Source organism: Cognatishimia sp. F0-27 (assembly GCF_020667845.1).
GTDB lineage: Bacteria > Pseudomonadota > Alphaproteobacteria > Rhodobacterales > Rhodobacteraceae > JAFMPQ01.
Window position 1 is genome coordinate 1 of the sequence record NZ_JAFMPQ010000008.1, and the last position, 113,435, is coordinate 113,435.

A 113,435-nucleotide genomic window follows, 5' to 3' on the forward strand; every position below is an offset into this window, starting at 1 on the left:
GCCGGGCGCAAAACGGTAGGTGTCGGCCCCTGCCCCGCCTTGCAGAAGGTCGTCGCCGCCAAGGCCGATCAGCGTGTCGTCCTGCTGCGTGCCGGGGATCGTTTCAGGATCAGAAGAACCGGTAATTTCCATAAGAGACCTATAAACTGCAAGAATGTCATCAAGATTTTAGGGTTAAGTATTGGGACCGTTTTAGCAATAGCCATTGCAATGGATGCGGGCCGCTTTCGGGATTTTGCGCGATTGGGATCGAGACGGCAACCGGCGCGCGAAGGGCAGACATTAGCAGGGCGTCACGACCCGCCGCCCGCGAAAAACTCCGCGAAACGCGTCGCGGCGGCGGCGATCGGCAATGGGTGGCTACGCCCCCTCTTGGACCAACGCCCCCCGTCGGAGCGCAGAGGCGGGAGATATCGGCGCGTCAAAACCGGCCTGATGCAGGGTGATTGCACAAAGACGGGCGCCCGGTCTCATTTGCCGGGCAACATTCGGCCACAAACACTTTCGGGCACGTTACCGGACCCGGCTCTGTGCTGTGAGGTGGCATTCCTGGGTGCGTGCGGATTGCCGCCCTCTGTGTGGCGCGGCAATCCTGCGCCGATCGACGCAATCACCATTGGAGTGTCTTGGGGCGGCAAAGCGGCTCAAACGGTCGGCCTCGGCCACGCCTTGCGGCCACATGCCCGCCCTGTGCGCCCGCGCATGACAGGGGGGGGGGCGCTGTGTTCAGTGGCCAGCGCTTGGGCCTGTGCACGCTTGGGCAACCCGCGTTCGGTTCGCATCGGCCGGCGCTGCCTGTCCGCCACGGCAAGCAAGGAACGCGCAGGGCGGCGATGCCTCAGCCCTGCCCGCCCTGATCACTCTCTGCCTATTGGCCAATCTGATCATTGGCCGCCCGGATCATAGGCGCAGCGGAAGCCCACATAGACTGCGTAGAAATCGGCGGGTTTCCACTGCATGCCGCTGATGCGGGTTTGAGCCGGGCCATACCACCAACTGCCCCCGGCGGTGAGCGCGTCCCCGTCCCGACGGTCCGCAAGCCACTCCCAGACATTGCCGCCCATGTCGAAGAGCCCGTTCACGCCCGGTTTGGTGGTGCCGACGGACACATGGCCACGGCGGTTGTTGTTCATACCCTCCGGAGTGTCGCCCACCGGGTAGGCATAGGTCTGCCCTGTCCGAAAACCGCCCTGCGGGGTCGCGCGCCTTTCGGTATAGGCCGCTGCTGCCCATTCCTCGCGCGTGGGCAGGCGACCGTCTTGCGCGGCGCAGAAAGCCTGCGCCTCGTGCCAGGTGACATGTACGGCGGGTTCATCGGGCGCAGCGGGCGTGCCTTGGGGCGCGGCATAGGTCCAGCCGGCGCGGCGCTCCCACCCTGCGCCCCATTCAAAGCCACCGCCCTCACGCTCGGCCGTGGTCTCGGTCCCAGCCTCTGCCAGGTAGGCGGCAAAGGCGCCGACCGTCACTTCGGTTCGGTCGAGGGCGAACCCGTCGAGCGCCACGGGCTCGGCCGACGCCGGCATGCCCATCAGCAACGCGAGCGCCGCGCCAGCCCGGATCAAAGCGCGCGGCCCATGACCCGGGCAAGGCGTTGGGCAAAAGCCGCGGGGTCTTTCGGGGTTTCCCCTTCGACAATCCGGGCCTGGTCGAACAGCAGGTGCGCGGCATCCTTGAGGAGCGCGTCGTCCGCATTGTCCGCGCGACCGGCCAGCCCGGTGATGAGCGCATGAGACGGATTGAGTTCAAGCACGCGCGGCATGCCCTCTTGCAACTGACCATGGCGTTTGAGCAGGCGTTCGAGGTTTACATCCATATCGCCTTCATCGGCGATCAGGCAGACCGGGCTGTCGGTGAGGCGCTTGGAAGGGCGCACGTCTTTGACTGCCTCACCCAGTTCGGCCTTGATCGCGGCGATGAGGCCCGAGAGGTCGGCGTCCTCTGATGCCTCCTCCGCCGGTTTGTCCTCGGCTTTGATCGCATCGAGATCGGCCGCGCCGCGGGTGATGGATCTGAGCGGCTTGCCTTCGAATTCCTGGATGTGCTGCAGCCAGAACTCGTCCACGTGATCGGACAGCAGCAGCACCTCGACCCCCTTGGCCTTGAAGCCTTCCAGATGGGGCGATTGCGCGAGCTTCGCGGCATCCTCTCCCGCGATGTAGAAGATCGCCTCCTGGCCCTCCTTCATCCGTTCGACATAGGCGGCCAGACTGGTCAATCCCTCGTCGCCCGTGGAGTCAAAGCGGCAAACCTCAAGGATACGGTCGCGCAAGGCCGGGTCCTCCACCAGACCCTCCTTCAGCACCGCGCCGAAATTGCCCCAGAACCTCGCATAGTCCTTGGGTGCCTTGTCGGCCTTTTTCTTGAGCTCGCCCAGCACTTTCTTGGTGACTTGCGTCTTGATCTTGGCGAGCTTCGGATCGGTCTGGAGCATCTCGCGGGAGACGTTGAGCGACAGGTCCTGGCTGTCGATCACACCGCGCAGGAAGCGCAGATAAGCCGGGATGAGATCCTTGGTCGTCTCGGAGATGAAGACGCGGTTCACGTAGAGTTTCACATGGCTCTTCCGTTCCGCGTCGAAAAGGTCAAAGGGCTGAACCGAAGGCACGAAGAGCAGGCTTGTATGATTGAGCGTGCCCTCCACCTTGTTGTGCATCACGTGCCAAGGCGTATCGAATGCGTGCGACGCATGCTTGTAGAATTCGGTATATTGATCGTCCGAGATGTCTTTTGCGGGCCGCGTCCACAGCGCTTCAGCCGCGTTCAGGGTCTCTTCGCCAAGTTTGACCGGGAAACTGATATGCTCGGAATAGGTCTTGATGATGCGGCGGATCCGGGCGTCTTCTGCAAATTCGCTGGCGTCCTTCTTGAGGTGCAGCGTGACGGTGGTCCCCGCAGTCTCGCGCGTCGCAGGCGCGATCGTGAAGGATCCCTTGCCGTCGGAAGACCAGAGCCATGCTGCCTCTTCGCCCGCCTTGCGGGTCAGCACCTCCACGTTTTCCGCGACCATAAAGGCCGAATAGAAGCCGACACCGAATTGCCCGATCAGTCCCGGGGCGTCTTTCTCCTCGGCTTTGAGCGCCTCGATGAACGCGCCGGTGCCGGATTTCGCGATGGTGCCCAGGGTTTCAAGAAGATCGGCGTGGCTCATGCCGATGCCATTATCGGAGATCGAGAGGGTTTTCTTGTCGGCCGTGAGCGTGATCGCGAACGCGCCCTCCGGAGCGAGGCTCGAATCCGTCAGCGCCGCATAGCGCCGCTTGTCGCAGGCATCCGACGCGTTGGACACGAGCTCGCGCAGGAACACCTCTCGGTTGGAATAGAGCGAGCCCGCCACGATCTCCAACAGCTGGCCCACTTCGGTCTGAAAGGAAAAAGTCTCTTTCTCAAGCACTTCAGTCATAGCGCACCTCCGATGTCTGTTTGCGGCGAAGATTTAAGCGATGGGCCGCAGGTTTCAACTAGCCCCAGGGACCGGTGTCTTGCGACTGTCTCAGGCGCCCCCGTGGCGCTGCATTCCGCGGAGCACGAAGCTTGCGAAGCTCTGCAATCCGCTTTTCGATGGGCGGGTGTGTGGCAAACAGGCTGTCGACCGCTTGCATGTGCAGCGGGTTGACGATGAACATATGCGCCGTGGCCGGATTGCGCTCCGCCGCAATATTGTCGATCCGGCCTGAAAGTGCCCCGAGGCGCGCGAGCGCGGAGGCCAGCCATTCGGGGTTGCCGCAGATTGCAGCGCCTTCCGCGTCGGCCTCGTATTCGCGGACACGGCTGATCGCCATCTGAACCATGGCCGCCGCCAAGGGCGCGAGAATCATCATCGCAATGGTGCCGATGAGCCCAAGCGGGCGATCCCGCCCGCCACCGAAAAACATGGCAAAATTAGCCAGCATCGACACGGCCCCCGCAAGCGTTGCGGTGATTGTCATGGTCAGCGTGTCGCGGTTCTTGATATGGGCAAGCTCATGGGCGACGACCCCGGCCACTTCCTCGCGCGACATGTTCTGCATCAACCCGCGCGTGACCGCGACGGCCGCGTTTTCCGGGTTGCGGCCCGTGGCGAAGGCGTTGGGCTGATCCGTCTCGATGATGTAAAGCGCCGGCATCGGCAAGCCGGCCCGCCGCGCCATGCTTTCGGTCATCGCCCAAAGCTCCGGCGCGGTGCGTTGATCCACCGCCCGCGCCCCGTGCATGCGCAAGACCGCCTTGTCAGAATTCCAGTAGGCGTAGGTGTTCATGCCCGCGGCGATCACAAGCGCGATGATGAGCCCGGCTTCACCGCCCAGCATCAACCCGACGACTCCCACGAAAGCCGTCATTGCTGCCATCAACAGATATGTGCGTGCCATCGCCTCAAGCCCTTTCGACCACGTCAAAAGGGGATATAGGAATGCAGCCGCCTCTGGACAATGGCCCTGGAATGCAAACGCGTTGCGATCAAAGTGCTGATTTTGCTATAGATAATTCCGCCTTACGTCACGAGGCCGGCTCACGCGCCGTCCTGTGTCAGGGATTTCTTCGGCTTCTCGAAAAGGCGCGGTGCAAGACTGCGGTGCACCTCCTGGAAGTTCGCCGCCTAGCGATTTTTCCTGTGACGGAGAAGCATGGCCCGTCGGCCCAAGGCTGCACGGCTTGGAGCCAGCGAGTCGCGGTCGAGGCGAACCTTGTCTTGCAGCGCGGTGCACGCTTGGACATGCAGATCGAGACGACAAACGCTTCGGGTGATGACCGTGCCACGACGACTTGCATCTTGCGACCTCTTCCAGGGACCGGCCCCGGCGCCAACCCAATGCGGATCGCCAAGATTCCGGAACTCGGCAAGACCACCGGAGAGCACGCGGCCGCGCGCATAGGGCTTACGCCAATCGCTCATGACAGGGGTCCGATGCGCAGCAAACGAGCCATCGGTGGTGGACGCCGGGCGTTGCGGCACGGCGTATTCATGGCACCTCTCGTCGCCCGCGATCACAATCCGGTCCTCAGGACCTTCACCAATCGCCATTGCGAGCGCGGTAGAGCGCACACGCCCGGCATCACCGCCCTTGCTCGAAAGCCCGTCACAATCGCGCACGCGCTCCGTAGAGCCCACCACCCTCGGACCAGACAACGCGCCTGAGAACGATAGCTGCTAGGCGATTGCCTTGGGCAACGCGCGTTGATGATCTTCAGACGCCAAAAGCACCTCGGCCAAACCGACGTGAGCCTGTGATTTTGGCCACGTCACCAGCAATATGGCGCATCCCGCGACCCGATTGCGCTGCAACGTCTCGGAAAGCGTTGCGATTGTTGCACTGTAATGGCGCTCGCTGGGTTTGGAGACGTCGGTCGCAATGTCCACGGGGGCATCGGGCGGCAAACCTTGACCCATGAGGCTGCGGGCCAATCTGGAGGATTGCCGGACCGACATATAGAAAGCTGTCGTCGTTCCCGGTCCTGCCAGTCTCGTGCAATCCGGTGTCGGATCGTCGCCGCACCCGGTTCCGGTCGCAATCACGAGCGTATCGGTCACGCCCCGCTCCGTCAGGCTCCGCCCCAGCGCCGACCCAGCTGCCGTCGCTGCGGTAACGCCCGGCACCAGTTCGACCGCGATACCGGCCTCGCGGGCCGCTTGGATCTCTTCGTTTGCCCGGCCGAAAATGCCCGGATCTCCCGACTTCAAGCGGACCACCCGGCGCCCCTTGCGCGCCTCGGCAACGATCAGCCGATTGATCTTGTCTTGCGGCCACGCGTTTTCGCCCACGTTTTTGCCGACAAAGACCCGTTCGGCATCGCGACGCGCCAGTTCCAGAACGTCCTCGTCAACAAGGCGGTCGTAGAAAACGACATCCGCCTCCTGCAGGCGTTCCACGGCGCGCAATGTCAACAGGTCCCGCGCGCCGGGGCCGGCCCCAACCAACGCGATATGGCCCGGCGCAGGCATGTCAGGTGGGCCTCCATTTGCAATTGCATCCTTTATCGCCAGTGCCGCGTCGCGTTCCTCCCCACGGGTCCAGGCTGCACGGGGTGCGGACTTGAAGACCCAGGCCCACAAAGCCCGGCGCCGGGCGCGTGGCACATGCCGTTCGACACTGGGTCGCAGACGCCCCGCCAAAGCGGCCAACCCGCCAAGATTCTGGGGGAGGACCTGTTCAAGCTTCGTCTTGATCTCGCGCGTCAATACAGGGGCCGTGCCTTCGCTCCCGATGGCAAGAACCACGGGATCGCGATCGACGATGGACGGAGTTGTCAGGTCACACAGATCGGGCTGATCCACAACATTGACCGGACACCGCACCGATTTGGCCAATGCGTGTGCGGCGATGTCGATGGCAGGGCAGCCGGTGCCAACGAATGCCATAGCGGCATCCTCGAAAACCTGCGCCGACAGCTGCCGGACATGCTGCGCGCGCCCTGAATCCGACAGGGCCAGCAGTTCGTCTTCGAGAGCGTCGGCCACGACGACCAGATCGGCATCCGTTTTCAGCATCAAACGGGCCTTCTGCGCGGCTTGCTCTCCGCCGCCGACAATGACGACCCGGCGACCGGTCGTACGAATGAACATCGGGAAGGCTTTCATGCTCTTTCTCCTGTCAGGCGTGGTGAAAAACCGGGATGCGCAAACCAGATATCGCGCGCGGTGGTCTCGGCCTGTGTCTCGCCCAGCGTGTCGAGCGCCAGCGCAGCGGTACCGGTCACGATGTCGACTTCGAAAGCCGTTGGAGGCGCCGCCGCAAGGCTTTGCGCCGATGCGTCCGAGAGGCGACGCACCTCATCGCGTGTGGCGGGATAGGTCGCACACCATGGAGCGGCGTTGCGCAAGCCGAAGGCGGCGGCATCCTTGGCGGGGTTGCGCTCGAACTCGCCCCCACCGCCCTTGATCACGCTCAGGCCATGCCACCCCAAGAGCGCTGCCGCGTCGGCCTGCAGCAAGCGGTAGGACGGGTGAAAGACGCCTTGCACACTGGACGGCGCGCGACCCGGATTGAGCATTCGGCACACCGTGTTGATGCAGGATCGCAAGCCCAGCACACGGCGCAAATCGAGCAATTGGAACAACCGGGGGTGCAACACCTCGAGCGGCATATAGGCGATCCGGTCACGATCGAGCAGGCGCGCGGCGTCCGAGGCATCGCGCGCGACGCCAATGCCAGCATCTGCGAGGCCTGCGCGGACGGCGTTGTCCTGTCCGTTCCAGCCATGCAACAGGACACGGTGCCCTGCCTCAGCGATCAATCGCGCCGAGAGCAGGAACCACGGAACGCCACGCGTGCGGCCCGCTGCGTAACTTGGCCAGTCGAGATCGACAGCAGGCAGCGCTGGTGTGGACGCTTGCGCCGCTGCGGCGAACCCGGCGATCTCTTCCGCCGTTTCCCCCTTCATCCGCATCAGCATGAGAAGGGCCCCGATAGCCTCTGGGGCGCAGCCTTCCTCCAGAATCAGCGTCATCGCGTTCTGCGCTTCATCTCTGGTCAGCGACCGCGCGCGACCCGGGCCGCGTCCAAGTGTGCGCACATGATCCGACAAACTCATTCGGCGGCCTCTCGGCTGTGCACCATCTTGAGAAGCTCTGCGATCTCGGGACGGCATGACCCGCAATTCGTGCCTGCGGCCAGCACTTCGCCGATGCTCTCGACCGTCATCAGGCCCTTGGTTCCAATGGCGTCGACTATCGTGTTGACCCCGACCCCGAAACAGGAGCACAGGACAGGACCCGGGTCGGGCATGTCCGCTGGCGGGCGTCCGGAGAGTGCATTTGCCGCCTCCGTACCCGGCATGTCAGCGAGATAGTCGCGCATCACCGCCACAGGGCGCGGCGCGACAAACAATGCGTGCGCAAGAATGCCATCCCGGTAAAGCGCAACGCGGGCGCTGCCGCGTTTGGCATCGATGATTGAGCAAGCCTCGGCCTCGGGGGCAGAAAAGAGACGTCGTGCCTCGGCTTCCCAATCGTCGACAGGACGATCGCCTGCCAGTTCGGCCCGGTAACCACGCGACGTGCGGGCCAGGGCCCAGTAGGCACAATCAAGGGTCATGGGATCCGATGAAACGGCAAAACCATACCATGCCGCGTCAAACCGCGTAGCATCCACAACGCTGGCCTTGCTTTCGGGCTGGCCTGACACCGGGTCCGTTTCGGCGGCCACAAGCGTGTCGATGCGCGCTGATGGCGCGGTTTCAGCAGTCCAGTGCATCGGCGCAAAGAGCTGCCCGATTTGCACCGCCGGTGTGATCCGGGCGCGCAGAATGCACTTCCCCGTTGGGCTGACAAGTTGCACCAAGTCGGATGCGGCGATGTTCCGGCGCGCGGCATCTTCCGGGTGCATGTCCACGAACGGTTCTGCCAGATGTCCCGACAATCGCGGACTCAACGCGGTGCGTGTCATCGTGTGCCATTGGTCGCGCACCCGCCCGGTGTTGAGGCGGAACGGGAATCGCGGCGATTTTTTCGAAGCGGGCGGTTTCCAGGACACCGCAACCATGCGCGCCCGGCCATCCGGATGGAAAAACCTCCCATCGGCGAAAAAACGACCACCCTTTCGCGTCGTCGTGACGGGCCAGCGCTGTGGCTGGAAACGGGCGTATCCCTGATCGGAGATATCCGCGAAGCCAGAAATATCGAAATCGCGCCCGAATTGCCCTGCCAGGCCAGACAGCGCGGCATATTCGCGAAATATCTCTGCCGGGCTTGCATAATCAAACGCCTTGTCGAACCCCATGCGCCGACCAACATCCGCGAGGATATCCCAGTCCGGTCGTGCCTGCCCGGGGGCCGCCAACACAGCGCGTTGCCGGCTGATCGTGCGGTCGGAATTCGTAACCGTGCCGTCTTTTTCACCCCAGGCAGTGGCAGGCAAAAGCACGTCGGCAAGCCGGGCGGTATCCGTGCGCGCGGTGATGTCGCTGACAACGGTGAAGGGGCATGCCGCGATCGCGTCGCACACAGCATCGGCCTCGGGCATGGACACGGCGGGGTTGGTGTGGATCACCCACAGCGCCTTGATCCTGCCGTCGCCGACCGCGCGGAACATGTCCACGGCCTTCAATCCAGGCGTCTCGGGCAAGGGTGAAGATTCCCAGAACCCGCGCACCGCAGCGCGATGGTCGGCATTTTCGAGATCGAGATGGCAGGCCAGCATGTTGGCAAGCCCGCCCACCTCACGCCCGCCCATGGCGTTGGGCTGCCCGGTGACCGACAGCGGCCCCATGCCCGGCCTGCCGATGCGCCCGGTGGCAAGGTGGCAATTCAGGATCGCATTCACCTTGTCGCTGCCCGAGCTCGACTGGTTCACGCCCTGAGAATAAATCGTCACGACCTTTTCGGTTCGCATCCAGAGATCGCAGAAAGCGCGGATCTCCGTTTCGGTCAGCCCGGTTGGCGCAGCAGTATCGTTTTGCGCGGCATGCAGGGCTTCATCGAAGCCGTTGGTGTGCGCGATGAATGCCTTGTCGAGCGCACCGCCCTCGTAGAGGGTCACCAACAGACGGTTGAACAGGGCAACGTCGCTGCCCGGTTGCAACGCCAGATGCATGTCCGCCCCGTCGCAGCTCGCCGTGCGGCGCGGGTCGATCACGACGATCCTCGTGCCGCGGGTTTTGCGCGCTGCCATGAGCCGCCGATACAGAACCGGGTGGCACCATGCGAGGTTCGACCCGACCAGCACCACAAGGTCGGCCTCGTCGAGGTCTTCATAGGTGCCGGGAACAGTGTCGGACCCAAAGGCGCGCTTGTGGCCCGCCACCGAGGACGCCATGCAAAGCCGGGAATTGGTGTCGATATTGGCCGAGCCAATAAAGCCCTTCATCAACTTGTTCGCGACATAGTAATCCTCGGTCAGCAATTGGCCCGAGACGTAAAAGGCCACGCTGTCCGGCCCGTGCTCTTCAATCGCACGGGAAAACCGCTCAGCGACCCGTTGCAGGGCGCTGTCCCAGCCGACCTCGGCCCCATCCATCTTTGGGGCCAGAAGGCGGTGCTCGAGACCCACTGTCTCGCCCAAGGCTGCGCCCTTCGAACACAGTTTCCCGAAATTTGCGGGATGCTCCGGGTCACCGCGGACAGCCAGACCGTCGCCGTCCGGGCGCAGCAGGACACCACACCCGACCCCACAATAGGGGCAGGTGGAGCGGGTTTCGGGGAGGCTGTTGCCGTCCATCATCAGGCGGCACTCCGTCCGGCCAGGCGGGAGGCATCAATCAGGACGCGCCCCGCTTCGACGCGCACGGCAAAAGTTTCGACGGTTGCATCTTCACCCTTGGCCACGCCGGTGTTGAGGTCGAAAACCCAGTTGTGCAACGGGCAGGTGACGCTTTGGCCGTGCACGATCCCCTCGGAGAGCGGACCGCCTTTGTGCGGGCAGCGGTCGGTCAGGGCAAAGACTTCGTCCTCGGCGGTGCGAAACACGGCCACGCAGCCCAACGCGGTTTTGAGCGTCCGTGCGCCGCGTACGGGGATATCTGTAACAGGTCCAAGGTCGATCCAGCTCATTCCGCGGCCTCCAGGGTCAGGTCTGCAAGGGTTTGGTAGCGGTCCGCTTCTTTGGCGTGTTCCGCCCATGGGTCTTTCCGGTAGATGGATTGGGACAGTTCAAATGCGGCGATCAGGCGGGCGCGTTCTTCCAGATCGTCCACGACGCGGGCCTTGACCCAGTCAAGGCCGACCTTGGCCACCCATTTGTAGGGTCTGTCCAGATACTTGGCGTTTTCGCGATACAGCTGGATGAAGGCGACAGTCAGGTCGATGGCCTCTTCTTCGGTGGGTACATCGGCCAGACGTTCGGTTTGCTTCACATCCATGCCCGCCGCACCCGCAACGCCCACCTGATACCCGCTGTCCACGCAGATTATGCCCACATCCTTGCAGGTTGCCTCGGCGCAATTGCGGGGGCAGCCCGATACCGCCAGCTTGACCTTGTGCGGTGTCCACGACCCCCAGAGCACCTGTTCCAGCTTGATCCCGAGGCCGGTGGAATCCTGCGTCCCAAAGCGGCAGTGATCCGTTCCGACGCAGGTCTTTACCGTGCGCAGCCCTTTGGAATAGGCGTGGCCCGAAACAAGACCAGCCTTGTTCAGATCGGCCCAGATATACGGCAGATCTTCGCCTTTGACGCCAAGCAGGTCGATGCGCTGGCCGCCGGTAACCTTGACGGTCGGCACGTTGTATTTGTCAGCGGCGTCCGCGATGGCGCGCAATTCGGTCGGGTTGGTGATCCCGCCCCACATGCGCGGAACGACGCTGAACGTGCCGTCTTTTTGGATATTGGCGTGTTTGCGTTCATTGACGAACCGGCTTTGCGGGTCGTCCTGATACTCCAGCGGCCAATCGGCCAGCAGGTAGAAGTTCACCGCCGGTCGGCAAACGTGGCAGCCGTTGCGGGTTTTCCAGCCAAGCTCCTGCCAGACGGCCTCCTGGCTTTTCAGCGCCTGACTCTTGATCAGGCGGCGAACGTCCTCGTGTGTCAGGTCACAGCAGCCGCAGATGGGTTGAGCGGCGGGAACCCGGAACGCGTCGCCCAGCGTGACCTGCAGCAGTTGTTCGACCAACCCGGTGCAGGTTCCGCAGGACGCCGAAGCCTTGGTGGTGGCCCGCACAGCGGCCAGATCACCTGCGCCGCCCTCGATGGCCTCGGTGATGGTGCTTTTACAAATGCCGTTGCAGCCGCAAATTTCCGCCTCAGGCGGCAATGCTGCAACGGCTGAGAGAGGGTCCACAGAGGATCCTCCCTGAAAGGCCGGACCAAAGATCAGCGTGTCGCGCATCTCGTCGATGCTTTCGCCGGATTGGATCAGGCCAAAGAACCAGTTCGAGTCCGCCGTATCGCCATACATCACGGCGCCGATCAGCCTGTCGTCTTCAATGACCAGCCGCTTGTAGACCCCGCGTGCGGGATCTCGGAACACGATATCTTCGCGGGTTTCGCCGTCGGCAAAATCGCCCGCGCTGAACAGATCGCAGCCGGTGACCTTGAGCTTGGTCGACAGCGTTTTTTGCCGGAACGCCGTCTCTTGTCCCAGCAGCGTTTGCGCCGCGACCTTGGCCTGATCGTAAAGCGGGGCGACGAGACCAAAGAGCGCGCCCTGATGTTCGACGCATTCCCCGACGGCCATGACATCCGCGTCCGACGTGATCATCTGGTCGTCCACATGGATGCCTTTGCCGACGGCAAGGCCTGCCTCCTGCGCCAGAGCCACGTTCGGGCGGATGCCGACGGCCATGACCAGCAGGTCACAGGGCAGTTCGGTGCCGTCGTCCAGCAGCAATGCGCGGACATGGCCGTCTTGCCCGAGAATTTCCTTCGAGTTCGCCTGCAGCTTGACGGTGATGCCTTTGGCTTCGAGCGACTTCTTGAGAAGATACCCCGCGGCCTCGTCCAACTGACGTTCCATCAGGTGGCCCATGATGTGAACCACGGTGACGTCCACGCCGCGCGCGGCCATGCCGGCTGCGGCCTCCAACCCAAGAAGCCCGCCGCCGATGACAACCACTCGATTGCCCGCGCCCATGGACATCATGCGCTGGGTGTCTTCGAGATCGCGGTATGCAATCACACCTTCAAGGTCACGGCCCGGCAAGGGGATCATGAAGGGAATGGACCCGGTCGCCACAACCAGTTTGTCATAGGGCACATGGCCATGCGCGCCCTCGACCACCTTCATGTCGCGGTCGATCGCCACAACCGGTTCGCCGAAGCGGCAGGTTACGCCATGCTGTGCATACCAGTCTTCGTCATGGGTGACGATTTCCCGATATGTCTTGTCGCCCGCCAGAACCGGGCTCAGCATGATGCGGTTATAGTTTCCCCGTGGCTCGGCATTGAAGAGCGTGATGTCGAATGCGTCCGGGGCGGCTTCCACCAGATGTTCGATCATCCGACCCGATGCCATGCCGGCACCGATGATTACAAGTTTTTCGGTCATGGCTGTTACTCCGCCGCAATTGGCTTGGGTGCAGTTGCCTTGGGCTTGGGTTTTGCGCCGTGCTCGTACTCTTCGAGGAAATCGAGCACCTCCTGCCGATACGTGTAATAGTCAGGGTGCTGGAGCAGCGCTTTTCGGGTCCGCGGGCGTGGCAGGTCGACCTCGGTGATCTTGCCGATCGTGGCCTGCGGCCCGTTGGTCATCATTACCACGCGATCCGCCAGAAGGATCGCCTCGTCCACGTCGTGGGTCACACAGATCGCGGTAACCTTGGTGCGCGACCAGACCTCCATCAGCACTTCTTGCAATTCCCAGCGTGTGAGGCTGTCAAGCATGCCGAAGGGCTCGTCCAGCAAGAGCAGCTTGGGCGACAGCGCGAAGGCGCGCGCGATGCCAACGCGCTGTTTCATGCCGTTTGAGAGTTCCGCCGCTGGCTTGTCCATTGCGTCGGCCAGACCCACGCGTTCGAGGTAGTATTCCACCACGTCCTGACGCTCTTGCCGGGACGCCTTGGGATAGACCCGGTCGGCCCCGACGCTGACGTTCTCCTTGGCAGTCAACCACGGAAACAAGGACGGTGCCTGGAAGACGACGGCGCGCTCGGGGTCTGCGCCTTCGACGTGCCGGCCATCCAGCTTGATCGCCCCCTTGGAGATGTCATTGAGCCCCGCCGCCATGGTCAGCACCGTGGATTTACCGCAGCCCGAATGCCCGATCAGCGATATGAACTCGCCTTTATTGATCTTGAGATCGAAGTTCTCGACCACTGTCAGCGGGCCCTTGGGGGTGGGATAGACCTTGTGCAGCTGAGAGAAGTCGAGGAACCGGCCCTCGATCATGCCTTCCTGTGCCTTCGCCACCGCTGTTGGCACACCATGTATCGGGGTCACGTTTGGCAGCGATCGGCTGCCTTCGACCTTGGCCTCGATGCCAACATCCATCAGGTATTGGGTCACCTCCGCGCGCAGCGCCTTGAAGGTTTCATCGTGGTTCATTTCGGTCCGGTCGCGCGGACGCGGGATCGTCACCTTGAACTCGTCACCAAGCGTGCCGTCAGGGTTGAGCGCGATGATGCGGTCGGCCAGGACAATCGCCTCGTCCACATCGTTGGTGATTAACACGCAGGTTTTCTTGTCCGCTTCCCAGATGCGCTCGATCTCGTCGGCCAGATTGGCGCGCGTCAATGCATCCAGCGCGCTGAGCGGTTCGTCCAACAGCAGAACCTCGGGGTTCATGGCCAGAGCGCGCGCCACGTTCACCCGCTGGCGCATGCCGCCTGAAAGCTCTGCCGGACGTCGCCCGGCAGCGTGACCGAGCCCCACCATTTTTACGTAGTGCTCGACTTTCGCCGCTTTTTCCGACCGGCTCAGACCGGGAAAAATCGCATCGACCGCCAGCCCAACGTTTCCAGTCACAGTCAGCCATGGCATCAGCGAATAGCTTTGAAAGATCACGCCGCGCTCCGGGCCCGGACCGGTGACGGGCTGGCCCTTGAACAGAACCTTGCCCTTCGTCGGCGTGTCCAGCCCCGCAAACATGTTGATCAGCGTCGTCTTGCCGGTTCCGGAAAAGCCCAAGAGAACGAGGAACTCGCCCTCTTTCACTTCAAGCGATATGTCGTTCAGCACATCCGTTTGTGATGGTCCTTCGCCATAGCTTTTCGAGACGCCATCGAGTGTCAGAATACCCATGTTGATTTCCTTTCCTGCGCTACCGCTTTGCTACTGGAGCGTGGGCCTCAACGGTGGTTAGTGAAGGTGAAGAGCGACTGGATCGCGTACATCAGTCGGTCCAGCAGGAAACCAATGATACCAATCGTCAGAACGGCAACCATGATCTTGGCAAGGCTGGACGATGATCCGTTCTGGAATTCGTCCCAGACGAATTTGCCCAGGCCCGGGTTTTGCGCCAGCATCTCCGCTGCGATCAGGACCATCCAGCCAACCCCAAGGCTCAGACGCAGCCCGGTAAAGATCAGCGGCAAGGCCGAAGGCAGCACCAGTTTGGTGATCTTGGTCCAGGTGTTCATTTTCAGCACCTTCGAGACGTTCACCAAATCCTTGTCGATGCTCGACACGCCCAGCGCCGTGTTGATCATTGTGGGCCAGAGCGAACACAGCGTCACCGTGATCGCCGAGTTCAGGAAGGACTTGGCAAAGAAGCCGTCATTTGTCGTGTAAAGCGCCGAGACAACCATCGTGACGATCGGCAGCCAAGCCAGCGGCGAAACCGGTTTGAAAATTTGAATGATCGGATTCAACGCAGCATTTGCGGTTGGTGACAGACCGGCAGCAATCCCCAGCGGGATGGCCACAGCCGACGCGATGAGAAAACCGAAGAACACCGTCTGGATCGACGTCCAGATCTGTGCGTAGTAGCTCGGCGCGCCGGTATAGGCGCGTTCGACGGGCTCTTTGCCCTGTTGGATGCGGCGCTCGTTCAGTTGCGCGACCTGTGCTTCGAACTTCTCACGGCTTTCGACCTTGGCCACCGCGTCTTGGTGCAGGTTCACGGCTTCGGTCCAGACCTGAGCAGGCCCCGGAACGGCCCCCAGAGATGTCTGCACGGTTGGCGCCAGCGTGGCCCAGAGCGTCAGGAAGCCAGCAATGGCAAGCAGCGGAACCCCGAGAAGGCGCCAGATCTCGCTCATTTGCGCCCGTGGATTGTCACCGGCAGCGGCTTTCAGGATGGGGGTGAGCCAACTGAGGCCAAGCACCTGAAACCAGCGATCAGCCTTGTTGATGCGGGTGAAAAGACGCGCCTTGCGCGCGTCGCGCTCGGCATCTGTGATCTGAGAGGGGTCAATGGCGGTCATGATCTTGTCCAGCGGTTTTGCTGCATGGCAGCGTGAATCGGGTGCGTGCGTTCGAGGGAGCGACTTGGGCGTGCTGCACATCCGCGCCGCATGATCGGTGCACGGAGGATCCCTTGTTGCTGCCGGCGCAAAGCGCGTGCGCCAGCAGCACTTTCAGGACGTTCAGCCCTGGATTTCGTTGCCGATGACCTTTTGGTCACCTTTCAGGCCAATCGGCAGGCTTTCGAGATAGGCGTTGGGTTGGCGGCCGTCATAGGGGATGCCGTCAATGATATCGAACGCGGGCGTCGGTTCTTTGAAACCATCGCTCTCCCAGGGGAAATCGGCTTCATTCGCCAATCCCTCGTCCACCAGCAAACGCGCCGCCTCGAGATAGATGTCCGGGCGATAGACGCTTTTGGCGACCTCGAAATACCATTCGTCCGGCTTGCCATCGGCGATCTGGCCCCAGCGGCGCATCTGCGTCAGATACCAGATGGCGTCGGAATAGAACGGATAAGTCGCGTTGTAGCGGAAGAACACGTTGAAATCGGGGATATCGCGTTTGTCACCCTTTTCGAATTCGAAAAAGCCGGTCATCGAATTGGCGATCACGTCGTAATCAGCGCCCACATATTCCGGACGGCTCAGAATTTCGACCGCCGCGGGACGGTTGGCGTTATCGTTTTCGTCCAGCCAGATGGCGGCACGGATCAGTGCCTTCACGAGGGCTTTTGTCGTGTTCGGGTTCGCATCCGCGAATTCCTTGGTGATGCCGAACACCTTCTCGGGATTGTTTTTCCACATCTGGTAGTCGGTAATGACCGGCACGCCGATGCCTTTGAAAACCGCTTGCTGGTTCCATGGCTCGCCGACGCAATACCCGTGAATGGTGCCCGCTTCGAGCGTGGCTGGCATTTGCGGCGGCGGCGTCACTGACAGAAAAACATCGGCACCGATTTGTCCTGTGATGTTTTCAGGGCTGTAGAAGCCGGGCTCAAGCCCTCCGGCGGCCAACCAGTAGCGCAGCTCGTAATTGTGCGTGGAGACCGGGAACACCATGCCCATGTTGAAGGGTTCGCCTTTTGCGCTGAATTCTTCGACCACGGGCTTCAGTGCGGCCGCGCTGATCGGGTGCTGAGGGCGGCCATCGTCCATGGTGGGAATGTTTGGCTTCATCATTTCCCAGACTTCGTTCGACACCGTGATGCCGTTGCCGTTCAGATCCATCGAGAAGGGCGTTATGATATGCGCTTCGGTGCCGAAACCGATGGTGGCGGCCAATGGCTGGCCTGCCAGCATGTGCGCGCCGTCAAGTTGTCCGTCGATCACACCGTCAAGAAGCACCTTCCAGTTGGCTTGCGCTTCAAGCGTCACAAACAGGCCTTCGTCGAGGAAATAGCCCTGCTCATATGCCACCGCGAGCGGAGCCATATCGGTCAGCTTGATAAATCCGAAGGTCAGTTCGTCCTTTTCCAGATCCAGCAGTTCTGCCGCTGCCGGACCGGCCAATGCCGTCGCAGTTGCGAGACTGATCAGCACGTTTTCCATCCTCGTTCCTTTCTTTGGACCGGGCGCGGGAGGATAACGCACCGGCAAACGCAAAAAAGCCGCAGCATGCACGTCGGGAGGCGACGCGATGCGAGCGGCTTTGCTCAGAGATCCCAGTCATAGGGAGAATTCGGTACGGGCTACGCCATTGCAGACCGGTATTACAGTGATGCACGACGGAGCGGCTGGTCTCAAAGAAAAAATGCGCAGAAAGCCTTGTGACGGGCGGCAACATGCTGCGTTGCAGCAATTCTGCTCAAAAAACGTTCACTTCTGCGGGCTCGGGTCGAATAGTTGGCCATCAAAAAACGCATCCGGCAACAGGGTCATCTGTCCGCGGGTCGAGGCAACGGCGGTTGGATGCCGAATCGCGCCTTCCAGTTTTTCCGACGCGCCGGGCATGTCCGCGCCGATCTGGGCGAGGTGCTGACGATAGAGATCAGAGCGGAACACACGCGCAGCTTCGTCAAGTGACACCGAAGACCCGCCGCCAAGTCTTTCCTGCAACCGAGTGGCGATCCACTTGGCCTGACTACGCCATGGAAAGGTTGCCGCACCGCGGTGAAAGCAGAGGAAATCCTCGACATTCCGCAGATCACCATCGCGGGTAACCGTCAGGTGACCCCTCAATGCACGGTCGATCAGTTCCGGCGAGATATCCAGATACGCCTTGCGCGACAGTATCTCGCCTGCGGTCGTCCGGCTATGTTGCTTGGACAGCCAACGGCCTGCTTGCCAAACCGCGCGCATCAATCGTCCCAGGAGGTCTGGCTCATTGTCGGCCCAGTCGGTGCGCGCGGCCAAGACCTTTTCAGGGGCGAAGCCCCAGATCGCCTTGCCGGGCAGTAAGAGTGCTCCCGCTCCCTGATCAACCGCAACCGATCCCCATGGCTCGCCCACGCAGAACGCATCCACATCGCCAGCCGCCAGCGCATCAGCCATCAAAGGGGGCGGCACGGTCCTGATTTCGATACCACCGATGCCAAGGGCGGATCGGCCGCACCAGTAACGCAAAAGCTCCACATGTATTGAAAAGGGGAACGGGACACCGAACACGATTGGCCCGTCCCGGACGGACGCCAAAGCTTCGGCAGCCCGGTAGGGATCGTGAAAATCAAAACCGAAACCTGCGTCACGCAGTCTTGCCTCCAGCGTTCGGCCGACCCCAATGACATTGCCGTTGACCGACAGAACAGAAACTGCCGAAATCGGTGTGCTTACGCCGCCCAGCCCCATTGCCATTGCGACCGCGACCGGAGAGAGAAGATGCGCTGCATCGACTCGCCCGAAGGCCAGCATGTCCCGCACCGAAGACCACGAAGGCGCGGCGATCAGGTCGAGATTGATGCCTTCGGTCTCGGCAAACCCCATTTCCTGCGCGATGATGACCGGGGCTGCGTCGACCAGCGGCATATAGGCCAGGGGCACGTTGACCGTCTTCATCCCAATAGTCCCGCAGCGGTCACGAGCGCTTCAGCCACGTCCGCGACCCGCCGTCCCTGATCCATCGCTGTCTTGCGCAGCAATGCATAGGCTGCGTCCTCGTCGAGACCTTTGGCTTTCATCAAAAGACCCTTGGCGCGATCGATAACCTTGCGCTCCTCGAGCGCACGGCGTGTCTCGGCCAACTCAGTGCGAATCTGGCGCACCATCTGAAAGCGCGCGATGGCTGTATCTATGACGGCTTTGATCCGCTCGGGCTGCAGGCCATCCACCACATATGCCGAGACCCCTGCCTCAACCGCCGTTTTCGCCAGCCCCCCTGCGGCTCCGGACACGAACATGGCCACGGGACGTTCCAAAGGACCGGAGGCCAGCGTCAGTTCCTCCAGAATGTCCCGGGTCGGATTATCGATATCGATCAGCACGATATCCGGCTCGTGCACGGCGATCTTTCGGGCAAGCCCGGAGGAATTGCCGATCACGAAAACCCGACAATCGGCTCCTGCCCTCAGCGCATCCACAATGGCTATTGCACGGTCGCGGTCGTCTTCAACGACAACCACAGTCAGTTCTCTCGTCATACAGGCCATTGGCTCAGAACCGTTTTCAGGAGCAAGTCTGATGAGAAAACTTGGCGCAGCTTTTTCGTATCAAGCCAGACAAGCAGCGCATTTGCTCAAAAAGAAGGCGCTCGCGACAGATTGCGACGTATCCTGAGGGTCGCGACGATGCGTCAAGGCAACCAAGCCATACCCTGAGCCACGCGAATGATGGCCATGTGGTTCCTCGGTTTTCTTGGAGTCAGGATTCATAACCTGTAGATGACGGTAGCCACAAGAACGATGGCAGAGAGAAACACCTCTGGGCAGCGGTCATAAAGGAACGCCCCCAGCAGTGAAGGGAGCGTTTCCGTCAGATAAGAGGGTATCAATTATTGTAGGTATAGAAATTCCACCGTCAGACATCGTATACCCCCCTTTACGCGAGGGTCAGGACCCATTGATTTCCGGGAAGTTGCATGATTCACGGCTGGAAAAACGAGTGGTGACATGTCTGATCTTTTCTGGTTGAGCGATGCGCAGATGGCGCGTTTGAGGCCCTATTTTCCAAAGTCCCACGGCAAACCCCTCGTTCGGCGCCTGGTCCCGCGCGGCATCGAGTTGGGCATGCAGAGCCCGCCCCGTCATACGAAACTCGATCAACGCAACCCCGGGCGTCAGTGCTGGTTCAGGCGTGGCGGTAGCTGGCGGGGCAGCCAGGATCAAAGCGGACTTGCCGACGGCACAAGTGGACAGGTCGTGCCGCGGCACTTCTATGACGGCATCTTGCGGCGCTGTGAACGGCGACGTAGAGCCTATCGCCTACTGCGTGATCCCACGCAAGAGCGCCACCGCGGCGTCACGTACGGACTCGGCATTATGGAGCGGAACCGCTTCGGCGGCTTCATGGGCGGCCATACGGGCTTCGACCGCCGCCCAACGGAGCTGCAGGACATCCATCTGGGTCAAGCTGCTGCCAGCCTTCGCGCGCTTTTGAATTTCCGAGTTGAACGCCGGTGAGATGAACTCACGGAACATCTTCGACTGAGTGTCTTGTGCAGTCTCGCGCTCTATCGCGTCCAGCCTCTCAAGGCGCTCGGGTGCCATCTGCTCCCGCAGACCATCCTCGACCATGCCACGCAAGACGAATGTCTCTAGGCGATTGCGGCGCGCCTTTTCCACGGTAAGGCTTCCATCCATACGCTCGACCATCCGCCCGCGGCGGACCGTATCCACACAGCGCGGCAATTCGGCCTTGAAAAAGGCTGCCACTTCCACTGCGGGCAGATCGACATGAAGGTCCTGGTCGAGCATTTGGTCCATGAGTGCAGTCACTTGCACGCACAACTTAGTCGCTAAAGCTCGATCCGTCGTCCCCAGCGATACCATCACGGGCACGGTATATGTGGATAACCCCGGCAAACGCCTGCGGAAATAGAATCGTCCCCGCCTCGTGCAGAGAAATGGAACTGTCGCCATGACAACCGCCCTTCACGTCGGTCATCACCACGGAACGTCCAGGGCCGACGGCAGGAAGGTCGTGTAACCTTCTGTGTGAACGCACGTGTAACCTGCGCCCCGACCCTACTGAGCCGGAAAAGACAAGCGTCTGAGATATGAGGGACTTTCGGAGTTACTGGCTGGGGTGGTAGGATTCGAACCTACGGTGCGCGGTACCAAAAACCGGTGCCTTACCACTTGGCTACACCCCAACCGTGAGCGGGCTTTTACGACTTGTCCCAGCGAGGATCAAGACCCATCTGGTGCAAATTTTTGCCCATCCGCAGCACGACATGTAACCGCGTTATTGCGTCCCCAGCGGCTGCTCCATATCGGCCAATGCATATTGTGCGCGTCCGGCACGCTTGGCTGCGTAAAGTGCTTGATCGGCTTGTTCAAGCGCTTCGTTGGCGGGTTTTCGGCCCTCGGCATCAACAGCGATCCCTATGCTTGCGGAGACTTCGAGGCTCACGCCCTGAAACGGGATCGGGCGCTCCATCATTGCGATCATGGTCGCCGCCTTGCTGGCGAGCCGATCGCGCTGAACGGCGTTGGGAAACACGATCACGAATTCATCGCCACCAATACGTGCAACGAGATCGTCCTTGCGCGTAAGCTCAAGCATGATTCGAGACACGACCTGAAGCACATGGTCACCGGCCGCATGGCCGTAGGTATCGTTCACATGTTTGAAGAAATCGAGGTCGATATGCATGATGGCGAAAGGGTTGCCCGCCCGATCGATCCTCTTCAGCATTGCGTCCAGCGCACGCCGGTTCTGCAGGCCGGTGAGCGTGTCACTATGCGCCCGCGCCTCTGCTTCGTCCTTGGCCCCCTGTAACCGTCTGTTAAGCCGCCGCGAGGACGACATCGCCGCACTGTTTGCTTCCACCAGGTAGAGCAATTCGATGGCGAGATCCGTTGGTGCAAAATCAGCGTTGTTGAGGGAGAAGGCCCGCACGCCCTGACTGACAGCGAAGCCGAACGAAATGTTGATCAGGCTGCCAGTGTCATCCAGCGGAACCACATGGCCCTTGAGCGGGATTGGTGGCCCGCCCCTCAATGTCAGATGCAATTTGCGCCCAACGGCGCAGGCCATTTCCGCAACGGAGTCGACGGAGCGCGGACGCGAAAGGAGAAAGGTGTCAAAGAATTGCTCACCGCACGGATCGCGGCCCAGCATCTTGCAGAGCGTCGGTCCTGCCTGCTTGATTGTACCGTCATTCAACACGATGACATGCATTGGGCACAGGCTATGCAGCGCCGTTGCAGGGATCGTCATGCCCGCGCCTCCTGTCGCCGTGTTTCCGTGCCGCCCTCTTCGCTGCCGGCAAGATCGAACGAGCGGCCTTCTGCGAAGGATGTTTCGACAAGGGTGATTTCAATCCGCTCCGCCCCCTGGAAACCATCAGAGTAGTCGAGCAACGCCAGCGTCCCGTAATCGTCGGCCATGGCGCGCAGCAAACCCACCAGCACATGACCGAAACCCGGCAGGCCTTCTCCAATCCTGAGCGAGAAATGCGCCGGGCCATGTTCACGCAACTCCAGATCCGGCAGATCGAGGTCCGAAACAGCCAGTCTCGTCCGGTCGGGCAGTTCATCGAGAGAATGCAGGAAATCAATGAAATCGACGCCCCCAAATCGAAGCAGGCGCCGCAGTCCTTCACAATTCGGGTGGGAGACGAGATACAAGCCAAGATCTTCAAGAAACGCCTCGGGCGGCTTGCCAAGCTCTTGCGGGACATGGCTGAGCAATTGATCAAACACCTGCGGTTCATAGTGCAGCATGGCTTCGAACGTCGTCGTCCCAAGCTCGGCGTTGTCCGCCAGCCTTTCCCAATCTGCCTGCCCATGAGTATCGCGGACAAACATCTCGAATGTACGCAGGATCAAGCCATGCATCGTGTATGCGCCTCTTGTAATGCTCAAACGATGAGGCACGGATCTTAATTTTCGGGTAAAGTCTTCAATTGATCGGAAAAAATTCGATCCCGCCCAAGAAAAGTGATTTGCGGGTGCTGGGTGCGATCACCGCCTCACCCTCGCGCAGGCGGCCCAAAACACTTGCGGGAACGCTCGAAATCGCGGCATCGTCATTGATGGTGGCGACCCGGCCAATATGTTCGAACTGCCCGTCCGGATTACGGGCAACCAACCACAGTCTCACATCCCCATCCTCGTCGACAGCAAACAGAATGGCCTGTTCCGTCTCGGCCGCACCAAACTCACCAAAGTAAAGCGCACAGCCCGGCACCCCCTGCACATCGATCCGGCAACCGGACGCGAGTTCTTGGCGCAAGAAGATGGAAAGCCCTTCAAGATTATCTGGCATGACGGAACGCCCGACGGGATAAACCGCCAACTGCGCGGCAATATCCTCGACATCCGCAATCGGTTGACGGCGCCCGGTCATTGTCCTTTCGATCTCTGCAACAAGGTCAGGACGCTCGGTCCTCAGAGCGGCAACTGAGCGCGCACCTGCGACGCCCCAGTCCTGCGCCATTGCCCGCAATGGAATGCCAGAAGCGTCGGTCTGTTGCAGGGCGCGTTGCAACTGGTCTCGGGCGGCGATCTGTTCGGGATGGATCAAGGGGGTGAACCATGACAGTGCAAAAAGCACAGTGGCCAGACTCAACCAGATATTTGCTTGTCGGAGGCGCTCAGGCCATCGCGACCGCCACAGCACGATCACCGCGTAGGCAAGCCCGTGCGCGGCGCTCACGCCAGCAAGCGCCGTTGCAATGAGGCGCGCAGGCGTCCAGCCGTATTGCCCGACCCGCAATGCAATGGCCCAAAGCGCAAGTCCCGCCAGCACCGGTGTCGCCACAGCAAGGGCTGCCGTCACCATGCGCATCCCCTGCCCCGACACCTCCCGCTCGGGACCGCGATCCAGCGCGATGGTCACCAAAGTGATCGCGGCAAAGGCAAACGCGATAAGGCTGGCAGCGGGTGAAAGCCCCGCAAGCAACCCGTCCCATCCGCGCACGGGCAGCATAACAAGGAAAACCGCCACGACCGTAAGCACAACCGGCGCCAGCAGCCGCAGCAAACGCAAGAGCAGGTCCGGCGCCATCATGGCAGAGAGCGCGTTGGTCACCGCAAGCGCCAGCCCGAAGACAGCTCCCGTCAGCATGGCCACAAACCAGTCGGTGGCCGTCAGGACGTCGAAAAGTGCCAGGCCCACGATTTGCAACAAAGCATCCGACAGCAGCACCAGCGCCCAGAACAGCGCAACGAACAGCGCCGCGCCGGCATAGCGGATCAGGATACGCCAACTGTGATCGAACAAGCGCGCATAGTCGCGCCAACCACCGCGCCGTTCGATCGCGGCGGCGGCAAACGGTGTCGAGACAAGCAGGACGCTGGCATAGGCCGCCAGAGGGTAGCCGAGCGCAAGATAGCCTTCGACATGGGCATGACGGAATGACCCAAGCCAGAACATCATGCCCAGACCACCCCCGATCGCGAGCGAGGGTACCACCGCCCGCCTGAGCGGCGCGGGTCCGACCAAAGCCAAAAGCACGGCAAAGCCGGCAAACGCCACGCCGGACAGCCCGAGAATATCGCGATCCGGGCGCAGCCCACGCGATCCCGCCTCGATCAGCGCCCAGCCGCACAAGCCCGCGAGCGCCCCCAACGCGGTCAACATGACGTAGAGCGTCCGGTCATTGTCTTGTGTCAAAAGGCTCTCCTTTGTTGACAGCCGAACGCGCGGAAGAAGGCAGCACCCGCTCAGTCGGACATCTATGGAAAGTGTCACCTCAAGCACCTTACCTGCAAGGTCGGGTTTCCCGCCGCTGGAATACACCGTTCGGGTGATCCGCCCGCGCATAACGACGGGCCTTTCCCGCCCTGTCGGTGACATCTACGGGACGCGCTCTTTGATCTGACGCGGTCCCTTCGGAGCCCCGGCGGTTTGTCCGCTGTGAATGGCGCGCACCCGGACCTGCCGCCCCTCGGGGGCGCTCTTATGCGGCTCGCATGGCTTTCCTAGAAATCGGTCGGTGCCCCGCCCTCTTGCTTGCGGTTTGCAACAAAGCGCTCGAGCGCCTCTCGGATCGTGCCATCCAATTCCGGCGGTTCAAAATCGGCGAGGATCGACTTGTAGATCAGATGCGCGCGCTCAGGCGTCCAGACGCCGCCCGCCGCCTCCCAGGCCTCGTAATTCTTCCAGTCCGACAGAAAGGGCTGGTAAAACGCCGTCGTGTAGCGGTCCTGCGTGTGTTGACAGCCAAAGAAATGGCCGTCCGGCCCCACGTCCCGGATCGCCTCGACTGCCAAGGCGTCTTCGGACACGTCCCACAGGTCGGGATTCATATAGCGTTGGATTTGCTGCAAAACCTCGCAATCCATGATGAATTTCTCAGGGCTGGCGATCAGACCGCCTTCGAGCCATCCCGCCGCGTGATAGACCATGTTGGAGCCGGACTGCACTGCGGCCCAAAGGCTGTGTTCGGTCTCCCACATGGATTGCGCGTCCGGCACATTGGCCGCGCACACACCGGACGAGCGCATCGGCAACCCATAAAAGCGGGCCATTTGTCCGGTGATCTGGGTGGCGCGCATGTATTCCGGCGTGCCAAACGCAGGCGCGCCCGATTTCATGTCCACATTGGAGGTGAACGTGCCGATCACACAAGGCACCCCCGGCCTGATGATTTGCGCCAGCACCACCGCCGCCAGCCCCTCTGCAAGGCTCTGCGCAACAGCGCCGGCCATGGTGACCGGGGCCATCGCACCGGCAAGCGTGAAAGGCGTGACGACAAGACCCTGCCCGCGCCGCGCCAACCGCATCCAGCCATCAAGCATCGGATGGTCATGCTTGAGCGGAGAGGTCGAATTGATGTTCGTATACATGTGCGGCTGCGCCTCGAATTCATCATTCGAAACACCGGCGGCGATGCGCACCATCTCCATCACATCCTCGACCCGCTCGGCCCCCAGAGAGTAGGCGTGCGGCACCTTGTCCGTCAGCACCAGCTTGTCGAATGTCGCGTCGAGATGACGAATGCTGGCATGCACGTCGACCGGCTCGACCGGGTAACCGCCGGCGAAATGGATACAGTTGAAATACTGCGTGAGCTTCAACAGGTTCTGAAACATCGCCCGCGTGCCGGTCACCTTCTTGCCGATTTCCATGTCCCAGTAATTCGGGGGCGACGACACGTTGCCGAACAACAGATGCCCGTCTCCGACGGTGATCCTGCGCTCCGGATTGCGTGGCGTGATCGTGAAGGAAGACGGGGCCATCCCGACATACTCCATGACCATGTCACGCCCCATGCGGACGTTGTCTCCGGTCACGGTACAGCCGGCCTTGCGCAGGACAGACAAGGCGTCGGGGTTGAGAAACTCGATCCCGATTTCTTCAAGAATGCGCATGGCCGCGTCATGCAGGCGCGCGACACCGTCCGCGCTGAGCGGTTCGGTGGGCTGGTCCCGATTGATCGGTGGGTCCCACGGCATCTGTTCGATGACGGCACCGCCACGGCGCTCTGCCAATCCGGCGCGACCACCGCCGCGCTTGCGGCGGCTCGGGCTGCGGGTGGGGCTCAAGCTTTCGGTCATCACGCGCTCCTGATCTCGGCTCTGCGGATCAGCAGACACGCCACGCCTTGGAACTGCCTGCCCGATTGCGACGTGATGCGTCGTTTTTCAGGTCCGGACCGACACGCCCGTTGGCGCGACGCGCAACAACCAGCGCGGCAAATGTCCGATATCGGGCAGCACCACGTCGGCCATGGGGGACAGCGTCTCATGCCCGGCCAGCCCGGTGAGCACCCCGACCGTGCGCATCCCCGCCGCGCGCCCGGCCCTGAGATCGTGCAAGCTGTCGCCCACCATCACGATGCGCGCAGGCGCGATGGCCATGGCCTCGGCGAAGGCCAGCAACGGGCCGGGCTCCGGCTTCGCGCCATGGCCGCTGTCAAAGCCGGCGATGAAATCAAAGCACTGCTCCACACCGGCCGCACGCAAATGAGCCCGGGCCGGCTGTTCGGCATCGTTGGTCGCGACGCCCAGCCGCAAACCGCGTGCCTTCAGATCACTCAGAAACGGCAACAGTGGCACGGCTTCGCGCTGGGGCGCTCGGGCCGCTTCCTCGTTGAGCAGGGCGATCAATTGCCCGGCGTCGAAACCGGGCAAGGACGGGGACAAGGCGGCGGCGATCTCCGCCGGTGTTCCCGCGATCACGATACTGTCGCGGGCAAAGCGCCTTTCCCGATAGGAAAACCCGACGCTTGCACCAAGCCGCTCCGCGCGATCCGGATCGCCCCGCGACAGCCGTTCCAGAAAGGCCGCGGCCCAGGCTTCCCAGGTGGCGGCAAAGTCGAAAAGCGTTCCGTCCTTGTCAAAGATCACCGCGTCAACGGTCATGTCCAATGCACCTGCCCTCCACCAGGCAACAGTGCACGCGCCGCCATGGGCTGGTCCGGTGCAAGCCCCGTCTCATCGCAGAAGGCGACGATCCATTTGTCATCCATCAAGAGAAAATCGAGCACAGACCCTTGAAAGACCGGGTCCTGCAAATTCGCGCGGAAGTCGTCTTCCGACGCGCCCGTGGCCCCCATGAACACGGGCAGCAGTTCGTCATTCGAAGCCAGCCATGCGACGGCCTGCAAGCCGATCGTCTCGGCGGATTCCTGCGAAAGCATCTATTTTTTACCAATCTCGAAAGGGTTTGTTAACCTGGATGGATCAAAGCTGAAACACCACGAAGAGACAAGTCATTGGCAAGCCCAATGACTGACCCAAACAGGGACAGATCACGCATGACAGCCCGAATTCTGATTGTTGATGCGGTGCCGACAAACCGGATCGTGCTGCGTGTGAAACTGGCCTCGGCTTTTTACGAGGTAACCCTCGCAAGCTCCGGAGAAAGCGCCATAAAGGCGCTGACGCGCCAGCGCCCCGATCTTGTCATTACCGCATCCGAGCTTCCGGACATGACCGGTCAGGCGCTTTGCGGCCGCATTCGCGCGCACAGCTTCGGCGCGTATCTTCCGGTCATCCTGCTGCAGGCCAATGCAAGCCCGTCCGAAAGGCTGGCCGCGCTGGCCGCGGGGGCGGATGATGTTATGCAAAGCCCGGTCGACGACCTCGTGATGCTTGCGCGTCTGCGGTCGCTCTTGCGCGCGCGGGATGCAGAAACGGAGTTGCGCCTGCGCGAGGATACCCGTCGCGCGCTGGGGCTCGCAGAGGCATCGGCCGGGTTCGAGCGCCCCGCCAATGTCGCGCTGATCCCCTGTGGCGCCGGGCGGGCTGCGGCCGAGGATCTGCAGGACGCGCTGGGCCATTGCCTGTCCGACCGGCTTCGCGTGGTGTCTCCGGAGGGGGTGTTGAGCGGCAATCAGCGTCCACCCGACGTGGCGGTCTTGCTGGAAGCCCGGCAGAGCGAAGGCACCGGTCTGGCGCTATTGCCGCAATTGCGGGCTGGTGGGGCGACGCGGCACATGTCGATCATCTACGTGGCCCATCCCTACCAACGGCACGAGGCCGCCACGGCGCTGGACCTTGGTGCGAATGATCTCTTGTCGAATGGCCCCGACCCACAGGAACTGGCCTTGCGCATCCGCAAGCAGGTGGCCCGCAAGCGCACTGCCGACCGTTTGCGCGAAGACATGCGCGACGGCTTGCGTGCCGCGGTCATCGATCCGCTCACCGGGCTCTACAACCGTCGCTACGCGGTGCCTCACATGACCCGCATCGCCGAGCAGAGCGAGATGCGCAAACGCCCCTTCGCGTTGCTGCTTGCCGATCTCGACCACTTCAAGAGCATCAACGACAAATTCGGACATGCGACGGGGGACGCCGTGCTGCGCGGAGTCGCAGAAATGCTGTGCAACAACCTGCGTGCCGCAGATCTGGTGGCGCGGTATGGCGGCGAGGAATTCCTCGTGGTCATGCCGGACACCGGTCGCGAAGCCGCGCAGGCCACGGCGGAGCGGCTCTGCCGGACCCTGAACGCGGAACCCTTGAAGCTGGAGGACGGGCGGAGCATTCCGATCTCCATCAGTCTGGGCGTGGCAGTCGCCCATCCCGGGCGCGAATTCGGCCCCGAGGCCCTCGTGGAATCGGCCGATCAGGCACTTTATGCCGCCAAGGATCTGGGCCGCAACACCGTGGTGATGGCCGATCGGCTCATTCCAGATGCCACGGCAAAAGCAAAAGCCGTCACCTATGAGCCCCGCGAGAAGATGTTCAGTGCACCGCGCTCTATGCGCGGGGCGTCATAACGGGACGCAGCCTCGCGTCCGTCGGCTTGCCTGACGACAGGCGCGGGGCGCGTCCCTGTGCCGCTTATCACCCCCGCGTAGCACGCGCCCACGGCCCCACCAAACAGATTTCCGCAAGGCGCGGCGCGCTCCCGCGTTTCCAGCCCGCGGCAGCGCAACAAGCAGCGTATCGCGCCGTCCGTCGCGCGGCACATGACGCGGTCCGCCGCGAAGCGCGCTATTCAGATCGTCGCGAAGCGTTTCATGCAGACCGAGGCACGGCTGCGCCGCTCACCGCTCGTCCGCGGCACGGTCCCGGTGCTTGCCGAACCGGGAAATCTCCTGTTCGAGCCTGTCGGCGAAGGCCTTGCGCTCTTCGGAACTCAGCCCCGCCAGATATTGCGCAAGCGCCTCCTGTCCCTTGCGACGACGGTCCTCACCACGGGCAGACTGGCGGTCCAGCACGACGCGCAGCGGATCCGGGTCGAATGGGTCCGCCCGCAACGTTGTCAAAGCGTCGCGGTAATCCTCAAGGATCCCCGCACGCCGCTCCGTCCGGGTCTCGCGGTCCTCGACCAGAAAGTTGCGCCGCAACGAGCGCCGCAAGTCGTCGCGCTGCGTTTCGGTCAGGGCGCGGGTATAGGGCGCCACCGGGTCACGGGCATCCCGCGGGCCGATACCCGGCCCCCCTCGCACAAGAAAGCCCGCGACCGCGCCCAGAATGAGCAGGTTCAGAGCAAGCGAGCCGATCAGGAGGTAGCGCGTCCAACGCCGGACTGCGCGGGGCGGCGTGTCATTCCCAGACATGTGCATCACTCCCAAACCGCCAGATCATATCCGGAAAGCGGGTCGAACCCCAGTCCCGCGCTGCTCAGCTCGTCGCCAGAGAGCCAGCTTGCCGCGGCTTCCGGCGGCGCGATACCGATCCAGAGCCCCGCCACCGAGGCGGCAGCCAACCCTGCCAGCGACGGCGCGCCGCCCAGCGCCTCCAGCATACCGCGCCACCATGGTGGCTGGCTGCGCACCGCGTCCCTGTTGCGCCGCTCAGCCTGCACCGCCGCACCATCCGCTTCGATCCGCGCCAACAGATCCCGCGCGGGCTCCGGGGGCGTTGCCCGCGCTTCGGCAAGAAGCGCATCAAGCCCGCCAGTCCCGGAACCGGGTCGCTGTGTATCATGCTTGGGATCAGTCATCGTCCTCATACCCCAGTTCGGCGCGCCGACCGGCAAGAAGTGCCTCCAGCGCGCGCTTGCCTCGTGCCGTCAGACTTTCGACAGCACGTGGGCCAATGTCCATGATCTGCGCAATCTCGGGATTGGAGAGCCCCTCGATATGGCGCAGGATGACGGCTTGTCTCTGCCGGTCAGGCAGGCGCATCAACGCGTCCTGCAGCGCGTCCGTGCGCGCCCGGCTCTGCAGTGCCGCGACGGCGGACGGCGCGTCCGACACAGGCTCGGGCACGTCGTCGAGCGCCGGACCGCCGCGACGCTTGCGCAAACGGTCGATACACAGGTTGGACGTCACACGAAAAAGCCAGGTTGAGGCTTTCGCCGCACCCGGCTCCCAGCTTTCCGCGGCGTGCCACAGACGAAGCATCGCGTCTTGGGTGACGTCCTCAGCCTCGGCGGAATCCCCTCCGAGCATCCGCATGGCATGCGCATAGATTCGCGGAGCAAGACGCGCCGTCAGCGCCCGTGCCGCAACCGGATCGCCGGCCGCATAGGCTGCGATGAGCCTGTCTTCTTCCGTTTGAGCCATGGCGTCGAATGCCATCCCGTATCAGTCCTTCCGCGCTACAGAACCGCGCGCTTCAGCGCAACGCCCGGGGTCGCGTCTGTCGCATGGCCCGATGAGCACCCGCCCCCCGCGCCATACGTTTTTTGATCGTCGCCCCGCGTCAGTCGGCGGGCATCCACCACGGCGCGCCATGGCCGCGCCCCTTGTGGTCGCCGCGGCGTCCTTCACCGCGCCGTTCGCGCATGTGGTCCCCCGCTGCTTCAAGCTCGGCTTTCGTCACAGCGCCATCGTCATCAGCATCGAGCCGCTCGAACATCCGCATCGGGAGCGCGCCGGCCTCTTCGACGCTGAGCGTGCCATTGTCGTCCGAGTCCAGCCGCTCGATCATGCGCTCGGCCCCACGGGCCGCACGGCGGCTGGCCCGCTCTTCGCGCTGGGCTTCCATGAATGCCACGATCTCTTCCACGGTCAGCGCGCCATCGCCATCCGCATCGGCCTCGGCAAACCGGGCATCGCGTGCGGCATTCATTTCGTCCAAAGTCACACTGCCGTCTGAATTTGCGTCAAAGCGTTCAAACATCGCCGCGCCGCGCTCTCCTTGACCACCCCGTTCCCGACCATGGGCATCCGCGGGAAGCGTCGTTGCAGCCATGAGCGTTGCGGTGATCAGAGCGAACCCGCCAATATATCCTGCCTTAGTCATCGCGTGTCTCCTTCTGAGGTCTGTCGCGTTTCGATCCACCCATCCCGGGCGTCTCTGTGATCTTTCACGCAGCAGCGCGGGCGTCCCGTCGCAGAAATCGAAAAAAATCGTCTTGAGCCTCACGCGCCCGTGATTTGCGACATCCAGACGCAAGGACAGTTTGCGTCCTTCATAAACGCCACCAGCGGCATCATTTTGCGCCACGAAGCGAGGTTCCATGACACAGAATTCATACATCGAGCCGCCCGATACCGACCGGGTCGAGGCGGCACAGACAGCCGACAATGCCGATCCTGCGGAAACAGGCACCGACACCGGCCGCTCCCTGAAAACCGCCCTGTGGCGCGGGTGGCGCCGCCGTTGCCCGCAATGCGGCTCTGGCGCGATGCTGTCGAGCTATCTCAAGGTGCGGGATCACTGCCCGGTATGCCGCGAGGATCTGAGCCACCAAAGGGCGGATGACGGCCCCGCCTATCTGACAATTCTGATCGTCGGCCACCTCATGGCACCGGCGTTGCATGTGGCATTCACCACATTCCGACCGGACCCTCTGGTGCTTTTCACCATCTTCGCGGTTGGATGTGTCGCCCTGTCGCTCTACCTTTTGCCACGATTGAAGGGCATGGTTGTCGCGTTCCAGTGGGCACGCGGGATGCATGGCTTCTCTCCTTCGCAGTGACACGCCCGCCCCGTGCCGGCAAGCGTCACAAAATCGCGCGGACAAGGAAGGACTCACAGACGTGCAATCAGGCGCCCCCGCTCCGGTGATCGACAAGACCGCCATCCGGCATGCATCCACAGTCATCGCGTTGCGCGACAGGACCACCCGGCCAAGGGTTCTGATGGGGCAACGCGGTGCCCGAGCCGCCTTCATGCCCAACAAGTTCGTGTTTCCGGGCGGCGCCGTCGATGCAGAGGACGCCCGTGTTCCGCTCGCCCGCCCGGTCAGCCCGCTGTGTGAGGCGCGCCTCGCAGAGGATGCGCCCTCCGGGATTGCCCACGCGCTGAGTGTCGCCGCAATCCGCGAACTCTTTGAGGAAACCGGCCAGATCCTTGGGCTTCCCGGGCCATGGCCCGATGCCGTCCCCACCGGCTGGATGGATTTTGCCGGTTCCGGCCACCGGCCCTCTGCGGAGCCGCTGCAATTCGTATTTCGGGCGATCACGCCGCCGGGACGTCCACGCCGCTTTGATGCGCGGTTCTTTCTCGTTGACGCGGACGCGTTTGCCTCCGATCCTGATGATTTTTCAGGCGCGGAAGATGAACTGAGCCATTTGCAGTGGATCCCGCTCGACGAGGTGCGTAGTTTCGACATGCCATTCATCACACAAGTTGTGCTGGCCGAGGTCGAAGCGCGCACCACCGACAACAGTCCGCCAGCCTCCGTGCCGTTTTTCCGCAATGACGACGAGGAAAGCCTGTTCCTGCGCCTGCATGGGCGTCCGATGCCCGAGTGACGCGACCATGTTCCGCGCGCCTGCTTCGCCACAGCCCATCGGTTTTCCATTGCTTGCTCCGGACGCGCTGAACGCATAGCTATCGGCCCATGTTGAACACGATCCTGCACGGCACGCCGACCGACCGCCCTCCGCTTCTTATCGTCCACGGGCTCTACGGGTCCGGGCGCAACTGGGGGGTGATCGCGCGCCGCCTGTCTGATGAACGTCAGGTGATTGCGCCGGATATGCGCAATCACGGGGAAAGCCCTTGGCGGGACAGTCATGGGTATGACGACATGGCAGCGGATCTCGCGGCGGTCATCGCCGCGCATGGCGGGCGGTGCGACGTGGTCGGGCATTCGATGGGGGGCAAGGCCGCCATGGTGCTCGCGCTCAAGCACCCTGACATGATCAATCGCCTGATCGTCGCCGATATCGCGCCCGTGGCCTACACCCACAGCCAGATCCAGTTCATCGAGGCGATGCGCGCGGTCGACCTGTCGGCCGTGACCAAACGGTCCGAGGCGGCGGCACAGCTTGCAGCAATGGTGCCGGACCCCAGCCTGCAAAGCTTCTTTACGCAGTCTCTCGATATCGCTGAAAAGCGATGGCGCCTCAACCTTGATGCCCTGGCCGCTGAGATGTCGAAAATCCTAGGGTTTCCCGATATCGAGGGCCAGTTCGACGGGGAGACCCTGTTCCTGTCAGGGGCCGCGTCGGATTATGTCCGCCCAGAGCATCGCGGGCGGATCCGGGCGCTGTTTCCAAAGGCGCGCTTCGCCAAGATCCCCGGCGCCGGGCATTGGCTTCACGCGGAAAAGCCGCGTGAATTCGAGGCGTCCGTGCGCGCGTTCCTGGACCTGGGCACCTGATGCGACCGTGCCGGGCAGCATCCCCTTCGTGGTGATCAACTGTCTTCGAGCAGGCGCAATTCGCCATCCAGCCAGGGCAAGGTGCGGGCCGCCGGTCCGATCACCATGTCCCCGATAAGCGCACGGGTGGTGCGCGCCACATCCCGTGGGACGCGGTCGGACCAGTCGGTTGCCGCAAGCAGCGCGATGCCGCGGGAGAAGGACTGAAAGGGCAGCGGATGCGCTTCAAGCGTGTCGTGGTATCGCCCGGCACGCATATAGCCAAGCGGCGTCGTCAAGGCCCAGCCGACGCCGCGCGCCGCCAGCACCATCAAGGACAGATGCGCCCCGATCTCGAACCGCTCGGCAAAGCTCAGTTTCAGCCGCGCGAGATGGGTGTCGATCTGGCGGCCGATCATCTGGTCACGGTCATACCGCAGGAAAGGCAGGCTGTGCATGACCGCATCGACGCCGCCATGCTCCGCCGCCAGACCACGCTTGCAGACAAAGATGAACGGATCCCGCACCAGCGGATATTCCACAATACCTTCAAGAGCTTGACCCGTGGTTGCCGCAATTGCCAGATGCAGCTTCCGAGACTCGATGGCCTCGGAGATCTCGTGGCTCGGCGCGGTGATGAGCTTGAAGCGGCATTGGGTCATGTTCTCTGCCAACATGGTCACCAGACGCGGTGTCAGGTCGTTGTCGAAATCATCAATCACACCGAGGTTGAGCACCGACAGATGCGCCAGATCCATGACGGTCAGCTCGTTCTGACCGAGCCGCAACTCCGAGAGAACCGCCTTGGCACGCACCAGAAAGGCGCGTCCCGCTGGCGTCAGTGCCATGGGGCGGCGGCCATGATCCACAAGGTCGGTGCCCAGCGCGGTTTCGAGGTTGCGCATCTGCTGGCTGACCGCGGGTTGACTGAGCCCGGTGATCTGCGCGGCGCGCGCGACGGAGCCGGACCCGGCGAGCGCCTCGAACACCTCAATGCCGCGCAGCGTTACGCCCTTGGCAATCATGTTCCTGCGCTCCCGTCACCGTCTGATTTTGCGATTTTGGAAACCACAGGCCGGAAGTCAAGCGCAGGGCGGCACTGAATTCACGATTATCAAATGCGCGGTTCTTGCGCGAAGCGGACGTGCTCAGTATCCGCGACAGACGCGCTCGGCGCGGCCGGCAAAGGCCTTGTAGCGCTGCCAGAACGCTTCATGGCTCGCCCGATCGGATTGCCGGATCACCTGCGCCTGGTGCGGATCCCTGAAGAACTGCACCGCAAGTCGTTGATCTGACGAGGAAAGATCACGGTTTGCCACAGCCTGGATACAACCACAAAGCTGCCTGTTGGCCGCGCGGCGATCCGAACGCAGACACGCGCTCTGAATCGGACCGGAGGCAAAATTCACCGATGACAGCGATGCGCGACGGTCGGTGCGATCCCCCCCTCCCCCGCAGGCTGCGAGGGTCATTGTGACGACGAGAAGCAAAGCGATCTTGTTCATGTTACCTGTCCAATAGGCCGGGGGCGGGTTGGCCCGTCTCTGCCCGGCAATCTGCCCTGTGGACAACGTGCCTCAATTTCGGCTCGGGATCAATCCGGCGCGAGAAATGGCGATGCTCAAAGCATGCACATCCTATGCACAATCCATGCGCATGATTGTGTGGGTTGGAATTAGACCTCCCAAGTCGGCGGAAGGTCCGTCTTTGGCAGCGAAACAGGCCTATCTACTTCCAGACATTGCCAAGGCGTCCCGCCAAAATATTCCCAGTAGGCACTGATGTTCTCACACTTATGCGCGGGGCCTTTGTCGTCTTGGGCTATCCAGATCACCGCTCCCATTGCTGCCGCCAAACCACCGGTGACATATTTAACGCTGCCAAACCACGGCTTGCTTTTCACGTCCGCGTCTTCGGTGGCTTTGGAGAGTTTGATTTCAAGATCGGCGATGCGTGCATTGAGTCTTCCGATCTCCTCACGCAGGGCTTGTTCGGTCTCCGCTGATCGCGATTGCGTGGCGAGGATTTCCGCGATCCGGTCGAGACTGGCCGGGACCGCTTCGAGCGGCTTGAGAAATTCCGGCGTTTCATTGAGCCATTGCGTGGTCTGTGATTGGAAAACCTCGAAATTCTGAATGATGGTGTTGGAGGCGAGGGCCAGCGAGGCGGATCTGCTGCGCGGGTAGTCGAAGAGATGGGCGACGGTGTTCGGCTCAAACTCCGGGGCGCGGTTTGTGTTGTCAGCCTTCTGCGCGTTCCAATCCGCTTCGATCTGGGCGATCTCAGTTGCGACGGTTTCCGCACCGCTTTCCCATGTCTCGCGGTCGATCTCGGTGACGATGCGGGTGAGCAGGTCAGTTGGGAGGGGTTTGCCCGCGACCATGCCGTCATACCAGCGTTTGAAAAAGGAGAAATGCGGGTTGGTGTCGAGGATGGTCTCGCCAATGTCTTCGGGGCGGAGGCCTTCGGGTGGGCCAGTGTCGTGCCAGAGCGGTTGGCGGAGCATGTCTTCTGGGGGGAAATCGGCGTCGTGTTGGGCTTGGGCAAGCGTTACTAAACCTGCCATTTCTATACTTGCGAAATTTGCTGCGTTTGTTGACGAGAAAACTGGTATGCCCGCTGTAAAAACCGTGCCACCAACAGTCACGCAATTGTGTCGAACAGATCGAGTTGCCTGCAACCGCGCCATATGAAGTAAGCTTGCATCGCCGCGTCCAGTCAAATGCTGCTCAGCGGAGGTGTTCGAGATTGCCGCCTCATAAGCAGATTCTCGTAGCTCGGGGTAGTCTTTACCAACAACAGCCGCCGCAGTCGTAACAAGACCCCAACCGGTTCTAAGGACCAAACTTTTTTGCTTCTCGAATGAATCGTCACCGTACCGCCAATTGGAGTTAGCGAGTATGATCGGCCAAACCCGCAATGCCGCGCGGCATCCTATTGCAACGCAAACCTCCTGGCTTTGGGTCTCAAGCCAGCTTTCGAATTCTTCGTGGGAGTCGAACTGCACTGTCGGCCTCAGAGTTGTTTGGCAAACGGTAGCCCGCGCCGGGCGTGGGGCGCAATGGGCGGCGACGGTGGCGGAGGCGCGCATCGTCGGGCCGGGGAGCGGCGATCTTCGGGATGTTCTGGTGTGCTTGATGGCTGTCACTGGCGCGCTTTGTTCGAGCGGGGCGGCGACGGTCCCCTAATCGCCGTGCCGCCGCACCGGAGGTGCGCCGGGATACACTTCACACCTTTGGTGTGACGGACGGCCCGGCGATGCGCGGCGGCTTTGCCTTGATTCCGCGCGGGTTTGGGGTTTGGAGGGTGCTCACATAATCACCAGGGCATTGTTCGGGCGCGATGCACTGAAGGCTCCGCGCAGAGGATTTTGGATCCGAGCCGCGATTGCGTTCCCTGACCTTGCAAATCCCCATCAACCACCGCGCTCAAACGCCGGCCCCCGCACCACATGCCACCTTGACCAGACCCGTGTTCCGCCGCATATCGCAAACCATGAGCACACCCCTGTCCAGAATCCGCAATTTCTCCATCGTGGCGCATATCGACCACGGGAAATCCACGCTCGCTGACCGCCTGATCCAGATGACCGGGACGGTGCAGGATCGCGACATGAAAGAGCAATTGCTCGACGCGATGGATATCGAGCGCGAGCGTGGCATCACGATCAAGGCGAACACCGTCCGGATCGACTACGTGGCAAAGGATGGCGAGGCCTATGTGCTGAACCTGATCGACACGCCCGGCCATGTCGACTTTGCCTATGAGGTCAGCAGGTCCATGCGCGCGGTCGAAGGATCGCTTCTCGTGGTGGACGCGACACAGGGCGTTGAGGCGCAGACACTGGCCAATGTCTACACGGCCATCGACGCCGATCACGAGATCGTCCCGGTGCTCAACAAGATCGACCTGCCGGCGGCGGAGCCGGACCGGGTGCGCGAGCAGATCGAGGACGTGATCGGGATCGAGGCGCATGACGCGGTGGAAATCTCCGCCAAGACGGGCCTTGGGATTCCCGACGTTCTGGAGGCGATTGTCACCCGCCTGCCCGCGCCAAAGAGCGGCGACCCGGATGCGGCGCTGGTCGCGATGCTGGTGGACAGCTGGTACGATCCTTATCTCGGCGTCGTGGTGCTTGTGCGGATCATGGATGGCACGCTCAAGAAGGGCGACCAGATCAAGATGATGCAGACCGGCGCGAAATACGGCGTCGATCGGCTGGGCGTGTTCCGCCCCGCGATGCAGGACGTCAAAACGCTCGGGCCCGGAGAGATCGGGTTTTTCACCGCCTCGATCAAGCAGGTGCGCGACACCAAGGTGGGCGACACGATCACCCACGAGAAGAAGGGCACCGACACGCCCCTGCCCGGCTTCAAGCCGTCGGTTCCGGTGGTGTTCTGTGGCCTGTTCCCGGTGGACACGTCGGATTTCGAGGACCTGCGCGACGCGATCGAGAAACTGGCGCTCAACGACGCGAGCTTCTCCTACGAGATGGAGACCTCCGCGGCGCTTGGCTTTGGCTTCCGCTGTGGCTTTCTCGGGCTGTTGCACCTTGAGGTGATCCGCGACCGGATCGAACGGGAATACAATATCGAGCTGATCACCACGGCGCCGTCGGTGATCTACCACGTCTACATGAAAGACGGGGAGATGATCGAGCTGCACAACCCCGCCGACATGCCCGACATGTCGAAGGTTGATCACCTTGAAGAGCCGCGGATCAAGGCGACGATCCTTGTGCCGGATGAATACCTTGGCGATGTGCTCAAGCTTTGTCAGGACCGGCGGGGCATCCAGCTTGACCTGACCTATGCGGGTCCGCGGGCGATGGTGGTCTATGACCTGCCGCTCAACGAGGTGGTGTTCGACTTTTACGACCGGTTGAAATCGGTGACCAAGGGTTATGCCTCTTTCGACTACCAGATGACGGAATATCGCGAGGACGCCTTGGTCAAGATGCAGATCCTCGTGAATGATGAGCCGGTCGACGCGCTGTCGATCATGGTGCATCGGGACCGGGCCGAAACGCGTGGACGGGCGATGTGTGAAAAGCTCAAGGACCTGATCCCGCGCCACATGTTCAAGATCCCGATCCAGGCGGCGATTGGCGGCAAGGTGATCGCCCGCGAAACGCTTTCGGCGCTGCGCAAGGACGTGACAGCGAAATGCTATGGCGGCGACGCAAGCCGGAAGAAGAAGCTGTTGGAAAAGCAGAAGGCCGGCAAGAAGAAGATGCGCCAGTTCGGCAAGGTGGACATTCCGCAGGAAGCGTTCATCTCGGCGCTGAAGATGGACAGCTGAGCCCTTTGTCCGGAGCGCCGCGCCACGCGAGGGATCTGTGATGAGCGGGATCAGCGGCGCGCTGCGGCACTGGTATTTCTGCGTCAACGAGGCGGGGTTCGAGCCGAGTTGGCCGCTTGTCGAGGTGGCCGTGCGCTCGGCGCTTGCCAACACGCGGCTGGAGCCGATCTGCCTTTACAATGGCATGGACGACGCGCAGGTGGCCCGGATCGAGGCACTGGGGGCACGCGTGATCCGGCATCGGTCGCGGCTGGAGGATGTGCTCCGGCGCGGTTATGGCGATCTTTACGACCAGTTTTCGGGCCATTGGCTGCGGGTCGATATTCCGGTGATCGAGACCACCGAGACCCACGTGCTCTATACCGATATCGACGTGATGTTCCGCAGCCATCCCGAGCCGCGGAGGATGCCCCGCGTGCTGGCGGCAGCGCCGGAGCGCTATCGCTGGCGCTGGCCGCATTTCAACTCGGGCGTGTTGGTGATGAACGTGCCCGCGCTGCGCGCGTTGCAACCGGCCTTTGATGCGGCGATCACGGCGCGCATGGCGCAGGGCTGGAAACCACCGGGGCACGATCAGGTCAGCTACAACGGCTTTTTCCGCTGGCGGCACAGCCGTCTGACGCATGGGTTGAACTGGAAGCCCTATTGGGGCGACAATCCGGAGGCGCAGATCATCCATTTCCATGGGCCAAAGCCCGCGCATATCCACAAGATCAAGATTGGCCAGACCGACGGGATGTTGCCGGTCTATCAGAGGCTGTGGCGGCTGAGCCCGGATGGCTACACACGGTATTGTGCGGAATTCGAACGCTATCGCGGGTCGTGAGGCGCGCGCAGCCACGGCGTGCCCGGACGCCATGCGCGTGACAGGCGGCCGTGCAAGGGGCGGAAGACTGACACAGACTGGGCTGGGCGGCGCAGCGATGGCGGGTGATCCCGACACGCCGCACGCGAGCCAGTCTGCCCGGGACGGTGACCCGGCACGGCGGTGACGGGCGGCACGACAGGCGGCATGGTGGCCCGGATCCCGGCCACGGGGTCAGTGGCTGCGGGGCCACATGAAGCCCGCGGCGGGAGACGAAGCGCTGTCAGGACACCCCGGCGGGATGCGCGGACGATGGGCCTGCGCACCGCCTGCCTGAGACGTCAGAAATCGCCGCTGCCGAAGCCGCCGGAGCCGAAGCTGCCGAACCCGCCAAAATAGCCCTCGCCGAAATACTCGCCTTCGTCAAAAGACCCTTCGGAGCTGGAGGACATGGCGTCGTCGTCCCGCGCAAGGCCGGGTGCCGGGTATTCGGAGAGGATCTGGCGCTCCTGTGCGCCGAGATAGCGCAGCAGCGCGCCAAAGGGCGGGTTGCTGGACTCGACGAAGCTTTTGGTCTGGCGCATGGCTTTTTGCATGCGCGGCGCGGGCACATGGTTCAACCCGCGTGTCGTTTGCCAGCGGGGGCCGCCCAGCCAGACCGCCGCGAACATCAGCTTGGCGGTCACTTCCTCGGTGCCGCCGGTGATCAGCCCGTCAAAGAACATCTTGTGCACGTCCTGCCACGTGCCGTCATGGTAGCGTGCACCCGTTTCGTTGCCGATGCCGCAATAGGCGTCATGCACGGCGGCGGCGTTGATGAAGCTTGGGTCGGTCGGATCACCCACGATGCTCACGAAGATCGGGGGAATCGAGGCGCCATCGGTCAGCGTGCGCCGGGGCGCGATCCATTGCCGCCCGTTCGGGTCGATGAAGGTGAGGGGCTCGGCTGTCGGGAAAAACTGGTAGGGGCGTTTGGGGATCGTGACCGGTTCCGGCAGAACACGCAGCGGCGATTGGTCAAAGGTGCAGCCCCCGTCGGGATGTGTGGCGCAGGTGACGATTTCGGTGTCAACGGCTTCAAGCTGGCTCAGGGCGGCCGGAACGCATCCCGCAACAAGCAGCGCACCCAGGCCAAGCATGGCGAATCGGATCATCGGTTTATCCATTGGTTAAATAGCAGCAAGCACGATGGTATCCGATGGCGCTGTCAGGGCAAGGAGCACCGGACGGGATTTGGCTTTGAACGTGTCCCTCGACGCGGATGGTGGGCAGACCCGGCCCATCCTGCGTTGCGGCGCGCCAGCGTCTGGCAACGGTGGAACGGCCCGGATGATGCGCGCCTGCAAGCTTGGCGGCGGTGGGATTTGGCGCCGATGAGGTTTGGCGGCGGGACCGTGATTGACCGTCTATTCGGATCTCCCCCGATGGCTGGGGGTTGGCTCGATTGTCAGACTCTGCCCGGAAGGACGGGTTTGGGACCGGAGGGCGTTGGCTCCCGTGGATCGCGCTGGCCCCGGTTGGCTGGCCGGGGCGCAGCGCAGAGGCGGAGGCTGCGGGTCGGATTGCCGCGTGGTGGCGGGGGTGCCGGTGCATGACGATTGCCGCCACGGCCCCGGCAGCCGCGCTCCCGGTGCCGCGGTGTATCGGCGCGCGGAGCGCGGAGCGCCCGCTTGGGCCCCCGTGATCAGGGTCGGTCAGTGCATGACGCGCCGTGCCGGGCCGATACGGCACGGCCGAAAGCAACTCACCGGGCCGAGCCGATACGACACGGCGGAAAGCAGCGCTCCGGGCCGGGGCTTGCCGGGTTTGCCCCTCAAAGCGTGGCGAGCAACCCCTCCGCGCAGGCTTCGATCAGGCGCAGCGCACCCTCGAAATCGCGCGTATAATAGGGATCGGGCACGTGATCCATCGCGGCGCCGGGTGCAAAATCCGTAAACAGATGCAACGTGGCGCCCTCGCCGGTCGACGTCCCGGCGCGCGCACCGTTCCGCGCCGGAGCAAGCGCCACAAGGTCCGCATGGTTCTGTGCATCCATGGCGATGATCTTGTCGAACCGGGCGAAATCCCGCGCGGTGACCTGCCGGGCCCGAAGCTCGGCCATCTCGTAGCCATAGGCGCGGGCGGCCTGCTGCATCGACCCATAGGGCGGCTTGCCCACATGCCACGCACCGGTGCCGGCGCTGTCGATCTCCAACGCCACACCGCGCGCAGCCGCCTTGGCACGGGTCACCGCCTCGGCAGTGGGAGACCGGCAGATATTGCCCAGACAGACAAAAAGGATACGCTGTGCCATGCGTCACCCTTGCGCGGGCCGCGCCGAATGGCAAGGCAGATGACGCGGCGCACGGACTTGGAGGCCGACGGTGTGAAAGGCAAACTTGTAATACTGACCGGAGCGGGCATCTCCGCCGAAAGCGGGCTTGGCACGTTTCGGGATCCGGGCGGCATCTGGACCCGCTATCCGTTGGAAGACGTGGCGACCCCGGAAGGCTTCGCGCGCAACCCGGCGCTGGTGCATGGGTTCTACAATGCCCGGCGCGCACAGGCCGCCACCGCGGAGCCGAACGCGGCGCATGACGCGCTGGCGCGGTTGCAACGGCTCTGGCGCGATCCGGTGATCATCGTCACGCAGAACGTGGACGGGTTGCACGAGAAGGCCGGCGCAGAGGTCATCCACATGCACGGCACGCTGGCCGGGGCGCTTTGCGCGGCTTGCGGCGCGCGATGGCCGGCGCCGATGGAAATGGCGCCGGAAGACACCTGCCCCTATTGCGGCCTTGCCGCGACGCGGCCCGACGTGGTGTGGTTCGGGGAGATGCCATACGCCATGGACGAGATCCTCGGGCATCTCGAAGAGTGCACGCTGTTTGCCGCCATCGGCACATCGGGTCAGGTTTATCCAGCGGCAGGCTTCGTGCAGGAGGCCTTGCGCAACGGGGCGGAGACCACTGAGATCAACCTGGCACAGACCGATACCAGCGGCGCGTTTGAGCACCATATGACCGGCCCGGCGAGCACCGTGGTGCCGCGCTGGGTGGCGGCGCTTGTCGGGTAAGGCATGCGCTTGGGGTCAGCCGATTGCGCCACCGAGCCGGTGCGCGCCGTGGCAGCGGGCCATCCGTGACCGGCGGGCCGGTGGCCGGACCGGAGCGTGACCGGCATCGCGCGTTGGCGTGCGCGGCGCGGGAGAGGCAAGCCGAACCGCGGCACGGCGTGGGAGGAGAACATTAACGCATGGCACGGCGCGAGGGCAGACGCCTGATCGCGGTGCAGAAGGGGCTACCCCGGACCAGGGCACGGCGCGGCCGCACGCCCGCAAGCTTGCACGCACTCGGATTTCGGGCAGCGGCGGGCTTGGCGTGAACGCGGCATCGCGGTCAAGACAGGATCGCGCACCCCGCGCCGGTCACGCGGGCGGGGGCTGGATGCCGTGAGGCCGGAGCGGAACAGGGATGCACAGGGAATGCCGCCCGCACGGGCACGCGCGGAGCGCGTGAGAGCCCCAGGCGCAGGAGGGATCAGGCCAGGCTCTCGAACAGGAAATCCGTCGGAATCGTGTTTTCTCCGTCAAGGATCAGCCTTGCCATCGCTTCGGCGATGCCCGGGGCCATCCCGAACCCGATCTTGAATCCGCCATTGGCCACAAAATGGCCCGGATGGCCGGGCAAAGCGCCCAGAAGCGGCGCGCGGGAGCGGGCGCGTGGGCGCACACCGGCCCAGCGGCGCAGAACCGGCGCGGTGTCCAGCGCAGGCAGCGCGGCCAGCGCCCGGGCGATCAGCGTTTCACATTGGGCGTCGGTGGCATCGGGGCTGTCGAACACGCGTTCCGACGTAGAACCCACCGCGAGCGTGCCATCCGCATGGGGCACGAGGTGCAGCCCGTCGACAAAGAGCTGTGGACTGTCCGGTGCGGCATGGGCGAAGAGCACCGCCTGCCCCTTGACGCCATCTCCGATCTTGCGGCCGTAGTCCTCCGAGAGCCGAAGCAGCCCGCGCCAGCCGGTGGCATGCACCACCGCGCCCCGATCCGGCGCTTCGGTTACCACCCTACCGCCGCGCGCGGTGATCGCGGCCACAAGCGCGCCGCAGGCCTGCGCAGGATGCAGACGGGCGCTCAGCGTATCATGGATCAGCAGACCGGTGGGGCTTGGCGGCGCGAAGGGACCGGCATCGGAGACAGGGATCACCCGCCAGTCCGCGCGCCCCTGCCAGAGGCTGCGCGCGCCCTCCGCGCGGGATCTGGCCAATTCCACGGCATGGGCGTCGGCCAGCGGTTGCAGACGCCCGGTGCGGCCATAACCGGGGGTCTTGCCGCCCGTTTGGGCGACATCGTCCCAGAACCGCTCCGCCATCAGGAGGCTTTCGAGCTGGAAGGCTTTCTTGGGGTTCCAGTTTTCCGGCACATGCGGCGCAAGCGCGCCGACGATCCCGCCGGACGCACCGGCGCCCGGCCCGTGCGGGTCGACCACCTGCACCCGCGCGCCGCGCGCCTGGCAGGCAAACGCGATGGAGAGCCCAAAAATCCCCGCGCCGCGGATTGTCACGTCGATGCTTGTCATTGGCCTGCCCTGATCGCATGTAGGGGCCTTCTATTGTGTAACGGCGCGAGGGGCCAGCATGTCTCATGATCTGGAATGGCGCGATGGCGTGCCGGTTTCCATTCGGTTTGACGACCCGTTCTATTCGCTTCAGGACGGGCTGGCGGAAACGCGGCATGTGTTCCTCGCCGGCTGCGGGTTGCCGGACAGGTTCCGGGACGGGTTCCAGATTGCCGAACTGGGTTTCGGCACCGGGCTGAACCTGCTGGCGGCGTGGTCCGCCTGGCGCGCGGCAGGCGCCCCGGGTGTGCTGCGCTTCACCAGCTTCGAGGCTTTCCCGATGGCGGCGGATGCGATGATCCGGGCGCAATCGGCCTTCCCGGAAGTGGCGGAGGAGGCTGCCACGCTGGCGCCGTTCTGGCGCGCGGGTGACACGCGGATCGCCCTTGAGACGCTGGAGATCACGATCGTGATCGGGGATGCGCGCGAAACGGTGCCGCAATGGGACGGGCGCGCGGATGCATGGTTCCTCGACGGGTTTGCCCCCGCACGAAACCCCGAAATGTGGGATCCGGCGCTGTTGCGGGCCGTGGCGACGCATTGCGCGCCGGGCGCGCGGCTGGCGACCTACTCGGCGGCCGGCCATATCCGGCGCGCGCTCGCCGAAGCCGGTCTGGAGGTTGCCCGCGTGCCCGGGTTCGGACGCAAGCGTCACATGACCGTGGCGCGCCACCCCTGACCGGCGCCCGCCCCGCGGCACGCGCGACCAGGGCGCGATACAAAGAGGCTGGTCATGCAGGCAAGATGCGTGCATGGCTTGGCGCAGGACCCCGACGGAGCAGCGAGCACCCGCGCGATGACCGAACAGAACACCCGTCTTGGCATTGCGCTCATGGTGGCGACCACCTTTGTCTTTGCCATGCAGGACGGCATTTCGCGCCATCTGGCCACAGAATACAACGTGATGATGGTCGTGATGATCCGCTATTGGTTCTTTGCCGCCTTCGTGATCGCGGTGGCGGCGCGCGCGCCGGGAGGGGTCGCCGCCGCGGCGCGGACTTCGCAGCCCTGGTTGCAGATCTTTCGCGGTGCCCTTCTCGTGGTCGAAATCAACGTGATGGTCGTGGCGTTTGTCTATCTGGGTCTTGTCGAGAGCCACGCGGTCTTTGCCTGTTATCCGCTGCTGATCGCGGCGCTGTCCGGGCCGGTGCTGGGGGAGCATGTCGGCTGGCGTCGCTGGGCGGCGATCGGGGTCGGGTTTGTGGGTGTGCTGATCATCCTTCAGCCGGATGACGGGGTGTTTTCGCCCTATGCGGTGATCCCGCTGGTGGCGGCGTTGATGTTTGCGCTCTATGGCTTGCTCACGCGCTATGCGGCGCGGCTCGACAGCGCCGCGACCTCGTTTTTCTGGACCGGGACGGCGGGTGCCGTGACGGCCACCGTGATCGGGGTCTGGTTCTGGGAGGCGATGACCGGAACGGACTGGCTCTGGATGGGGGCGCTTTGCGTGACCGGGGTTCTGGGCCATGGCCTGCTGATCAAGACCTATGAGGTGGCCGAAGCCAGCGCGGTGCAGCCCTTCGCCTACCTTCAGCTGATGTTCTCAGCAGCGCTCGGCATCCTCGTTTTCGGAGAGGTGCTGCGCTGGAACGTGGCCTTTGGCGCCGCACTCATCGTGCTGGCTGGGGTCTTTACGCTCTTGCGAACGCGCAGGGTCACACAAGCGCGCTGATGCGCGCGGGGGGCTTCCGCGAGTGGCGCGCTGCGCGACCCCTTCGCTGGCGTGCGGGGCGGAATGCCGTGGGTGCGAGGTGCGGGAACCGTGGGCGTGCGGTGCCGGAATGTCCGCGTCGGGGCCGCGGCATGATTCCGGGTCGGGCATCGCCGATTGATCCGCGCCAGTCGATCAGCGCCGGTTCGTCAATCAGCGTCGCCGTCGGGCCCACCCCTGCCCCGCGGCTGAGGGCTCAGGGCCCGCGCCACAGGCGTCAGGAAGGAACCGCCCGCTCAGCATGCCGGCCCGCGAGGTCAGCCGCCGTTCCCGGACCCCGGGGCCGCGGGCAATGTGGCGCCGCGCAACTCTTCGCTGAACGGTATCGGAAGCGGATCGCGGCCCAGCCGCGCGCGGTAAACCGGAAGGCTTTCGGCCACGCGCATCACGTAATTGCGGGTTTCGTCGAACGGGATGAACTCGATCCAGTCGATCATGTCGACCGAGCCGTTCACCGGATCGCCGAAACGCGCGATCCATTGCGGCGGCCGGCCGGGACCGGCGTTGTAGCCCGCCGCCATCATCACCACATTCGCATCGAAGCGCCGCGCGAGATAGGCAAGGTATTCGGACCCCAGCACCGCGTTATAGGACGGGTCGGTGATCAGCTTTTCGCGTGAATAATCAAGGTCGAGCCAGCCGGAGACATCGCGCGCGGTGCCGGGCATGAGCTGCATGAAGCCCCGCGCGCCGACGCCGGATTGCACCACCGGGTCGAACTCGGATTCGCGGCGGGCGATGGCATGGACCAGCGCCTTGTCGACCGGGTAGTCGTTGGCGACGATCACCGGGTGCAGCGCGTAATACGGGCCCGGGATCTCGATCCCCATGGTGGCCGCCCGCTTGCCCAGCATGACCTGAAGATGGGGCTGGTTCATCTCTTCGAGCATGGCGCCGATCTGGCCAATACCAGTGCGGTCGAGGCTTTCGGCCAGATGGGTCAGGAAACGCTCGGCGAGGCTGATTTCATTGGCCGCCAGAAGCAGCAGCGCGGCGTTGAACACGGTCGTGTCCGTAAAATCGGCTGTGCGCCAATCCGGAAATGTCTCCGTGCCGGCCAGCGTCGGGCTGGGCGGAATGCGGCCCGCTTCGGCGGCGAGCAGACCGTAAAACGATGTCTGATACTGGGCGCCATCCTCGAAAGCGGCTTGGGCGGCGTCGAGATTGCCGAGCGCGGCCTGCGCCCTGCCAAGCCAGTAACCGCCGCGCCCGACCGAGATAGGCGACCAGACAGCTGCCCGAAAGCGGGTGAAATGCTCCACCGCGAGCGCCGGATCGTTCAGAAAGCGCAGCGCGATATAGCCCGAGAGCCATTCCAGATCCGCATAGTTTGAGCCAGCGGTCAGGTAATGCGAGGAGGCGATGCGGTAGGCCAGCGCCACATCCCCGTCGCGCATCACGTCGCGCGCGAGATCGCGGCGCGCCCGCGCCCAGCGCTCCGGTTCGCCCAGTGCCTGCGCCGAGGTGGAGCGTTCGAGCAAAAGCGTGATGGCGTCGTTGAGCCGCCCCTTGCGATAGCGCCAGAGGAAGCGCTCGTAGGCCAGACCGGGATGGTCGGAGAGCGCATCGGGCACCGCTTCGATCAGCGTGTCCACGCCGCCTACCTGATCGCGCAGGCCAAGCCGCGCTTCGGCAAGCGCCTTCCAACCGTCATCGACCAGCGGCAGCATGGCGCGGGCGTTCAGCTCCCATCCGTTCCAGAGCGCCATGTCGAGCCGCGCGGTGTGATGCTCGTCCAGAAACCCGGTGAAGTCGCGCAAAAAGCCGGATCGGGTTTCCTGGTCGAGCGAAAGCGTGCGCCAAGCGATCACCGCCTCGGCGATGGCGGCCCCTTCCTCGCCATCGGCCATGAAGGCGCGGGCCAGCGCCAGCGCGCCTTCGCCTGTGCGCGGCGGCTGGGCTTCGAAGAAGGTGCGGATCGCGGCGTTGCTGGCCTCGGCCACGGCCTCCTCGGATTGCTGGCGCAGATAGGGCATCCCCGGCCAGTCGGGATTGCGGGCGACGAAATCGAGCACTTCGGCGGTGTCGCCCCGCCCGGCGCGCAATTCGTGCCAGAGCACGATATCGAGCGCAACCGGACCGGCGGTGCGCGCCTGCGAGCGGGCCTGCGCCCAGTTTCCCGCACGCAAGGAGTCCATTGCCTGCCCGACCGCCTCGGCGGCGGAGGCCGCGATCTCGGTTCGCGCCGCGGCGGGCGTGGCCTGCTGTTGTGCCGCTGCCGGGGCAAGCGGCGCGAGGATCAGGGCCAGAACGGATAGGAATCGGGACATTGCTTGCAATTTGTCTCCTGAGAAGGAATAGACCCTTTGAAAGTAATCGAATGCCTGACGGCTTCAAATCACGAATAGCGCAGCCCTGCGCGAGCCCTCGCGCACGGGTTGCATATGCCGCGTCAGGATAGCACGAAAAAGAAGGAGCGTGAGATGTTCAAGGGATCGATGCCAGCCCTGGTCACGCCGTTCAAGGACGGCGCCGTGGATTTCGACACGCTCAAACGCCTTGTCCTGTGGCATATCGAGCAAGGCAGCCACGGGCTTGTGCCCGTGGGCACCACCGGTGAGAGCCCGACCCTGAGCCATGACGAACACGAAGACGTGATCGAATGCGTGGTCGAAACCGCCGCGGGGCGGATCCCCGTCATCGCGGGAGCGGGTTCGAACAACACCGTGGAGGCGATGCGCTTCCTGCAGCATGCCGAGCGCGTGGGGGCCGATGCCGGGCTCGTGGTGACGCCCTACTACAACAAGCCCACACAGGCGGGGCTGATCGCGCATTTCACCATGCTGCACGAGTGCTGCACGCTGCCGATCATCATCTACAACATTCCCGGACGTTCGGTGGTGGACATGACACCCGAAACCATGGGCGAACTGGCCAAGCTTGACCGGATCGTGGGCGTGAAGGACGCGACCGGTGACCTGGCGCGGGTTTCGGCGCAGCGGATCACCTGCGGGAAAGCGTTCATCCAGCTTTCGGGAGAGGATGCCACGGCGCACGGCTTCAATGCACAAGGCGGGGTGGGCTGTATCTCGGTCACGGCCAATGTGGCGCCCCAGCTCTGCGCCGCGTTGCAGAATGCGTGTCTCGACGGCGACTACGCCAAGGCGCTGGAGATAGCCGACCGGCTGATGCCGCTGCACCAGGCGATTTTTGTCGAGCCGGGCTTGTGTGGCGCGAAATACGCGATGTCGAAGCTTGGGTTGTGCGACGAGGAGGTGCGCGCGCCGCTGGTGCCCGTGACCGAGCCGACGCGCGCCAGGCTCGACGACGCGTTGCGGTTTGCCGGGCTCCTGAACTGAGCCGGACGCGGTTGATTCGCCGGATGTGACTTGCGGGGCCGGTGTGCCGCGGGGGAGGCCGGGCGTTCCGGCGGCGGCACGCGTGCAGGAGTGAGGGGCCAGCCCCTCACACTCCCCGGAGTATTTCACGACAGAAGAAACAGGGGCGCGGGCGCGAAGGTTCTGCCGTCATCCCAGTGTTCATAGGTGGTCGGGCACCGTGCGCAGGTCTTGCGCCGCCCGGCCGGCACTCAGGCGGCCATCGGGCGCCGGGGCGCAAATGCCCGGTTCTACGCCCCATGTTGCTGGTTTCCGGGAAGCGGCGCGCGGACCCTGCACCGGGTTGGCACGACCGCGGCCAAGCGCCAGCGCGGTGTCCCCGACCTGCGCGGGGCCGGAGCGCCGGCGAACCCGCCTCTGAGTTGCGCCATGTCGGCACCCTTTGGCCGAAAAGCGGGCGCCGAGACGCAGGAAGGCCCGGCGTTTTTCACCGGGCCTTGCGCGTTTTGCAGGGATGGGGCGCGACTATTGGCCGATGCCCGAATCGAGCCCTTCAGGCTGACCGACCACCACGAAATGCAGCGCATCCGGTTGCAGCACCTCGGAGGCGACACGGGCCACATCGTCGAGCGTGACGGCTTCGATCCTGTCATTGCGGGTCACCACGTAATCCGGCGAGAGGTCATCCATCTGCATCCCGACGAGGATCTGCGCAATCGGACGGTTGCCGTCGAACCGCAGCGGATAGGCCCCGGTCAGATAGGTCTTGGCCGCGCTCAGCTCCTCTTCGGTGACACCGTTTTCAGCCATTTTGGCCCATTCCTCGGAAATCACCGCGACCGCTTCGGCGATCCGGTCATTGGCCGAGGCGACCCGTCCCATGTAGAGCGCGGCGTGGTCCTTGGGCACGAGATAGGAATAGACCCCGTAGGTGAGGCCGCGCTTTTCGCGCACCTCGGTCATCAGCCGGGCTTCGAACCCACCGGCGCCAAGAATCTGGTTCATCACGAAGGCGGCGAAGAAATCCGGGTGGTCGCGCGGCAGGCCCGCATGACCGAACACCGCCACGGATTGCGGCGTGTCAAACGGCACAACCGTCACGCCGCCGCTTGTGTCGACCGCGATGTCGGCTACTTGCGGCAGGCCTGTTTCGGGCAGATCGCCCAGCACCGTGTCGAGCAAAGCGCCGAGTTCGGCGGGCGTGATGTCACCGGCAGCGCCGGCATAGACGCGGTCGCGGGCGATGGTGCCCTGATGCGCGGCCACGAGATCGTCGCGGCTCAGCGCCGAGACGCTGGCTTCGGTGCCCTCGAGGCCGGTGCCGTAGGGATGGTCGCCAAAGACCATGGCGTTGAATGCTTCGGATGCAATCGTGTCGGGGTCCAGCAGGTCGGAACGGATGCCGGAGAGCACCTGTGCGCGCACACGGTCGATGGCGTCCTGATCGAAGCGTGGATTGACCAGCGCCTCGCGCAGCAGTGCCACCGCCGCGTCGCGGTTTTCCGTCAGGAAACGCGCGGAGACGGACACCGCATCATCGCTCACATCGAAGCTGATATAGGTTGCCAACTCCTCGGTTGCGGCCGCGAAGGCGCGCGCGTCCATGTCGCCCGAGCCTTCTTCGAGCAGGGCCACCATGAGGTTGGTGGCTCCCCGCTTGGCGGGCAGATCGAGCGAGGCCCCGCCCTTGAAGCGCAGTTCCAGCGCAACGAAGGGGATGGAGTCGTCCTGCACCAGCCAGGCGGTTGTACCGCCCGGGCTTTCGACCACGTCGATGTCGATCTCGGCGCGGGCGGTGACGGTGGCGGCGAGGAACAGGCCAAGGGCAAGGATCAGGCGGGTCATTGCGTCACCTCCGTTTCGGTGGTCATCTCGGCCTGCGCCAGATCGGTGTCGGGCGCCATCAGCCAGCCGGTGACCGATTTGTTGCGGTCGAAGATCATGCGCGCGGCGGCCATGATGTCCTCTTCGGTCACGGCGTCGAGCACGTCCGGCCAGTCCTGCACATCGGCAACGGTCAGACCGGAGGTCAGCGCCGCGCCGTAACGCCGGGCGAGCGTGTTCACGTCATCGCGGGCGTAGATGAGCTGCGCGCGGCGCTGGAACTTGATGCGGGCAAGCTGGTCCGGATCCACCCCTTCCTCGAGGAACTCCGCGATCGCCTGATCGAGCGCGTCTTCGGCCTCCTGCATGGGCACGCCCGGCGCGGGAACGGTCACGATACCGAAGGTCGTATCGTCGAGCGACAGGCCGCTGTAGAAGGCCGACGCATAGACGGAATCCTGCGTGTCGAACTGGAGCTTGCGCACCAGAACCGAGGTCTGACCGCTGCCCAGCACATCGGCCAGAAGGGTCAGCGCGGCCGCGGTTTCCTGATCGCCCGGGTCGCGTTCAGGCGCGAGATAGGTGCGGATCACATAGGGCTGTGCCACGCGCGGGTCGCGCATCTGAAGCCGCCGTTCGGCCAATTGGCGCGGCTCGTCCACGCGGTCGCGCGGGCCGATCGCCGGATTGGCGGGGATCACGCCGTAGTATTGCTCCGCAAGCGCGCGGACCGCGTCGGGCTCCACATCTCCGGCAACCACGAGCACCGCATTGTTGGGGGCATAGTGACGTTCGTAGAATGCCAGCGCGTCTTCGAGCGTGAGCGTTTCCATCTCGTGGCGCCACCCGATGATGGGCGTGCCGTAGGGATGGTTGAGGAACTGCGCCGCACGGCGCTGTTCGCGAAACAGGGAGCCGGGGTCGTTCTCGACACGCTGGTTGCGCTCTTCGATCACCACTTCGCGCTCTGTCAGGATGTCTTCCTGCGTGATGTTGAGATTGACCATGCGATCCGATTCCATCCGCATCATCAACTCGAGCCGATCCGCGGCGACGCGCTGGAAATAGGCGGTATAGTCATAACTGGTGAAAGCGTTATCCCGGCCGCCATTCTCTGCGACAACGCGGGAGAACTCGCCCGCTTCCATGTTGTCCGTTTCCTTGAACAGCAGGTGTTCGAGGTAATGCGCGATCCCAGACGCGCCGCGCGGCTCGTCCGCGGAGCCCGCGCGATACCAGACCATGTGGACGACGGCCGGAGCGCGGTGGTCCTCGATCACGACAACGTCCATGCCGTTGTCGAGCGTGAAGCTGGTGACGTCGTCCTCGATGTCCTGCGCATGGGCGAGCGTTGTCGCGCAGCAGGTCGCGGCGATACAGGCGAGTCTCTTGAGCAAGGCAGGCCTCCTTTGAAAAACCATGCACACAAACTGTGCTTTTTTGCGGTATGTTCAACCATTCCTGACGGACGGGAAACGGGATTCATGGCGATTGCCGGCCCGGTCACGCGATTGTGCGCAGCCTTGTTTCGGTCACGTGGCGCAGACCTTTCGGCCGTAACGCGCCCGGGCGGCTGCGCTCTGCACAGTGACAGGTCGTCAGGGGGCTCTCGCGCGGCCGGGGCGCGCCAGGGCGCGGGCCGGACAAGCAATCCGCGATGCGTTGATCAAACACGAGGCCCCCGAGCCTATCCGACATGGTCGGCGCGACGTGTCTGAACCGCATTGTGCGGGGATGCGGCGCCGCGTGCCGCGGGGATCAGTTCCGCTCCAAGCCTTCCGGCGGGGCAGACGGCGTGCGGCGATTTGCGCGACGGAATTGTTCAAGCCAGAGATACGGGTCGAGAGCCTGGCTGCGATAGACGCGGTTATACTGATTCTCCGGGATCAGTTGCCAGGTAAAGCGCCCACGCCTCTGGCGGAAGGCCTCGTCTTCGGCCGCAAGGGTGGTGCGAATATTGCCATCACGTCCAAAGCGGCTGGCCGCTCCGATCAGGCCGGTGTCCGCTCCGGGCACGGCCCCGCCGCGGCCTTCGGTCACCCGCGCGGGGTTTCCACCGAGCACGGCAACCGCGTCCTGCAACGGGCGTTGGTCGGTTCGGTTGCTGCCACCCGGTGTTGGCGGCGGCAATGCGCCGATATCCTCAGGCGTTTGCAGCGGCTTCGGCGGGACAATCGCGAATTCCTCCGGCTGGCCGGAGAAGGTGCGCAAATCCCGCAGCTCGGGGGTGCCTCGCGCACAGGCGGACACCGCCAGAACGCCGATAATGATCATCAGATGCGCAGCCCGCATCGCACCCTCCAGTTTGGTTCGCGTTCAGCTTTACCCGATCCCTCGGGCGGCGTCACCCGGCCTTTTTACCGCCCGATCCCTCGCCGGGAAAGAGCACCAGCCCAACAGCCCCTATGAAAATTGCGATATCGGCGACATTGAAAGCGAAAGGATTGACGATCCCGCAACAAGACATGTTGAGAAAATCCGCGACAGCCCCGTAAAGCACGCGATCGACGATATTGCCAAGCGCCCCGCCGATGAGGAACCCGGCGGAAATCAGCCCCAGGGTCCCGGGCGGGTCGCGCCGCATCCAGACCAGCACAAAAAGCACGATGCCGATAGCCACGGAAATCAGCACCCAGCGCGTGCCCGGCGCATCGCCCGAGAACAGCCCGAAATTGATGCCGTAGTTCCATGCCATGCGCAGGTTGAGAAAGGGTGGGAACACATCGATGGAGAGCCGTGTGGCGAGATCCATCGCATGCACGACCCAGTATTTGATCGCCTGATCGACGACAAAAATTGCCGCCGCCACGACCCAGACAAGGCGCATGCCGCCGGGTTTTCTGCCGGATTGCGTTGCGGATCGGCGTGGTGTCTGGGTCTTGCTGCGTGCCATCGGGGCGGGGTCCTCATCGCTATGGCGGGACAAGCCGCGCCAGTTTTGGCGCTATACAAGCCTTCACGCGGTTTCACCAGAAGCCGACACGGTCTTTGCCGGCGGGGGTCGGCATGGGATTGCCGGTCGGGCGGGGTGGTCCGGCGCCTCTGTCGCGGACCGGGCTGCGCCCTCGGCCCGGTCAGGCGCAGGGCAAGCGCGCGGCCTGCGGCACCGGGCCGGTGACGCTTGACAAGACGGGAGTGTCGGGGCCTGCTGACCATTGACCGAAGGAGCGACCATGACCGACACGCGCGATCCGGGTGTTTCATCCGACCCCGGCGGCCCTGCCGCCAATTCAGAGGCCAGAGTTGCGAAAGCCAGAGTTGCGGAGGCCAGTGTTGCGCAGGCCAGCATTGAAAGCGCCGCTGTTGCTGGAGACACGCAAGCCCACGCCTTTCATGACGAACTGAAGTCGCGGCTCGTGCGATACTGCGCCATCGACAGCCAGTCGGATATGGACAGCCCCACCGGCCCTTCGACCGAATGCCAGCATGCCATGCTCGACCTTATGGTGGAGGAACTGACCGATATGGGGGCGTCCGACGTGGTCAAGACCGCCTATGGCACGGTGATCGCGACGATCCCGGGCACCGCGCCGGGACCGACGGTGGGCTTCCTGGCGCATGTGGACACGGCCCCGCAATTCAACGCAACCGGGGTCAAGCCACGCGTGATCGAAGGCTATAACGGCGGCACGATCAGCTTTCCCGACGACCCGGATCTGGCGCTCAGCCCGGAAGAGTTTCCCTACCTCGCGAACAAGGTCGGCCATGACATCGTCACCGCGTCCGGGCTGACCTTGCTTGGGGCGGATGACAAGGCCGGCGTCGCGATCGTGATGACCGCCGCGCGCCATCTGCTGCAGAACCCGCAGATCGCACGTCCGACGATCCGGCTTGCGTTTACCCCCGACGAGGAGATCGGGCGCGGCGTCGATCCGGCGCTGCCGGCGGACCTCGCCGTGGATTTCGCCTATACGCTGGACGGCGGCGAGGTCGGTGAAGTGGTTTATGAAACCTTCTCGGCGGATTTTGCCAGCGTCACGATCACAGGGGTATCGATCCACCCGGGCACCGCCAAGGACCAGCTCGTCAATGCGATCCATCTTGGTGCGAAGATCGTCGATACGCTGCCGCAAGCGACCCTGACACCGGAAACCACCGATGGGCGGGACGGGTTCATCCATGTCGTCGATATCGAAGGCAGCGCGGCAGAAATGACCGTGCGCTTCATCCTGCGCGACTTCGAACGGGAGGGGCTGGCGGCGAAAGGCGCGCTGTTGCGGCAGGTCTGCGAGACGATTGCGGCGACGGAACCGCGCGCCGAGATCACCTGCGAGATCACGCCGCAATACCGCAACATGCGGTATTGGCTCGAAGATGACATGACGCCGGTCGATCTGGCACGGCAAGCGCTTGCGGATCTCGGGATCCCGGAGCTGTCCGTGCCGATCCGGGGCGGAACCGACGGCTCGCGTCTGACGGAACTGGGCGTGCCCTGCCCCAACCTGTTTACCGGCATGCAGAACGTGCACGGACCGCTTGAATGGGTTTCGGTGCAGGACATGGCGCAGGCCACCGCCTTTTGTCTGCGCATCGCGGAGCGTGCCGTGCGATCGGAATAGGCGGGCAGCGGGGGCAGAGGCCGCACGGCTCGCCCGCCCCCGATCGCGGCGGTCTCGCCCGTTGAGGACAGCGATCGCGTGGCCTGCCTCCGGGCTCGCGGCACGCCACAAGGCTTGTCCCGGAACCCTGATGGGCTCCGCTCTTTGGATCATGGCCCGGTTGACGGCACAGCCTGCCCACCGTGCAGAGTTTTGATCTGTGTCGCCCACCAACCGTTGCCAACAGAAAAGGGGGCTGGCGCCAGCCCCCCGATGCCGTCCGAGGCGCGCAGCGCTTCTTGATACGTGCAGACGATGCGCGCGCGGAGCCCGGTTGCCCGCGCTGGCCGCGGTGGACGGTCCGGACAGCGGACGCGCCCCCGTGGCCCGCGCAGGATCAATGGCGGAAGTGGCGCATCCCGGTGAAGACCATCGCAAGCCCGGCCTCGTCTGCCGCCGCGATCACCTCGTTGTCGCGCATCGAGCCCCCCGGCTGGATCACGCAGGACGCGCCCGCCGCGGCAGCTTCAAGCAGCCCGTCGGCGAAGGGAAAGAACGCGTCCGATGCCACGACAGAGCCCTTGGTCAGCGGTTCCGGCAGGCCCAGCGCCTCCGCCATGCGCTCCGCCTTCTTGGCGGCGATCAGCGCCGAATCGACGCGGCTCATCTGGCCCGCACCGACGCCAACGGTGGCCCCGTCACGGACATAGACGATGGCGTTGGATTTCACATGCTTGGCCACGGTCCAGGCAAACCGCATATCGGCCATTTGATCTTCGGAAGGCTGGGCCTTTGTGACAACCTTGAGCGCGTCTGAGCCAAGCTGTCCGGTGTCGGCGTCCTGCACGAGGAACCCGCCGGAGACCTGTTTCCATGCCGCGCGAGATTGGGACGTGTCCGCGAGCCCCGCGGTGGTCAGCAGGCGCAGGTTCTTCTTGGCGGAGAAGACGGCGATGGCGTCCTCGTCGGCGCCCGGCGCAATGACCACCTCGGTGAAGATATCGACAATCGCCTCGGCAGTGGCCCTGTCCAACGGTTGATTGAGCGCCACGATCCCGCCGAAGGCCGAAGTGCGGTCGCAATCAAAAGCGCGCCGGTAAGCCTCTTCGAGCGTCGCGCCCCGCGCCACGCCACAGGGGTTGGCGTGTTTGATGATCGCGCAGGCGGGGCCGTCCTCGGGGCGGAACTCCGACACCAGCTCGAAGGCAGCATCGGTGTCGTTGATATTGTTATAGCTCAGCTCCTTGCCCTGATGCTGGATCGCTGTGGAAACGCCGGGCCGGGCGGTTCCGTCACGGTAGAAGGCGGCGGCCTGGTGCGGGTTTTCGCCATAGCGCAGCGGCTGTGCCAACTGGCCGGCGATCACGCGGCGGCGCGGATTTGGCTCCCCGATGGCGCCCGCCATCCAGGTGCTCACCGCCGCGTCATAGGCGCCGGTGCGGGCATAGGCGATCTGGGCCAGCCGCTGGCGGAACGGCAGGCTGGTATGGCCGTCATTCTGCTCAAGCTCATGGATGAGCGCGGTGTAGTCGGCCACGTCCGTCACGACGGAGACATAGGCGTGATTCTTGGCCGCGGCGCGCAGCATGGCCGGGCCGCCGATATCGATATTCTCGACACAGGTGTCGTAATCGGCCCCCTTGGCGACCGTGTCTTCGAACGGGTAGAGATTGACCACCAGAAGGTCGATCGCGCCGATGCCATGCGTCTCCATTGCCGCCTTGTGGCTCGCGTCATCGCGCAGTGCCAGCAGCCCGCCATGCACGGCCGGGTGCAGTGTCTTGACCCGCCCGTCCATCATTTCCGGAAAGCCTGTCACGTCAGAGACATCGCGCACGGTGAGACCGGCATCGCGCATCGCGGCGGCGGTGCCGCCGGTGGACAGCAGCTCGACCCCCCGGTCGGACAAGGCCTGGGCAAGATCGATCAGACCGGTCTTGTCGGAAACGGAAAGCAGTGCGCGGCGCACGGGTTGGAGATCGTTCATCGGTGTCCTCTGGCGTGGTTCAGCTCGTCACATCCACCTCGTCCCGGCTCAGGTCGCGCACGGCGATGGCCGTGTCCTGCGCCTTGGCCAGAGACCAGCGGATGCGCGTCGCATACTCCATCGCGCGGCCGGATAAAACGACCTGTTTCGTCGCGCGCGGGCGCAAACGCCCCTTTTCGAGATAGACAGAGGGTTCGAGCGTGATTTCCGTGCCCATTTCGCTACGCAGAACCCAGATCTCGCCGGAGCGCAGCGCCATGGAAACCGCCGTGCCGCCCATATCGAGCGCCACGTCCACATCCGGGTGAAGGTGAAAATGCACACGAAACGGCACGCCGGCGAGCCGTGTGCGGTCGAGCGCCGCGTCGAAGGTCTTCTTGTCGCTCCGTTCGAGGGCCACCAGATACTCTTCGCCTTCAAGGGCGCGCCCGTCGAGGCTCAGCATCAGGCTGCGCGCATGGGTCAGACCGTAACCGGACACATAGCCGTCATGGCCGATCTCGATGCGGTGGCCTTCGGCACGGCGGTCGAATTGCACCGGGACGCGGGCTGGACCCGCATCGAGGCGCTCTGTCCTGTCATTGCGTTTGCCCTTGGACTTGGTCAAGCGCGCGCTCGACGTGCCATCAAGGCAGAGCGTGGAATGCGAAGGGGTGGCGCGCCCGGCCCGGCGCCATTTGGCGCCAAAACTCACCCCCGACCCGCAGCTCACGATGAAGGGGCGCCGCCCGGAAGTCAGCTCGAAGGCGGTGGAGGAGGCATGCGCCTGTCCGGCCAAAGCGCCCTTTGGAGGCGGCGCTGCATCGATGATGACGGTGGTCCGCCCGGCGGCCAGCCGGGCAAACCCCATCGCCAGCCCCTCGCGGCGCTTGCGCCGCACCCCTGATGCGGCAAGCGCCTGGTCCAGCCGTCCTTCGAGGCCGCGCCCGCCGCCATGGAACCGGGCCAGCCCGCCATCGGCGTGGCGCAGACTGCGCAGGGTGGGCGCGATCCGTTCGATCGCGGTGCGATGCGCGGCGTCCGGCCTGCGCCCGCTCTCCTCAATGGCGGCCAGCGCCCAGGACAGCAGGGTGAACACTTCCAGAAGCTCTTCGGGATTGCGGGTCGGGATGCCTCCCTGTTCGTCGATCAGCCGCGCGCAATCCGCGCCGAGCCCGGCAATCGCCCCGGTGGCGTGGTCTTCCATCCCTTCAAGCGCAAGCGAGGCATAGACAAGGCCGGTCAGCGCCTCGAACCGTGGCAAGCCCGGTGCGGCGCGCGCCCCGCGCCGCGCGAGAAACAGCGTCTGGGCGGCCAGCGCCGCGAAATAGGCGCGGGATTGCTCCGGTGTGACACCGCGCAACAGAAACACCGCATGGTGGATCCATCGGATGACGCGTCGCCCGGTCAGGTCCGGGGTCCAGCCGGGGCCACGCCCCTTGCCAAAGCGGTCAATCCACGCCCAGAGCCAGGCCTGCGCGGTTTCCCGCGCCGCGGCATCGCCGATGGCGGCCAGATCGTCGAGCCAGCCAAAGCCATGGCACTCGGCGGCAAAGACCGGATCCGGAGCGGTCACATCCCACAGCAGGGTTTCGGGCGCTTCGACCAGATGGCCACCGAAGAGCAGATTGCCAGCGAGCAGTTGGCGGCCCCGGGTGAAGGCGCCCACAGTGCGCGGTTCGGGCTGTTGCACGAAGGCGGTGGCGGGGCGCGCATGCGCCGCGAGCCGGGCATGCAGCCGGTCAATCAGGCGCGGCCCGGCCGCGCGTTGGTCTGAAAATGCCTTTGGCATGGCCCACCACCTTCACCGCCCGTCCCTGTGCGACCTTCTCCACGGGGCGCGGCCATGCACCATGCCCGGGCCTGTGGATAACGCCGTGGATAACCCTATCGCGGCGGGTCGGGCTTGTCAGGACACCCGATGGCGGAAGGCGCCCAGACTGTGGCCAAGACGCCAGCCCCGAACATGCGCGCCATCAGGATCGGGTCAGGGCTGCCATGTAAAACCCGTCCATGCCGCCCCGCTCTGCCCAGAAATCGGGCCGCAGGCGCAAGCCGCCCTCTGCGCTGCGCCACCCGTCTTCGACCCACGATGCCTCCGGCGGCACCACGCGCAGGCCGGGGTGACGCGCGAGCGCCTCGTCGATCTGCACCTCGCCCTCGTCCGGGATCAGGGAACAGGTGGCATAGACCAGCGTGCCGCCCGGCGCGAGCAGTTCAAGCGCGTGGTCAAGCATGGCCGCCTGAAGCCCGATCAGCGCGCCGATCCGGTCCCCCTGATGGATATGCGGCAGGTCGGGATGGCGGCGGATGGTGCCGGTGGCCGAACAGGGCGCGTCGAGCAGGATCGCCTCGTAGCGGCCTTCATGCTCCAGCGCGTCGCCTGCAACAAGCGTCGCGCTCAGACCGGTGCGGGCGAGATTGTCAGCCACCCGTTTGAGCCGGTCGGCGGAGAGGTCGAGCGCCGTGACCGCCGCGCCACGCGCGGCAAGCTGCAGGGTTTTCCCGCCTGGAGCGGCACACATGTCGAGCACGGATTTGCCCGCAACATCGCCCAGAAGCGTCACCGGCAGCGCGGCGGCGGCGTCCTGCACCCACCATTCACCATCGTCGAAACCGGGCAGAGCCGTGACCTGCGCCGCGTCGAGCCGGATGGAGCCGGTTGGCAGAAGCGTGCCGCCGGTGGCCTTTGCCACGGCGGCCGCATCATGGCGCGCGGTAAGGTCGAGCGGGGCGCCACGCAGATGCGCGGTTTCGATGCCCGCGACCGCCTCCGCACCCCAGGCGCTGACAAGCGGGCCGCGCAACCATTTTGGCAGGCGCGGCACCCGCAGCAGCGGCCATTTCTCGGGGGCGTCCTGCGCCACCTTGCGCAGCACCGCGTTGACGAGCCCTTTGAGGGCCGCGTGACGTTTATGCGCGGCCACGAGGGTCACGCAGTCATGCACGACGCCGTGTGCGGCCCCGCCTTGCGCAAGCTCGATCGTGCCGAGGCGCAGCACCGTCTGGACAAAGAGCGGCGGGCGTTTGCGCAGATGTGGCTTGAGCACCCTGTCGGCGCGCTCCAGTTCGCGCAGCACGGCCATGGCCAGACGCATCGCCGCGGCCCGCTCGGACGGGTCGAGCCGTGCCAGCGCGGGCCCGGCTTCGGTGATCGGGCGGCCGTTTTCGAGGGCATCCATCAGCAGGGTCACGGCGGCGCGACGGGCCGGGCTTGCTTCTTTGGACATGGGCTCTCCGATATGGTGGGTTGCGGTGCGGCGGGGTCGGCCCGATCCGGGCCATGGCCTTGTCCCGCGTCGCGCGGCGCGTATATCAACGCTCAGAGCGCAAGGAAAGCGCCGCCGCGCCGAAAACCCGCTGCGAGCGGATGGCAGGCGCGCAGCGACACTGTCGAAAGGACGAGATGATGAGCGACGACACAGCGCCGAAGGACCTGCCCCCCGCTGCACAGCGTGCCCTTGCAGAGGCTGCGGAGCGTCGCGCCAAAGCGGAGGCCGACGCGAAGGCCAATCCGATGCCCACAGAGCTTGGCGGGCGCGACGGGCCGGAGCCTGTCCGCTATGGCGATTGGGAGAAGAAAGGCCTTGCGATCGATTTCTGAGCGGCGTTTGCCTTAGAGGGCGCAAGGCGATTGTTGGGCGTGTGGTCCGGCGTTTATTGCCGCCCGGAGAGACGTCGAACGGCCGCGCAAGGACGGTCAGATCACGCGCACGGATTTTTGGCGAGGCGCGGCACGGGCTGTCCCAATTCGGGAACCCGATGTGCCGTTTCGCACGACGGCTCCGACGACGCGCCGCGCTTCAGGGGACGGGCAAGCCAAAGACTCCCCTCCATCAAGCCTTACTGAGTGGAGGGCCGCTTATTGCAGTCGAAAATCTGCAGAGCGTCCTGCCCCGCGATCCGAGGTGAACCGAATCCGGTTCCCATCCGCACGCACTTCCTGACAATTGTAGCCAAGATCATCGCCGCCCCAGTAGAGGTCGCGACAGAAGAACCCGTTCTGCCATTGCCAGTTTCCGGTGACATCCCAGCGCGCGCCGCGCCCTGCGATCCCGCCATCCGGCGTCACCTGGAGCGTTACAAAGGGCCGCTTGAGCGTTTTGCCCTGAACGAGGGACAGGAACGCCGACTTGTCGTCAACCTTGGCAAAATCTGCCTGTGCGGCCGTCGCGAGGCCAAGGCAAGCGGCGGCGACGATCATTCCAAGAGCATTTGTCATAGATACCTCCCGCATGCATCAAAGGCGTTGCCATTGAAGATAGCGGGATTGACGCGCATTCAAGCCCAAGGGTGCCGCGGCATCCGAAGCACCGGCGCGATATTGCGCACGGGGGCGTCGCCCGGCTCGCGCGTACAGGCGCTGCCCTGCCCCGGCCTTGCCACGGGAGACGCCGTCAGCGGGATTTGCGCCGTCCGCCGGATTTGCCCTATCCGCCGGATTTGCGCTGTCCGCCGGATTCACCGCGTCAGACGGATTTGCCCGCGTCAGACGGCAGGCCGTAGCCCGTCATCCGGACTTGAGACCGAGCACGTCAAGCATGTCATAGGCCCCGGGGTCGCGATCCTGCCCCCAGAGCGCGGCCTTGAGCGCGCCACGGGCAAAAAGCGCGCGATCGGAGGCAATATGCTTGAGAACGATCCGCTCACCCGCGGCGGCAAAGATCACCTCGTGCTCACCAACCACATCCCCGCCCCGTATCGCGTGAAACCCGATATGTCCGCGCTCACGCGCGCCGGTGATGCCGTCGCGCCCCCTGTCGGATACCGTATCGAGATCGACCCCGCGCCCCTCTGCCGCAGCCTCGCCCAGCATCAGCGCGGTGCCGGAAGGTGCATCGACCTTGCGGTTGTGATGCGCCTCGACGATCTCGATATCCCAATCGGCGTCCAGCGCCGCGGCCACCTGTTTGGTGACTTGCGTCAGAAGGTTTACCCCGAGGCTCATGTTGCCCGCCCGCACGATCACCGCGTGCCGGGCCGCTGCGTCGAGACGGCCGAGGTGCCGCGGCTCGAAACCGGTGGTGCCGATGACGTGGACGGCGCGGGCCTGCGCGGCAAGGTCGGCATAATCGCAGCTCGCATCCGGAGAGGTGAAATCGATCACCGCCTGGGCGCGGGCAAAGGGTTCCAGCGGGTCGTCATCGACCCGGCAGCCCAGCGGCGCACCACCCATGGCTTCGCCAAGGTCCTGCCCGACCCACGCGTGGCCGGCCCGTTCAAGCGCCCCCACCAGGCGCAGATTGTCAGATGCCTGCACCTCGCGCACCAGCATCTGGCCCATACGGCCCGAAACGCCCGTGATCACCACGCCCGGTATGTCTGTCATTTGCCTTGCTCCCCATCCCGCCCGCGCGCGGGCCCTTTCGATCCATTGTTTCTCCCTTCCATACGCCGCCGCGTCGCGCTTGGCAAAGCGTGTCCGGACGCTTAGATGGGGGGCATGGGAAAACACCGCACAGACCCCGCTTCCGGACCGAGCCAGCGCCAGCGGCGCGTGGCCGAATTGATCCGCCGCCAGCTTTCCGACGTGCTGATGCGCGGCGAGATCCACGATCCGGATCTCAACCGCCTGTCGATCACGGTGGGCGAGGTGCGGGTCTCTCCGGATCTCAAGGTCGCCACCGCATATGTTGTGCCGCTTGGCGGCAAGGGGCAGGACGACATGTTCGAGCTGCTCAAGCGCAATGCCGGGGAACTCCGCCGCGCGGTCTCCAAGGGGCTGACGTTGAAATACGCGCCGGAACTGCGGTTTCGCCTCGACGATACGTTCGATCAGCTTGACGAGACCCGGCGGCTCTTCTCCCAGAGCACGGTGCGGCGCGATCTGGATGATTGAGCGGGCGCGCCTTTTGCTTGGCTTCGGGCTGGCGGTTGCCATCTCGGCACTCGGTCCTGCTCCGGCGCAGGCGGTCACGTGCAACACCATCGACTTCGAGGAAAACCGGTTCACGCTCTGCGAGGTCACGCTGCCGCAAGAGACCTTGCGGCTCTATCGCACGGACCCGCTCGGCGTGCCCTACGGGCATTTCTCCGAGCTGGCCACGCGGGTCGAGGCGCTTGGAGAGACACTGGTTTTTGCGATGAACGGCGGGATGTATCATGACGATCGCGCGCCGGTGGGTCACTATGTCGAGGACGGCGTCGAGCAGATGCGGGTCATCGCAACGCCCGGACCCGGCAATTTCGGGCTGCTGCCGAACGGCGTGTTCTGCATCCGCGAAGGGCGCGCGGACGTGATCGAGACCGGTCTCTATCTCGAAAGCGATCCCGGCTGCACCTATGCCACCCAGAGCGGGCCAATGCTGGTGATCGACGGAGAGCTGCATCCCCGGTTTTTGCCGGACAGCACGTCGCGCTATGTGCGCAACGGTGTGGGCACGTCGGAGGATGGCCAGCGCGTGGTTTTCGCCATCTCTGAAAACGCGGTGACGTTTCACGAATTCGGACGGCTCTTTCGGGATCAGATTGGCGTGCCGAACGCGCTGTTTCTGGACGGCAATGTCTCGCGTCTTTATGCGCCGGAGATCGGACGATCCGATCTCGGGCGACGCATGGGCCCGATCATCGCTGTCACCGAACCGGCCCGCTGACCTGTTCACCGCCCTGCCCGTCTTGCCGCAGGCCGCCGCATCACTTGGTCCGGGACGGCGGCTCAAGGCTCCCCCAAGACTGCGCCAACCGCCGCTCCGAATAGACAGGACTGCGCATCTTCCCGATCCGGTGTCCGGGGTGGCGTCTGGCATCATCGATTGCACCGGACTTGCGCCTCATGGTCAACCGGCCTACCTCTCGCCTGTGTCAGCGCCGGAGCCATCATGACAGTCACGCCCGAAACCCTCACCCACGCCTTGCTCGATGCGGCCCGCGCCGCAGGGGCGGATCACGCCGACGCGATTGCAATCACCGGCACGGCGCTGTCGATTGACGTGCGCGCCGGCGCGCTGGAGCAGGCTGAACGCGCGGAAGGATCGGACATGGGCCTGCGGGTGTTTGTCGGCCAGCGGAGCGCCATCGTCTCCGCCTCCGATACGCGGCGCGAGACCATGGACGCCATGGCGATCCGCGCCGTTGCCATGGCGCGCGAAGCGCCGGAGGACCCGCATGCGGGGATCGCATCGCCCGACCAGATCGCAACCGATTGGAACGTGGACGCGCTCGAACTGGCCGATCCCGCACCCGAACCTGCGCCCGCAGAGCTTGAGGCCGATGCCCGCGAGGCCGAGGCCGCGGCGCTGAACCAGACGGGCATCACCCAGGTGCAATCGGCCTCCGCCGGGTATAGCGCCCGCCAGATCCATATCGCGGCGACAAATGGCTTCTCGGGCGGGTATGCGCGCACCTCCCGCTCCACCGGCTGCGTTGCCATTGCCGGCGAGGGGCTGGGCATGGAACGGGATTACGACGGCGACAGCCGGACCTTCCAGTCCGAATTGCGCGCGCCCTCCGAGCTTGGCCGCGTGGCTGCCGAACGCGCCCTCGCCCGGCTTGACCCGCGCACCCCCAAGACAGGCGCCTATCCGGTCCTGTTCGACGAGCGCATCGCCGCGTCCCTGATCGGGCATCTGATGGCAGCGATCAACGGGTCCGCCATCGCGCGCGGCGCCTCGTGGTTGCGCGAGGCCAAGGGCGAGATGATCCTCCCCGAGACCCTGTCATTGCTCGAAGATCCGTTCCGCCCGCGCGCCTCGGGGTCGCGCCCGTTTGACGGCGAAGGCCTGCCCACCGCGCGGCGCGCGATTGTCGACAAGGGCGTGCTCACCAACTGGACGCTGGACCTGGCGACGGGGCGCAAGCTGGGCCTGCCAAGCACGGCCAACGGTGCGCGTTCTGTATCGGGCGGCGTGTCGCCAACCGCATGGAACCTTGCGCTCACCCAAGGCACTCAGAGCCGCGCGGACCTGATGAAGGAGATGGGCAGCGGTCTTCTGGTGACATCCATGATCGGTGCCACGATCAATCCCAATACCGGGGATTATTCGCGCGGGGCCGCCGGCCATTGGATCGAGAACGGAGAGATTGCCTACCCTGTCTCTGGCGTAACCATCGCGGGCAACCTGCGCGAGATGCTGCGCAGCCTGCGCCCGGCCAATGACGCGCGGCCGTGGCTGAGCCGGGTGGTTCCGTCGCTGCTGGTCGAAGGGCTGACACTTGCCGGATCCTGAGGCGCGCCTTTTCTCCCGAACCGGTCCGAACCGGATGGCCCCGGTCGCCACCGCGCGCGCGGAACCCTGCCCATGAGCACGGCGCAAGACGATCTTTCGCTGCTGATCCGCGCGGCCGACTCCGCGGGTGCGGTGGCGCTCAGCCATCACAAGGGTGCGCTCGACATCCGCTACAAGAGCCATGATCAAAGCCCGGTCACGGATGCCGACCACGCGGTGAATGCGCGGCTCGAAGAGATCCTGCGCGACGCACGCCCCGGGTATGGCTGGCTCTCCGAAGAAAGCCCCGATAGCGCGGAACGGCTGGACACCGAGCATGTGTTCATCGTCGATCCGATCGACGGCACGCGCAGCTTTATCGACGGGTCGCGCTCCTGGGCACATTCCATCGCGGTCGCGCGCAACGGGGCCGTGACGGCGGCGGTGGTCTATATGCCGGCCCGCGGCTTTCTCTATGCCGCCGCACGCGGCCGGGGCGCCACGCTCAACGGCGCGGCGATCCGTCCGAGCGCGCAACGCGATCTCGAGGCCGCGACGGTGCTGGCCACGAAACCCACGATGCGCCCCGAACACTGGCGTGACGGGATCCCGTCCTTCCAGCGCAACCATCGCCCGTCGCTGGCCTACCGGCTCAGCCTGGTGGCCGAAGGGCGGTTCGACGCGATGCTGACTCTGCGGCCTGCCTGGGAGTGGGACATCGCCGCGGGCAGCCTGATCCTGTCCGAGGCCGGGGCCGCGGTCGGCGACCGTCGGGGGGCCCCCTTGCGGTTCAACAACCCCCATCCCCAGACCGACGGCGTGGTGACCGCCAATCCGGTGTTGCATGACGCCCTGCTGGCGCGGCTTTGGTGACCCTGCGGCGGCCCGGTTTGGCCAGTGCCTGTCGATGCATCGCATATGCCGGCGTGCGCGGAACAGCCCCCGCCTGAACCAGTCCCCCTCTGGACAAGCCCGCGCACCCATGCCCATTCTTGGCAGACCGCGACTGACCAACAGGGGACAAGACCATGACACTGCGCGCGACCTCCGCCTTTTGCCTTGCGCTTTGCGGCCTTGGCGTCGCCGCTCAGGCACAAGACAGCTGTGCCTCCGGCAAGACGCTGACCGAAGACACATTGACCATCGCCACAGGCAACCCCGCCTATTACCCGTGGGTGATGAATGACGCTCCGGAAAGCGGCGAGGGCTTCGAGGCCGCGGTGGCCTATGCCCTGGCGGCAGAGATGGGCTTCTCCGCCGAGCAGGTGCGTTGGGTCCGCACGAGCTTCGATCAGTCCATCCAGCCCGGCGCCAAGGATTTCGACATCAATCTTCAGCAGTTCTCGATCACCGAGGAACGCGAGAAGATGGTCGATTTCTCGATCCCCTATTACAGTTCCGCCATGGCCGTGCTCACCACGCAGCGCGTGATCGACGAAGGCGCGACCGCCACGATCGATAGCCTCAAGGGGTTGCTCTGGGGCGCGGATGCCAACACGACAGCCGTGCCCATGCTCACCGGCCTGATCGATCCGGCGCGCGCTCCGCTGCTCTACGGCGACAACACCGACGTGACCGCGGCCATGCAGGCCGGCCAGATCGACGCGGCGCTGTTTGACCTGCCCACCGCGCTCTATCTTTCCGCCGTGGTGCTGAACGACGGTGCCATCCTCGGACAGTTCCCCGCGGACCGGTCCGACAACCCCGACCAGTTCGGCATGCTGATGGAAGAGGGCAGCGCGCTCAAGGAATGCGTCGACGCCGCGCTCACCCGCCTCACCGAGAGCGGCCAACTGGCGGAGATCGAAGCGGAGTGGCTGTCCCAGACAACCGGCGTCCCGGTCATCGAGTGACACCGAAAACCGCAGCACGGCCCGGGCTTCTTTGGGCCTCAAATATCCCGGGGGGAGTCTTTGCCCCGCAAAGACGGGGGGCAGCGCCCCCCACCCCTCCCGCTTTCCCGCAAAGCCTGCCGAACACACGGCCCGATCCCCAATGAGCGCTCCCACCCGCCGCCAGATCTTCGAGACCCGCCAGCGTCGCCGCGCAAACGGCATCGCCGCCGCGTCCACCTGCGCCGTTCTCGTGTCGGTCGTCCTGCTGGTCCCCCTCGCCCCGGGCTGGGAGGCGGTGCAGCGCAGCTTTTTCAACGCGGAGGTGTTTGCAAACACCTTCCCGGGCCTGCTCAACGCATTCCTGCTCGATGTTGCAATCTTTGCCTGGTGCGCGCCGCTGATCGCCGCCCTCGGCCTGCTCGTGGCCCTTGCGCGGGATCTCCGCACGCCGGCGCTTTACCCGGTCCGGCTGCTTGCCATCGCGTATACGGATGTGTTCCGCGGCCTGCCCGTGATCCTCGTGATCTACCTAATCGGCTTCGGGATTCCGGGGCTCGGTCTGCCCCGCCCATGGAATTCACCCTATATCTGGGGCAGTCTGGCGCTGATCCTCGTCTATGCCGCCTATGTGGCGGAGGTGATCCGTTCGGGCATCGAATCGATCCACCAGAGTCAGCGCGCCGCGGCCCTGTCGCTGGGGTTGAGCGGCGCCGACACGATGCGCTTCGTGATCCTGCCGCAGGCGCTGCGGCGCGTGGTGCCCGCCAACATGAACCTCTTTGTCGCCCTGCAAAAGGACGTGGCACTTCTGAGCTTCATCGGGCCGGTGGAGATCTTCCGGCAAGCGGGCGTCTACAAATCGCTGATGGCCAATTTCACGCCCTATGTGGGCGCCGCGATCATCTTTCTGGCCATCACCATCCCCGCCACGCGCTACGCCGATTACCTGATGAACATAACCCGCCGGACGCAAAGCTGATGCCGACGCTGTCCCTGCACGACGTGCGCAAGAGCTTTGGCGGCAACCGGGTGCTGGACGGGATCGACCTGACCGTCCGGACCGGTGAAATGATCTGCCTGATCGGCGCTTCCGGGTCGGGCAAGTCCACCCTCCTGCGCTGCATGAACCTGCTGGAACCCATTGACGACGGGCGCATCCTGCTCGATGGGGCGGACATCTCTGAACCGGGCCTCGACCCGCAGCCGATCCGCGCGCGCATCGGCATGGTATTCCAAAGCTACAACCTGTTTCCGCATATGAGCGCGCTCGACAACGTCATGCTGGCACCGCGCCGGGTCCGGGGACTGACGCGCGAGGCCCTGCGCGGCCCCTGCGCCGCCTTGTTCGAGCGATTCGGCCTCTCGGACCGGATGGCGCATTACCCCGATCAGCTGTCCGGCGGACAGCAACAGCGCGTGGCCATCATCCGGGCGCTGGCTATGGAGCCGGAGATCATGCTCTTCGACGAGATCACCTCCGCGCTCGACCCGGAACTGGTGGGCGAGGTGCTCGACGTGTTGCGGGACCTGCGCGGCACGGGCATGACCATGGTTCTGGCCACCCATGAGATGGGGTTCGCCCGCGATCTCGCGGACCGGATCTGCTTTCTGGATCAGGGTCGGATCTGCGAAGAAGGCCCGCCCTCCGAGATCTTTTCGCGTCCGCGCGAAGCGCGCACGCGGGCGTTCCTGTCGCGCGTGCTGCAAGGCGGGATGGCGGGATGAGCGACGAGGCGCCCCTGTTTCTGACCACCAGGGAAGTGGCCGAGCTGCTGCGCGTGCGGGAGCGCAAGGTCTATGACCTTGCTGCAGAAGGCGCGATCCCGCATCGCCGGCTCACGGGCAAGCTGCTCTTTCCGCGCGATGCCCTGATGGAATGGATGGCGCCCGACACCGCACCACGCCCGCCGGTGCTTGCGGGGTCGCATGACCCCTTGCTCGACTGGGCGGTGCGGGAATGCGGCTCCGGTCTGGCGCTTCTTTCCGAAGGCAGCGCGGCGGGATTGTCGCGTTTTGCACGCGGCGAGGCGATGGCCGCCGGGTTGCACTTGCCCGAACCCGGTGGATGGAACGAAGCCACCGTGGCCGCCGAACCGTTGCGCGAAGCGGTGCTGATCACCTGGGCGCACCGGACGCGCGGGCTGATCCTGGGGCCTGCCTTTGCCAGCGCGAGCACTCTGTCGGACCTCGCCGGCGCGCGCCTCGCCACGCGGAGCGCCGGGACGGGAACCGCGGCGCTTTGGGAGCGCCTCAAGCACGAAGCCGGCCTGTCGGACGATGCGCTCCAGTGCGTGGGGCCAGCCCATAGCGAAAGCGACGCGGCCGCGCTTGTGGCGGAGGGCGGCGCCGATGTCACCCTTGGTCTCGCCTCCATGGCGGCGCAGTTCTCGCTGCGTTTCGCGCCGCTGATCACCGAGCGCTTCGACCTCCTGCTTTGCCGGAGGGCTGCGTTCACCCCGCCGCTGCAACGGCTGCTGGACTTCGCGCGCGGGCCGCAAATCCGCGAGAAGGCGGAGGCGCTCGGCGGCTATGACCTGCGCGAGACCGGCACCGTGCGTTGGCTTTCACGCTAGCCACTACTTTGCGTTTGGAAAGAAAAGCTGTTCGCCTTCCAACGTGTAGGAGGCAATCGCGGACTGCCCCTCCTCTGACAAGATCCAATCGACAAAGGCCTGCCCCGCAGCGGCTTTCACGTTTGGATGGCGTTCTGGGTTCACGAGGATGATGCCGTATTGATTGAACAGGCGATCATCGCCTTCCACGAGAATGTCGAGCGCTCCCTTGTTGGCAAAGGCGATCCAGGTGGCGCGATCGGTCATCGCATAGGCCCCCATGCCCGACGCGATGTTGAGCGTCGCGCCCATGCCGGACCCGGTCTCGCGATACCAGCCGCCGGAGGCTTCGGAGACACTTACGGGCGTTTGCGCCCAGAGGCGCAACTCCGCCTTGTGCGTCCCGCTGTCGTCACCGCGCGAGGCAAAAGGCGTTTCGGCCTCGGCAATCCGGGCCAAAGCAGCCGTCACATCGGTCATGCCGCGCACCCCTGCCGGGTCGGAGGACGGGCCGACCAGCACGAAATCGTTATACATCACGTCATGGCGTGCCATGCCGTTGCCCTCCGCGACAAAGGCCTCTTCCGCCGGTTTCGCATGCACGAAAAGCACGTCACCATCGCCATTGGCCGCGTTCCGGATCGCCTGCCCCGTGCCCACGGCCACCACCCGCACAGCGATTCCGGTTTCGCCGGTGAATTGCGGCAGGATGTGATCAAAGAGTCCGGAATTCTGTGTCGATGTGGTGGATTGCACGAGGATGAACTCCTCCGCTGCCATGGCGGGTGCCGCAACGGCGAGCGAAAGACTGGCGGCCATGGCGAAAAGCATGCGGCGATACATGGGAATTTCCTTTTCGAGGACTGGAGAGCGGTGACAGGATGGAAGACTGCATGCCTGTTCAGCGGGTTTCGGGAATATAGAGACGCCCCTCCATCCACGCGCGCAACGGGGCGGAGCGCGGCGCGGCGAGCCGTTCGGTCAGCGGACCGGTTTCGGCAACCATGCCGTCTTGCAGAAAGACAAGATCGTCGCCAATGCGACGGGCCTGACCGGCGTCGTGGGTGACGGTTACAAGGGTGACACCGGCAGAGCGCGCCTCTCCAAGCATGGTCTCCACAAGCTGGGTGGAGGCCGGATCGAGGCTTGCGGTGGGCTCATCAAGAAACAGAAGACGGGGGTTGGCGGCCAGCGCCATGGCCAACGCCAGACGCTGTTGTTCGCCACCGGAAAGACGCCGCGCGGGGCTGTTGGCGAGCGGTTCGAGCCGCGCGCGCACAAGCCCTGCGGCGACCCCCTCTGCGCGATAACGGCGCGGCACGCCACGCGCAGCGAGCGCGAAACGCAGGTTCGCGGCCACCGAGCGGCGCAGAAGCACGGGCCGCTGGAACACCATGGCCTGCTGCGCGCGCGCGGCGGCATCAAGCGGTCGGGCTTCCCAGAGCACCGCGCCGCCCGTCGGGCGCGCCAAGCCGTGCAACACGCGAAGCAACAGGCTCTTGCCGGCACCGTTCGGCCCCATGATGACGCTGTGGCGCCCGGCCCGAAGATCCAGCGTGACATCCTTCAACAAGGCCCGGCCTGCCGTCTCGAAGCGCAAGGCCTCCGCCCGCATCAAGACCGCAGCGGCGGTCTGCGGGGAGTGACCGCGGCTCAAGAGATCCTGCGCAGCCAGATCACGCATAAGCCGCCCGCTCCGCCGTCTGGCGCACTGCCATGACCGCTGCATTCACGATCAGAGCCAGCATCAGAAGCACAACTCCCAGCGCCAGCGCCAGATGCAGATTGCCCTTGGAGGTCTCCAGCGCGATTGTCGTCGTCATGACCCTTGTGACGTGGTTGATATTGCCGCCCACGATGAGCACCGCACCAACCTCTGCAACCGCCCGGCCAAAACCCGCGAGCGCCACGGTCAGCAGCGCGTAGCGCGCATCCCATAACAGCGCCGCGATCCGGTCGTGCCAGCGCACGCCGAGCGAGGCGAATTGTTCGGCATATTGGCCGTCGAGATCCTCGACCACCTGACGCGTCAGGGCGGCGATGATCGGCGTGACCAGCACGGTCTGCGCAATGATCATGGCCGTGGGCGTATAGAGCAGGCCCAAAACGCCAAACGGCCCCGAGGCCGAGAGCGCAAGATAGACCATGAGCCCGACCACAACCGGCGGCAATCCCATCAGCGCGTTGAGCAAAAGCGCCACGCCCCCGCGCCCCGGAAACCGCAGGGCGCCAACCGCCGCACCGAGCGGAAAGCCGATGATGCAGGACAGCGCCACGGCGGTCAGCGTCACACGCAAAGACAGAAGCACAATGGCCCAGAGGTCCGGATCACCGGATGCGATCAACCCCAAAGCTTGCACCAGCGCATCCAACATGACTGTCTTTTCTCCCTATCGCGGGAAAAAATGCACCAAAACACATAAAAGTGCCATGCCTTTCTTTACGACTTTGGTCGGATCGCCCCGGTCGCAGACAGGGTATGGTTTTCGTTCGTTGACAGGATGACCCGTCGTAACCCACCATCAGATCACTCATTTGCTGCTCTCAATTCTTTGCCACAGGGGGTTTTCATGCGCTTTTTTGCTGTCGCCGCGGCCTTCGCGGCATGTTTTGCCGCCAGCGCTCTGCCCGCGCAGGACTTCGTGGGGTTTGACCGTGCGAGCTTTGGGAGCGTTGTGTTGAAGCGCAATCAGACTGCGGGGGCGGGCGACGTCTCGCTCGAACTGTCGGTCGGCAGCTACAACAACGAGTCGATCACCAATTATTCGGATGACAGCATCTTTGCCCGGATCGGCCTGTCGGTCGGGCGGCTCGACATCCTGACCGACAACGGCGTATTTCCCTGCACCGCCTTCATCGTGTCCAGCAGGCATGTGCTGACGAATTACCACTGCGTGCCCGGCATTCTCGACAATGAGCGCGCCCGCGCCACGCGGATCGATGCGGTGCAGTTTGTCGCCGGATACACCCAGACCGGGGTCGAGGAAGGCACGCAGAAATTTGTCGTGCTGCCCAACCCGGTCGAGGCGCATCAGGATCTCGATTACGCGCTGCTTGAGGTGATCGGCAATCCGTCTGCCGATTACGGGATGCTGGAGTTGTCAGACCGCACCCCGCGCGACGGCGATCCCTATTGGGTGATCGGACACCCGATGGGCGAAGCGCAGCGGATCAGCCGCGAGCAGTGCCGCGCCAACCGTCCCGCCGTCTCGGGCGCGCGCCTTCTGCACACCTGTGACACGCTGCCCGGCAATTCCGGCTCGCCGGTGATCGATGCATCGTTGCAAAAGGTGGTCGGTCTGCATCATGCGGGCTCCAAGAAGGACAGCGTGAATTTCGCGATCCCGATGCACGCGATCATCGCACGCTCCGAGGTGCTGGAGGCGGCGCTGCGCGCGCCCGGCGGCGGCACGGTGAGACCGCCCGTCACCGACGCCAGCCCGCCGCCCGTGGATCCCGGCCCGGTCGTCACGCCCGATGCACCGGAAGCCAATATCTGCGACACGCTGTATGCCGAAGCCAAGAATTTCGGGCGCTGCTTTGCCTATGAGGCCTATATCCAGCGCTGTGACGCGCATACCTTCGCGCCCTTTGCCGCCGCCTTCATCGCCGATCAGTGCAGCGCGCCGGAGACTCCGGTGGAGAAACCGCCCGCGCCAATGGCCAAGGCGCCGCTGCGTCCGTGGTGCGCCAATGGCGGGCTGAACGCGACCGAGCGCGCGATCTGCGGCAGCGAATGGCTGGCCGGGCTCGACGCAGATCTTGAGCGCGCCTATCGCACCCAGTCCGGCAAGGCCACGGCGGCGCAGCAGCGCGCGTGGATCGCCAATACCCGCAACGCCTGCGGCAGCAACGAGACCTGCATCGGGCGCGAGACCTCCTCGCGGGTGGCCTATCTCACGGCGCCCGTCGCGGCCCCGCCGCCATCGGGTGGCGCGGATTATCGGCTTGTGCGCGGCAATTACCAACTGCCCAGCGGTCAGTGCTATATCGTGACCGCCTCACGCGCGAGTGTGGCCGAGGCGCGGGCCTTCGTGCGGCAGTGGTTTGCAGGGCGTAACGGCGTGCGCATCTTCCAGTCGCAGAACGGCTTTTTCGGCATCACCGTGGAGACGATTGCCACCTCCCGGAGCGATTGGCGGCTGAACCAGCTCAAGTCGCAAGGCGCGATTCCCGGTGACAGCTTCTGTTCCTCCGGGCGGCTCTATGTGGCGGAGGTCGTCCGCGCGGCGGGCGGCGGCGACGCTGGCGGTGGACGCGTGATGTATGCGGACAACAACGCCGATGGCGGGCTGAACGTCCGCTCCGGCCCCGGCACGCAGTTCAATGACTTCACCGAAATCGCGCCGGGCACGGCACTCACGGTGCGGCGCAGCTCCGGCAACTGGTCCAATGTCACGCTCCCAAACGGGCGCGAGGGCTGGGTCTACACGCCGCTGCTGACCGCGACGAAACCCTATGTGCAGCAGTGTTCCGCCCGTGTGGTGCGGCTCGATCCGCGCAATTGGGGCGGCTCCAACAGCTATCTCAACATGCGCGACAAACCCTCGACCGCCGCGCGCAAAGTGTCCGAAGTCTACCTCGACGACAGCGTCCGCGTGCTCGCACAGCGCGATGGCTGGGCGCGGATCGCCTGCGTGTCCGGCGGATGCACCAACCCCAACAACGGACAAGCCCGGGCAACCGGCTGGTCCAGCGCAAAATTCCTTTCAATCCGATGCAATTGACGCCGGCGGTCTGCACCAGGCCGGCGGTTCCAGAACGATCAGGAGAGCCGACATGACATTTTCAGATTTCCTCCGCAGCACGGCCCTTGTCGCCGCAACCTTCATCGCGGGCCCCGCGCTCGCGCAAGACGATCAGGCCCCGCCGATGATGGATCTGCCGATGGATGCCACGGCGGAGGAGCAGGCCGCCTTTGCCGTGCTCGACAAGCATTGCGCGCGCTGCCATCAGGAAGGCGCGCTCAAGGAAGGGCTGACCAAGCCGAAATCCGGGTTCGGCCATGTGCTCGACATCCGCCGCCTCGCGCAGGATCCCAAATTTGTGCTGCATGGCAAGCCGGACGCCTCCAAGCTGCATCAGGTCATGCTGCCCTCCGCGGCCCCACCGATGCCGGACGATTGCTCCTATGACAATCTCGACTGCTTCCCGACGCAGGCGGAGATCGAGACCGTGCAGATGTGGATCACCTCTCTTGCCGATCAGGCCCCGCCCGCCCGCGAAATCGTCACCATGGCGGAGATGTTCGAGGCCGCGCATCAGGATCTTCAGAAACAACCCACCAACCGCCAGGACCGGATCCGCTACCTGTCGTTGCGCCCGGTGCATAACGACACCGATGTGAGCGCCGAGAACCTCGAAGGCTACCGGCAGGCGACGATCAAGCTGATCAATGCGATGAGCTGGAACCCGACGCCGTTCAAGTTCGAGCCGGTGGACGAGCATCAGACGCTGATCCGGATCTTCCTGCCGGATATCGACTGGGACGCGGCCAACTGGCACCGGCTCGAGGAGCTTTACCCTTACGGCGTGACCTCCAGCGTCGACGCACATCTGCAACAGCTTCAGCACCTCAGCGGCAGCCAGATCCCGGTGATCCGCGCCGATTGGTTTGCGGCCACAGCACCCGTCTCGCCGCTCTATTACGACCTGCTCGGCATGCCCGACACGGTGCAGGGACTGGAGCGGATGATCGGCCTCGACATGGTCCGCAACATCAAAAACGAACAGGTGATCCGCGCCGGGTTTCAGGACAGCGGCGTCTCCACTCATAACCGGCTGATCGAACGCCACGCGCTTGGCACCGGGTTTTTCTGGACGTCGTATGATTTTGCGGGCTCCAAGGCGCGGCAGAGCTTCTTTGAATACCCGCTTGGTCCCAAGGAAGCGTTTGGCGAAGAGCTGTCCTTCGAGCATGACGGCGGCGAGAGCATCTTTACCCTGCCCAATGGCTTTCACGCCTATTACCTCAACACCGCCGATGGCGCGCGTCTCGATGTGGGCCCGACCCAGATCGTGCGCGATGACGATTATACTGATGGCACCGGCGAGGTGGTGAACGGCATTTCCTGCATCTCGTGTCATTCGCGCGGCATCCGCTTCAACGAAGACAAGGTCCGCGACGTGGCGATGGCCAACCGCGCGCTCTCCCCTGCGCAGCGTCAGACAATCGACGCGCTCTACCCCGGACAGCCGGCGGTGGATGCGATCATGAAGCAGGACATGGACCAGTTCTTTGGCGCGATGCGCTCCGCCGGGCTTGACCCGGAGCGCACGGCGGGCGGGCTTGAGCCGGTGCGCGGGCTCTTTGTCTATCACGTCGATCAGTTCGTCGATTTTGCGCAGGCCGCCAACGAACTGGGCCTGACCGAAGACGAGCTGCGCTCGCGCGTCGCTTTTGTCGGGCACGATCTTGCCTCGATGATGACCCGGCTCGACCAGTCGCCGATTGCGCGCGACGAATGGGCGATGGCCTATGCCGCGCTGCTGCCCAAGGTCACCGATTACCAACCGATCCTGACGGATGCGCCGGTGCCCGACACGCTGAGCTATTCGGTGCAGCAAGTGGTCGGCGCGCGCCATGTGCAGGCCGCTGCCCCTGCAAAACGCGAAGCGCCGGACACGTATGACGATGCGCGCGATGTGGCCCAGCACAAGCCTGCCGATCATTCGGTGCCGACCCGCTCGCATCTCACCGTCTATACCGATCAGCCGACCTACAAGGTGGGTGAGGCGCTCAAGGTGATCATCGAGCCGCGCCACGATTGCCGGCTGACCCTGATTTCAGTCGATGACAAGCATCGCTCCTGCGTGCTCTACCCCTTCCCCGGACTGGAGGACATCGTGATCCCGGGCGGCACGCAATACATCTTCCCGCCACGCGGTGGGCTGCGCACCACCGAAGCGGGTCTCGAGACGATCATCGCGATCTGCAACGGGGGCGACAAGGCGATCGGGCTGGAGACGCGTGACACGTCGAAGGTCTCCTGTGACGCGAACCACCGCACGCAGGACGACGTAACCTACCGCGATATCGTGCAGGAAACGCTGGTGCTCGATCTCAATGACGACGCCAAGGTAACGGATGCGGGCGTGCAATACCGCGCCACCTCCGATCACAACCCCGACGTGGCCAAGGCGCGCATCACGGTTCCCGTGACCGATCACTGAGCGCCTGACCGGGGCGCGGCTTTGTGCCCCGGTCGCTTGTCCGTCTCTCAAAACCCGTCCCATCCGCCTGCAATCACCCGAAAGGGGCCCAAGATGAAACCGCTCCTGACTGCCCTCTCTTTCGCACTCGTCACCGCTCTGCCACTCGCGGCTCCGTCCCCGGCACCCGCGCAGGTCTTCATTCCCGGCGAAGACGACACCATCACCATTGAACGCGCGCCGCGTGACCCGCTGGCTGCCTGCCTTCTGAACGCCGATAGCCAGAATTGTGCGGCAGCAGCACTGTCGACGCAGAACGAGAGCGGCGGCATGGTCTTTGAGTCCACCGCTGACATCGCCTACGAGACGCTGGTGCTCGATCTCGACGAGGGCAAGGTGACCAAGACCGACGCCCCGCCCCCCGCGCCCGTGGATTATGCCGAGCCGAAACCGAAGGATCACGGGCGCGTGGCGCTCCCCTCCGTCGCGATCACCATCGAGTTCGACTACAACTCTCATCTCGTGCGCGGCGATCAGCGCGGCAAGCTCGCCTCTCTGATCAAGGCGATGCAGGATCCCGCCTTGCAAGGCGCGCAATATGCGGTGATCGGCCATACGGATGCAAAGGGGTCCTTTGCCTATAACTGCGACCTGAGCCGACGCCGCGCCGCAGAAGTGACCCGCGCGCTGGAAGCCAATTACGTGCTCACGCCGCTCTATCCTGTTGGGTTCGGGGAATACGTGCTCAAGGACGCCGCCTACCCCGATGCGGCCGCCAACCGGCGCGTGACATTCCTGCGGCTGCCCGATCATGCGGGCGAGGTTCTGCGCACCGCCCAATCGGTTTGCGGCTGAGCGCCGTCTTCTCGCCTCATGCGGCCACGCCCAGCGCGTGTCGCGCATCTGCCAGCGCAGTCTTGAACCGGGGGTCGTGCCTGGCGCCCAGGACCGAACCGAACAGCGCCTTGTATCCGCCGCATCGAGGTCCTGCCGCCCCGAAAGATCTTGAGAGCATAGGCATGCACCGCTCGCCATGCGTTGCATCTTGGCGTGACTCCGCGCGAGGACGGGCCTTTGCTTCGCCGTTGCTTGGCGTACCGTGTCACTGACCGCCACCCGCCGACCGATGGCTTGAGGGGCGGCGCCTTGTTTCGGAGCCTCTACCGGGCCGCGCCCACCGCCCGTCGGCAAACAGAGGGCACGCCCTTTGGCGGCGTCGCCAATCCGGACCCGCATGGCCCCTTTCGGCACAGGGCCTCACAGCCCAGCCATCCCCGATTTGAGCCCCCGCCTGTCCGGCAAGCGGGCGCATCGAGACGGGCCCCGGCGTTTCGCCTGTCTCCGACGCGCGGTTTTCGGCACAAACGCTCGGTCCGGCGGCCAAGGACCAGACCGATCAAGGCCGGCCATCGCTCAGATGGGGATGACAGCACCCGGGTTCAGGATCCCGCGTGGATCCAGCGCCGATTTGATCGCCCGCATGCTATCGAGCGCCACCGCGTCCTTGCGGCGCTGCATCGAACTCAGCTTCGTGCGTCCAATCCCATGCTCGGCGGAAAACGACCCGCCAAAGGACATGAGCACGTCTTCCACAGCTTCAACCAGCATATCCTTGTGCGCATCCGCCGTCTCACCGGGCCAGACAGAATAATGGATGTTCCCATCACCCAGATGTGCAACGACAACCGAGGCCGCTTGCGGATCGACCGCGTCCAACCGGGCATCGAGCGCTGCAAGCGCGGGCTCCACGTCATCAAGCGCCACGGCGAGGTCACAGACAATGGCGCCGGGCTGCGACAGCGAGACCTCTGCCGCGGATTCACGAATGGCCCAGAACTGCGCGCGCTGCGCTTCGGACTGCGCCACCACCGCATCCAGAATCGCTCCGTCTTCCATCATTTTGGTCAGGACCGCTTCCATATATCCCGCAAGCACAGGCCGTCCGTCGAAATCCTCCGCCATGTCACGCTCTGCGGTTCCGGCAAGCTCCACCAAAACCGTCACGGGCTGCGGCTTCGACAGGACCGGGCGGATTTCCGGGTGAAGCTGGCCATGCGCCTCCAGGAACCGCGGCGACATGTATTCAAACGCCTCGACCGCGCCGCCCGAGACATCCTGGAGAAGGTTGAGCAGCTCCAGCGCCTCTCCCAACGTCCGCAAACCGACAAAGCCCGTTGCGCGCGCCACCGGTTTTTGCACCAGCTTGAGCATGGCGCGGGTGATGATCCCGAGCGTGCCCTCTGCGCCTATCAACAGGTGCCGAAGATCATAGCCCGAGTTGTTCTTGTGCAGCGCCGAGGTCAGATCCATGACCCGGCCATCGGCCATCACGGCCTCCAGACCAAGCACCAGATCGCGGGTATTGCCGTAGCGCAGCACGTTGCTGCCCCCGGCATTGGTCGACAAAAGCCCGCCAATCCGCGCCGATCCGCGGGCGCCGAAGGTCATCGGGAAGGCGAGCTTGTGCTCTGCGCAGGCATCGTGCAGGTCGCTCAGGATGACCCCGGCCTCGACCTCGGCCACGCGGGCACGTGGCCGGATTTTCGGCGCTGCATTGAGACGCTCCATGGACAGCATCACGGCGCCCTGCCCGCTGGTGCCGCCCGCCAGTCCGGTGTTGCCGCTGATCGGGACCACAGGCTGTGACGCATCATGGCAAAGCGCCATCACCGCCGACACCTCCGCCGTGCTGCCCGGGCGCACGACGCATAGCGGCGTCCAGCGATAGGCCCCGGTCCAGTCCCGGGACCATGGCGCGCAATCCGATCCCGTCAGCACGTGGTGCGCGCCGAGACAATCGCGAAACCGGGAAATCAGCGCGTCGCTCATGGGATGCCCACGCCAAAGGTCAGCGACGCCCAAAGGCTTTCCCAGACCGGGTCCGTCTCCGATTCCGCGACGAGCGGGCGCATCACCACGTGATCGGCCAGATACATCCATCCCGGTTCCACCGGCAATCGCGCGACCCCATCCGCGTCCGTGCGGTGCAGCGTGACCGTCACGGTGCCCTCGGGATCACGCGCAAAAAGCTCGACCTGGACGTCGGGCCGTGGAGCCCCCTGATACAGCACGCGCACGGGAAGGCCGTCGCTCACGTCGTCGGTGTAGGGGTTTGCAAGCGCGACGATCTCCGTCTCAAGCCCGACTTCGCTGTCCGCGCCCTGCCCCCCGGCCACCGCGATCAGGCTTTTGGCGTGGCGCGAGTATCGTTCGCGGAAGCCCTGTTGCGGCAAGCCCCGCTCGGCATGTTCCGCAAGAACCTCTTCGAAATCCTTGTGCTCCGTGAAATTCACGAACTTGTCCCACTCGCGGTAGGTCAGGGTGTAATCCTTGGTGACATGCACGATCACCGCGAGCCCGTCATCCGGTGCGACCATGGTGAGCGCCGGTCGATCGCCTGCGCGCCCGTCGACCGGGGTCACCGTCCCGTTCATGACAATGTCAAAGCGTTTGAAATTCGGCGGAACGTAGCTGTAGGAGGAGCCCTTGAGCGTCTCTCCGACCCGGATTGCGGCGACGATCTCGCCTCCGCTTTCCACTGTGAACCGGTCCGGATCAATCCAGAATTCATGAGCCAATGCCGGCGCCGCCAGCATCAACAGACCCACTATCATTGTCCGAATTCTCACGACATGCTCTCCTCTTGCTCTGACACAGAGCGTAGTGCGGTGCGCTGCAAGCGCAATGACCGAAACTCGCCAGTCACGCGCCCGTCATTCTGGCGAAAGCCCTGCGCCACGGGACCAGCCCGCCCCATCGCGTTATGGCGCGCGGACGAAGGGCGCGCGGAAGCAAGTCCGCCGTTCATCGCGCCACCACCCCGGATGCGATCGCGCGTTCCAGTTCGGCCGCATAAGCGGCGATGCGTGCGTCGAGTTTGCGTGCGATCTGCGCCTTGGCGACTTTCATCGGTTGCATCAGCACCTTTGCGGAGAGCGATTTGGCCAGCACGTCGACCGTTACCGTCGCCACGGTGCCGCCGGTGCCATGCGGCGCAAGCGCGAGCGCTGTCACAAACTCCACCCCTCCCGCCCGCGCGAGAAAGCCGATCCTGACCGGCTCTGTGCAGTCCTGCACCACAACAGAAATATCGCGGACCACACCATGCACCTCGCTGCGCATCTGCCAAGCCGTGCCCACCGCAAAGGCCGCGTCAGGAGGCACGCGTTTCGGGTCCAACCCGCTGTTGCGGGCGCGCGCCTCGATCCAGTCGCAATCGCTCAGCAGTGCAAAGACATGTTCGGGCGCGGCCGCGATCTGCGTTGTCGACGTGAACTTCATGCACCTTTCACTTCCTGAAGCCCCGGGGCAGGCGAACCCGTCCCCCAGGCGATTCGGCCTGTTTATCGCGGAACCACTTAATCCAAAGTATCCGCGAGCCAATTGCGCAGGAGAAAATGCGCGATAGCCCCTTTGCGCGCGGGCTTGAGCCACGGGTGGTCGCCCGCAAAGGCAAGCGCCACCTCTTCGCGCGTGACCCATTGCGCGTCTTCGATCTCGTTGGGGTCGATGGCCAGTTCCCGTGACAGCGCTTCGCCCTGACAACCCATCATCAAGGACGCCGGAAACGGCCATGGTTGGGACGCGAGATAGCGCACGCGGCCAACCGTGATACCGGCTTCCTCGAACACCTCGCGCCGGACCGCCGCTTCGATTGTTTCACCCGGCTCCACAAACCCCGCGAGGCAACTATACATCCCGTCCGGCCAGCCCGGAGAGCGCCCCAGCAAACACGCATTGCCTTGCGTGATCAACATGATGACCACCGGGTCGGTGCGTGGAAAATGATGCGCCCCGCAATCGGGACAAATCCGTTGCCATCCGGCCTGATGGATTTCCGATGCCGCCCCGCAGCGCGCACAAAACCCGTGTGTCGCGTGCCAGCCCAGAATGGCCTTGGCCGTGGCCGCTAGTTCGGCATCGCGCGCGTCAAGCCGGATCATGATCGCGCGCAGTTCTGCAAAGCGCATCGTCGGTGGCAGCGCCGGATGGTGTTGCTCCGAGGGATCGAGGAACCCGCCCAGCGTATCGGGATCAAGATCGCCCGGCGTCCAACCCGAGATGTCATGGGCAAAAACCGGGGCCTCACCTTCGCGCCCGAGAAAGATCGGCGCCTCCGTCGCGTGTGACAAAACCGGGTGCGTCGCCGCCAAACGCACAACGCCAAGCGTGTCATCGCCATCGACAAGCACCTTGCCGCGCCAGAGCAGGATGATCCGCGCCCGCGCGTCCTGCAGGGCTCCGGCAACAGCCCCGATATCGCCACGCAGCTCTGCCGCGCGATCAAGGCCGGAGCCCCCGAAGGTCACCGTTTCTGCGTGCTCCATGATCCGCGTCTCCCCTCTCGTCGCGCGGACCCTGCACAATGCAGGCTGTGAGGGCAAGCGTTCGCCAATGTCATCCGTTTCCAGCGACCAAAAAAGAAGAAACGCAGCGTCACCGGTCTTCCTATGGTTGCAATGCAGATGGAATTACGTTTCTTTTGATGAAACAATCGATGTTAAGATCGTGCGAACCCCTCGCTCAGGAGCCACGATCATGACCCATCCCTTCACCTCGACCTTGTCTCGCAGAGGTTTTCTCGCGGGCGCCACCGCCGGAGCAGCCGTGATCACGCTTCACCCCTTTTCCGCCCGTGCCGCCACCAACCAGGCGCATCTGAGGATCATGGAAACGACCGACCTGCATGTGCATGTGTTTCCGTATGACTATTATGCGGATCGCCCGCGCGACACGGTCGGCCTGTCGCGCACGGCCACGCTCATCGACGGGATCCGCGCGGAGGCCACCAACACGCTGCTTGTCGATAATGGCGATTTCCTGCAAGGCAATCCGATGGGGGACTACATTGCCTATGAGCGCGGCATGAAGGAGGGCGACACCCACCCGATCATCGATGCGATGAATGCCGTCGGCTACGACGCCGCGACCATCGGCAATCACGAATTCAATTACGGGCTGGATTTCCTGATGAAATCCATGGCCGGCGCCGACTTCCCGGTCATCCTGTCGAATGTCGCGCTGGAGGCGGGGGCGTCCCCGCGCGAGGACAAGACGCTTTTCAAGCCTTACGTGATCCTCGAGCGGATGCTGACCGATGGTGCCGGGACCAGCCATCCGATCAAGATCGGCCTCATCGGCTTCACCCCGCCGCAGGTGATGAACTGGGACCGCAAGCACCTCGAAGGCAACGTGACAGCGCGCGACATCGTCGAGACCGCGGAAGCCTACGTGCCGGAGATGCGCGAGGCCGGGGCGGACATCATCATCGCGCTGAACCATTCCGGCATCGGCAGCGCGCAGCGCAGCGACGGGATGGAAAACGCGTCGGTTCCTTTGGCCGCGCTCGACGGGGTGGATGCCATCGTGACCGGGCACAGCCATCTTGTCTTCCCCTCGCCGGCCTATGCCGATTTTGCAATGGTGGACGTGGACGCGGGCACCGTCTCGGGCAAGCCCGCCGTCATGGGCGGATTCTGGGGCAGCCACATGGGGCTGATCGACCTGATGCTGGAACGCGAGGGCGGTTCCTGGCGCGTCGTCTCTTCCGAAACCGAAGCCCGTCCCATCGCGCGGCGCAACGAAGACCGCTCCGTCACGGCGCTTGTGGAGGACAGCCAGACCGTGTTGGACAGCGCCGCCAAGGCCCATGAGGAAACGCTGGCCTATGTGCGCCGCGCCGTGGGCAAGACCGATGCGCCGCTGCACAGCTATTTCGCGCTGGTCGCCGATGACCCCTCGGTTCAGATCGTGAGCCAGGCGCAGCGCTGGTATCTCGAACAGATGCTGAGCGGCACCGAATACGCGGGACTTCCCTTGCTTTCGGCGGCAGCCCCCTTCAAGGCCGGTGGCCGCGGCGGTCCCGACTACTACACCGATGTCGCGCGTGGCGATGTCGCGATCAAGAACGTGGCCGATCTCTACCTCTATCCAAACACTGTCCGCGCCGTGAAAGTGACCGGCGCGCAGCTGCGCGACTGGCTCGAACGCTCGGCCGGCATGTTCAACCAGGTTGCACCGGGCAGCGCGGATGCAACCCTCCTCAATCCCGAGTTTCCGTCATACAATTTTGACGTGATCGACGGGGTCATCTATCAGATCGACCTGTCTCAACCGTCAAAATTCGGCCCGAGGGGCGAGTTGGAAAACCCCGATGCCAACCGGATCAAATCCCTTGTCTACAACGGCCAGCCCGTCACGGATGACATGGAATTCGTGATCGCGACCAACAATTACAGGGCCTCGGGGGGCGGCGATTTCCCCGGTGCGGGTGGCGATACGATCATCTTCGAAGCGCCCGATACCAACCGCGACGTCATCGTGCGCTATATCGTGGAGCAGGGCACAATAGACCCGAAGGCCGATTTCAACTGGTCGTTTGCGCCAATGCCCGGAACGTCGGTGCTGTTTGAAACCGGGCCGCGGGCCGCAGACCATGTGGACAGCGTCGAGACGCTCGACATCGAACCTGCCGGCGACGGTGCGGACGGCTTCGCACGATACCGCATCAACCTGTAATCTCGTGCCGGGCGGAGGGTGCGCCCCATCGCGCATCCTCCGGTGACCCGCGCTGTTCCGGAATGCCGGCAAGGCGCGCAACGGTTTCAATTCGCAACAGATTTTATCGGTAACCCTTCGTTAAGCCGTCTTCTCTAGGCATTGCGTCTGCGACAGATGCTTGGAGGTTGCGGGGATGTTCACACCAACGGTCATTGGTTCCGGCTTGGCGGGCTTCAACTTCCTGCAACGGACCCGCGAGCAACAGCAGTCGGTGTTCGAACAATCGCCGCAAATCTCCCGTGACACGCAGAAATTCGTTGATCAGCTCGCCGACGTGCAGAGCTCCGAACAACTGATGGAAAACCGCGACCTGCTGCGCGTGGCGCTTGGCGCGTTCGGGTTGAGCGACGATATCGACAACCGCGCCTTCATCCAGAAAATCCTCGATTCCGACCTCAGCGATTCGAAATCGCTTGCCAACCGCCTTTCCGACAAGCGGTATCTGGCCTTTGCACAGGCGTTCAACTTTGCCTCGGAGGACGGCCCGCAGCTGCCCAATCCAAAATCCGCCGATGAAGTGGCGCAGCAGCTTGCCGATCTCCAGAGCGCGGATGACCTGCTGAACGATCCCGTGCTGCTGCGCGCGACGCTGACCAATTTCGGGCTCGAAGACGATGCGCGGAACAGTTTTTTCCTCAAGAGCGTTCTGGAATCGGATCTGTCCGATCCGGACTCCTTCGTCAATCAGCTCAGTGATCCGCGTTACGTTGAACTTGCGGAGGCCTTCGGCCTTGGGGAAAAACTGTCCCGGCAGGACACGATCTACGGTTTTGCGGATCTCTTCGCGGGCAAGGCGAGCGAGATTCGCACCTATGACGATCTGGCCGCGGAGCCGGAGCTTCTGGACGCGGCGTTGCGAATCTTCGGTCTTGAAGAGGATGCTGCGCGGCCGGGCTTCATCGAAGCGGTCCTGAATTCGGACCTGAGCGATCCCGCCTCGGTCGCCAACAGCGAGGACGATACCCGCTACGCGGCCCTTGCCGACGCCTTCGGCTTTGCCGAGCGGGTTGCCGATGAGGCCAGCGGATTGACGTTCACAAGCAAGCTTGAGGGTTTCGTCGACACCGTGGCCTCACGCAGCACGGAGATCGCGAGCCCCGCCGAGTTCTTTGCCGATATTCCGCTGATGCTCGATACGATTGAGTTTTTCGACCTGCCGCGCCGCGACGATCGGGTGGCTTTCGCCAACCGGATCCTGACATCTGACCTTGCGAACCCGAATTCGCTCGTCAACGCGGTCAGCGATGACCGCTACCGGGCCTTCGCGAACGCTTTTTCCTTCAAGGAACCGGAAAGCGCGCGCGTCTATCCCGCCGGCTTTGCGGAGCAAATTGTCCAGAACTACATGGATCGCCAGTTTGAAATCAGCATCGGCAATGTGGACCCGACAATGCGGCTGGCCTTGTCGCTCGAACGGGACCTGTCGCAGGTGATGGAGACGGCAAGCACCAAGGATGCCCGATGGTTCGCTGTCATGGCATCAAAACCGCTGCGGCAAGTCTTCGAGACGGCCCTCCAGCTTCCTCAGAGTTTCGGGACACTCGATATCGACCGGCAATTGGTCGACTTCAAGGAGCGTTCCGAGCGGTTCTTCGGAACCGACGACCTGAGCGCCTATCTTGAGCCGGACCGCCTTGAGGAATTGCGCAACCGCTTCCTGTTGCAAGACGCCGTGCGTGTCGAGCCGCTGGCGCAGCAACCGTCCGCGGCACTGTCTTTGCTCGGGGGGCTTTAGACGCCGCTCGCACGACCCTCGCGGCTCTCGGCCCGGTGGTCCGCGGCCTGATAGGGGGCATTCGGGTTGGACTTGCAACCCAAGCCCGGGACCTCGGCGGCACGGCCTTGGACCGACGAACACGGTCGCACATACCGCTTTTGCCGGAACGAAGGCGGAAACCCTCTGCGCACAGGTCATCCTTACGGATTTACCCCGGGACCGTCCCGGATTACTTGGGACAGGAACATCCGATGAGGTCTTTCGATGCTGCGCTTTCTGTTGCTTTTGGCCGCGCTTGCTGCGCTGGCGGGATTTGCCACCCGCCCGGGCGTCGATGACGCCGAAACCGCCATGCGCGAACAGGTGCTGCTTGCCGTGGCCAATCAGGAGTTGCGGGGCAAATCCACCGCCGAGCAAGCCGCCCTTCTGGCCTGCAGGCTCGATCCGACAAGCTGCTATGATCTTATCCGGTCCGGGATAGACATCACGTTCGAGGCGCGCTTGGTGTATGCGCGCGTGGATCTCGAAGGGTTCGGCAAGTCGGCCACGTGTTACGGGCTCTTCACCCGGTTCTTCTGTCCCGGCGGATTGCGCGACGCATGACCTTTGCCGCGATCCTTTTTGACCTCGACGGCACATTGATCGACACCGAAGCGCTGGCGCGTGCCGCCGGGCAATATGCCTTCGATCAGTTGGGACTTTCGCTTGAAGAGGATCTTTGGACCATGCTGGTCGGGCGCGATCAGGAATCCGGAGAGGCGATCCTCAAGAACCATTTCGGCGAAATCGATCTGCGCAGGCTCGAAACCCTTTGGAACGCAGAAACCCGGCGGCTCGAGGCCGGCGGAATCGCGTTGAAACCCGGCGCGCGGGCCTTGTTGGCCGGAACCGATGCGCTGGGCATTCCGCGAGGGCTCGCCACCTCATCGCAGCGGCATTCCGCGCGGCGCAAGATGCAACGGACCGATCTCGGCGGCTTCGGTGCGGTGGTCACGGCCAACGATGTCGACAATCGCAAACCCGCGCCTGACGCCTACCTGCTCGCCGCGCGGCTGCTGGGTGTCGACCCACGGGATTGCCTCGCCTTCGAAGACAGCGAAACCGGCGCGGAGGCGGCGTTCCGGGCCGGGATGCGCGTGGTGCAAGTGCCGGATCTCGTTCCGTCTACCGGCCGGTTTGCCCATCACGTCGCGGAGGATCTGCTGACCGGAGCGCGCGCCGCCGGGCTTGCGACCTTCTGATCGCGGCGAAACGTGCTCACCGCAGCGCCGCTGTCTTGTAAAGTTTGACCGTCAGCCCGCCATGCGCAATCGGCGGACCGGGTTTGTCGAAGGGAAGGCCCGTGGCCTTTGCGAGACCGCCATCGCTGGTCACGATGCCCACACGCCAGCCTGCGAAACGCTCCTTCAATACCGCGCCCAAGGTGCCGTAAAGCGCAAAAAGCAGTTTGCGATTGCCGATCCGCGCGCCATAAGGCGGGTTGACCATAACAATGCCCGGCGGGCCTTCCGGACGCTCCAGATCCGAAATCGCTGCACGGTGAAACCGGGTGACATCGGACACACCGGCGGCTTTGGCGTTGCCCGTTGCCGCGCGAATGGCCCCGTCGTCACGGTCGGATCCGTAAAACCGGAGTGCCGTTTCATGCGGGTCATGGCGCGCCTTCATCGCATCCCATGCAGCGATGTCAAACCCGGCCAGTGCCTCAAAAGCGAACCGGCGCGCCCGCCCGGGCGCGAGACCGGTCGCGATTTCGGCCGCTTCGATCACGAATGTGCCGGACCCGCACATCGGATCCAGAACCGGCTCCTGTCCGTCATACCCCATTTGCCGCAGGAACAGCGCGGCCAGCGTTTCCCGCATCGGCGCCTTGCCCACAGACGTCTTGGAGCCGCGCTTGTGCAAGGGGGCGCCGGAGGAATCGATGCTCAGCGTGACCAGATCATCCTCGATCCGCCCCATCACCCGGAACGCGTCCGGATCGTCTGCGCCCGCCACGGTTGCGCCCAGTGCCGCGACAACGGCCTGTTCCACGCGCTGCCGCGCGGCCCGGTCATGGTAGATCCTGGAACGGCGGCAGGTCATCTCGACCCGCACCGCGCACCCTTCATGCAAAAAGTCGCGCCATGCCAGCTTGCGCGCCCGCTTGTCGAGCTGTGCAAGATGCATGGCACGGAACGACGCGAAGCGGATCAGGACACGCCCTGCCCCGCGCAACAACAGGTTGGCGCGCCACACGGCGGGCCAGTCCCCACGTGTTTCCACCCCGCCGGGCACCACCGTCACAGGCGCGAATCCCAGGCTTGCGGCTTCTTCTGCAAGGGTTGTCTCAAGTCCCGGCGGCGCGGAGAAAAACAGATCGAACAGCTCCATGGGCTCCGCTTATCCCGTGTCGCCCGAATTCGCGAGGAGAAACCGGCAAGGCGCTGCGCATGGGCCCACCGGGCAAGGCGCAAAAGGCTAGGAATGGTTGCATCATGCGCCCAAGGCGACTATGTGGAGCGGTGAGAGGTTGGCGCGGGCAAGCGCCTCGCCAACCCGGTCAGGTCCGGAAGGAAGCAGCCGCAACGAGCCCCGCTTGGGTCGCAGTCAATCTCTCACCTTCTTCGAACATCGTCAGCGACGCGCCATTTGCCGCGCATTCCCCGCCCGCGTGTCGTGCCGGTCACAGATCGCGACGCCCGGCGGCGGCGGGCGGCAGTCCGGCGGGCTTTGCCGGGGCCGCCGCGGGGCCATTGGTGATTCCGATGGCGCGACGCACAGCGCTGTCCGACGGGCGGGCCGCAAATGTTGCGCCCTGCTCCGCAGCCATGGCCCAGCGCATCTGCTCTTCGGTCTCGATCGCCTCGGGATGCACCTGCCGAAGCCGTGCAAGCGCCTCCTGAGGGTCCTCTCCCGCTTCGATCATCAGCCGCAGCGCGATCATGCCCGTGCGGCCGCAGCCGCCCTTGCAATGCACAAGCACGCGCCCACCGCCAAACAGGGCACGCCGCAGACGCGAGGACACTTCCGGCCAGGCCAGCGCAAAGTCATTGTCCGGCACGCCGTAATCGACAATCGGCAGATGCACCCAGCGCGTGCCCTTGTCCTGAATATGCTGGCCCAGCTGTGCGGCGCCCGCTTCGAAGAACTCCGCGGCGGTGGTGAGCGACACCACAAACGCCGGCGCCAGATCGTAGACATGGCCAAGATCGCCGAAGTAATCTCCCCCCGCTCCCGGAACCGGCGCCATCACAAGAAGCCCGCCACCCGCTGCAAGCGCCCGCATCACGATCGGCTTGGTGGGAACATCCGGCGCCGCTTCGACGGGAACAACCGGCTGGTCGCTGAGCGGCGTCGCCTTGATCACCCGTTTTATGCGCGGAGCCGGGCCCTGCCTTGGTGCCAGATCAACCCCGCGCGGATCCGGTCCCGCTGTGGGCCGCGTTTCGGTCTGGGCGGCATCGCCGGGTGCGGGGCCTGTCGGCGCGGCGGGTTTCTGGTCCGGATCAAAGGGCGGTTGCATTGAACGTGTCACAGGCATTGATGTCTCCGGTCTCGAAGCCTTGCGCAAACCAATTCTGGCGCTGCTCCGACGTCCCATGGGTAAAGCTGTGCGGGTTGGGCACGCGCCCGGCCCGCTTTTGCAGGTAATCGTCACCGATACGTCTTGCTGCATTCAGCGCCTCGTCGAGGTCGCCGGGCTCCAGCAGCCCCTGGACATTGCGGGCCCATACGCCCGACAGGCAATCCGCCTGAAGTTCGAGCCGCACGGTGAGCGCGTTGGCTTCCCGCGTCCCCGCGGTCTGGCGCAAGGCATTGACCTGCCCCAGAACCCCAAGCTCGTGCTGCACGTGATGCGCCACCTCGTGTGCAATGACATAGGCACCGGCAAAATCGCCCTCCGCGCCCAATTCATCGCGCATGAACGAAAAGAACGCGACGTCGAGATAGGCTTTTTCATCCGCAGGGCAGTAGAAAGGCCCCGTCGCGCCCGAAGCATTGCCACAGGGCGATGCCGTGGCGCCGGAAAACAGCACCAGAACCGGCGGCTCATAGACCGCGCCGAGTTGCTGCCGGAACACCGCGCTCCAGACGTCCTCCGTCGTGCCAAGCACCTGAGACACAAACCGACCCGCCTGCCGCTCGCTTTCGGTCAGCTCCGACACCGACCGCCCCGGATCCGGTGCCGCCCCGGGGTCGAGCGCGTTGAGCAGCGGACGAATATCGGCCCCGGTAAACCATCCGATCGCCAGCACCGCGAGCAGACCAAAGCCACCGATACGGACGCCACCGCCCCCCCGCCGCTGTCCCCGGCGGTCTTCGATGTTGCGACTCTCGCGCCGGCCGCGCAAGCGCATGGCTTTCCTCCCCAGATGTGCGGAATACAGGGTTACACAGCATCCCATGCATGCACAGAAAATTTCGGTTTCCGGGCACGAACCCCGCGGATGCGCCGCGCAGGCACCGTCCGGCCCAGCACAATATCGCACAAATTTTAAGCAAATCCAGTATTTCGAGTGAATTTCTCTTTTTGGTGCAGCGATATGCTGCGAATCGGCAAGCACCGCGCCCGGCCAAAGCGCCCGCAACCGGCACCGCCCGCAACGCAGGCCAAGGCGGGCCAAGGCCAGCGCGCGCGTTTTCGCAGAAGTCGGTCCGATCGGGGGGCGCATATGCGGAATACCCGTGCGGAGCATGGACGAACCGCTCCCGGCCTTCTACTTTGCCAGCGACTCGTCCTCCCACATCCCGGTGCCCATGTCCGATCAACCCGCCTATCAGGTGCTTGCCCGCAAATACCGTCCCGAAACCTTTGCCGATCTCGTCGGGCAAGACGCGATGGTGCGCACGCTGCGCAACGCGTTCGCCGCCGACCGGATCGCACAGGCCTTCATCATGACCGGCATCCGCGGCACCGGGAAAACGACAACCGCGCGGATCATCGCCAAGGGCATGAATTGCATCGGACCGGACGGGACCGGCGGCCCGACAACAGATCCCTGCGGAGCGTGCGAACATTGCGTGGCGATCATGGAAGGCCGCCATGTGGACGTGATGGAAATGGACGCCGCCTCGCGCACCGGTGTCGGCGACATTCGCGAAATCATCGACAGCGTGCATTACCGCGCCGCCTCCGCACGCTACAAGATCTACATCATCGACGAGGTGCACATGCTCTCGACCAGCGCGTTCAACGCGCTGCTCAAGACGCTCGAAGAGCCGCCCGCGCATGTGAAGTTCATTTTTGCCACCACCGAGATCCGCAAGGTGCCCGTCACAGTCCTGTCGCGCTGCCAGCGCTTCGACCTGCGCCGCATCGAGCCCGAAGAGATGATCGCCATGCTGCGCCGGATCGCGACGTCGGAAGGCGCCGAGATCAGCGACGACGCGCTTGCGCTGATCACGCGGGCCGCCGAAGGCTCCGCGCGCGACGCGACCTCGCTGCTCGATCAGGCGATCAGCCACGGGGCGGGCGAGACCAGCGCCGATCAGGTCCGCGCGATGCTCGGTCTGGCGGATCGGGGCCGGGTGATGGACCTGTTCGAAAAGATCATGCGCGGCGATGCGGCCGGCGCTCTGACCGAGTTGTCCACCCAATATGCCGACGGGGCCGACCCGCTGGCGGTGCTGCGCGATCTGGCCGAACTCACCCATTGGATCTCGGTGGTCAAGATCACCCCCGAGGCGGCCGAGGACCCGACCGTGTCGCCCGACGAGCGCGTCCGCGGGCAGGCCTTCGGCGACAGTCTCGGCATGCGGTCGCTCAGCCGCATGTGGCAGATGGTGCTGAAGGCGATCGAAGAGGTTTCCGCCGCGCCCAATGCCATGATGGCGGCGGAAATGGCGGTGATCCGCCTGACCCATGTCGCCGAACTGCCCTCGCCCGAAGACCTTGTGCGCAAACTGGCCGAAACCCCGGCGCCACCGGGGGGGACGCCCCCTGCCACAACGGGCGCCGGTGCCGCATCCGGGCCGCGCGGGGCGCAGACCCCGTCCGGCGCGCCGGTGGCCACACAGGCGCCCGGTGGCTTCGGCGCGCAGACCCCGACATCCGCATCCGCGCCCCATGGTGGCGCCGCGACCGCCCCTGCCGCCGCGTTGGAACAGGCGCTTGCCCGCTATCCAAGCTTCGAGCACGTGGTGGAGCTGATCCGCGCCAACCGCGATGTCCGGCTTCTGGTCGAGGTCGAGGGCGGCGTTCGGCTGTCCAGCTATCAGCCCGGCCGGATCGCCTTCACCCCAACGGAAACCGCCGCCCCCGATCTGGCCCAGCGCCTTGGCTCTGCGCTGCAACGATGGACGGGCAACCGCTGGGCCGTATCCGTGGTCAACGACGCCACGAGCGAAACCATTGCCGAAAAGCGGGACGCCGCAAAGCTCGCGCTCGAAGCGGAGGCCAAGGCGCACCCGCTGGTCAAGGCCGCGCTGGAAGCCTTTCCCAAGGCCAAGGTGGTCGAGATCCGCTCCGCCGAAGACATCGCCCATGCCGCATCCGAAGAGGCCCTGCCCGAAGTCGAAGACGAATGGGACCCCTTCGAGGAATGACAGGCGCTGCGCCCCGTCGTGCTCCGCCGCTCCTCCGCGTCACACAAGGCGGGCTGCGCGCGGCGCCGCTCTCGGCACTGGTCGCGCTCGTGCCCGCCGCGGCACGGGCCGACGCCTGCGCCACGGCGCGCCCCTTCTGGGACGCCGGAACGGGCCACGCCACAATACTCGATGAAGCGCTCCACTTTGCCGCTTCACCGGCCACCGGCGGTCTTTTGCTGGCCACGGCGCTTGCCTGGCGTCTGCGCAGCGCCCGCGGCGGGCTGGCCGTTGTCTGTGGCTGGTCTCTGATGGCCGGCATCATCGCCTTCGGCCGGACGTCGGACGCCTTCGGTGTCAGTCAATCCGCGCTCGAACAAGGCTGCGTGGCCTCACCCGCCTTGTTCATCGGGGTCGTGGCTGCAATATGTATTGCAACCGTTCTTTACACCGCGCCCGACACGGGCCGGTCCAACACTCAGGAGTAAGCAATGCTCAAAGGTCTCGGCGGGCTTGGCGATATGGCCAAGATGATGAAACAGGCGCAGGAAATGCAGGGGAAGATGGCCCAGATGCAGGAGGACCTCGCCACCATGACCGTGATCGGGGAATCCGGCGCGGGTCTGGTGAAGGCAACCGCCACCGCCAAGGGGGAGCTTACCAATCTCGACATCGACCCCTCCATCTTTAACGGTGACGACAAGGAAGTGGTCGAAGACCTGATCCTCGCCGCGATCAAGGACGCGCAGTCCCGCGCCAATCAGAAAGCGCAGGAGGAAATGCAGAAACTGACCGAGGGGCTCGGCCTTCCGGCGGATATGAAGCTGCCGTTCTGAACAGCCCGCCATCCGTTGCGTCCCGATCAATCACGACACGAGCCCGCGCCCGTGCCGTCAGCGGCCGGGCGCAGACACACCCATGCCACCCCAAAGCCCGGATCCAAACGCCCCGATGTCCAACCGCAGCGCCATCGATGAACTCGTCTCCCTCATGGCCAAGCTGCCGGGGCTCGGCCCGCGATCCGCGCGCCGCGCGGTGCTGCACCTGATCGCAAAGCGCGGCGTGTTGCTCACCCCGTTGGCCGAAGCAATGGCAGAGGTGGCGCGCACCGCCCGGCCTTGTCTCAATTGCGGCAATGTTGGCACGGCGGACATCTGCGAGATCTGCGAAGACGAAACCCGGGCCACCGGCGTGCTCTGCGTGGTCGAGGACGTGGCGGATCTCTGGGCCATGGAACGGGCGCGGGTGTTTCGCGGCCGGTATCACGTGCTGGGCGGCACGCTGTCGGCGCTTGATGGCGTCGGACCGGAGGACTTGCGCATCCCGCAACTGGCCTCGCGCCTCGATGCCGAAGGCATTACGGAGGTGATCCTCGCGCTCAACGCCACGGTCGACGGGCAAACTACGGCGCATTACATCGCCGATCAGCTTGACACCCGCGTGACGCTCAGCTCCCTGGCGCAAGGCGTGCCGATTGGCGGCGAGCTCGATTATCTCGACGACGGCACGATCTCTGCGGCGTTGAACGCGCGCAAACCGCTCTGAGCGCGGCCCGCCCCGGGCCTGTCCACACCAAAACCCGAATCCCGATCATCGATTTTTCAGGACATGCGCGCCATGGCGGTGCCCTGAACGCAAAACGCCCCGTCCGAAGACGGAGCGCCGCGCGCGGGACAATCCCTCAAGACCGCCGGATCATGTCCGGGGCTGGTCATCCTCATCATCCTCATCGTCCTCGCCGGACGGCAGGTTGAAGAAGCTGTCCGCATCGGCGAAATCGCTGTCCGATCGCGAATCGGTGTCGTCTTCCGCGTCTTCACCCCGCGGATCGGAAAGCGAAAAGGTCTCAAGGCCTTCGATGGCCGAGGGCAGGCGCGGTTCGGCGCTGTCCATCTCGAGGCTCTGTTCGGTCGACACAAGCTTGCGCCGCTCGTCGTCGGTCATCACCGCATCCAGCTTCTTGGCGGCCTTGGCCACGGCCGCATCAAGCTCCGACTGCTTGCAAAGCCCAAGCGCCACCGGGTCGATGGGCTGCATGTTCTGGATGTTCCAGTGGGTGCGCTCGCGAATCGAGGTGATCGTCGGCTTGGTCGTGCCCACCAGCTTGGAAATCTGTCCGTCGCTCAGCTCCGGGTGGAATTTCACCAGCCACAGAATCGCGTTGGGCCGGTCCTGACGCTTCGAAAGCGGCGTGTAACGCGGCCCGCGACGTTTCTCTTCGTCTGCGGCCGCCGGGTTGTATTTGAGCTTCATCCGGTAAAGCGGGTTGGCCTGCGCCTTGTCGATCTCCTCCGGTTCGATCTGGTTGTTGGCAACCGGATCGAACCCCTTGACGCCGACAGCCACATCGCCGTCGGCAATGCCCTGGATCTCCAGCTCGTGGAACCCGGTGAAATCCGCAACCTGTTTGAAGGTCAGCGTGGTGTTGTCGACCAACCAGACCGCGGTTGCCTTCGGGTGCAGCAGCTTTGCCATGTTCGATCTTCCTTCGTCTCTTGCGCCCCAGAGGCGCGGGTTTCGCGGTGTCACGCCCGATGGCGCGTGGTCCGTCATCCTGTTCGCCCCGGTCGGGGCGCCGTCTGTCTTCTCGTTCGACCCCATCGGGGCGCCGTCTGTCTTCTCGACCGCGTCCGCCCCGGTCCCGCCCGTCTTCTCGCGCGCCGCTACGGGCAAACGCCTGTCTCCTCGCGCGCCCGCAGGCACCGCTTGTCTTCTCGCTCCCGCCTAGCGGCGCGCGGCCTTGTATCGGCGCCGCGCCGGGTCATGCAATGCCGGCACCGCCCTCGCGGTTCCGGCCCCCCTGCCTCGACCGCTGCACGCGGCGTCCCATTCGGCCCTCAAGGTCCTGCGCCCCCGATCCCGACCGACGCGCCTCAGCCAACAGCCTTCCCGGGCAACAGCTTTCCCGGGCGCCAAGGCTTGCGCCAGGGCGGTCCCGAAGGGCGGGACAGTTGCCGTTGTAGGGGAACTGGCGCTGTATATAGTCGTCGATGACTTTGGAGGGAAGAGAAAATGCACGCGCCGCGCTCGTTTCGGACATCAGATACAGATACGGTCATCTCTCGCGCCGCCCGGTGGCTGCGTGCGGCCGCGCCGAGGACCGCCGCTTTGTGGCGTGCGCTGCCCTGCCTTGTTCTCGCGCTTCTTGCCCCGCCGGTCGCCGCCGATGGCGAGAAATCCGGCGCGTTCGACTACTATGTGCTGTCGATGAGCTGGTCACCGACCTGGTGCGCCCTCGAAGGCGATGCGCGCCAATCACCGCAATGCGACGAAAACCGCGATCTGGGCTGGGTGATGCATGGCCTCTGGCCGCAATACCATCGCGGATGGCCCGCCTATTGCCCCACCGCAGAGCGCCCGCCGTCGCGTTCCATGACCGCAGCCATGGCGGATATCATGGGCACGTCCGGCCTGGCCTGGCACCAATGGCGCAAACACGGCGTATGCTCCGGCCTCTCTGCACCGGCCTATTACGCGCTGTCGCGCGAAGCCTTCGCGCGCGTCAGGCGTCCCGAGATCCTGCGCAAGCTCGATCGCCCGATCCGTCTGCCCGCCTCGGTCATCGAAGAGGCTTTTCTAGAGGCCAACCCCGGTTGGGAGCCGGACATGCTGACCATAACGTGCAAATCGGGCCGCATTCAGGAAGCCCGCCTGTGCCTTTCCAAAACCCTTGACCCAGTGCCCTGTGGGCAAGACGTGGCCCGCGACTGCCGCCAGAAGGACGCATTGCTCGACCCGATCCGCTGAGCCCCCGGCGCCGCCTCGCCCCCCCTTGCGGGTCAGGGGGCCAAGAGATCGAGGCCAGCACGGGCCGGTTTCTTCTGTCCGAAAATACTCCGGGGGTCAGGGGGCAGCGCCCCCTGCGCGCGGCACGCGCCACCAGGCATACGCGCGCCCTATCCCGGCCCGCCGACCGCCCTCCGGACAGCGCCACGTCCCCCGCTGTCACAAAAGCCCTGTCACACCGCACCGCCACGGCCTATCTTCCTTGCCAGACCGATACGAGGGGAGACCTGTCATGGGCTGGCTCAAAGACGAAACCGGGTTGGAGAAGACCCGCGCCAATCACGTTCCGCTCACACCGCTGAGCTTTCTGCAGCGCGCTGTGCAAATCTGGCCCAACCACCCCGCTGTCATCTACGGCGCGCATCGAAAGAGCTATGCCGCCTATGCCGAACGGGTGACGCGTCTTGCGTCGGCGCTGGCGCAATCCGGTGTCAGACCGGGAGACGTGGTGGCCACGATCCTGCCCAATATCCCCGCCCAGGCCGAGGCGCATTTCGGCGTGCCCGCCTGCGGCGCAGTGCTCAACACGATCAACACCCGGCTCGACCCCGACACCATCGCCTACATCCTCGACCATGGCGAGGCGCACACCGTACTGGTCGATCCGCAGTTTCTGCCGGTGCTCGACGCGGCGCTACCCCGCATGCAAGGCCCCGCCCCAAAGATCATCGAGGTGGCCGACCCGCAAGCGGGCCATCCCGCCAGCGGCCGCAACATGGAATACGAGGCGTTTCTTGCCAGCGGCGATCCCGCATTCGCGTGGGTCCTGCCGGAGGATGAATGGGAAAGCCTCGCGCTCAACTACACCTCCGGAACAACCGGACGGCCCAAGGGCGTGGTCTATCACCACCGCGGCGCCTATCTGAACGCCATGGGCCAGGTGCTGAGCTGGCGCATCGTGCTGCACCCGGTCTATCTGACCATCGTGCCGCTCTTTCACTGCAACGGCTGGTGCCACACGTGGATGATGCCCGCAGTGGGCGGCACGGTCGTCTGCTGCCGCGACATCACCGCCCGCAATATCTTCGACGCCATCGCCGACGAAGGCGTCACCCATTTCGGCGGCGCCCCCATCGTGCTCAACACACTCGTCAACGCCCCCGAAAGCGACCGGCGCAGCTTCGACCACATCGTCGAGGTGTTCACCGCCGGTGCGCCCCCCGCCCCGGCAACGCTGGCCAAGATCGAGCCCATGGGCTTCAACGTCACGCAGGTCTACGGGCTGACCGAAACCTACGGGCCGGCCACCGAATGCACGTGGCAGGCGCAATGGGATCCGCTCGGGCCCGATGACCGCGCCGCCCAGAAGGCCCGTCAGGGCGTTGCCATGCCCTTCATGGACGCCGTCGACGTCTGGACCGAGGACGGCACCCCGATCGAGCGCGACGCGGAGGCCAAGGGCGAAGTGGTCTTTCGCGGCAACGGCGTGATGAAAGGATACCTGAAGAACCCGGAGGCAACCCGCGAGGCCTTTGCCGGCGGCATGTTCCGCTCCGGCGACATCGCGATCATGCATCCAGACAACTACCTGCAAATCGCGGATCGCGCGAAGGACATCATCATCTCCGGCGGTGAAAACATCTCCTCGGTCGAGGTCGAATCGACCCTGATGGCGCATGACGCGGTGCTGCTCTGCGCCGTGGTGGCCAAGCCGGACGAGAAATGGGGCGAGGTGCCTTGCGCCTTTGTCGAGGTGAAACCCGGAGCGACCGTCACGGAAGCAGAGCTGATTGCCTTTGCCCGCGAACGGCTTGCCGGGTTCAAGACGCCAAAGGCCGTGGTGTTCGAGGAACTGCCCAAGACCTCGACCGGCAAGATCCAGAAATTCGAACTGCGCAAGCGGGTCAAGAGCCTGGCCGGCTGACCGGCAAGGCAACGGCGCCGCCCTGTAAAGCCCCGGCCTGTAAAGCCCCGGCCTTTAAGATCACGTCTGCGCACTGGTGTTCCGGGCTGACCGGCGCCATGCGGTGCAAGCGCAACGCGGCTTGGCGCCACCGGCTCCGTCGCGCAAAAGTCATCCGGTTCGCGACCTCGGCGCAACATGGTTCGTGGCGCGGGGGAACCGACTTCGTCGTGCCGGCGTCATGCGGTTCGCGGCGCAGGCGTCCCCCGGTCGATGACGCGAGCGCATCCCGGCACATGACAAAGCCCCGTGCCGGTGCGCGGCGCAGGCGCGGACACCCGGTGAGACGCGCGCCCTCCCGTGCCCGCGCCCATGCAACCCACCACAACCGCAGCGCATGCATCCCCCGCACCGCGCAAGCAAACCCTCGGAATCACCCCGGAAATCGGGCCGAAATGAACCATCCACCCGCAGACGGCGTATATCTTTCAGACAGTCTGTCGACGCACCCAAAACGGAGATGCCCGATGCAAGATCAGACCCGCCGCAAGGCCACCACCACGATCCCACGCTCTGGCACGCCCGCCGGCCGCGCCGCGTTCGGCCCGTTCATCCCGCAACCAGACGAAGTCTTCGATGCCCTGTCCCCCCGTGACATCCGCGGGCAGCAAACCACATCGGGCGATCAATCCCGCCATCGCCGGTATCAATGGCTCTACGAGGACCTCATTTCCTGACGCGCGGCCCCGGCGCCCCTTGGACCGGGTTCGGCAACGGACCCGAGAATGCAGCGCGGCCCAACCTGCGCTGTCTGCATCTGCTGGCCCTTTCCCCGGCGCACGCGCTTCTATAGTCTGGTCATTCAACGACCCAAGGCAAAGCACCACACCCCCGCATGACCGCGCTTAAAGACTTTCAACGGCTTGAAGCCTCTGCGCTCTGGCGGGCCTCGGTCGAGTCTCAACGCCGCGAGGTGATCGTCTCCCTTGGCGATGCAACCCTGACCATATCGGACCCCCAAGGCCGGGTGCTGACCCACTGGTCGCTGGGCGCGGTCACGCGCGCAACAAAGGTGCCTGCGCTCTACCACCCGGACACGGACCCGGCGCAAACGCTCGAAATCCCGGCGGATGAAACCGCCATGATCAACGGGTTGGACCGGGTTCTGCGCGCGATTGACCGCAAACGGCCAAAACCGGGCAAGTTGCGCTTGCTACTCGGGGTCGCAACCGCCGCGGCACTCATGGGCCTTGCCACGCTCTGGCTGCCGAACGCGCTGGAACGCACCGCCACCCGCGTCGTGCCGGACGTCAAACGCAGCGAGATCGGCGCTGCGCTCCTGTCCCGCGTGTCGCGCGTGACGGGCGCGCCCTGCACCGCACGCGATGCGCAAGCCCCGCTGGGGCGTCTCGCCGCCCGGCTTCTCGGCGAGGCGCGGCGGGATGCGCTCGTCGTTCTGCCCGACGGGATCGCCGAAAGCGCCCATCTGCCGGGCGGGATCGTGCTTCTGAACCGCTCGGTTTTCGAGGATTTCGAGGATCCGGACGTGGCCGCCGGGTTCATCATCGTGGAAACCGTCCGCGCCGAAGAGACCGATCCGCTGGCGGACCTGCTGGATCATGCGGGCCTGGTCCCGACTTTACGGCTTTTGACAACGGGCGCGCTGCCCGATGAGGCGCTCGACCGATATGCCGAACATCTGCTGAGCGCATCACCCGGCGACCCAGAACCGGCGCGCCTGCTCGATGCCTTCGCCGCCGCGGGTCTGCGCTCCACTCCGTATGCCCGGGCGCGCGACATCACGGGCGAAACCGTCCTCCCCCTCATTGAAGGCGATCCGCGGGCCGGTGGTGCCAGCCGGCTCGTTGTCTCGGATTCGGACTGGGTGCGGCTTCAGGGGATTTGTGGCGCATGATGCGCCGGAGCTGGTCCTGCGCGCCTTCCGGACGGGCGCGCATAGACCGCATGGGCCGCAACCTGCGCCAAGCGACCTGCGGACTTGGCGGAATACGCGGCCCAACGGCGCCCAAACCGAAGGCGTAAGCGCAAGAATTGAACAAAGCGACGCAGCATTATGTATTTTTGTTGCGCTGCAGCTGCAAAGTCTCTATCTCGTCTGCTCAAAGAGAGAAGAGCGCAAAAGGAACACCAACGATGGCCCATGATGGACAAGACCTGCGTCTCGACGAGACCGTGATGCCGGACCTTCTGCTGACCTCCGCCGCGGCGCTTGGCCCGGTTGATGCCGTGTTTGACCTGGCGCGTAACCGTGTGCGCGCGATGGTCACCGTGGATGGCAAGATCTCCGGTGCCGCGCTTGAAGCGCATCAGACCGCCGTGCACGGGCTTGCATGGCTCGCCACTTACGCGCAGGCACTGCGCCAGATGCAGGGCTGGGCGGAACGCCTGCAAGCCGAAGGCACCTTTGGCGAAGTCGAACAGCTGCTGCACCAGATCGCCTTCGGCGAATATCTCTGGCAGATCTATGGCGGTATCCAGATGAACCAGGGCGAGATCGTCCGGCTTCAGGATCTTGGCCTGACACAGGATGACATGCGCGTGCTGATGGCATCCGAAGTCATGCAGCTGACACAGCATGGCAACACGCAGGACGCGCGCAGCCGTCTTGTTGCGCTGATGCAGGAACGCGCGGCAGAAATCACCGTCGGCCGTTGCGGCCTCGACGATGAGCTCGAGATGATCCGCGAGCAATTCCGCCGCTACACCGTCGACAAGGTCGCGCCCTACGCGCATGAATGGCATCTCAAGGACGAGCTGATCCCGATGGAGGTGATCGAAGAGCTCGCCGAAATGGGTGTGTTCGGCCTGACGATCCCCGAGGAATACGGCGGGTTCGGCCTGTCCAAGGCATCCATGTGCGTGGTTTCGGAGGAACTCTCTCGCGGCTATATCGGTGTTGGTTCTCTGGGCACCCGCTCCGAAATCGCGGCCGAGCTGATCATTGCCGGCGGCACGGATGCGCAAAAGGAAAAATGGCTGCCCGGCCTCGCCTCCGGAGAGATCCTGCCCACGGCCGTCTTCACCGAGCCGAATACCGGATCGGATCTCGGCGCGCTGCGGACCAAAGCGGTGCGCGACGAGAATGGCGACTGGATCATCAACGGCAACAAGACCTGGATCACCCATGCCGCGCGCACCCATGTGATGACCGTGCTGGCCCGAACCGTGCCGGACACCACCGATTATCGCGGCCTCTCGATGTTCCTGGCGGAGAAAACCCCCGGAACGGACGAACAACCTTGGCAAGATCCCGGCATCTCCGGCGGCGAGATCGAGGTGCTCGGATACCGTGGCATGAAAGAGTACACGGTCAATTTCGACGACTTCAAGGTCAAGGGCGAAAACATGCTCGGCAGCGAAGAAGGCAAGGGCTTCAAGCAGCTCATGGAAACCTTCGAGAGCGCCCGTATCCAGACCGCGGCCCGCGCCATCGGCGTGGCCCAGTCGGCAATGGACGAAGGTCTGAAATATGCCGAAGACCGAAAGCAGTTCGGCAAGTCCCTGATTAATTTTCCACGCGTGTCCGGCAAGATCGCCATGATGGCTGTGGAAATCATGATCGCGCGGCAGCTGACCTATTTCTCCGCGCGAGAAAAGGACGAAGGGCGGCGCTGCGACCTCGAAGCGGGCATGGCGAAGCTGCTGGGCGCGCGCGTGGCTTGGGCTGCGGCGGACAACGCACTGCAGATCCATGGTGGCAATGGTTTTGCGCTGGAATATGGCATTAGCCGCATCCTGTGTGACGCGCGTATCCTGAATATCTTCGAGGGTGCGGCCGAAATCCAGGCGCAGGTGATTGCGCGCCGCCTGCTTGGCTGAGATCCCGTCCTAAACACCCACCGTGCGCGCGTGCCGAGCTCGGCGCGCGCGTTTTCTTTTCATCATTATCGGGGGCAAGCCCCCAAACCCCCGCTGGGGCGCTGCCCCAGACCCCGTAGTATTTCTGGACAAAAGAAACCAGTCATTAACCTTAATGGGTTTTGATTTGACTACGGTACAGGCTGGAGAGCCGATGACCGTGACAGGAGAAGCCTCACGCTTCCCAACCCGCGCGGTTTCAGGCCGCGCGGGACCCCTTGCACCAAACCGCTGGTTTCTTCTGTCCAAAAATACTCAAATCACTTCGGTTGCGCTTTGCGAGACGCCTGTTTGATGCGATCGAAAACGCGTCAGGCCAGAAACACCAGCAACAAGATTGACGCCGCCAAAATGGCAATTCCGGTGACCTCACGGCGTGTGACGGTTTCCTTGAAAAACACCACGGATGCAATGAGTGAGAAGATCAGCTCGACTTGTCCCAGCGCAAACACGTAAGCGGCGGTTTGCAGCGTGAACGCGGTGAACCAGCCCAGAGAGCCAAGCATCGACGTCACCCCGAGCCAGATCGCGGTCTTTCGGGCGCGCCAGACCGCCACGACCTGCCCCGGTTCGCGCCAGACAAGCCAAGGCCAGAGCGTCAGGACCTGCATCACGTTGACGCTGAGCAGGGTCACACCCGCCCGCAGCAGCGGATCGACGCTGTCCACTGTGAGCGAGGCCGCGCGATACCCGATTCCCGAGATCGCGAAGAAGAACCCGGACGCCACCCCCAGGAGCACCGCACGGCTGCGGAGCGCTTGCCAGATATCGTCCACCAACCCAGGGGTTTGCGACAGCATCAAGACACCGGCCAGACCGAGTCCGATTGCCAGCCATCCGCCCGGCGTGATGGTCTCCCCAAGCAGTACCAGCCCAAGCAGCGCGGTCTGGATGACTTCTGTCTTTTTCAGCGTGATGCCGACGGCAAAATTGCGGCTCTTGAACAGCAGCACAACCAGCACTGTTGCGAGGATCTGGCTGACGCCGCCCAGATAGGCCCATCCCCAAAAGGCAGAGCCCACGGTCGGGACGAGCGTGCCGGTGGCCCAGAGATAGCCCGCAAGCACAAGGACAGCGCCCGGGATCGCGTAGGCAAAACGCGCAAACGTGCTGCCCGTGGCCGACAAGGGTCCGCTCGCCAGCACTTTCTGCAGCATGAAGCGGAAGGTTTGAAAGAGGGCCGCGGCCAGCGTGGCGACAATCCAGAGATCCATCCCCTCCTATCGCGCGACTGTGTCGCTTTTACCAGAGGCGAAACCGATGCGCCGCAAGACGGATGGTGTGCCCGTCGTCGGAGCCGTTGTATCCACAACCCCGCCGGGATCGGGCCACAAGGGGTGAGCGACCGGATCCTTGGCATGCAGAAGGTAGCGCGCGAGCACTTCTGCGTAGGACCGGTAGCGATAGCCGTGGTTCGCCCGCAGGTATCGCTCCGGATCCGCCCGGTAGAGCAAGGGCAGCGCGTACCAAGGCGCCGCAGCGTGCAGGTGATGCACGAGATGCAGGTTGTTGTTGAGAAAGATCCACGCCAGTGGCCCGCGATCCTCGATGATGACGGTGCGCCCGGTCGCATCGGTATGGGCGCGGTGCTCAAGGAACGTCCGCAGCTTGAGGAGCGCCAGGCCGCCATAGACACAGACGCCCCACGCCCATAGCGGCATCGCCGCAAAGCGGTCGATCCACAGCATGACCCCGGCCACCGCCGGCAGATGCAGCACCCAGCCCACCAGCACGCGCCGCTCTCCGCGACGTATCGCATGCCAATCCGACATGACAAATGCGCAGGTTCCAAGTGCCGGCCCCAGAACCAGCCGCCCGGCGAGGCGGTTGTTGGCGCGCAAGACCGCGCGCTGCCAGCGCGCCAACCGGCGCCACACGGCCGGATCGAGATAGTTGCTTTCCGGGTCGTCATACGGATCGGTCAACCGGGAGTCGCGGTGATGCGCGAGATGCGTGTCGCGAAAACGCAGATACGGCACCACGAGGGAGAGCGCCGGAAACACCAGCGCGGCGTTTATCACCCGCGAGCGGGTAGGATGTCCGTGGAGCGCCTCATGGGAGAGCGAGGAATGCAGCGCTGTCATCACCGTCACCACAGCCATGGCCAGAGGCAGAGACACCGCCACCGCGCCGGTCATGCCCCAGGCCCAGCCGCCGTAACACAGGCCCAGTAGCCCGAGCGTCGGCCACTCCACTGTCGCAAGGCCGGGTCCTGCGCCGCGGCGCACGGGCTGTCCGCCTGACGCGTCGCGCGTCGTGATATCTGCCGGTTGTGTCATGGGCAGAGCCTAGCGGCTGGCGGGTGCCTCGCGCAGTCTGAGAACGGTTAACATACTGCGCAAGACGTGATTAAAATCACCTCATGGTGGAGACACTCAACAAACGAGACCGCGCGGCCCTGTTACGGTCTCGACTGGCGGAGGCCATGCAAGCCGCAGGGTCGAACCAAACCGCGCTGGCCCGCGCCATCGGGATCAACCGCTCCACCCTGTCGCAACTGCTCAAGGGGTCGGGCGCGCGCCTGCCCAACGCGCATCTGGTCGGCGCAGCCGCCCAGGCGCTCGGCGTGTCATCCGATTGGTTGCTCGGCCTCTCCGACCGTCCGGAAAGCGCATCAGCGCTCATGGCCAATGCACTCACCCTCACGGAAGCCCCCCGCGCGCTGGTCGATGAAGCCATCTTTGGCTGGCATCGCGAGGCCGAAGGCTACAAGATCCGGCATGTGCCAGCGATGCTGCCCGACATGTTCAAGACCCGCGCGGTCCTCGAATGGGAATACACGCCGCATCTGGGCCGCACGACCGAACAGGCCATCAATGCCTCCACGGATCGGCGGGAGTGGATTCGCGGGTCGCGCTCCGATTACGAGATGGCCCTGCCGCTCTATGAGCTGGCCAGCTTTGCCGCCGGGACGGGCTATTACGAAACCCTGCCGCGCGCCGATCGCCTGGCCCAGCTCGACAGCCTGATCGAGGAGAGCGAAACGCTCTATCCCCGGCTGCGGATCGTGCTGTTTGACGCCCGGCGGCTGTTCTCCGCCCCGGTCACGGTGTTTGGTCCGCTTCTCGCTGTGCTTTATGTGGGTCGGCACTACCTTGCCTTTCGCGACCGCGAGCGGATCACCGCGTTCTCCGATCATTTCGATCACCTGACGCGCGAAGCGACCGTCCGCGCGCATGACTTTCCCGCGCATCTGCGCGCGCTGCGCAGGACCTGCCGTTAGGCGTCGCGCGACGCGCGCATGCGTCAAACCGCGAAACGGGGCTTGGGTGTGACCCGCGAAACGCTTAGCGTCGGCCCAAACCAGACACGGAGCCAGAGATGTCCCATCGCCCTGCTGACGATGCCTTTGTTGCCACCCTCGCAAAAGCGTTGCCCGACGACACGCTGCGCCGCGCAGAGCCGCGCTATCTCGAAGAGCCGCGCGGTCGCTGGACGGCCACGGCACAATGGGTGGCGCTGCCCCGGACCACGCAAGAGGTGGCAACCATCCTCAGCGCCTGCAACGCTGCCGCCGTGCCCGTGGTCCCCTATAGCGGCGGCACCGGGCTCGTGGGCGGACAAATGGCCGTTGGCGAAGCCGCACCGCTGCTCTTGTCGTCCGAACGCATGACGGCGATCCGCGCGATCTACCCGGACGAAAACGTGGCCCTTGTCGAAGCAGGCGCGATCCTCGCCGATGTGCAGGCCGCCGCCGAGGAGGTTGACCGCCTCTTTGCCCTGTCGCTGGCCTCGGAAGGGTCGGCGCGGATTGGCGGGCTGCTGTCGACCAATGCGGGCGGTGTGAACGTGCTGCGCTATGGCAATGCCCGCGATCAGGTTCTGGGCCTCGAAGCCGTGCTGCCGGACGGGCAGATCTGGCACGGGATGAAACGGCTGCGCAAGGACAACACGGGCTACGATCTGCGGCACCTGCTGATGGGCGCGGAAGGCACGCTCGGCGTCATCACCGCCGCTGCGCTCAAACTTGCACCGCGCCCGCACGCCACCGGCACAGCCCTTCTGACCGTCGCCGGGCCGCAAGCCGCGCTGGAGCTGCTCAGCCTCGCACGCGCGCGGATCGGAGAGAGCATCACCGCCTTCGAGTTGCTCAGCGCGCAGGGCTTTGCCTTCATGAAAGAGACCCTGCCCGATATCCGCCAACCGTGGGAGACAGCGCCGGACTGGTCGGTCCTGATCGAAATCGGCGTGCCGCGCGGCCTCGACCCGCAGGACTGCCTCGAAGATCTTTTTGCCGCCGGGAACGAAGCCGGTCTGGTCAGTGACGGGCTGATTGCGCAGACCAAGGCGCAACAACACGACTTCTGGACGTTGCGCGAACAAATGCCCGAGGCCAACCGCCGCATCGGGTCCGTCTCTTCGCAGGATATCTCGATCCCGTTGGGCGAGGTGCCGCGCTTCATCCGCGAGGCTCCCGCGGTGCTCGATGCCATCGGAGAATTCCGGATCAACTGCTTCGGCCATCTTGGGGACGGCAACCTGCATTATAATGTCTTCCCGCTGCCCGGTGAGAGCCGCGCCGATCACAACGACAAACGTCCGGCGATCAAACGCGGCTTGCATGACCTCGCCCACGCGCTCGGCGGGTCGGTCAGCGCCGAACATGGGATCGGCCGTCTCAAGGTGGATGATCTGGAACGCTACGGCGATCCGGCCAAGCTCTCGGCCATGCGCGCGATCAAGGCCGCTCTGGACCCGCGCGGCATCATGAACCCCGGCGCGGTGCTGCGCGCCAACTGAGATCGGTCCCTTGCGCCCGCCTCCGGGATGGGCGCAAAACGCGTCCCGGTGCGGACTGGCCGCTGTGGGATCACCCGGCTTGCACCGCCCCGACCGCGACGTGTCCCGCCCGCAGGCCTCAGCGTAACGCCGAATGTCTGGAAATTGGATGGGTCGGCCGCTTGGCGCGCCCCGGCTCCTGCCCGCGAGCCCCCAACGGCCTCTTGCAACGAGACGCCTGCGCCCCAACACCCTGCGGAGCGCGCCCCCTGCCCTGCACCACTGCGGGAGGACTGCCCCTCCCTGTTCCAAGTCCTGAGCGCGCGCCGCCCCCGGCGCGCGGATTGGCAAAGGTGCCCTCCCCAAGCCCCGAATGGCCGGCAGCGGGCGCAGCGATCGGCCGCCCGCGACCGGTGTCGTCACCTCACCGCGAAATGCGGAACACGCATCCGTCCGAAATCAGCTCTGGCCGCGTCATACACAGACCGCGCGCCGTATCGAATGCCGCAAGCACCTTGGGCACGTAGTCGCGCGTTTCGGCATAGGGCGGCACGCCGCCATGTTTCGGGATCGCGTTCTCGCCCGCATTATAACCGGCCAGAACAAGGATCGGGTCGCTGTCGAACTTCTCCATCAGGAAATCGAGAAAGCGCACACCGCCGGCGATGTTCTCCGCCGTGTCAAAGGCGTCTTCCACGCCAAAGCGCTCCGCGGTGGCGGGCATCAGCTGCATCAGCCCCTGCGCCCCCGCGCCCGAGACCACGTCCTCACGGCCCGAGGATTCGACCGCGATCACCGCAAGCGCCAGCGCCGGGGAGACACGGGTGCCCACCGTTGCCATGAGAATGTCGCGCCCGTAGCGCTCCGCGATGTCCTGCAATGTCTGCAAACGGGGCGATGCGACGCTAGAACCCGCCGGCCCCTTCCCCAAGCCCGAGAGGGCGGCGCTCAACCGGCCGGGGCCGCTGTCGTCCAGCGAGGGCGATACCGCCGACCAATACCATGCATAGCGCGCCCCGCTCGGCCCGGTCGGGGCCGCAGGCGCGACAACGGCGGCGGTCGCGACCGGCGCGGGCGCGGCATCGGGCGGCGGCGGGACAGCCGGATTGGCGCGCGGGGCCACCTGAACGGTGATGCGCCGCTGTCCGGGTTTGGGCGGTTTGACCCGCTTGGCCGAGAAATCGGCAAAAGGCCGCGGGCTCGTGGCGCCATCCTGTGCGGCGGCGGGTGGAACGGATGTCACGCTGATCGACAGCGCAAGGCCCAGCACGCCCAGAGGGACGGCAAGGCGCCTGACGGGATATCTCATGGTTTCTCTGCTCACTCTGCCTCTGGCCGGCTCGCGCGGCCTTGCCCTGAGTGTCGCACAATCGCGCTTTTCAGGCCAGTTTTGTTGCCGTGGTCGCAACAGCCGCGCCAATTTTACCACTCCTTAACGGCAAAACTCTGACGCGAGAAACGCCAAGCTATTGATATAAAACAATACTTACCAACTTGGCCGCTCCCGAATAAGTCCCAGAGTTACTGCAAAATCAAACCATTCAAGACACACTCTCGCCCCAAACCGAGTGCCATATAGCGTCATACCGCAACGGGCAGCAGGCCTTGTGAGAGAGCAACCTGCACCACGCCCGACACGGTCCAGAGAACCAGAACTACGCCTTTATGGAGAGAGACCATGATGAACTTCCTCAAGACCTTCCGCCGCGACGAAGATGGTGCCGTGACCGTTGACTGGGTCGTCCTGACCGCTGCTGTCGTCGGCCTGGCCATCGCCGCCTACTCCACGATTGAAACCAACGCCAACGGCCTGATCACCGCAGCAGGCGGCGCCGTGGCAGCGGAAAACGACTTCGGCGCGGCAGGCGGCGGCGAATAAGCCTCCTCCCCCGATATCCTGACGTCCGGCGCGTCTTTGCGGCGCTCCGGACAGCCCCCTACCCAAGTTAGTTAGAAAGCCTGAATCATGATGAACTTCCTCAAGACCTTCCGCCGCGACGAAGATGGTGCCGTGACCGTTGACTGGGTCGTCCTGACCGCTGCTGTCGTTGGCCTGGCCATCGCCGCCTACTCCACGATCGAAACCAACGCCAACGGCCTGATCACCGCAGCAGGCGGCGCCGTGGCAGCGGAAAACGACTTCGGCGCGGCAGGCGGCGGCGAATAAGCCTCCCTCTTTCCTAGCCTGAAGACCGTTGGTGCGCGGGGCCCCAATCCCCGCGCATCAACATAGAAAGACCCACCCAAGCCCCCCTACCCTTAATGAAAGACAATACAATGATGAACTTCCTCAAGACTTTCCGCCGTGACGAAGATGGTGCCGTGACTGTTGACTGGGTTGTGCTGACCGCAGCCGTCGTCGGCCTCGCAATTGCCTCCTACACCGCGATCGAAACCAACGCCAACGGCCTGATCACCGCAGCAGGCGGCGCCGTGGCAGCAGAGAACGACTTCGGCGCAGCAGGCGGCGGCGAATAAGCCTCGCGTCTACGCATAAAATCGGGACGGTGCGCCATTTGCGCGCCGTCCCCCCTCGAAAACCAACGCCTGACAGACGGACCTTTTGCCATGATGGACTTTATCAAGACATTTCGTGACGACGACTCCGGCGCCGTTACTGTGGACTGGGTGGTCATCACCGCCGCCGTCGTGGGTATGTCCGCGATCTCCTTCTTCGTGATCGAAGACAACGCTTTCGCCTTGATGGACGCCGCTGGCGGCGCCGTCGCAGCCGAGAACGATTTCGGAGCCGCTGGCGGAGGTGAATAAGCCCGCAGCCCGGACCGACACACACCCCTCCTATGCAAAGGCTCGCGCCAGAATGGCCGCGGGCCTTCCCGCGCGTGACGCGCGCACCGCCGCAAACCGCCAGGAGAACCGGCCTGCCCGCTCCGATCTGGGCGGCGCACCGCGCCGCGCGTCGCCGCAACAAACCCCCTCCCGCCCGACGCCTGCGGCGCACACGCCATGCGGTGCACCCTACCCCGTGAAAATGCAAACCCGGTAGCAGCACGCCACAGCGCCTGCGCCTGTTTTCTGCATAACCTGTGTATGAACGGTGCATTCCGTTTTCCGCTCCGGGCCCGCCCAGACAGCCACATGGGCGCCCACAGGAACCGCGCATTTTCCGCGCATATGACGGGCATTGTTTCGAAAAACCGCCCCCGTCGTTGAAGCACCGCGAATCTGGCCCGTTTTGGCCACATTCCACGGATAGCCAATAGGCCAGACCGCGTCCCAACCGTCGAGATCGGCGGGCGGCGCATGGACCCCGGTTTCAGGAGGTGACACATGAGACTATTGTTTGGATTGGTGCTGGTTGCAGGGCTCGGCCTCGCCGGTTTCGCCGTCTATATGGCCAAGAACTATATCGGCGCCTACGAAAACGCCCTCGCAGAAGAGCGCCAGCGCGTGGTGGAACAGATCAAGACGCAGGATATCTACGTCACCACACGCGCGATTGCCTTCGGCGAGCCGATCCTGCCCGAAGACGTGATGCTGGCGCCCTGGGCCGCATCCATCCTGCCGGACGAATACTTCGACGAGTCCACCCCGCTGATCGTGGACGGGGAAGAGCCGCGTCTCGCGCTGCGCCCGATCGAGAAGCACGAAGCGGTCATGCCGCTCAAGGTGTCCGAGCCTGGCGGTGATGCGGGCCTGACCTCCCGCCTCAGCCGTGGCGAACGCGCCTTCGCGATCAAGGTTGACGTGGCCACCGGCGTGTCGGGCTTCCTGCGCCCGGGCGACCGCGTCGATATCTACTGGACCGGACGGATCCAGAGCCGTGACCCCGACATGATGAACGGCGACGTCACCAAGCTGATCCAGACCGGCGTGCGTCTTGTTGCCATCGACCAGAGCGCCGTGACCGAAGGCCCCGAAGCCGCCATCGCCCGCACCGTGACCGTGGCCGCCACGCCGCAGCAGGTTGCAGCGCTCGCCCAGGCCCAGTCCACCGGCCGCCTGTCGCTCTCGCTGATCGCCAACAAGGACGACAGCGTGGCCGAAGTGATCGAGGTGGATCAGCGTTCCCTGCTCGGGATCGAGCGTCGCCAGCAAAAGGTCGAGAGCGTGGCGCAGGTGTGCACCATCCGCACCAATCGTGGCGGCGAGCGGATCGAAGTGCCGATTCCCTGTAGCTAAGCCTCTGCACACAAAGAGTTTCATGTCACCGGGGCGCCAGATCTGGCGCCCCGTTTCGCATGGTCTCCGCAAGACGATACCGTCGCAAAAATGCCGGTCTGTTGCGGGTTATCCACATAAACAGCAAAGCCGAACCCATTGATTCTTGCAAAAAAAGCGAAACTAACGCAGGGTTGGGTCTAATCGCAGGCACCAAGACCTGCATCCGAGGCGTGATCGAAAGGCAGGTCACATGAAAATCGACAAGTTTCTCAAGGCAGCCCTCCTGGGGCTGACCATGGCTGCGAGCCCAATCGCAATGACTGCGCAGGCCGAAAGCCTGCGTGTCGTGCGCACGGGAACGGAATCAGTGCTCAACGTGCCGATGAACCGCGCCGTTGTGGTGGAAAGCGTGCAGCCCTTCGCGGAGCTCAGCATCGCCAACCCCGCCATCGCGGATATTTCCTCGCTGTCGGATCGCACGATCTATGTGTTGGGCAAGGCGCCCGGCACCACGACCCTGACCATCCTCGACGCCGCTGGCCGGCTGATCACCAACGTGGATGTGCGGGTCGCGGCGGATGTGACCGAGTTCAAGGAGCGTCTTCGCCAGATCCTTCCCGACGAACGGATCGAAGTGCGCACCGCCAATGACGGCATCGTGCTCTCCGGCACCGTCTCTTCGGGCCAGCGTCTGCAGCGCGCGCTCGATCTGGCGCAACGCTACGCGCCGGACCGGGTGTCCAACCTGATGACCGTCGGCGGCATTCAGCAGGTCATGCTCAAGGTGCGCTTCGCAGAAATGTCGCGCTCCGTGGCCAAGACCCTGCGCGCCTCGCTCGCCACCGGTGGATCGGTGCTTGGCGGCGATCTCGGCCTTGAAATCGGCACCGGCAACTCGGCCTCCGCGGCAAATGTCGACGCCGTGCGTGACAAGCTTCTGCCCGGCGCGGGCGGGACCGCCGAGGGCGCGGCCCTTCTCGGTTTCAACGCCGGCGGGCTGGAAATCGGCATTCTGCTCGAAGCGCTGGAAAGCAAGGGTGTGGTGCGCACGCTCGCCGAACCGAACCTGACCGCGCTGTCAGGACAGGAGGCGACCTTCCTCGCAGGCGGTGAATTCCCCATTCCCGTCGCTCAGGACGAAGGCACGATCTCCATCGAATTCAAGCCGTTCGGTGTCGAGCTCAACTTCATCCCGCGGGTTGTGGACGGTGAGTTGATCAATCTCGAGCTCGCGACCGCCGTGTCGTCGCTCGATTTCACCCAAACCTTCCAGTTCGAGTCGATCTCGGTGCCGGCCTTCTCCAAGCGCGAGGCCAAGACCACGGTCGAGCTGCGCGACGGCGAGAGCTTTGCCATCGCCGGTTTGCTTCAGGACGATTTCCGCGATCTGAACGGTCAGGTGCCGTGGCTTGGCGACGTGCCGGTCCTCGGGGCATTGTTCCGATCCGCAGAATACGAACGCTCGCAATCCGAGCTTGTGATCATCATCACGCCGCATCTTGTGACGCCGACCCGTGGCGAGGCCCTCGCGCTTCCCACCGACCGGGTCCGCCCGCCCACCGAAAAGGAGCTTTTCCTCTACGGCCGGGTGTCGGGTGACACGCAGCGCCCCGTCAAGGGAGCGGCCGGCGAAGTGGCCAAACAGGATTTCCAGGGCTCCTACGGCTACGTGATGGACTAAGGGGCACGTGCGCCGCGGGACAGCGGCGCGCCGATGAAAGGACGAGAGGGCAGAACATGATCCGGGCAATCCTCACAGGCGCAAGCCTGACGGCCCTTCTGGCGGGGTGCAGTTACAGCAACAAAGACCCCGTATACACGGCCTTCCATCGCGAAGCGGGCGCTTTGGCCGATACCGGCCATTTTGGCAACGCGACGATGAACAACCACGTGGCGATGACCTCGACGGCGCACCACACCTACAACCTGGCGCA

The 113,435-nt window shown here is 64.5% G+C and carries 100 protein-coding genes, 1 tRNA gene, 1 other RNA gene and 2 pseudogenes (1 of these 104 running past the window's edge); 48 read left to right on the plus strand and 56 right to left on the minus strand.

The features are described from left to right. The 4 genes and pseudogenes from J1C49_RS21915 to htpX all read right to left on the minus strand — a co-directional run. Positions 1-132, minus strand: a pseudogene (locus J1C49_RS21915) (calcium-binding protein); the annotation flags it as partial. 752 nt (positions 133-884) lie between these two features. Beyond that, on the minus strand, positions 885-1,562 hold the full coding sequence (locus J1C49_RS06005; protein WP_227444907.1) for a formylglycine-generating enzyme family protein: 678 nt from the start codon (positions 1,560-1,562) through the stop codon (positions 885-887). After that, positions 1,559-3,400 carry a molecular chaperone HtpG gene (gene htpG / locus J1C49_RS06010; RefSeq protein ID WP_227444908.1) on the minus strand — a complete coding sequence of 614 codons (1,842 nt, stop codon included), beginning with the start codon at positions 3,398-3,400 and terminating at the stop codon, positions 1,559-1,561. The genes J1C49_RS06005 and htpG overlap by 4 nt, the downstream gene beginning before the upstream one ends. Before the next feature lie 58 nt (positions 3,401-3,458). Next, the gene (gene htpX, locus J1C49_RS06015; RefSeq protein ID WP_227444909.1) at positions 3,459-4,346 is read right to left on the minus strand and encodes a zinc metalloprotease HtpX; all 888 of its coding nucleotides are present in this window, start codon (positions 4,344-4,346) and stop codon (positions 3,459-3,461) included. 344 nt (positions 4,347-4,690) lie between these two features. On the opposite strand from htpX, the gene J1C49_RS21920 reads away from it, so the two are divergent. Then, positions 4,691-5,113, plus strand: a complete 423-nt coding sequence (locus J1C49_RS21920; protein WP_227445009.1) for a transposase — start codon at positions 4,691-4,693, stop codon at positions 5,111-5,113. Between the two features lie 12 nt (positions 5,114-5,125). Here the strand turns inward: J1C49_RS21920 and cysG are convergent, their stop codons facing one another. From cysG to J1C49_RS06070, 10 genes are all read right to left on the minus strand, one after another. Next, complete coding sequence (gene cysG, locus J1C49_RS06025; protein ID WP_227444910.1) at positions 5,126-6,553, minus strand: siroheme synthase CysG; 1,428 nt, start codon at positions 6,551-6,553, stop codon at positions 5,126-5,128. Further along, positions 6,550-7,506 carry a glycosyl transferase family protein gene (locus J1C49_RS06030; protein WP_227444911.1) on the minus strand — a complete coding sequence of 319 codons (957 nt, stop codon included), beginning with the start codon at positions 7,504-7,506 and terminating at the stop codon, positions 6,550-6,552. The genes cysG and J1C49_RS06030 overlap by 4 nt, the downstream gene beginning before the upstream one ends. Next, the gene (locus tag J1C49_RS06035; RefSeq protein WP_227445010.1) at positions 7,503-10,130 is read right to left on the minus strand and encodes a nitrate reductase; all 2,628 of its coding nucleotides are present in this window, start codon (positions 10,128-10,130) and stop codon (positions 7,503-7,505) included. The genes J1C49_RS06030 and J1C49_RS06035 overlap by 4 nt, the downstream gene beginning before the upstream one ends. A 2-nt stretch (positions 10,131-10,132) precedes the next feature. Then, positions 10,133-10,462, minus strand: coding sequence for a nitrite reductase small subunit NirD (gene nirD / locus J1C49_RS06040; RefSeq protein ID WP_227444912.1), 330 nt, complete (start codon positions 10,460-10,462; stop codon positions 10,133-10,135). Then, complete coding sequence (gene nirB / locus J1C49_RS06045; protein WP_227444913.1) at positions 10,459-12,891, minus strand: nitrite reductase large subunit NirB; 2,433 nt, start codon at positions 12,889-12,891, stop codon at positions 10,459-10,461. Before nirB ends, nirD begins: the two co-directional genes overlap by 4 nt. A 5-nt stretch (positions 12,892-12,896) precedes the next feature. Further along, positions 12,897-14,582 carry an ABC transporter ATP-binding protein gene (locus tag J1C49_RS06050; RefSeq protein WP_227444914.1) on the minus strand — a complete coding sequence of 562 codons (1,686 nt, stop codon included), beginning with the start codon at positions 14,580-14,582 and terminating at the stop codon, positions 12,897-12,899. Positions 14,583-14,629: 47 nt separating this feature from the next. Further along, the gene (locus J1C49_RS06055; protein WP_227444915.1) at positions 14,630-15,706 is read right to left on the minus strand and encodes an ABC transporter permease; all 1,077 of its coding nucleotides are present in this window, start codon (positions 15,704-15,706) and stop codon (positions 14,630-14,632) included. A gap of 162 nt (positions 15,707-15,868) precedes the next feature. Continuing rightward, positions 15,869-17,236: a CmpA/NrtA family ABC transporter substrate-binding protein gene (locus tag J1C49_RS06060; RefSeq protein ID WP_227444916.1), complete on the minus strand. Its 1,368-nt coding sequence runs from the start codon at positions 17,234-17,236 to the stop codon at positions 15,869-15,871. 267 nt (positions 17,237-17,503) lie between these two features. Further along, a complete protein-coding gene (locus J1C49_RS06065) occupies positions 17,504-18,679 on the minus strand; it encodes an ABC transporter substrate-binding protein (RefSeq protein WP_227444917.1) in 1,176 nt (391 codons plus the stop codon). Next, entirely contained in the window at positions 18,676-19,260 is a 585-nt protein-coding gene (locus tag J1C49_RS06070) for an ANTAR domain-containing response regulator (protein WP_227444918.1), read from the minus strand. The genes J1C49_RS06065 and J1C49_RS06070 overlap by 4 nt, the downstream gene beginning before the upstream one ends. A gap of 468 nt (positions 19,261-19,728) precedes the next feature. Between J1C49_RS06070 and J1C49_RS21925 the strand changes: the two are divergent. After that, positions 19,729-19,812 (plus strand): annotated as a pseudogene (locus J1C49_RS21925) (IS5/IS1182 family transposase); the annotation flags it as partial. A gap of 228 nt (positions 19,813-20,040) precedes the next feature. Here the strand turns inward: J1C49_RS21925 and J1C49_RS06075 are convergent. The 8 genes from J1C49_RS06075 to J1C49_RS06110 all read right to left on the minus strand — a co-directional run bounded on the left by J1C49_RS06075 (position 20,041) and on the right by J1C49_RS06110 (position 27,371). Beyond that, positions 20,041-20,541 (minus strand): hypothetical protein, encoded by a 501-nt coding sequence (locus tag J1C49_RS06075; protein WP_227445016.1) that lies wholly within the window; start codon positions 20,539-20,541, stop codon positions 20,041-20,043. Between the two features lie 314 nt (positions 20,542-20,855). After that, positions 20,856-20,930: transfer RNA gene (locus tag J1C49_RS06080), tRNA-Gln, on the minus strand. A gap of 92 nt (positions 20,931-21,022) precedes the next feature. Beyond that, entirely contained in the window at positions 21,023-22,000 is a 978-nt protein-coding gene (locus tag J1C49_RS06085) for a GGDEF domain-containing protein (RefSeq protein WP_227444919.1), read from the minus strand. After that, entirely contained in the window at positions 21,997-22,620 is a 624-nt protein-coding gene (locus tag J1C49_RS06090) for a heme NO-binding domain-containing protein (RefSeq protein WP_227444920.1), read from the minus strand. Before J1C49_RS06090 ends, J1C49_RS06085 begins: the two co-directional genes overlap by 4 nt. Before the next feature lie 64 nt (positions 22,621-22,684). Then, complete coding sequence (locus tag J1C49_RS06095; RefSeq protein WP_227444921.1) at positions 22,685-24,400, minus strand: DUF4153 domain-containing protein; 1,716 nt, start codon at positions 24,398-24,400, stop codon at positions 22,685-22,687. Between the two features lie 308 nt (positions 24,401-24,708). After that, complete coding sequence (locus J1C49_RS06100; RefSeq protein ID WP_227444922.1) at positions 24,709-26,286, minus strand: trimethylamine methyltransferase family protein; 1,578 nt, start codon at positions 26,284-26,286, stop codon at positions 24,709-24,711. An 87-nt stretch (positions 26,287-26,373) separates the two neighbouring features. Beyond that, the gene (locus tag J1C49_RS06105; RefSeq protein WP_227444923.1) at positions 26,374-27,093 is read right to left on the minus strand and encodes an HAD family hydrolase; all 720 of its coding nucleotides are present in this window, start codon (positions 27,091-27,093) and stop codon (positions 26,374-26,376) included. Then, on the minus strand, positions 27,090-27,371 hold the full coding sequence (locus J1C49_RS06110) for a DUF3572 domain-containing protein (protein ID WP_227444924.1): 282 nt from the start codon (positions 27,369-27,371) through the stop codon (positions 27,090-27,092). The genes J1C49_RS06105 and J1C49_RS06110 overlap by 4 nt, the downstream gene beginning before the upstream one ends. A 117-nt stretch (positions 27,372-27,488) precedes the next feature. Between J1C49_RS06110 and J1C49_RS06115 the strand changes: the two genes are divergently transcribed. Beyond that, positions 27,489-28,952 (plus strand): diguanylate cyclase, encoded by a 1,464-nt coding sequence (locus J1C49_RS06115; protein WP_227444925.1) that lies wholly within the window; start codon positions 27,489-27,491, stop codon positions 28,950-28,952. Between the two features lie 270 nt (positions 28,953-29,222). Here the strand turns inward: J1C49_RS06115 and J1C49_RS06120 are convergent, their stop codons facing one another. The 4 genes from J1C49_RS06120 to J1C49_RS06135 form a co-directional block, all read right to left on the minus strand. Further along, complete coding sequence (locus J1C49_RS06120) at positions 29,223-29,738, minus strand: periplasmic heavy metal sensor (protein ID WP_227444926.1); 516 nt, start codon at positions 29,736-29,738, stop codon at positions 29,223-29,225. 5 nt (positions 29,739-29,743) lie between these two features. Further along, positions 29,744-30,124: a dihydroorotate dehydrogenase gene (locus J1C49_RS06125; RefSeq protein WP_227444927.1), complete on the minus strand. Its 381-nt coding sequence runs from the start codon at positions 30,122-30,124 to the stop codon at positions 29,744-29,746. Beyond that, positions 30,117-30,704, minus strand: a complete 588-nt coding sequence (locus J1C49_RS06130) for an RNA polymerase sigma factor (RefSeq protein WP_227444928.1) — start codon at positions 30,702-30,704, stop codon at positions 30,117-30,119. Before J1C49_RS06130 ends, J1C49_RS06125 begins: the two co-directional genes overlap by 8 nt. Before the next feature lie 124 nt (positions 30,705-30,828). Continuing rightward, positions 30,829-31,371 carry an EF-hand domain-containing protein gene (locus J1C49_RS06135; protein WP_227444929.1) on the minus strand — a complete coding sequence of 181 codons (543 nt, stop codon included), beginning with the start codon at positions 31,369-31,371 and terminating at the stop codon, positions 30,829-30,831. A gap of 217 nt (positions 31,372-31,588) precedes the next feature. Between J1C49_RS06135 and J1C49_RS06140 the strand changes: the two genes are divergently transcribed. The 3 genes from J1C49_RS06140 (at position 31,589) to J1C49_RS06150 (ending at position 33,682) form a co-directional block, all read left to right on the plus strand. Further along, positions 31,589-32,050 (plus strand): DUF983 domain-containing protein, encoded by a 462-nt coding sequence (locus tag J1C49_RS06140; protein WP_227444930.1) that lies wholly within the window; start codon positions 31,589-31,591, stop codon positions 32,048-32,050. Positions 32,051-32,111: 61 nt separating this feature from the next. Further along, on the plus strand, positions 32,112-32,828 hold the full coding sequence (locus J1C49_RS06145) for an NUDIX hydrolase (RefSeq protein WP_227444931.1): 717 nt from the start codon (positions 32,112-32,114) through the stop codon (positions 32,826-32,828). Positions 32,829-32,917: 89 nt separating this feature from the next. Beyond that, on the plus strand, positions 32,918-33,682 hold the full coding sequence (locus J1C49_RS06150) for an alpha/beta fold hydrolase (RefSeq protein ID WP_227444932.1): 765 nt from the start codon (positions 32,918-32,920) through the stop codon (positions 33,680-33,682). 35 nt (positions 33,683-33,717) lie between these two features. On the opposite strand, the gene J1C49_RS06155 is transcribed toward J1C49_RS06150, so the two are convergent. The 3 genes from J1C49_RS06155 to J1C49_RS06165 all read right to left on the minus strand — a co-directional run bounded on the left by J1C49_RS06155 (position 33,718) and on the right by J1C49_RS06165 (position 36,668). Next, positions 33,718-34,686 (minus strand): LysR family transcriptional regulator, encoded by a 969-nt coding sequence (locus J1C49_RS06155; protein WP_227444933.1) that lies wholly within the window; start codon positions 34,684-34,686, stop codon positions 33,718-33,720. Between the two features lie 123 nt (positions 34,687-34,809). After that, entirely contained in the window at positions 34,810-35,166 is a 357-nt protein-coding gene (locus J1C49_RS06160) for a hypothetical protein (RefSeq protein ID WP_227444934.1), read from the minus strand. Between the two features lie 170 nt (positions 35,167-35,336). After that, a complete protein-coding gene (locus J1C49_RS06165) occupies positions 35,337-36,668 on the minus strand; it encodes a hypothetical protein (RefSeq protein WP_227444935.1) in 1,332 nt (443 codons plus the stop codon). A 488-nt stretch (positions 36,669-37,156) separates the two neighbouring features. On the opposite strand from J1C49_RS06165, the gene lepA reads away from it, so the two are divergent. Continuing rightward, the gene (gene lepA, locus J1C49_RS06170) at positions 37,157-38,962 is read left to right on the plus strand and encodes a translation elongation factor 4 (protein ID WP_227444936.1); all 1,806 of its coding nucleotides are present in this window, start codon (positions 37,157-37,159) and stop codon (positions 38,960-38,962) included. A gap of 40 nt (positions 38,963-39,002) precedes the next feature. Next, the gene (locus J1C49_RS06175; protein ID WP_227444937.1) at positions 39,003-39,788 is read left to right on the plus strand and encodes a glycosyltransferase; all 786 of its coding nucleotides are present in this window, start codon (positions 39,003-39,005) and stop codon (positions 39,786-39,788) included. Between the two features lie 320 nt (positions 39,789-40,108). On the opposite strand, the gene J1C49_RS06180 is transcribed toward J1C49_RS06175, so the two are convergent. Both J1C49_RS06180 and J1C49_RS06185 read right to left on the minus strand, forming a co-directional pair. After that, positions 40,109-40,921 (minus strand): DUF1353 domain-containing protein, encoded by an 813-nt coding sequence (locus tag J1C49_RS06180; RefSeq protein WP_227444938.1) that lies wholly within the window; start codon positions 40,919-40,921, stop codon positions 40,109-40,111. Positions 40,922-41,580: 659 nt separating this feature from the next. Next, positions 41,581-42,060, minus strand: a complete 480-nt coding sequence (locus tag J1C49_RS06185) for a low molecular weight protein-tyrosine-phosphatase (RefSeq protein ID WP_227444939.1) — start codon at positions 42,058-42,060, stop codon at positions 41,581-41,583. 72 nt (positions 42,061-42,132) lie between these two features. On the opposite strand from J1C49_RS06185, the gene J1C49_RS06190 reads away from it, so the two are divergent. Further along, positions 42,133-42,822 carry an NAD-dependent deacylase gene (locus J1C49_RS06190; protein ID WP_227444940.1) on the plus strand — a complete coding sequence of 230 codons (690 nt, stop codon included), beginning with the start codon at positions 42,133-42,135 and terminating at the stop codon, positions 42,820-42,822. Between the two features lie 463 nt (positions 42,823-43,285). Here J1C49_RS06190 and J1C49_RS06195 read toward each other — a convergent pair whose 3' ends face one another. Continuing rightward, positions 43,286-44,326, minus strand: a complete 1,041-nt coding sequence (locus J1C49_RS06195; RefSeq protein WP_227444941.1) for an FAD-binding oxidoreductase — start codon at positions 44,324-44,326, stop codon at positions 43,286-43,288. A gap of 58 nt (positions 44,327-44,384) precedes the next feature. Here J1C49_RS06195 and mnmD point away from each other — a divergent pair, with 58 nt between their 5' ends. Both mnmD and J1C49_RS06205 read left to right on the plus strand, forming a co-directional pair. Further along, complete coding sequence (gene mnmD / locus J1C49_RS06200) at positions 44,385-45,044, plus strand: tRNA (5-methylaminomethyl-2-thiouridine)(34)-methyltransferase MnmD (protein ID WP_227444942.1); 660 nt, start codon at positions 44,385-44,387, stop codon at positions 45,042-45,044. A gap of 117 nt (positions 45,045-45,161) precedes the next feature. Continuing rightward, positions 45,162-46,037, plus strand: a complete 876-nt coding sequence (locus J1C49_RS06205) for a DMT family transporter (RefSeq protein WP_227445011.1) — start codon at positions 45,162-45,164, stop codon at positions 46,035-46,037. 296 nt (positions 46,038-46,333) lie between these two features. Here J1C49_RS06205 and J1C49_RS06210 read toward each other — a convergent pair whose 3' ends face one another. Beyond that, the gene (locus tag J1C49_RS06210; RefSeq protein WP_227444943.1) at positions 46,334-48,346 is read right to left on the minus strand and encodes a lytic transglycosylase domain-containing protein; all 2,013 of its coding nucleotides are present in this window, start codon (positions 48,344-48,346) and stop codon (positions 46,334-46,336) included. Positions 48,347-48,499: 153 nt separating this feature from the next. Here J1C49_RS06210 and dapA point away from each other — a divergent pair, with 153 nt between their 5' ends. Next, positions 48,500-49,375 carry a 4-hydroxy-tetrahydrodipicolinate synthase gene (dapA, locus tag J1C49_RS06215; protein WP_227444944.1) on the plus strand — a complete coding sequence of 292 codons (876 nt, stop codon included), beginning with the start codon at positions 48,500-48,502 and terminating at the stop codon, positions 49,373-49,375. A 504-nt stretch (positions 49,376-49,879) separates the two neighbouring features. Here dapA and J1C49_RS06220 read toward each other — a convergent pair. The 4 genes from J1C49_RS06220 to lspA form a co-directional block, all read right to left on the minus strand. Next, positions 49,880-51,199 carry a pitrilysin family protein gene (locus J1C49_RS06220; protein ID WP_227444945.1) on the minus strand — a complete coding sequence of 440 codons (1,320 nt, stop codon included), beginning with the start codon at positions 51,197-51,199 and terminating at the stop codon, positions 49,880-49,882. Beyond that, the gene (locus tag J1C49_RS06225) at positions 51,196-52,599 is read right to left on the minus strand and encodes a M16 family metallopeptidase (protein WP_370639377.1); all 1,404 of its coding nucleotides are present in this window, start codon (positions 52,597-52,599) and stop codon (positions 51,196-51,198) included. Before J1C49_RS06225 ends, J1C49_RS06220 begins: the two co-directional genes overlap by 4 nt. 337 nt (positions 52,600-52,936) lie before the next feature. Beyond that, positions 52,937-53,470 (minus strand): DUF3035 domain-containing protein, encoded by a 534-nt coding sequence (locus tag J1C49_RS06230; protein WP_227444947.1) that lies wholly within the window; start codon positions 53,468-53,470, stop codon positions 52,937-52,939. A 52-nt stretch (positions 53,471-53,522) separates the two neighbouring features. Further along, complete coding sequence (gene lspA, locus J1C49_RS06235; protein ID WP_227445012.1) at positions 53,523-54,005, minus strand: signal peptidase II; 483 nt, start codon at positions 54,003-54,005, stop codon at positions 53,523-53,525. Positions 54,006-54,351: 346 nt separating this feature from the next. Here lspA and pepT point away from each other — a divergent pair, with 346 nt between their 5' ends. Continuing rightward, complete coding sequence (gene pepT / locus J1C49_RS06240) at positions 54,352-55,737, plus strand: peptidase T (protein ID WP_227444948.1); 1,386 nt, start codon at positions 54,352-54,354, stop codon at positions 55,735-55,737. Positions 55,738-56,113: 376 nt separating this feature from the next. On the opposite strand, the gene purH is transcribed toward pepT, so the two are convergent. The 3 genes from purH to J1C49_RS06255 form a co-directional block, all read right to left on the minus strand. Beyond that, positions 56,114-57,703, minus strand: coding sequence for a bifunctional phosphoribosylaminoimidazolecarboxamide formyltransferase/IMP cyclohydrolase (gene purH / locus J1C49_RS06245; RefSeq protein WP_227444949.1), 1,590 nt, complete (start codon positions 57,701-57,703; stop codon positions 56,114-56,116). Positions 57,704-57,722: 19 nt separating this feature from the next. Then, a complete protein-coding gene (locus J1C49_RS06250) occupies positions 57,723-59,474 on the minus strand; it encodes a heparinase II/III family protein (protein WP_227444950.1) in 1,752 nt (583 codons plus the stop codon). A gap of 184 nt (positions 59,475-59,658) precedes the next feature. Then, positions 59,659-60,912, minus strand: coding sequence for an RsmB/NOP family class I SAM-dependent RNA methyltransferase (locus tag J1C49_RS06255; protein ID WP_227444951.1), 1,254 nt, complete (start codon positions 60,910-60,912; stop codon positions 59,659-59,661). Positions 60,913-61,091: 179 nt separating this feature from the next. On the opposite strand from J1C49_RS06255, the gene J1C49_RS06260 reads away from it, so the two are divergent. After that, a complete protein-coding gene (locus tag J1C49_RS06260) occupies positions 61,092-61,286 on the plus strand; it encodes a DUF1674 domain-containing protein (protein WP_227444952.1) in 195 nt (64 codons plus the stop codon). A 258-nt stretch (positions 61,287-61,544) separates the two neighbouring features. Here J1C49_RS06260 and J1C49_RS06265 read toward each other — a convergent pair whose 3' ends face one another. Together J1C49_RS06265 and dapB are read right to left on the minus strand one after the other, a co-directional pair. Next, the gene (locus tag J1C49_RS06265; RefSeq protein ID WP_227444953.1) at positions 61,545-61,904 is read right to left on the minus strand and encodes a dihydrodipicolinate reductase; all 360 of its coding nucleotides are present in this window, start codon (positions 61,902-61,904) and stop codon (positions 61,545-61,547) included. Positions 61,905-62,192: 288 nt separating this feature from the next. After that, positions 62,193-63,011 (minus strand): 4-hydroxy-tetrahydrodipicolinate reductase, encoded by an 819-nt coding sequence (gene dapB, locus J1C49_RS06270; protein ID WP_227444954.1) that lies wholly within the window; start codon positions 63,009-63,011, stop codon positions 62,193-62,195. 114 nt (positions 63,012-63,125) lie between these two features. Here dapB and rbfA point away from each other — a divergent pair, with 114 nt between their 5' ends. From rbfA to J1C49_RS06310, 8 genes are all read left to right on the plus strand, one after another. Continuing rightward, positions 63,126-63,521: a 30S ribosome-binding factor RbfA gene (rbfA, locus tag J1C49_RS06275; RefSeq protein ID WP_227444955.1), complete on the plus strand. Its 396-nt coding sequence runs from the start codon at positions 63,126-63,128 to the stop codon at positions 63,519-63,521. Beyond that, positions 63,514-64,275 (plus strand): phosphodiester glycosidase family protein, encoded by a 762-nt coding sequence (locus tag J1C49_RS06280; protein WP_227444956.1) that lies wholly within the window; start codon positions 63,514-63,516, stop codon positions 64,273-64,275. The genes rbfA and J1C49_RS06280 overlap by 8 nt, the downstream gene beginning before the upstream one ends. Positions 64,276-64,500: 225 nt before the next feature. Further along, positions 64,501-65,847 carry a TldD/PmbA family protein gene (locus tag J1C49_RS06285; protein ID WP_227444957.1) on the plus strand — a complete coding sequence of 449 codons (1,347 nt, stop codon included), beginning with the start codon at positions 64,501-64,503 and terminating at the stop codon, positions 65,845-65,847. Between the two features lie 72 nt (positions 65,848-65,919). Further along, a complete protein-coding gene (locus tag J1C49_RS06290) occupies positions 65,920-66,699 on the plus strand; it encodes a 3'(2'),5'-bisphosphate nucleotidase CysQ (RefSeq protein ID WP_227444958.1) in 780 nt (259 codons plus the stop codon). A gap of 155 nt (positions 66,700-66,854) precedes the next feature. Further along, positions 66,855-67,679 (plus strand): ABC transporter substrate-binding protein, encoded by an 825-nt coding sequence (locus tag J1C49_RS06295; RefSeq protein WP_227444959.1) that lies wholly within the window; start codon positions 66,855-66,857, stop codon positions 67,677-67,679. Positions 67,680-67,821: 142 nt separating this feature from the next. Next, on the plus strand, positions 67,822-68,640 hold the full coding sequence (locus tag J1C49_RS06300; RefSeq protein ID WP_227444960.1) for an amino acid ABC transporter permease: 819 nt from the start codon (positions 67,822-67,824) through the stop codon (positions 68,638-68,640). Next, positions 68,640-69,386 (plus strand): amino acid ABC transporter ATP-binding protein, encoded by a 747-nt coding sequence (locus tag J1C49_RS06305; protein ID WP_227444961.1) that lies wholly within the window; start codon positions 68,640-68,642, stop codon positions 69,384-69,386. The genes J1C49_RS06300 and J1C49_RS06305 overlap by 1 nt, the downstream gene beginning before the upstream one ends. Beyond that, positions 69,383-70,234: a helix-turn-helix transcriptional regulator gene (locus J1C49_RS06310; RefSeq protein WP_227444962.1), complete on the plus strand. Its 852-nt coding sequence runs from the start codon at positions 69,383-69,385 to the stop codon at positions 70,232-70,234. The genes J1C49_RS06305 and J1C49_RS06310 overlap by 4 nt, the downstream gene beginning before the upstream one ends. Positions 70,235-70,237: 3 nt before the next feature. Here J1C49_RS06310 and J1C49_RS06315 read toward each other — a convergent pair whose 3' ends face one another. The 3 genes from J1C49_RS06315 to J1C49_RS06325 are packed head-to-tail and all read right to left on the minus strand — an operon-like array spanning position 70,238 to position 72,588. Then, positions 70,238-71,056 (minus strand): substrate-binding domain-containing protein, encoded by an 819-nt coding sequence (locus J1C49_RS06315; RefSeq protein WP_227444963.1) that lies wholly within the window; start codon positions 71,054-71,056, stop codon positions 70,238-70,240. Between the two features lie 58 nt (positions 71,057-71,114). Further along, on the minus strand, positions 71,115-71,897 hold the full coding sequence (locus J1C49_RS06320; protein WP_227444964.1) for an ATP-binding cassette domain-containing protein: 783 nt from the start codon (positions 71,895-71,897) through the stop codon (positions 71,115-71,117). After that, the gene (locus J1C49_RS06325) at positions 71,890-72,588 is read right to left on the minus strand and encodes an ABC transporter permease (protein WP_227444965.1); all 699 of its coding nucleotides are present in this window, start codon (positions 72,586-72,588) and stop codon (positions 71,890-71,892) included. The genes J1C49_RS06320 and J1C49_RS06325 overlap by 8 nt, the downstream gene beginning before the upstream one ends. Before the next feature lie 195 nt (positions 72,589-72,783). Here J1C49_RS06325 and J1C49_RS06330 point away from each other — a divergent pair, with 195 nt between their 5' ends. The 3 genes from J1C49_RS06330 to J1C49_RS06340 all read left to right on the plus strand — a co-directional run bounded on the left by J1C49_RS06330 (position 72,784) and on the right by J1C49_RS06340 (position 78,220). Beyond that, the gene (locus J1C49_RS06330; RefSeq protein WP_227444966.1) at positions 72,784-74,940 is read left to right on the plus strand and encodes a trypsin-like peptidase domain-containing protein; all 2,157 of its coding nucleotides are present in this window, start codon (positions 72,784-72,786) and stop codon (positions 74,938-74,940) included. A gap of 52 nt (positions 74,941-74,992) precedes the next feature. Further along, positions 74,993-77,386 carry a DUF4384 domain-containing protein gene (locus J1C49_RS06335; RefSeq protein WP_227444967.1) on the plus strand — a complete coding sequence of 798 codons (2,394 nt, stop codon included), beginning with the start codon at positions 74,993-74,995 and terminating at the stop codon, positions 77,384-77,386. A gap of 93 nt (positions 77,387-77,479) precedes the next feature. After that, the gene (locus J1C49_RS06340) at positions 77,480-78,220 is read left to right on the plus strand and encodes an OmpA family protein (RefSeq protein ID WP_227444968.1); all 741 of its coding nucleotides are present in this window, start codon (positions 77,480-77,482) and stop codon (positions 78,218-78,220) included. A 558-nt stretch (positions 78,221-78,778) separates the two neighbouring features. Here the strand turns inward: J1C49_RS06340 and J1C49_RS06345 are convergent. From J1C49_RS06345 to nudC, 4 genes are all read right to left on the minus strand, one after another. Next, a complete protein-coding gene (locus J1C49_RS06345; protein ID WP_227444969.1) occupies positions 78,779-80,194 on the minus strand; it encodes an FAD-binding oxidoreductase in 1,416 nt (471 codons plus the stop codon). Then, complete coding sequence (locus J1C49_RS06350) at positions 80,191-80,994, minus strand: DUF4198 domain-containing protein (protein ID WP_370639378.1); 804 nt, start codon at positions 80,992-80,994, stop codon at positions 80,191-80,193. The genes J1C49_RS06345 and J1C49_RS06350 overlap by 4 nt, the downstream gene beginning before the upstream one ends. Before the next feature lie 175 nt (positions 80,995-81,169). Further along, positions 81,170-81,646: an SRPBCC family protein gene (locus J1C49_RS06355; protein WP_227444970.1), complete on the minus strand. Its 477-nt coding sequence runs from the start codon at positions 81,644-81,646 to the stop codon at positions 81,170-81,172. Between the two features lie 77 nt (positions 81,647-81,723). Beyond that, positions 81,724-82,692: an NAD(+) diphosphatase gene (gene nudC, locus J1C49_RS06360; RefSeq protein ID WP_227444971.1), complete on the minus strand. Its 969-nt coding sequence runs from the start codon at positions 82,690-82,692 to the stop codon at positions 81,724-81,726. A gap of 211 nt (positions 82,693-82,903) precedes the next feature. Between nudC and J1C49_RS06365 the strand changes: the two genes are divergently transcribed. From J1C49_RS06365 to J1C49_RS06380, 4 genes are all read left to right on the plus strand, one after another. Then, complete coding sequence (locus J1C49_RS06365) at positions 82,904-84,883, plus strand: bifunctional 2',3'-cyclic-nucleotide 2'-phosphodiesterase/3'-nucleotidase (RefSeq protein WP_227444972.1); 1,980 nt, start codon at positions 82,904-82,906, stop codon at positions 84,881-84,883. 175 nt (positions 84,884-85,058) lie between these two features. Beyond that, positions 85,059-86,660 carry a DUF1217 domain-containing protein gene (locus J1C49_RS06370; protein ID WP_227444973.1) on the plus strand — a complete coding sequence of 534 codons (1,602 nt, stop codon included), beginning with the start codon at positions 85,059-85,061 and terminating at the stop codon, positions 86,658-86,660. A gap of 246 nt (positions 86,661-86,906) precedes the next feature. Continuing rightward, positions 86,907-87,245, plus strand: coding sequence for a hypothetical protein (locus J1C49_RS06375; RefSeq protein WP_227444974.1), 339 nt, complete (start codon positions 86,907-86,909; stop codon positions 87,243-87,245). After that, a complete protein-coding gene (locus J1C49_RS06380) occupies positions 87,242-87,883 on the plus strand; it encodes an HAD family phosphatase (protein ID WP_227444975.1) in 642 nt (213 codons plus the stop codon). The genes J1C49_RS06375 and J1C49_RS06380 overlap by 4 nt, the downstream gene beginning before the upstream one ends. 16 nt (positions 87,884-87,899) lie before the next feature. On the opposite strand, the gene J1C49_RS06385 is transcribed toward J1C49_RS06380, so the two are convergent. Then, a complete protein-coding gene (locus J1C49_RS06385) occupies positions 87,900-89,015 on the minus strand; it encodes a class I SAM-dependent RNA methyltransferase (protein WP_227444976.1) in 1,116 nt (371 codons plus the stop codon). A gap of 132 nt (positions 89,016-89,147) precedes the next feature. Between J1C49_RS06385 and ffs the strand changes: the two genes are divergently transcribed. Next, an RNA gene (gene ffs, locus J1C49_RS06390) (signal recognition particle sRNA small type) lies at positions 89,148-89,245 on the plus strand. A 62-nt stretch (positions 89,246-89,307) separates the two neighbouring features. Here ffs and J1C49_RS21930 read toward each other — a convergent pair. Both J1C49_RS21930 and J1C49_RS06400 read right to left on the minus strand, forming a co-directional pair. Continuing rightward, positions 89,308-90,147 carry a protein-tyrosine phosphatase family protein gene (locus tag J1C49_RS21930; RefSeq protein ID WP_370639379.1) on the minus strand — a complete coding sequence of 280 codons (840 nt, stop codon included), beginning with the start codon at positions 90,145-90,147 and terminating at the stop codon, positions 89,308-89,310. Next, positions 90,131-90,982, minus strand: coding sequence for a neutral zinc metallopeptidase (locus tag J1C49_RS06400; protein WP_227444977.1), 852 nt, complete (start codon positions 90,980-90,982; stop codon positions 90,131-90,133). The genes J1C49_RS21930 and J1C49_RS06400 overlap by 17 nt, the downstream gene beginning before the upstream one ends. A 400-nt stretch (positions 90,983-91,382) precedes the next feature. Here J1C49_RS06400 and J1C49_RS06405 point away from each other — a divergent pair, with 400 nt between their 5' ends. The 4 genes from J1C49_RS06405 to recR all read left to right on the plus strand — a co-directional run bounded on the left by J1C49_RS06405 (position 91,383) and on the right by recR (position 94,694). Further along, positions 91,383-93,170 (plus strand): DNA polymerase III subunit gamma/tau, encoded by a 1,788-nt coding sequence (locus J1C49_RS06405; RefSeq protein WP_227445014.1) that lies wholly within the window; start codon positions 91,383-91,385, stop codon positions 93,168-93,170. Beyond that, complete coding sequence (locus J1C49_RS06410) at positions 93,167-93,637, plus strand: hypothetical protein (protein ID WP_227444978.1); 471 nt, start codon at positions 93,167-93,169, stop codon at positions 93,635-93,637. Before J1C49_RS06405 ends, J1C49_RS06410 begins: the two co-directional genes overlap by 4 nt. A gap of 3 nt (positions 93,638-93,640) precedes the next feature. Beyond that, positions 93,641-93,985: a YbaB/EbfC family nucleoid-associated protein gene (locus J1C49_RS06415; protein ID WP_227444979.1), complete on the plus strand. Its 345-nt coding sequence runs from the start codon at positions 93,641-93,643 to the stop codon at positions 93,983-93,985. A gap of 115 nt (positions 93,986-94,100) precedes the next feature. Continuing rightward, positions 94,101-94,694 (plus strand): recombination mediator RecR, encoded by a 594-nt coding sequence (gene recR / locus J1C49_RS06420; protein WP_227445015.1) that lies wholly within the window; start codon positions 94,101-94,103, stop codon positions 94,692-94,694. A 150-nt stretch (positions 94,695-94,844) separates the two neighbouring features. Here the strand turns inward: recR and J1C49_RS06425 are convergent, their stop codons facing one another. Next, positions 94,845-95,624 (minus strand): DUF1013 domain-containing protein, encoded by a 780-nt coding sequence (locus J1C49_RS06425; RefSeq protein ID WP_227444980.1) that lies wholly within the window; start codon positions 95,622-95,624, stop codon positions 94,845-94,847. Positions 95,625-96,257: 633 nt separating this feature from the next. On the opposite strand from J1C49_RS06425, the gene J1C49_RS06430 reads away from it, so the two are divergent. From J1C49_RS06430 to J1C49_RS06450, 5 genes are all read left to right on the plus strand, one after another. Next, positions 96,258-96,896 (plus strand): ribonuclease T2, encoded by a 639-nt coding sequence (locus tag J1C49_RS06430; RefSeq protein ID WP_227444981.1) that lies wholly within the window; start codon positions 96,258-96,260, stop codon positions 96,894-96,896. A gap of 271 nt (positions 96,897-97,167) precedes the next feature. After that, a complete protein-coding gene (locus J1C49_RS06435; RefSeq protein WP_227444982.1) occupies positions 97,168-98,799 on the plus strand; it encodes an AMP-binding protein in 1,632 nt (543 codons plus the stop codon). A gap of 506 nt (positions 98,800-99,305) precedes the next feature. Further along, entirely contained in the window at positions 99,306-99,515 is a 210-nt protein-coding gene (locus J1C49_RS06440) for a hypothetical protein (RefSeq protein ID WP_227444983.1), read from the plus strand. 158 nt (positions 99,516-99,673) lie between these two features. Next, entirely contained in the window at positions 99,674-100,693 is a 1,020-nt protein-coding gene (locus tag J1C49_RS06445; RefSeq protein ID WP_227444984.1) for a hypothetical protein, read from the plus strand. 239 nt (positions 100,694-100,932) lie between these two features. After that, positions 100,933-102,618 (plus strand): acyl-CoA dehydrogenase family protein, encoded by a 1,686-nt coding sequence (locus J1C49_RS06450; protein ID WP_227444985.1) that lies wholly within the window; start codon positions 100,933-100,935, stop codon positions 102,616-102,618. A 350-nt stretch (positions 102,619-102,968) separates the two neighbouring features. On the opposite strand, the gene J1C49_RS06455 is transcribed toward J1C49_RS06450, so the two are convergent. Together J1C49_RS06455 and J1C49_RS06460 are read right to left on the minus strand one after the other, a co-directional pair. Beyond that, on the minus strand, positions 102,969-103,871 hold the full coding sequence (locus J1C49_RS06455; protein ID WP_227444986.1) for a DMT family transporter: 903 nt from the start codon (positions 103,869-103,871) through the stop codon (positions 102,969-102,971). Positions 103,872-103,877: 6 nt separating this feature from the next. Then, a complete protein-coding gene (locus tag J1C49_RS06460) occupies positions 103,878-104,936 on the minus strand; it encodes a fatty acid desaturase (RefSeq protein ID WP_227444987.1) in 1,059 nt (352 codons plus the stop codon). Positions 104,937-105,019: 83 nt separating this feature from the next. On the opposite strand from J1C49_RS06460, the gene J1C49_RS06465 reads away from it, so the two are divergent. Further along, positions 105,020-105,880: a helix-turn-helix domain-containing protein gene (locus J1C49_RS06465; RefSeq protein ID WP_227444988.1), complete on the plus strand. Its 861-nt coding sequence runs from the start codon at positions 105,020-105,022 to the stop codon at positions 105,878-105,880. A gap of 98 nt (positions 105,881-105,978) precedes the next feature. Further along, positions 105,979-107,397, plus strand: a complete 1,419-nt coding sequence (locus J1C49_RS06470) for an FAD-binding oxidoreductase (RefSeq protein WP_227444989.1) — start codon at positions 105,979-105,981, stop codon at positions 107,395-107,397. A gap of 403 nt (positions 107,398-107,800) precedes the next feature. Here the strand turns inward: J1C49_RS06470 and J1C49_RS06475 are convergent, their stop codons facing one another. Further along, complete coding sequence (locus J1C49_RS06475) at positions 107,801-108,685, minus strand: lytic transglycosylase domain-containing protein (RefSeq protein ID WP_227444990.1); 885 nt, start codon at positions 108,683-108,685, stop codon at positions 107,801-107,803. Between the two features lie 369 nt (positions 108,686-109,054). Between J1C49_RS06475 and J1C49_RS06480 the strand changes: the two genes are divergently transcribed. From J1C49_RS06480 to J1C49_RS06510, 7 genes are all read left to right on the plus strand, one after another. Next, positions 109,055-109,255 (plus strand): Flp family type IVb pilin, encoded by a 201-nt coding sequence (locus tag J1C49_RS06480; protein WP_227444991.1) that lies wholly within the window; start codon positions 109,055-109,057, stop codon positions 109,253-109,255. Positions 109,256-109,342: 87 nt separating this feature from the next. Beyond that, positions 109,343-109,543 carry a Flp family type IVb pilin gene (locus J1C49_RS06485; protein ID WP_227444991.1) on the plus strand — a complete coding sequence of 67 codons (201 nt, stop codon included), beginning with the start codon at positions 109,343-109,345 and terminating at the stop codon, positions 109,541-109,543. A gap of 110 nt (positions 109,544-109,653) precedes the next feature. Then, positions 109,654-109,854 carry a Flp family type IVb pilin gene (locus tag J1C49_RS06490; protein WP_227444992.1) on the plus strand — a complete coding sequence of 67 codons (201 nt, stop codon included), beginning with the start codon at positions 109,654-109,656 and terminating at the stop codon, positions 109,852-109,854. Between the two features lie 90 nt (positions 109,855-109,944). Then, positions 109,945-110,145 (plus strand): hypothetical protein, encoded by a 201-nt coding sequence (locus J1C49_RS06495; RefSeq protein ID WP_227444993.1) that lies wholly within the window; start codon positions 109,945-109,947, stop codon positions 110,143-110,145. A 522-nt stretch (positions 110,146-110,667) separates the two neighbouring features. Beyond that, positions 110,668-111,519 (plus strand): Flp pilus assembly protein CpaB, encoded by an 852-nt coding sequence (gene cpaB, locus J1C49_RS06500; protein ID WP_227444994.1) that lies wholly within the window; start codon positions 110,668-110,670, stop codon positions 111,517-111,519. A 232-nt stretch (positions 111,520-111,751) separates the two neighbouring features. Continuing rightward, positions 111,752-113,182 (plus strand): type II and III secretion system protein family protein, encoded by a 1,431-nt coding sequence (locus tag J1C49_RS06505; RefSeq protein WP_227444995.1) that lies wholly within the window; start codon positions 111,752-111,754, stop codon positions 113,180-113,182. Positions 113,183-113,238: 56 nt separating this feature from the next. Then, positions 113,239-113,435, plus strand: partial view of an OmpA family protein gene (locus J1C49_RS06510; RefSeq protein ID WP_227444996.1) — the start only. The gene runs 484 nt beyond the window's last position; only the first 197 of its 681 coding nucleotides appear in the window; the start codon lies at positions 113,239-113,241; the stop codon falls past the right edge of the window.

What these genes read in the sequence shown, in the direction of transcription:
- htpG (WP_227444908.1), bottom strand. Translation starts at nt 3,400, where the DNA reads ATGACTGAAGTGCTTGAGAAAGAGACTTTTTCCTTTCAGACCGAAGTG.
- htpX (WP_227444909.1), bottom strand. Translation starts at nt 4,346, where the DNA reads ATGGCACGCACATATCTGTTGATGGCAGCAATGACGGCTTTCGTGGGA.
- J1C49_RS21920 (WP_227445009.1), top strand. Translation starts at nt 4,691, where the DNA reads ATGCAGATCGAGACGACAAACGCTTCGGGTGATGACCGTGCCACGACG.
- cysG (WP_227444910.1), bottom strand. Translation starts at nt 6,553, where the DNA reads ATGAAAGCCTTCCCGATGTTCATTCGTACGACCGGTCGCCGGGTCGTC.
- J1C49_RS06030 (WP_227444911.1), bottom strand. Translation starts at nt 7,506, where the DNA reads ATGAGTTTGTCGGATCATGTGCGCACACTTGGACGCGGCCCGGGTCGC.
- J1C49_RS06035 (WP_227445010.1), bottom strand. Translation starts at nt 10,130, where the DNA reads ATGGACGGCAACAGCCTCCCCGAAACCCGCTCCACCTGCCCCTATTGT.
- nirD (WP_227444912.1), bottom strand. Translation starts at nt 10,462, where the DNA reads ATGAGCTGGATCGACCTTGGACCTGTTACAGATATCCCCGTACGCGGC.
- nirB (WP_227444913.1), bottom strand. Translation starts at nt 12,891, where the DNA reads ATGACCGAAAAACTTGTAATCATCGGTGCCGGCATGGCATCGGGTCGG.
- J1C49_RS06050 (WP_227444914.1), bottom strand. Translation starts at nt 14,582, where the DNA reads ATGGGTATTCTGACACTCGATGGCGTCTCGAAAAGCTATGGCGAAGGA.
- J1C49_RS06055 (WP_227444915.1), bottom strand. Translation starts at nt 15,706, where the DNA reads ATGACCGCCATTGACCCCTCTCAGATCACAGATGCCGAGCGCGACGCG.
- J1C49_RS06060 (WP_227444916.1), bottom strand. Translation starts at nt 17,236, where the DNA reads ATGGAAAACGTGCTGATCAGTCTCGCAACTGCGACGGCATTGGCCGGT.
- J1C49_RS06065 (WP_227444917.1), bottom strand. Translation starts at nt 18,679, where the DNA reads ATGAAGACGGTCAACGTGCCCCTGGCCTATATGCCGCTGGTCGACGCA.
- J1C49_RS06070 (WP_227444918.1), bottom strand. Translation starts at nt 19,260, where the DNA reads ATGACGAGAGAACTGACTGTGGTTGTCGTTGAAGACGACCGCGACCGT.
- J1C49_RS06075 (WP_227445016.1), bottom strand. Translation starts at nt 20,541, where the DNA reads ATGGACCAAATGCTCGACCAGGACCTTCATGTCGATCTGCCCGCAGTG.
- J1C49_RS06085 (WP_227444919.1), bottom strand. Translation starts at nt 22,000, where the DNA reads ATGACGATCCCTGCAACGGCGCTGCATAGCCTGTGCCCAATGCATGTC.
- J1C49_RS06090 (WP_227444920.1), bottom strand. Translation starts at nt 22,620, where the DNA reads ATGCATGGCTTGATCCTGCGTACATTCGAGATGTTTGTCCGCGATACT.
- J1C49_RS06100 (WP_227444922.1), bottom strand. Translation starts at nt 26,286, where the DNA reads ATGACCGAAAGCTTGAGCCCCACCCGCAGCCCGAGCCGCCGCAAGCGC.
- J1C49_RS06105 (WP_227444923.1), bottom strand. Translation starts at nt 27,093, where the DNA reads ATGACCGTTGACGCGGTGATCTTTGACAAGGACGGAACGCTTTTCGAC.
- J1C49_RS06110 (WP_227444924.1), bottom strand. Translation starts at nt 27,371, where the DNA reads ATGCTTTCGCAGGAATCCGCCGAGACGATCGGCTTGCAGGCCGTCGCA.
- J1C49_RS06115 (WP_227444925.1), top strand. Translation starts at nt 27,489, where the DNA reads ATGACAGCCCGAATTCTGATTGTTGATGCGGTGCCGACAAACCGGATC.
- J1C49_RS06120 (WP_227444926.1), bottom strand. Translation starts at nt 29,738, where the DNA reads ATGTCTGGGAATGACACGCCGCCCCGCGCAGTCCGGCGTTGGACGCGC.
- J1C49_RS06125 (WP_227444927.1), bottom strand. Translation starts at nt 30,124, where the DNA reads ATGACTGATCCCAAGCATGATACACAGCGACCCGGTTCCGGGACTGGC.
- J1C49_RS06130 (WP_227444928.1), bottom strand. Translation starts at nt 30,704, where the DNA reads ATGGCATTCGACGCCATGGCTCAAACGGAAGAAGACAGGCTCATCGCA.
- J1C49_RS06135 (WP_227444929.1), bottom strand. Translation starts at nt 31,371, where the DNA reads ATGACTAAGGCAGGATATATTGGCGGGTTCGCTCTGATCACCGCAACG.
- J1C49_RS06140 (WP_227444930.1), top strand. Translation starts at nt 31,589, where the DNA reads ATGACACAGAATTCATACATCGAGCCGCCCGATACCGACCGGGTCGAG.
- J1C49_RS06150 (WP_227444932.1), top strand. Translation starts at nt 32,918, where the DNA reads ATGTTGAACACGATCCTGCACGGCACGCCGACCGACCGCCCTCCGCTT.
- J1C49_RS06155 (WP_227444933.1), bottom strand. Translation starts at nt 34,686, where the DNA reads ATGATTGCCAAGGGCGTAACGCTGCGCGGCATTGAGGTGTTCGAGGCG.
- J1C49_RS06160 (WP_227444934.1), bottom strand. Translation starts at nt 35,166, where the DNA reads ATGAACAAGATCGCTTTGCTTCTCGTCGTCACAATGACCCTCGCAGCC.
- lepA (WP_227444936.1), top strand. Translation starts at nt 37,157, where the DNA reads ATGAGCACACCCCTGTCCAGAATCCGCAATTTCTCCATCGTGGCGCAT.
- J1C49_RS06175 (WP_227444937.1), top strand. Translation starts at nt 39,003, where the DNA reads ATGAGCGGGATCAGCGGCGCGCTGCGGCACTGGTATTTCTGCGTCAAC.
- J1C49_RS06180 (WP_227444938.1), bottom strand. Translation starts at nt 40,921, where the DNA reads ATGATCCGATTCGCCATGCTTGGCCTGGGTGCGCTGCTTGTTGCGGGA.
- J1C49_RS06185 (WP_227444939.1), bottom strand. Translation starts at nt 42,060, where the DNA reads ATGGCACAGCGTATCCTTTTTGTCTGTCTGGGCAATATCTGCCGGTCT.
- J1C49_RS06195 (WP_227444941.1), bottom strand. Translation starts at nt 44,326, where the DNA reads ATGACAAGCATCGACGTGACAATCCGCGGCGCGGGGATTTTTGGGCTC.
- mnmD (WP_227444942.1), top strand. Translation starts at nt 44,385, where the DNA reads ATGTCTCATGATCTGGAATGGCGCGATGGCGTGCCGGTTTCCATTCGG.
- J1C49_RS06205 (WP_227445011.1), top strand. Translation starts at nt 45,162, where the DNA reads ATGACCGAACAGAACACCCGTCTTGGCATTGCGCTCATGGTGGCGACC.
- J1C49_RS06210 (WP_227444943.1), bottom strand. Translation starts at nt 48,346, where the DNA reads ATGTCCCGATTCCTATCCGTTCTGGCCCTGATCCTCGCGCCGCTTGCC.
- dapA (WP_227444944.1), top strand. Translation starts at nt 48,500, where the DNA reads ATGTTCAAGGGATCGATGCCAGCCCTGGTCACGCCGTTCAAGGACGGC.
- J1C49_RS06220 (WP_227444945.1), bottom strand. Translation starts at nt 51,199, where the DNA reads ATGACCCGCCTGATCCTTGCCCTTGGCCTGTTCCTCGCCGCCACCGTC.
- J1C49_RS06225 (WP_370639377.1), bottom strand. Translation starts at nt 52,599, where the DNA reads ATGGTTTTTCAAAGGAGGCCTGCCTTGCTCAAGAGACTCGCCTGTATC.
- J1C49_RS06230 (WP_227444947.1), bottom strand. Translation starts at nt 53,470, where the DNA reads ATGCGGGCTGCGCATCTGATGATCATTATCGGCGTTCTGGCGGTGTCC.
- lspA (WP_227445012.1), bottom strand. Translation starts at nt 54,005, where the DNA reads ATGCGCCTTGTCTGGGTCGTGGCGGCGGCAATTTTTGTCGTCGATCAG.
- pepT (WP_227444948.1), top strand. Translation starts at nt 54,352, where the DNA reads ATGACCGACACGCGCGATCCGGGTGTTTCATCCGACCCCGGCGGCCCT.
- purH (WP_227444949.1), bottom strand. Translation starts at nt 57,703, where the DNA reads ATGAACGATCTCCAACCCGTGCGCCGCGCACTGCTTTCCGTTTCCGAC.
- J1C49_RS06250 (WP_227444950.1), bottom strand. Translation starts at nt 59,474, where the DNA reads ATGCCAAAGGCATTTTCAGACCAACGCGCGGCCGGGCCGCGCCTGATT.
- J1C49_RS06255 (WP_227444951.1), bottom strand. Translation starts at nt 60,912, where the DNA reads ATGTCCAAAGAAGCAAGCCCGGCCCGTCGCGCCGCCGTGACCCTGCTG.
- J1C49_RS06260 (WP_227444952.1), top strand. Translation starts at nt 61,092, where the DNA reads ATGAGCGACGACACAGCGCCGAAGGACCTGCCCCCCGCTGCACAGCGT.
- J1C49_RS06265 (WP_227444953.1), bottom strand. Translation starts at nt 61,904, where the DNA reads ATGACAAATGCTCTTGGAATGATCGTCGCCGCCGCTTGCCTTGGCCTC.
- dapB (WP_227444954.1), bottom strand. Translation starts at nt 63,011, where the DNA reads ATGACAGACATACCGGGCGTGGTGATCACGGGCGTTTCGGGCCGTATG.
- rbfA (WP_227444955.1), top strand. Translation starts at nt 63,126, where the DNA reads ATGGGAAAACACCGCACAGACCCCGCTTCCGGACCGAGCCAGCGCCAG.
- J1C49_RS06280 (WP_227444956.1), top strand. Translation starts at nt 63,514, where the DNA reads ATGATTGAGCGGGCGCGCCTTTTGCTTGGCTTCGGGCTGGCGGTTGCC.
- J1C49_RS06285 (WP_227444957.1), top strand. Translation starts at nt 64,501, where the DNA reads ATGACAGTCACGCCCGAAACCCTCACCCACGCCTTGCTCGATGCGGCC.
- J1C49_RS06290 (WP_227444958.1), top strand. Translation starts at nt 65,920, where the DNA reads ATGAGCACGGCGCAAGACGATCTTTCGCTGCTGATCCGCGCGGCCGAC.
- J1C49_RS06295 (WP_227444959.1), top strand. Translation starts at nt 66,855, where the DNA reads ATGACACTGCGCGCGACCTCCGCCTTTTGCCTTGCGCTTTGCGGCCTT.
- J1C49_RS06300 (WP_227444960.1), top strand. Translation starts at nt 67,822, where the DNA reads ATGAGCGCTCCCACCCGCCGCCAGATCTTCGAGACCCGCCAGCGTCGC.
- J1C49_RS06305 (WP_227444961.1), top strand. Translation starts at nt 68,640, where the DNA reads ATGCCGACGCTGTCCCTGCACGACGTGCGCAAGAGCTTTGGCGGCAAC.
- J1C49_RS06310 (WP_227444962.1), top strand. Translation starts at nt 69,383, where the DNA reads ATGAGCGACGAGGCGCCCCTGTTTCTGACCACCAGGGAAGTGGCCGAG.
- J1C49_RS06315 (WP_227444963.1), bottom strand. Translation starts at nt 71,056, where the DNA reads ATGTATCGCCGCATGCTTTTCGCCATGGCCGCCAGTCTTTCGCTCGCC.
- J1C49_RS06320 (WP_227444964.1), bottom strand. Translation starts at nt 71,897, where the DNA reads ATGCGTGATCTGGCTGCGCAGGATCTCTTGAGCCGCGGTCACTCCCCG.
- J1C49_RS06325 (WP_227444965.1), bottom strand. Translation starts at nt 72,588, where the DNA reads ATGTTGGATGCGCTGGTGCAAGCTTTGGGGTTGATCGCATCCGGTGAT.
- J1C49_RS06330 (WP_227444966.1), top strand. Translation starts at nt 72,784, where the DNA reads ATGCGCTTTTTTGCTGTCGCCGCGGCCTTCGCGGCATGTTTTGCCGCC.
- J1C49_RS06335 (WP_227444967.1), top strand. Translation starts at nt 74,993, where the DNA reads ATGACATTTTCAGATTTCCTCCGCAGCACGGCCCTTGTCGCCGCAACC.
- J1C49_RS06340 (WP_227444968.1), top strand. Translation starts at nt 77,480, where the DNA reads ATGAAACCGCTCCTGACTGCCCTCTCTTTCGCACTCGTCACCGCTCTG.
- J1C49_RS06345 (WP_227444969.1), bottom strand. Translation starts at nt 80,194, where the DNA reads ATGAGCGACGCGCTGATTTCCCGGTTTCGCGATTGTCTCGGCGCGCAC.
- J1C49_RS06355 (WP_227444970.1), bottom strand. Translation starts at nt 81,646, where the DNA reads ATGAAGTTCACGTCGACAACGCAGATCGCGGCCGCGCCCGAACATGTC.
- nudC (WP_227444971.1), bottom strand. Translation starts at nt 82,692, where the DNA reads ATGGAGCACGCAGAAACGGTGACCTTCGGGGGCTCCGGCCTTGATCGC.
- J1C49_RS06365 (WP_227444972.1), top strand. Translation starts at nt 82,904, where the DNA reads ATGACCCATCCCTTCACCTCGACCTTGTCTCGCAGAGGTTTTCTCGCG.
- J1C49_RS06370 (WP_227444973.1), top strand. Translation starts at nt 85,059, where the DNA reads ATGTTCACACCAACGGTCATTGGTTCCGGCTTGGCGGGCTTCAACTTC.
- J1C49_RS06375 (WP_227444974.1), top strand. Translation starts at nt 86,907, where the DNA reads ATGCTGCGCTTTCTGTTGCTTTTGGCCGCGCTTGCTGCGCTGGCGGGA.
- J1C49_RS06380 (WP_227444975.1), top strand. Translation starts at nt 87,242, where the DNA reads ATGACCTTTGCCGCGATCCTTTTTGACCTCGACGGCACATTGATCGAC.
- J1C49_RS06385 (WP_227444976.1), bottom strand. Translation starts at nt 89,015, where the DNA reads ATGGAGCTGTTCGATCTGTTTTTCTCCGCGCCGCCGGGACTTGAGACA.
- J1C49_RS21930 (WP_370639379.1), bottom strand. Translation starts at nt 90,147, where the DNA reads ATGCAACCGCCCTTTGATCCGGACCAGAAACCCGCCGCGCCGACAGGC.
- J1C49_RS06400 (WP_227444977.1), bottom strand. Translation starts at nt 90,982, where the DNA reads ATGCGCTTGCGCGGCCGGCGCGAGAGTCGCAACATCGAAGACCGCCGG.
- J1C49_RS06405 (WP_227445014.1), top strand. Translation starts at nt 91,383, where the DNA reads ATGTCCGATCAACCCGCCTATCAGGTGCTTGCCCGCAAATACCGTCCC.
- J1C49_RS06410 (WP_227444978.1), top strand. Translation starts at nt 93,167, where the DNA reads ATGACAGGCGCTGCGCCCCGTCGTGCTCCGCCGCTCCTCCGCGTCACA.
- J1C49_RS06415 (WP_227444979.1), top strand. Translation starts at nt 93,641, where the DNA reads ATGCTCAAAGGTCTCGGCGGGCTTGGCGATATGGCCAAGATGATGAAA.
- recR (WP_227445015.1), top strand. Translation starts at nt 94,101, where the DNA reads ATGTCCAACCGCAGCGCCATCGATGAACTCGTCTCCCTCATGGCCAAG.
- J1C49_RS06425 (WP_227444980.1), bottom strand. Translation starts at nt 95,624, where the DNA reads ATGGCAAAGCTGCTGCACCCGAAGGCAACCGCGGTCTGGTTGGTCGAC.
- J1C49_RS06435 (WP_227444982.1), top strand. Translation starts at nt 97,168, where the DNA reads ATGGGCTGGCTCAAAGACGAAACCGGGTTGGAGAAGACCCGCGCCAAT.
- J1C49_RS06440 (WP_227444983.1), top strand. Translation starts at nt 99,306, where the DNA reads ATGCAAGATCAGACCCGCCGCAAGGCCACCACCACGATCCCACGCTCT.
- J1C49_RS06445 (WP_227444984.1), top strand. Translation starts at nt 99,674, where the DNA reads ATGACCGCGCTTAAAGACTTTCAACGGCTTGAAGCCTCTGCGCTCTGG.
- J1C49_RS06450 (WP_227444985.1), top strand. Translation starts at nt 100,933, where the DNA reads ATGGCCCATGATGGACAAGACCTGCGTCTCGACGAGACCGTGATGCCG.
- J1C49_RS06455 (WP_227444986.1), bottom strand. Translation starts at nt 103,871, where the DNA reads ATGGATCTCTGGATTGTCGCCACGCTGGCCGCGGCCCTCTTTCAAACC.
- J1C49_RS06460 (WP_227444987.1), bottom strand. Translation starts at nt 104,936, where the DNA reads ATGACACAACCGGCAGATATCACGACGCGCGACGCGTCAGGCGGACAG.
- J1C49_RS06465 (WP_227444988.1), top strand. Translation starts at nt 105,020, where the DNA reads ATGGTGGAGACACTCAACAAACGAGACCGCGCGGCCCTGTTACGGTCT.
- J1C49_RS06470 (WP_227444989.1), top strand. Translation starts at nt 105,979, where the DNA reads ATGTCCCATCGCCCTGCTGACGATGCCTTTGTTGCCACCCTCGCAAAA.
- J1C49_RS06475 (WP_227444990.1), bottom strand. Translation starts at nt 108,685, where the DNA reads ATGAGATATCCCGTCAGGCGCCTTGCCGTCCCTCTGGGCGTGCTGGGC.
- J1C49_RS06480 (WP_227444991.1), top strand. Translation starts at nt 109,055, where the DNA reads ATGATGAACTTCCTCAAGACCTTCCGCCGCGACGAAGATGGTGCCGTG.
- J1C49_RS06485 (WP_227444991.1), top strand. Translation starts at nt 109,343, where the DNA reads ATGATGAACTTCCTCAAGACCTTCCGCCGCGACGAAGATGGTGCCGTG.
- J1C49_RS06490 (WP_227444992.1), top strand. Translation starts at nt 109,654, where the DNA reads ATGATGAACTTCCTCAAGACTTTCCGCCGTGACGAAGATGGTGCCGTG.
- J1C49_RS06495 (WP_227444993.1), top strand. Translation starts at nt 109,945, where the DNA reads ATGATGGACTTTATCAAGACATTTCGTGACGACGACTCCGGCGCCGTT.
- cpaB (WP_227444994.1), top strand. Translation starts at nt 110,668, where the DNA reads ATGAGACTATTGTTTGGATTGGTGCTGGTTGCAGGGCTCGGCCTCGCC.
- J1C49_RS06505 (WP_227444995.1), top strand. Translation starts at nt 111,752, where the DNA reads ATGAAAATCGACAAGTTTCTCAAGGCAGCCCTCCTGGGGCTGACCATG.